Source organism: Rhodanobacter caeni (assembly GCF_039523575.1).
GTDB lineage: Bacteria > Pseudomonadota > Gammaproteobacteria > Xanthomonadales > Rhodanobacteraceae > Rhodanobacter > Rhodanobacter caeni.
In genome coordinates this window covers 513,774-622,293 of sequence record NZ_BAAAFO010000003.1, presented here as the reverse complement: position 1 = coordinate 622,293, position 108,520 = coordinate 513,774, and the positions used below count along the sequence as shown (strand labels likewise).

115 protein-coding genes (2 of these 115 only partly in view) are annotated in these 108,520 nt (G+C 67.3%); 79 read left to right on the top strand and 36 right to left on the bottom strand.

Features of this window, described 5'->3' with window-relative positions; all coding sequences use genetic code 11:
* The 5 genes from coaD to ABD017_RS11450 form a co-directional block, all read left to right on the top strand.
* Positions 1 to 314: the 3' portion of a pantetheine-phosphate adenylyltransferase gene (coaD, locus tag ABD017_RS11470; protein WP_343883104.1), read on the top strand. It extends 226 nt beyond the left edge of the window; the window shows 314 of its 540 coding nt (coding positions 227-540); its start codon lies beyond the left edge, outside the window; the stop codon is at positions 312 to 314.
* The gene (locus ABD017_RS11465) at positions 307 to 810 is read left to right on the top strand and encodes a hypothetical protein (RefSeq protein ID WP_343882883.1); all 504 of its coding nucleotides are present in this window, start codon (positions 307 to 309) and stop codon (positions 808 to 810) included. Before coaD ends, ABD017_RS11465 begins: the two co-directional genes overlap by 8 nt.
* A 110-nt stretch (positions 811 to 920) precedes the next feature.
* On the top strand, positions 921 to 1,181 hold the full coding sequence (locus ABD017_RS11460) for a YfhL family 4Fe-4S dicluster ferredoxin (RefSeq protein ID WP_343882882.1): 261 nt from the start codon (positions 921 to 923) through the stop codon (positions 1,179 to 1,181).
* Positions 1,178 to 2,920, top strand: a complete 1,743-nt coding sequence (gene ggt, locus ABD017_RS11455; RefSeq protein WP_343882881.1) for a gamma-glutamyltransferase — start codon at positions 1,178 to 1,180, stop codon at positions 2,918 to 2,920. The genes ABD017_RS11460 and ggt overlap by 4 nt, the downstream gene beginning before the upstream one ends.
* Before the next feature lie 300 nt (positions 2,921 to 3,220).
* Positions 3,221 to 4,234, top strand: coding sequence for a TMEM43 family protein (locus tag ABD017_RS11450; protein WP_343882880.1), 1,014 nt, complete (start codon positions 3,221 to 3,223; stop codon positions 4,232 to 4,234).
* A gap of 164 nt (positions 4,235 to 4,398) precedes the next feature.
* On the opposite strand, the gene ABD017_RS11445 is transcribed toward ABD017_RS11450, so the two are convergent.
* From ABD017_RS11445 to ABD017_RS11425, 5 genes are all read right to left on the bottom strand, one after another.
* The gene (locus tag ABD017_RS11445) at positions 4,399 to 5,610 is read right to left on the bottom strand and encodes an EAL and HDOD domain-containing protein (protein ID WP_343882879.1); all 1,212 of its coding nucleotides are present in this window, start codon (positions 5,608 to 5,610) and stop codon (positions 4,399 to 4,401) included.
* 171 nt (positions 5,611 to 5,781) lie between these two features.
* Positions 5,782 to 6,228 (bottom strand): flagella synthesis protein FlgN, encoded by a 447-nt coding sequence (locus tag ABD017_RS11440; RefSeq protein ID WP_343882878.1) that lies wholly within the window; start codon positions 6,226 to 6,228, stop codon positions 5,782 to 5,784.
* Positions 6,225 to 6,545 (bottom strand): flagellar biosynthesis anti-sigma factor FlgM, encoded by a 321-nt coding sequence (gene flgM, locus ABD017_RS11435; RefSeq protein WP_343882877.1) that lies wholly within the window; start codon positions 6,543 to 6,545, stop codon positions 6,225 to 6,227. The genes ABD017_RS11440 and flgM overlap by 4 nt, the downstream gene beginning before the upstream one ends.
* 85 nt (positions 6,546 to 6,630) lie before the next feature.
* Entirely contained in the window at positions 6,631 to 7,353 is a 723-nt protein-coding gene (flgA, locus tag ABD017_RS11430) for a flagellar basal body P-ring formation chaperone FlgA (RefSeq protein WP_343882876.1), read from the bottom strand.
* Positions 7,350 to 8,654, bottom strand: coding sequence for a methyl-accepting chemotaxis protein (locus tag ABD017_RS11425; RefSeq protein ID WP_343882875.1), 1,305 nt, complete (start codon positions 8,652 to 8,654; stop codon positions 7,350 to 7,352). Before ABD017_RS11425 ends, flgA begins: the two co-directional genes overlap by 4 nt.
* 360 nt (positions 8,655 to 9,014) lie before the next feature.
* On the opposite strand from ABD017_RS11425, the gene ABD017_RS11420 reads away from it, so the two are divergent.
* The 25 genes from ABD017_RS11420 (at position 9,015) to ABD017_RS11300 (ending at position 34,195) form a co-directional block, all read left to right on the top strand.
* Positions 9,015 to 9,944 (top strand): chemotaxis protein, encoded by a 930-nt coding sequence (locus tag ABD017_RS11420; protein WP_343882874.1) that lies wholly within the window; start codon positions 9,015 to 9,017, stop codon positions 9,942 to 9,944.
* A 277-nt stretch (positions 9,945 to 10,221) separates the two neighbouring features.
* Complete coding sequence (gene flgB / locus ABD017_RS11415) at positions 10,222 to 10,635, top strand: flagellar basal body rod protein FlgB (protein WP_343882873.1); 414 nt, start codon at positions 10,222 to 10,224, stop codon at positions 10,633 to 10,635.
* Positions 10,635 to 11,054 (top strand): flagellar basal body rod protein FlgC, encoded by a 420-nt coding sequence (flgC, locus tag ABD017_RS11410; protein WP_343882871.1) that lies wholly within the window; start codon positions 10,635 to 10,637, stop codon positions 11,052 to 11,054. Before flgB ends, flgC begins: the two co-directional genes overlap by 1 nt.
* A 22-nt stretch (positions 11,055 to 11,076) precedes the next feature.
* Positions 11,077 to 11,724 (top strand): flagellar hook assembly protein FlgD, encoded by a 648-nt coding sequence (locus ABD017_RS11405; protein WP_343882870.1) that lies wholly within the window; start codon positions 11,077 to 11,079, stop codon positions 11,722 to 11,724.
* A gap of 36 nt (positions 11,725 to 11,760) precedes the next feature.
* Positions 11,761 to 12,981 (top strand): flagellar hook protein FlgE, encoded by a 1,221-nt coding sequence (gene flgE, locus ABD017_RS11400; RefSeq protein WP_343882869.1) that lies wholly within the window; start codon positions 11,761 to 11,763, stop codon positions 12,979 to 12,981.
* A gap of 34 nt (positions 12,982 to 13,015) precedes the next feature.
* Positions 13,016 to 13,756: a flagellar basal-body rod protein FlgF gene (gene flgF, locus ABD017_RS11395; RefSeq protein ID WP_343882868.1), complete on the top strand. Its 741-nt coding sequence runs from the start codon at positions 13,016 to 13,018 to the stop codon at positions 13,754 to 13,756.
* A 43-nt stretch (positions 13,757 to 13,799) separates the two neighbouring features.
* Positions 13,800 to 14,585 (top strand): flagellar basal-body rod protein FlgG, encoded by a 786-nt coding sequence (flgG, locus tag ABD017_RS11390; RefSeq protein ID WP_343882867.1) that lies wholly within the window; start codon positions 13,800 to 13,802, stop codon positions 14,583 to 14,585.
* Positions 14,586 to 14,596: 11 nt separating this feature from the next.
* Positions 14,597 to 15,274 (top strand): flagellar basal body L-ring protein FlgH, encoded by a 678-nt coding sequence (gene flgH / locus ABD017_RS11385; RefSeq protein WP_343882866.1) that lies wholly within the window; start codon positions 14,597 to 14,599, stop codon positions 15,272 to 15,274.
* Between the two features lie 259 nt (positions 15,275 to 15,533).
* The gene (locus ABD017_RS11380; protein WP_343883103.1) at positions 15,534 to 16,607 is read left to right on the top strand and encodes a flagellar basal body P-ring protein FlgI; all 1,074 of its coding nucleotides are present in this window, start codon (positions 15,534 to 15,536) and stop codon (positions 16,605 to 16,607) included.
* Between the two features lie 16 nt (positions 16,608 to 16,623).
* Positions 16,624 to 17,724, top strand: coding sequence for a flagellar assembly peptidoglycan hydrolase FlgJ (flgJ, locus tag ABD017_RS11375; protein WP_343882865.1), 1,101 nt, complete (start codon positions 16,624 to 16,626; stop codon positions 17,722 to 17,724).
* 153 nt (positions 17,725 to 17,877) lie between these two features.
* Positions 17,878 to 19,740, top strand: a complete 1,863-nt coding sequence (flgK, locus tag ABD017_RS11370; RefSeq protein WP_343882864.1) for a flagellar hook-associated protein FlgK — start codon at positions 17,878 to 17,880, stop codon at positions 19,738 to 19,740.
* 3 nt (positions 19,741 to 19,743) lie between these two features.
* Positions 19,744 to 20,949, top strand: coding sequence for a flagellar hook-associated protein FlgL (gene flgL, locus ABD017_RS11365; protein WP_343882863.1), 1,206 nt, complete (start codon positions 19,744 to 19,746; stop codon positions 20,947 to 20,949).
* Positions 20,950 to 21,075: 126 nt separating this feature from the next.
* Positions 21,076 to 22,527: a flagellin N-terminal helical domain-containing protein gene (locus ABD017_RS11360; protein ID WP_343882862.1), complete on the top strand. Its 1,452-nt coding sequence runs from the start codon at positions 21,076 to 21,078 to the stop codon at positions 22,525 to 22,527.
* A 61-nt stretch (positions 22,528 to 22,588) separates the two neighbouring features.
* Positions 22,589 to 23,989 (top strand): flagellar filament capping protein FliD, encoded by a 1,401-nt coding sequence (gene fliD / locus ABD017_RS11355; protein ID WP_343882861.1) that lies wholly within the window; start codon positions 22,589 to 22,591, stop codon positions 23,987 to 23,989.
* 15 nt (positions 23,990 to 24,004) lie between these two features.
* Positions 24,005 to 24,412, top strand: coding sequence for a flagellar export chaperone FliS (gene fliS / locus ABD017_RS11350; RefSeq protein WP_343882860.1), 408 nt, complete (start codon positions 24,005 to 24,007; stop codon positions 24,410 to 24,412).
* Positions 24,409 to 24,708: a flagellar protein FliT gene (gene fliT / locus ABD017_RS11345; RefSeq protein ID WP_343882859.1), complete on the top strand. Its 300-nt coding sequence runs from the start codon at positions 24,409 to 24,411 to the stop codon at positions 24,706 to 24,708. The genes fliS and fliT overlap by 4 nt, the downstream gene beginning before the upstream one ends.
* Positions 24,709 to 24,890: 182 nt before the next feature.
* Positions 24,891 to 25,442, top strand: a complete 552-nt coding sequence (locus tag ABD017_RS11340) for a PilZ domain-containing protein (protein ID WP_343882858.1) — start codon at positions 24,891 to 24,893, stop codon at positions 25,440 to 25,442.
* Positions 25,443 to 25,796: 354 nt separating this feature from the next.
* Complete coding sequence (locus tag ABD017_RS11335; RefSeq protein WP_343882857.1) at positions 25,797 to 27,227, top strand: sigma-54 dependent transcriptional regulator; 1,431 nt, start codon at positions 25,797 to 25,799, stop codon at positions 27,225 to 27,227.
* Between the two features lie 284 nt (positions 27,228 to 27,511).
* Positions 27,512 to 27,838 (top strand): flagellar hook-basal body complex protein FliE, encoded by a 327-nt coding sequence (gene fliE, locus ABD017_RS11330; protein WP_343882856.1) that lies wholly within the window; start codon positions 27,512 to 27,514, stop codon positions 27,836 to 27,838.
* A gap of 48 nt (positions 27,839 to 27,886) precedes the next feature.
* Complete coding sequence (fliF, locus tag ABD017_RS11325; protein ID WP_343882855.1) at positions 27,887 to 29,602, top strand: flagellar basal-body MS-ring/collar protein FliF; 1,716 nt, start codon at positions 27,887 to 27,889, stop codon at positions 29,600 to 29,602.
* A gap of 10 nt (positions 29,603 to 29,612) precedes the next feature.
* Positions 29,613 to 30,602: a flagellar motor switch protein FliG gene (gene fliG / locus ABD017_RS11320; protein WP_343883102.1), complete on the top strand. Its 990-nt coding sequence runs from the start codon at positions 29,613 to 29,615 to the stop codon at positions 30,600 to 30,602.
* The gene (locus ABD017_RS11315) at positions 30,602 to 31,225 is read left to right on the top strand and encodes a FliH/SctL family protein (RefSeq protein ID WP_343882854.1); all 624 of its coding nucleotides are present in this window, start codon (positions 30,602 to 30,604) and stop codon (positions 31,223 to 31,225) included. The genes fliG and ABD017_RS11315 overlap by 1 nt, the downstream gene beginning before the upstream one ends.
* On the top strand, positions 31,222 to 32,589 hold the full coding sequence (fliI, locus tag ABD017_RS11310; protein WP_343882853.1) for a flagellar protein export ATPase FliI: 1,368 nt from the start codon (positions 31,222 to 31,224) through the stop codon (positions 32,587 to 32,589). Before ABD017_RS11315 ends, fliI begins: the two co-directional genes overlap by 4 nt.
* A complete protein-coding gene (gene fliJ, locus ABD017_RS11305) occupies positions 32,586 to 33,011 on the top strand; it encodes a flagellar export protein FliJ (RefSeq protein ID WP_343882852.1) in 426 nt (141 codons plus the stop codon). Before fliI ends, fliJ begins: the two co-directional genes overlap by 4 nt.
* A gap of 116 nt (positions 33,012 to 33,127) precedes the next feature.
* Positions 33,128 to 34,195 (top strand): flagellar hook-length control protein FliK, encoded by a 1,068-nt coding sequence (locus ABD017_RS11300; RefSeq protein ID WP_343882851.1) that lies wholly within the window; start codon positions 33,128 to 33,130, stop codon positions 34,193 to 34,195.
* A gap of 228 nt (positions 34,196 to 34,423) precedes the next feature.
* On the opposite strand, the gene ABD017_RS11295 is transcribed toward ABD017_RS11300, so the two are convergent.
* Positions 34,424 to 34,567 carry a hypothetical protein gene (locus ABD017_RS11295; protein WP_343882850.1) on the bottom strand — a complete coding sequence of 48 codons (144 nt, stop codon included), beginning with the start codon at positions 34,565 to 34,567 and terminating at the stop codon, positions 34,424 to 34,426.
* Here ABD017_RS11295 and ABD017_RS11290 point away from each other — a divergent pair.
* The 19 genes from ABD017_RS11290 (at position 34,566) to ABD017_RS11200 (ending at position 51,576) form a co-directional block, all read left to right on the top strand.
* Positions 34,566 to 35,057, top strand: coding sequence for a flagellar basal body-associated FliL family protein (locus tag ABD017_RS11290; RefSeq protein ID WP_343882849.1), 492 nt, complete (start codon positions 34,566 to 34,568; stop codon positions 35,055 to 35,057). The genes ABD017_RS11295 and ABD017_RS11290 overlap by 2 nt on opposite strands.
* Positions 35,058 to 35,070: 13 nt before the next feature.
* Positions 35,071 to 36,087, top strand: coding sequence for a flagellar motor switch protein FliM (gene fliM, locus ABD017_RS11285; RefSeq protein WP_343882848.1), 1,017 nt, complete (start codon positions 35,071 to 35,073; stop codon positions 36,085 to 36,087).
* Complete coding sequence (gene fliN / locus ABD017_RS11280) at positions 36,084 to 36,431, top strand: flagellar motor switch protein FliN (RefSeq protein WP_343882847.1); 348 nt, start codon at positions 36,084 to 36,086, stop codon at positions 36,429 to 36,431. The genes fliM and fliN overlap by 4 nt, the downstream gene beginning before the upstream one ends.
* Positions 36,428 to 36,811 (top strand): FliO/MopB family protein, encoded by a 384-nt coding sequence (locus tag ABD017_RS11275; RefSeq protein ID WP_343882846.1) that lies wholly within the window; start codon positions 36,428 to 36,430, stop codon positions 36,809 to 36,811. The genes fliN and ABD017_RS11275 overlap by 4 nt, the downstream gene beginning before the upstream one ends.
* Positions 36,808 to 37,554 (top strand): flagellar type III secretion system pore protein FliP, encoded by a 747-nt coding sequence (gene fliP / locus ABD017_RS11270; protein ID WP_343882845.1) that lies wholly within the window; start codon positions 36,808 to 36,810, stop codon positions 37,552 to 37,554. The genes ABD017_RS11275 and fliP overlap by 4 nt, the downstream gene beginning before the upstream one ends.
* Before the next feature lie 730 nt (positions 37,555 to 38,284).
* A complete protein-coding gene (fliQ, locus tag ABD017_RS11265) occupies positions 38,285 to 38,554 on the top strand; it encodes a flagellar biosynthesis protein FliQ (protein WP_343882844.1) in 270 nt (89 codons plus the stop codon).
* Positions 38,551 to 39,321, top strand: a complete 771-nt coding sequence (gene fliR, locus ABD017_RS11260) for a flagellar biosynthetic protein FliR (protein WP_343882843.1) — start codon at positions 38,551 to 38,553, stop codon at positions 39,319 to 39,321. The genes fliQ and fliR overlap by 4 nt, the downstream gene beginning before the upstream one ends.
* A 4-nt stretch (positions 39,322 to 39,325) precedes the next feature.
* Positions 39,326 to 40,465: a flagellar biosynthesis protein FlhB gene (gene flhB / locus ABD017_RS11255; RefSeq protein WP_343882842.1), complete on the top strand. Its 1,140-nt coding sequence runs from the start codon at positions 39,326 to 39,328 to the stop codon at positions 40,463 to 40,465.
* Between the two features lie 12 nt (positions 40,466 to 40,477).
* Entirely contained in the window at positions 40,478 to 42,568 is a 2,091-nt protein-coding gene (flhA, locus tag ABD017_RS11250) for a flagellar biosynthesis protein FlhA (RefSeq protein ID WP_343882841.1), read from the top strand.
* 153 nt (positions 42,569 to 42,721) lie between these two features.
* Positions 42,722 to 44,053 (top strand): flagellar biosynthesis GTPase FlhF, encoded by a 1,332-nt coding sequence (gene flhF, locus ABD017_RS11245; RefSeq protein ID WP_343882840.1) that lies wholly within the window; start codon positions 42,722 to 42,724, stop codon positions 44,051 to 44,053.
* Positions 44,054 to 44,067: 14 nt separating this feature from the next.
* Positions 44,068 to 44,994 carry a MinD/ParA family protein gene (locus tag ABD017_RS11240; protein ID WP_343882839.1) on the top strand — a complete coding sequence of 309 codons (927 nt, stop codon included), beginning with the start codon at positions 44,068 to 44,070 and terminating at the stop codon, positions 44,992 to 44,994.
* Between the two features lies 1 nt (position 44,995).
* Positions 44,996 to 45,724, top strand: coding sequence for an RNA polymerase sigma factor FliA (locus ABD017_RS11235; protein ID WP_343882838.1), 729 nt, complete (start codon positions 44,996 to 44,998; stop codon positions 45,722 to 45,724).
* Positions 45,725 to 45,815: 91 nt separating this feature from the next.
* The gene (locus ABD017_RS11230; RefSeq protein ID WP_007080063.1) at positions 45,816 to 46,223 is read left to right on the top strand and encodes a chemotaxis response regulator CheY; all 408 of its coding nucleotides are present in this window, start codon (positions 45,816 to 45,818) and stop codon (positions 46,221 to 46,223) included.
* The gene (locus tag ABD017_RS11225; RefSeq protein WP_343882837.1) at positions 46,220 to 46,864 is read left to right on the top strand and encodes a protein phosphatase CheZ; all 645 of its coding nucleotides are present in this window, start codon (positions 46,220 to 46,222) and stop codon (positions 46,862 to 46,864) included. The genes ABD017_RS11230 and ABD017_RS11225 overlap by 4 nt, the downstream gene beginning before the upstream one ends.
* A gap of 13 nt (positions 46,865 to 46,877) precedes the next feature.
* Positions 46,878 to 48,785 carry a chemotaxis protein CheA gene (locus tag ABD017_RS11220; RefSeq protein WP_343882836.1) on the top strand — a complete coding sequence of 636 codons (1,908 nt, stop codon included), beginning with the start codon at positions 46,878 to 46,880 and terminating at the stop codon, positions 48,783 to 48,785.
* Positions 48,786 to 48,791: 6 nt separating this feature from the next.
* Complete coding sequence (locus tag ABD017_RS11215; protein ID WP_343882835.1) at positions 48,792 to 49,532, top strand: flagellar motor protein; 741 nt, start codon at positions 48,792 to 48,794, stop codon at positions 49,530 to 49,532.
* Positions 49,529 to 50,692: a flagellar motor protein MotD gene (motD, locus tag ABD017_RS11210; RefSeq protein WP_343882834.1), complete on the top strand. Its 1,164-nt coding sequence runs from the start codon at positions 49,529 to 49,531 to the stop codon at positions 50,690 to 50,692. The genes ABD017_RS11215 and motD overlap by 4 nt, the downstream gene beginning before the upstream one ends.
* A gap of 28 nt (positions 50,693 to 50,720) precedes the next feature.
* Positions 50,721 to 51,200, top strand: coding sequence for a chemotaxis protein CheW (locus tag ABD017_RS11205; protein WP_343882833.1), 480 nt, complete (start codon positions 50,721 to 50,723; stop codon positions 51,198 to 51,200).
* Complete coding sequence (locus ABD017_RS11200; protein ID WP_343882832.1) at positions 51,190 to 51,576, top strand: DUF2802 domain-containing protein; 387 nt, start codon at positions 51,190 to 51,192, stop codon at positions 51,574 to 51,576. Before ABD017_RS11205 ends, ABD017_RS11200 begins: the two co-directional genes overlap by 11 nt.
* 239 nt (positions 51,577 to 51,815) lie before the next feature.
* On the opposite strand, the gene ABD017_RS11195 is transcribed toward ABD017_RS11200, so the two are convergent.
* Positions 51,816 to 52,073 carry a flagellar biosynthesis protein gene (locus tag ABD017_RS11195; RefSeq protein WP_343882831.1) on the bottom strand — a complete coding sequence of 86 codons (258 nt, stop codon included), beginning with the start codon at positions 52,071 to 52,073 and terminating at the stop codon, positions 51,816 to 51,818.
* A complete protein-coding gene (gene fliK / locus ABD017_RS11190) occupies positions 52,070 to 53,212 on the bottom strand; it encodes a flagellar hook-length control protein FliK (protein WP_343882830.1) in 1,143 nt (380 codons plus the stop codon). Before fliK ends, ABD017_RS11195 begins: the two co-directional genes overlap by 4 nt.
* 176 nt (positions 53,213 to 53,388) lie before the next feature.
* On the opposite strand from fliK, the gene ABD017_RS11185 reads away from it, so the two are divergent.
* The 11 genes from ABD017_RS11185 to ABD017_RS11135 all read left to right on the top strand — a co-directional run bounded on the left by ABD017_RS11185 (position 53,389) and on the right by ABD017_RS11135 (position 64,709).
* The gene (locus tag ABD017_RS11185; protein WP_343882829.1) at positions 53,389 to 53,790 is read left to right on the top strand and encodes an STAS domain-containing protein; all 402 of its coding nucleotides are present in this window, start codon (positions 53,389 to 53,391) and stop codon (positions 53,788 to 53,790) included.
* 14 nt (positions 53,791 to 53,804) lie between these two features.
* Positions 53,805 to 54,167: a response regulator gene (locus ABD017_RS11180; protein WP_007080053.1), complete on the top strand. Its 363-nt coding sequence runs from the start codon at positions 53,805 to 53,807 to the stop codon at positions 54,165 to 54,167.
* Between the two features lie 4 nt (positions 54,168 to 54,171).
* Positions 54,172 to 56,187, top strand: coding sequence for a chemotaxis protein CheA (locus ABD017_RS11175; RefSeq protein ID WP_343882828.1), 2,016 nt, complete (start codon positions 54,172 to 54,174; stop codon positions 56,185 to 56,187).
* A gap of 152 nt (positions 56,188 to 56,339) precedes the next feature.
* On the top strand, positions 56,340 to 58,049 hold the full coding sequence (locus tag ABD017_RS11170) for a methyl-accepting chemotaxis protein (RefSeq protein ID WP_343882827.1): 1,710 nt from the start codon (positions 56,340 to 56,342) through the stop codon (positions 58,047 to 58,049).
* 206 nt (positions 58,050 to 58,255) lie between these two features.
* Complete coding sequence (locus ABD017_RS11165) at positions 58,256 to 58,762, top strand: chemotaxis protein CheW (protein WP_343882826.1); 507 nt, start codon at positions 58,256 to 58,258, stop codon at positions 58,760 to 58,762.
* A gap of 13 nt (positions 58,763 to 58,775) precedes the next feature.
* Positions 58,776 to 60,515 (top strand): methyl-accepting chemotaxis protein, encoded by a 1,740-nt coding sequence (locus ABD017_RS11160; protein WP_343882825.1) that lies wholly within the window; start codon positions 58,776 to 58,778, stop codon positions 60,513 to 60,515.
* 9 nt (positions 60,516 to 60,524) lie between these two features.
* A complete protein-coding gene (locus tag ABD017_RS11155) occupies positions 60,525 to 61,391 on the top strand; it encodes a CheR family methyltransferase (protein ID WP_425543734.1) in 867 nt (288 codons plus the stop codon).
* Entirely contained in the window at positions 61,388 to 62,035 is a 648-nt protein-coding gene (gene cheD, locus ABD017_RS11150) for a chemoreceptor glutamine deamidase CheD (protein WP_343882823.1), read from the top strand. The genes ABD017_RS11155 and cheD overlap by 4 nt, the downstream gene beginning before the upstream one ends.
* An 80-nt stretch (positions 62,036 to 62,115) precedes the next feature.
* Positions 62,116 to 63,198, top strand: a complete 1,083-nt coding sequence (locus ABD017_RS11145) for a protein-glutamate methylesterase/protein-glutamine glutaminase (protein ID WP_343882822.1) — start codon at positions 62,116 to 62,118, stop codon at positions 63,196 to 63,198.
* A 25-nt stretch (positions 63,199 to 63,223) separates the two neighbouring features.
* Positions 63,224 to 64,402, top strand: a complete 1,179-nt coding sequence (locus tag ABD017_RS11140) for a methyl-accepting chemotaxis protein (RefSeq protein WP_343882821.1) — start codon at positions 63,224 to 63,226, stop codon at positions 64,400 to 64,402.
* Positions 64,403 to 64,412: 10 nt separating this feature from the next.
* Positions 64,413 to 64,709, top strand: coding sequence for an STAS domain-containing protein (locus ABD017_RS11135; protein ID WP_343882820.1), 297 nt, complete (start codon positions 64,413 to 64,415; stop codon positions 64,707 to 64,709).
* A 115-nt stretch (positions 64,710 to 64,824) separates the two neighbouring features.
* Here ABD017_RS11135 and ABD017_RS11130 read toward each other — a convergent pair whose 3' ends face one another.
* The 5 genes from ABD017_RS11130 to ABD017_RS11110 all read right to left on the bottom strand — a co-directional run bounded on the left by ABD017_RS11130 (position 64,825) and on the right by ABD017_RS11110 (position 68,166).
* Entirely contained in the window at positions 64,825 to 65,187 is a 363-nt protein-coding gene (locus tag ABD017_RS11130) for a hypothetical protein (RefSeq protein WP_343882819.1), read from the bottom strand.
* 264 nt (positions 65,188 to 65,451) lie between these two features.
* Positions 65,452 to 65,808, bottom strand: coding sequence for a hypothetical protein (locus ABD017_RS11125; RefSeq protein ID WP_343882818.1), 357 nt, complete (start codon positions 65,806 to 65,808; stop codon positions 65,452 to 65,454).
* Positions 65,809 to 65,893: 85 nt separating this feature from the next.
* Complete coding sequence (locus tag ABD017_RS11120) at positions 65,894 to 66,478, bottom strand: NUDIX hydrolase (RefSeq protein ID WP_343882817.1); 585 nt, start codon at positions 66,476 to 66,478, stop codon at positions 65,894 to 65,896.
* 217 nt (positions 66,479 to 66,695) lie between these two features.
* Entirely contained in the window at positions 66,696 to 67,583 is an 888-nt protein-coding gene (locus tag ABD017_RS11115; RefSeq protein WP_343882816.1) for a 5'-3' exonuclease, read from the bottom strand.
* Between the two features lie 13 nt (positions 67,584 to 67,596).
* Positions 67,597 to 68,166, bottom strand: coding sequence for a nitroreductase family protein (locus ABD017_RS11110; RefSeq protein WP_343882815.1), 570 nt, complete (start codon positions 68,164 to 68,166; stop codon positions 67,597 to 67,599).
* Positions 68,167 to 68,430: 264 nt separating this feature from the next.
* Between ABD017_RS11110 and ABD017_RS11105 the strand changes: the two genes are divergently transcribed.
* Entirely contained in the window at positions 68,431 to 69,531 is a 1,101-nt protein-coding gene (locus ABD017_RS11105) for an NAD(P) transhydrogenase subunit alpha (protein WP_343882814.1), read from the top strand.
* A gap of 54 nt (positions 69,532 to 69,585) precedes the next feature.
* On the opposite strand, the gene ABD017_RS11100 is transcribed toward ABD017_RS11105, so the two are convergent.
* The 3 genes from ABD017_RS11100 to ABD017_RS11090 are packed head-to-tail and all read right to left on the bottom strand — an operon-like array spanning position 69,586 to position 71,132.
* The gene (locus ABD017_RS11100) at positions 69,586 to 70,116 is read right to left on the bottom strand and encodes a DUF3106 domain-containing protein (protein ID WP_343882813.1); all 531 of its coding nucleotides are present in this window, start codon (positions 70,114 to 70,116) and stop codon (positions 69,586 to 69,588) included.
* A gap of 3 nt (positions 70,117 to 70,119) precedes the next feature.
* The gene (locus ABD017_RS11095) at positions 70,120 to 70,554 is read right to left on the bottom strand and encodes a hypothetical protein (RefSeq protein ID WP_343882812.1); all 435 of its coding nucleotides are present in this window, start codon (positions 70,552 to 70,554) and stop codon (positions 70,120 to 70,122) included.
* Positions 70,551 to 71,132: an RNA polymerase sigma factor gene (locus ABD017_RS11090; RefSeq protein WP_343883100.1), complete on the bottom strand. Its 582-nt coding sequence runs from the start codon at positions 71,130 to 71,132 to the stop codon at positions 70,551 to 70,553. Before ABD017_RS11090 ends, ABD017_RS11095 begins: the two co-directional genes overlap by 4 nt.
* Positions 71,133 to 71,267: 135 nt before the next feature.
* Between ABD017_RS11090 and ABD017_RS11085 the strand changes: the two genes are divergently transcribed.
* Positions 71,268 to 71,576: an NAD(P) transhydrogenase subunit alpha part 2 gene (locus tag ABD017_RS11085; RefSeq protein WP_343882811.1), complete on the top strand. Its 309-nt coding sequence runs from the start codon at positions 71,268 to 71,270 to the stop codon at positions 71,574 to 71,576.
* Positions 71,573 to 72,988 (top strand): NAD(P)(+) transhydrogenase (Re/Si-specific) subunit beta, encoded by a 1,416-nt coding sequence (locus ABD017_RS11080; protein ID WP_343882810.1) that lies wholly within the window; start codon positions 71,573 to 71,575, stop codon positions 72,986 to 72,988. Before ABD017_RS11085 ends, ABD017_RS11080 begins: the two co-directional genes overlap by 4 nt.
* A 50-nt stretch (positions 72,989 to 73,038) precedes the next feature.
* Here ABD017_RS11080 and ABD017_RS11075 read toward each other — a convergent pair whose 3' ends face one another.
* A complete protein-coding gene (locus tag ABD017_RS11075) occupies positions 73,039 to 73,479 on the bottom strand; it encodes a hypothetical protein (protein WP_343882809.1) in 441 nt (146 codons plus the stop codon).
* A 207-nt stretch (positions 73,480 to 73,686) separates the two neighbouring features.
* Between ABD017_RS11075 and sufT the strand changes: the two genes are divergently transcribed.
* The gene (gene sufT / locus ABD017_RS11070) at positions 73,687 to 74,244 is read left to right on the top strand and encodes a putative Fe-S cluster assembly protein SufT (RefSeq protein ID WP_343882808.1); all 558 of its coding nucleotides are present in this window, start codon (positions 73,687 to 73,689) and stop codon (positions 74,242 to 74,244) included.
* A 466-nt stretch (positions 74,245 to 74,710) separates the two neighbouring features.
* Here the strand turns inward: sufT and ABD017_RS11065 are convergent, their stop codons facing one another.
* The 3 genes from ABD017_RS11065 to ABD017_RS11055 all read right to left on the bottom strand — a co-directional run bounded on the left by ABD017_RS11065 (position 74,711) and on the right by ABD017_RS11055 (position 77,529).
* Positions 74,711 to 75,031 carry an H-NS histone family protein gene (locus ABD017_RS11065; protein ID WP_343882807.1) on the bottom strand — a complete coding sequence of 107 codons (321 nt, stop codon included), beginning with the start codon at positions 75,029 to 75,031 and terminating at the stop codon, positions 74,711 to 74,713.
* A 244-nt stretch (positions 75,032 to 75,275) separates the two neighbouring features.
* Complete coding sequence (locus ABD017_RS11060) at positions 75,276 to 76,973, bottom strand: proline--tRNA ligase (protein ID WP_343882806.1); 1,698 nt, start codon at positions 76,971 to 76,973, stop codon at positions 75,276 to 75,278.
* A gap of 130 nt (positions 76,974 to 77,103) precedes the next feature.
* On the bottom strand, positions 77,104 to 77,529 hold the full coding sequence (locus ABD017_RS11055) for a DUF4124 domain-containing protein (RefSeq protein ID WP_343882805.1): 426 nt from the start codon (positions 77,527 to 77,529) through the stop codon (positions 77,104 to 77,106).
* A 101-nt stretch (positions 77,530 to 77,630) separates the two neighbouring features.
* Here ABD017_RS11055 and ABD017_RS11050 point away from each other — a divergent pair, with 101 nt between their 5' ends.
* The 3 genes from ABD017_RS11050 to rimI are packed head-to-tail and all read left to right on the top strand — an operon-like array spanning position 77,631 to position 79,385.
* A complete protein-coding gene (locus ABD017_RS11050; RefSeq protein WP_343882804.1) occupies positions 77,631 to 78,413 on the top strand; it encodes a CDP-alcohol phosphatidyltransferase family protein in 783 nt (260 codons plus the stop codon).
* Positions 78,414 to 78,421: 8 nt separating this feature from the next.
* Complete coding sequence (locus tag ABD017_RS11045) at positions 78,422 to 78,901, top strand: hypothetical protein (protein ID WP_343882803.1); 480 nt, start codon at positions 78,422 to 78,424, stop codon at positions 78,899 to 78,901.
* A 43-nt stretch (positions 78,902 to 78,944) separates the two neighbouring features.
* Entirely contained in the window at positions 78,945 to 79,385 is a 441-nt protein-coding gene (rimI, locus tag ABD017_RS11040) for a ribosomal protein S18-alanine N-acetyltransferase (RefSeq protein WP_343882802.1), read from the top strand.
* Positions 79,386 to 79,524: 139 nt separating this feature from the next.
* Here the strand turns inward: rimI and ABD017_RS11035 are convergent, their stop codons facing one another.
* The 5 genes from ABD017_RS11035 to ABD017_RS11015 form a co-directional block, all read right to left on the bottom strand.
* Positions 79,525 to 82,359: a valine--tRNA ligase gene (locus tag ABD017_RS11035; RefSeq protein WP_343882801.1), complete on the bottom strand. Its 2,835-nt coding sequence runs from the start codon at positions 82,357 to 82,359 to the stop codon at positions 79,525 to 79,527.
* A gap of 140 nt (positions 82,360 to 82,499) precedes the next feature.
* Positions 82,500 to 83,570 carry a uroporphyrinogen decarboxylase gene (hemE, locus tag ABD017_RS11030; protein ID WP_343882800.1) on the bottom strand — a complete coding sequence of 357 codons (1,071 nt, stop codon included), beginning with the start codon at positions 83,568 to 83,570 and terminating at the stop codon, positions 82,500 to 82,502.
* A 1-nt stretch (position 83,571) separates the two neighbouring features.
* Positions 83,572 to 83,832, bottom strand: a complete 261-nt coding sequence (locus ABD017_RS11025; protein WP_343882799.1) for a WGR domain-containing protein — start codon at positions 83,830 to 83,832, stop codon at positions 83,572 to 83,574.
* A gap of 59 nt (positions 83,833 to 83,891) precedes the next feature.
* The gene (gene aroB / locus ABD017_RS11020; protein ID WP_343882798.1) at positions 83,892 to 84,986 is read right to left on the bottom strand and encodes a 3-dehydroquinate synthase; all 1,095 of its coding nucleotides are present in this window, start codon (positions 84,984 to 84,986) and stop codon (positions 83,892 to 83,894) included.
* Positions 84,983 to 85,537 (bottom strand): shikimate kinase, encoded by a 555-nt coding sequence (locus ABD017_RS11015; RefSeq protein ID WP_343882797.1) that lies wholly within the window; start codon positions 85,535 to 85,537, stop codon positions 84,983 to 84,985. Before ABD017_RS11015 ends, aroB begins: the two co-directional genes overlap by 4 nt.
* A gap of 27 nt (positions 85,538 to 85,564) precedes the next feature.
* On the opposite strand from ABD017_RS11015, the gene ABD017_RS11010 reads away from it, so the two are divergent.
* Entirely contained in the window at positions 85,565 to 86,398 is an 834-nt protein-coding gene (locus ABD017_RS11010; protein ID WP_343882796.1) for an NAD-dependent epimerase/dehydratase family protein, read from the top strand.
* A 33-nt stretch (positions 86,399 to 86,431) separates the two neighbouring features.
* Here the strand turns inward: ABD017_RS11010 and ABD017_RS11005 are convergent, their stop codons facing one another.
* Positions 86,432 to 87,262: a kinase gene (locus ABD017_RS11005; RefSeq protein ID WP_343882795.1), complete on the bottom strand. Its 831-nt coding sequence runs from the start codon at positions 87,260 to 87,262 to the stop codon at positions 86,432 to 86,434.
* A 133-nt stretch (positions 87,263 to 87,395) separates the two neighbouring features.
* Between ABD017_RS11005 and pdxH the strand changes: the two genes are divergently transcribed.
* From pdxH to ABD017_RS10990, 3 genes are read left to right on the top strand one after another with little or no spacing between them, the layout of a single operon-like run.
* Positions 87,396 to 88,007, top strand: a complete 612-nt coding sequence (pdxH, locus tag ABD017_RS11000) for a pyridoxamine 5'-phosphate oxidase (protein ID WP_343883098.1) — start codon at positions 87,396 to 87,398, stop codon at positions 88,005 to 88,007.
* 13 nt (positions 88,008 to 88,020) lie between these two features.
* Complete coding sequence (locus ABD017_RS10995; protein WP_343882794.1) at positions 88,021 to 88,461, top strand: secondary thiamine-phosphate synthase enzyme YjbQ; 441 nt, start codon at positions 88,021 to 88,023, stop codon at positions 88,459 to 88,461.
* Between the two features lie 46 nt (positions 88,462 to 88,507).
* Positions 88,508 to 89,305, top strand: coding sequence for an ABC transporter substrate-binding protein (locus ABD017_RS10990; protein ID WP_343882793.1), 798 nt, complete (start codon positions 88,508 to 88,510; stop codon positions 89,303 to 89,305).
* A 31-nt stretch (positions 89,306 to 89,336) separates the two neighbouring features.
* On the opposite strand, the gene ABD017_RS10985 is transcribed toward ABD017_RS10990, so the two are convergent.
* Together ABD017_RS10985 and proC are read right to left on the bottom strand one after the other, a co-directional pair.
* Positions 89,337 to 89,912 carry a YggT family protein gene (locus ABD017_RS10985; protein WP_343882792.1) on the bottom strand — a complete coding sequence of 192 codons (576 nt, stop codon included), beginning with the start codon at positions 89,910 to 89,912 and terminating at the stop codon, positions 89,337 to 89,339.
* Positions 89,909 to 90,730: a pyrroline-5-carboxylate reductase gene (proC, locus tag ABD017_RS10980; protein ID WP_343882791.1), complete on the bottom strand. Its 822-nt coding sequence runs from the start codon at positions 90,728 to 90,730 to the stop codon at positions 89,909 to 89,911. The genes ABD017_RS10985 and proC overlap by 4 nt, the downstream gene beginning before the upstream one ends.
* A 465-nt stretch (positions 90,731 to 91,195) precedes the next feature.
* On the opposite strand from proC, the gene ABD017_RS10975 reads away from it, so the two are divergent.
* Both ABD017_RS10975 and ABD017_RS10970 read left to right on the top strand, forming a co-directional pair.
* Positions 91,196 to 92,233, top strand: coding sequence for a type IV pilus twitching motility protein PilT (locus ABD017_RS10975; protein WP_056077357.1), 1,038 nt, complete (start codon positions 91,196 to 91,198; stop codon positions 92,231 to 92,233).
* Positions 92,234 to 92,387: 154 nt separating this feature from the next.
* A complete protein-coding gene (locus tag ABD017_RS10970) occupies positions 92,388 to 93,560 on the top strand; it encodes a PilT/PilU family type 4a pilus ATPase (RefSeq protein ID WP_343882790.1) in 1,173 nt (390 codons plus the stop codon).
* Positions 93,561 to 93,650: 90 nt separating this feature from the next.
* Here the strand turns inward: ABD017_RS10970 and ABD017_RS10965 are convergent, their stop codons facing one another.
* From ABD017_RS10965 to gshB, 8 genes are all read right to left on the bottom strand, one after another.
* Positions 93,651 to 94,025, bottom strand: a complete 375-nt coding sequence (locus ABD017_RS10965; protein WP_343882789.1) for a BON domain-containing protein — start codon at positions 94,023 to 94,025, stop codon at positions 93,651 to 93,653.
* Positions 94,026 to 94,207: 182 nt separating this feature from the next.
* The gene (locus ABD017_RS10960) at positions 94,208 to 94,963 is read right to left on the bottom strand and encodes a Bax inhibitor-1/YccA family protein (protein WP_343882788.1); all 756 of its coding nucleotides are present in this window, start codon (positions 94,961 to 94,963) and stop codon (positions 94,208 to 94,210) included.
* A gap of 101 nt (positions 94,964 to 95,064) precedes the next feature.
* Positions 95,065 to 96,849, bottom strand: a complete 1,785-nt coding sequence (locus ABD017_RS10955; protein ID WP_343882787.1) for a hypothetical protein — start codon at positions 96,847 to 96,849, stop codon at positions 95,065 to 95,067.
* A 114-nt stretch (positions 96,850 to 96,963) separates the two neighbouring features.
* Entirely contained in the window at positions 96,964 to 97,890 is a 927-nt protein-coding gene (locus ABD017_RS10950) for an aspartate carbamoyltransferase catalytic subunit (RefSeq protein ID WP_343882786.1), read from the bottom strand.
* 27 nt (positions 97,891 to 97,917) lie between these two features.
* Positions 97,918 to 98,364, bottom strand: a complete 447-nt coding sequence (gene ruvX, locus ABD017_RS10945; RefSeq protein ID WP_343882785.1) for a Holliday junction resolvase RuvX — start codon at positions 98,362 to 98,364, stop codon at positions 97,918 to 97,920.
* Positions 98,361 to 98,930 carry a YqgE/AlgH family protein gene (locus tag ABD017_RS10940; protein ID WP_343882784.1) on the bottom strand — a complete coding sequence of 190 codons (570 nt, stop codon included), beginning with the start codon at positions 98,928 to 98,930 and terminating at the stop codon, positions 98,361 to 98,363. The genes ruvX and ABD017_RS10940 overlap by 4 nt, the downstream gene beginning before the upstream one ends.
* A gap of 64 nt (positions 98,931 to 98,994) precedes the next feature.
* Entirely contained in the window at positions 98,995 to 99,858 is an 864-nt protein-coding gene (locus ABD017_RS10935) for an energy transducer TonB (protein WP_343882783.1), read from the bottom strand.
* Positions 99,855 to 100,832: a glutathione synthase gene (gshB, locus tag ABD017_RS10930; RefSeq protein WP_343882782.1), complete on the bottom strand. Its 978-nt coding sequence runs from the start codon at positions 100,830 to 100,832 to the stop codon at positions 99,855 to 99,857. The genes ABD017_RS10935 and gshB overlap by 4 nt, the downstream gene beginning before the upstream one ends.
* A 58-nt stretch (positions 100,833 to 100,890) precedes the next feature.
* Here gshB and ABD017_RS10925 point away from each other — a divergent pair, with 58 nt between their 5' ends.
* From ABD017_RS10925 to ABD017_RS10900, 6 genes are all read left to right on the top strand, one after another.
* The gene (locus ABD017_RS10925; RefSeq protein ID WP_343882781.1) at positions 100,891 to 101,196 is read left to right on the top strand and encodes a hypothetical protein; all 306 of its coding nucleotides are present in this window, start codon (positions 100,891 to 100,893) and stop codon (positions 101,194 to 101,196) included.
* Positions 101,197 to 101,237: 41 nt separating this feature from the next.
* A complete protein-coding gene (pilG, locus tag ABD017_RS10920) occupies positions 101,238 to 101,606 on the top strand; it encodes a twitching motility response regulator PilG (RefSeq protein WP_425543719.1) in 369 nt (122 codons plus the stop codon).
* Positions 101,607 to 101,628: 22 nt separating this feature from the next.
* Positions 101,629 to 102,000 carry a response regulator gene (locus ABD017_RS10915; protein WP_007079997.1) on the top strand — a complete coding sequence of 124 codons (372 nt, stop codon included), beginning with the start codon at positions 101,629 to 101,631 and terminating at the stop codon, positions 101,998 to 102,000.
* Positions 101,997 to 102,536, top strand: a complete 540-nt coding sequence (locus ABD017_RS10910; RefSeq protein WP_343882779.1) for a chemotaxis protein CheW — start codon at positions 101,997 to 101,999, stop codon at positions 102,534 to 102,536. Before ABD017_RS10915 ends, ABD017_RS10910 begins: the two co-directional genes overlap by 4 nt.
* A gap of 117 nt (positions 102,537 to 102,653) precedes the next feature.
* Entirely contained in the window at positions 102,654 to 104,684 is a 2,031-nt protein-coding gene (locus tag ABD017_RS10905; RefSeq protein WP_343882778.1) for a methyl-accepting chemotaxis protein, read from the top strand.
* A gap of 72 nt (positions 104,685 to 104,756) precedes the next feature.
* Positions 104,757 to 108,520: the 5' portion of a hybrid sensor histidine kinase/response regulator gene (locus tag ABD017_RS10900; protein WP_343882777.1), read on the top strand. 2,326 nt of this gene lie beyond the right edge of the window; only the first 3,764 of its 6,090 coding nucleotides appear in the window; its start codon is at positions 104,757 to 104,759; the stop codon falls past the right edge of the window.

Below are 108,520 nucleotides of genomic sequence, written 5' to 3'. Positions count from 1 at the left end.
TGGCCACCTTCGTGCAGGACATCGGCGCCGGCGTGATCATTCGCGGCTTGCGCGCCGTGTCGGATTTCGAATACGAGTTCCAGCTGGCCAGCATGAACCGGCATCTCATTCCGCAGGCCGAGACGCTGTTCCTGACGCCGGCCGAGCAATACAGTTTCATCTCCTCCTCGCTGGTGCGCGAGATCGGCCGCCTCGGCGGCGAGATTTCCGGTTTCGTGCATCCGGCGGTACAACAGGCCATGCGTCAGCGCTGGCAGAAAAGCCGCACCGGCTTCAACAACCAACCCGAAACAGAAGGTGACCACCATGCGTAAGTTCGCACTCCTCGCCGCCGTCGCGCTGACCGCTGCCTTGACCCTGTCCGCCTGCGGCAAGCATGAGGACGAGCAGCAGGCCGCGTCCGCCCAGGCCGCCCAGGTAACCCGCCCGACCGACAAGAACGACACCGAGGGCTGGAACAAGTACCTGGTGCAGCTGCTGCAGAAGAACCTGCAGGGCATGACCGCCTCGCAGCCGTACGCCTACCTGGTCACCGCTGGCGAGACCGACGAGGAGAAGGCGCAGAACGATCGCCAGCTGTCCACCGTGCAGGACACCGTCGCCCGTGGCGTGCTGCCGGGCAATCTGCTGGCGTTCGCCGGCCCGGATTCGAGCAAGACCGCCGACCTGGTGGTGACCGCCTTCACCGGTGCCAAGCCCGGTTCGTTCAAGGACGTGATCGTGCTGTTCATCGGCGACAAGGCCGACGAGCAGCGCGTGGCGGACGCGATCAAGCCCACCGGCGCCACGTTCCGCTTCGTGCAGATGTAGGAACCGGGGGTGAGTGAAGAGGAGTGAGGAGTGAGAGTAAAGCCGGGCAGGCGGCGCGCTTTGCTTCCTCTCGCTTCTCGCTCCTCTTCACTCGCTCCCCGCTTGCCGTCATGTCCCTGAAAATCCTCGACACCTGCGTCAATTGCGATGTTTGCGAACCGGCCTGCCCGAACAAGGCGATCTCGCTGGGCGAACAGTTCTACGTGATCGATCCGGCCCTGTGCACCGAATGCGTGGGCCATCACGACGAGCCGCAATGCATGGTGGTCTGCCCGGTCGAGTGCATCATCACCGACCCTGAGCACATCGAGTCGCACGATCAACTCGATCTCAAATACCGCCACCTGATGGCGATGGAGCCCGCCGCATGAGTTTCCCGCCGCGTTGGCCAACCTTGCCCGGACGCGTTCTCCTGGCGAGCCTCCTGCTCACCTGCGGCGTGGCGCTGGCCGCCGACGGCGCGCCGCGTGTCGCGCCGGCAGAAACCGCCGCCGCCCAACCGGTCCAGCGTCCGGGGCATTCGGCCGTGGCCAGCGCGAATTTCCTGGCCACCGATGCGGGCCTGGAAATACTGGCCAAGGGCGGCAACGCGTTCGACGCGGCGGTGGCGGTGGCGTCCACCTTGTCCGTGGTCGAGCCGGAAAGCTCGGGCATCGGCGGCGGTTTCATGGCCGTGCTGCACCGGGCCAGCGATGGCCGCAACGTCTTCATCGACGCACGCGAGACCGCACCCGCGGCGGTGAACCCGAAGGATTACCTCAACCCCGACGGCACGCCCAACCGCGATGCGGCCTTGAAAGGTCCGCTGTCGGCGGGCATTCCCGGCGAGCCGGCCGGCCTGGTGCTGATCGCCGAACGCTATGGCAAGTTGCCGCTGGCCCAGTCGCTGGCGCCCGCGATCCGACTGGCACGCGACGGTTTCAAGCCCGATTCGCGCCTGCGCGGCGCGATTGCCGGCCAGCAGAAGGATCTCGAGCGCTGGCCCGCCTCGGCAGCCAAGTTCCTGCCCGGTGGCAAGCCGCCGGCGGAGGGCAAGCTGTGGCGCGATCCGGACCAGGCGCGGACGCTGCAGGCCATCGCCGACCACGGCAACGACGGCTTCTATCGTGGCCCCATCGCGCAGAAGCTGGTGGACGCGGTGCGTGCGGCCGGCGGCAACTGGACCCTGGCCGATCTCGAAAGCTATCGCGCCAAGGAGCGCGAGCCGATCAGCGTCGACTACCGCGGCTACCGCATCATCACCGCGCCGCCGCCGTCCTCCGGTGGCGTGGCCATCGCCGAGATCCTCAACATCCTGTCCGGCTTCGAGCTGGACAAGCTCGACCAGGCCCATCGCGTGCACCTGATCGTGGAGGCGATGCGTCGCGCGTTCCGCGACCACAACGACTACCTGGGCGACCCGGATTTCGTGAAGATGCCGCTGGACATGCTGCTGTCGCCGTTCTACGCCGACGGCCTGCGCCAGAGCATCCTGCCCAGCAAGGCCACGCCGTCGTCGATGCTGCCGCACGAAACCGTGCGCGATCCGGGCATGCACACCACGCATTTCTCGATCATCGACAAGGACGGCAACATGGCCGCGGTGACCTCCACCGTGAACTACGTGCTGGGGTCCACCTTCGTGGCCGAGGGCACCGGCGTGCTGCTGAACGACGAGATGGACGACTTCGCGCTGGTGCCGGACAAGCCGAATGTCTACGGCCTGCTGGGCAGTGCGGCGAACGCGCCCGAAGGCGGCAAGCGGATGCTGTCGTCGATGTCGCCCAGCCTGGTGATCGGCGCCGACCGCAGCGCGGTGATCGGCTCGCCCGGCGGCTCCACCATCATCACCCAGGTGCTGGAAGGCATCCTGCATTTCATCGACGGCCAAAGCGCGCGGCAGATCGTGGCGCACAAACGTTTCCACCACCAGTTCCTGCCGGATGTGGTGGACGTGGAGCCGGGCATGTTCGACCAGGCGACCAGCGCCAGGCTCACCGCGATGGGCTACACGCTGAACGATCGCCAGCCGTGGGGCTTCATGAACGTGGTGACGTGGGACCATCGCACCAACAAGCTCGATGCCGCCAGCGATCCGCGCCGGCCATCCGGGTCAGGCAGGGTGCAATAGGCCGGCGGCCGCCAGGAGTGATCGAGCGGAGGTCGTCGCCGCGATCCGCTTGGCCCGTACCTTGCTTGATAGCGGAGTCGTGGTCGCGATCGGCGCCGTTTTCGGCTGTCGGTCGCTCGACCGCCCCGTGATCGTGGCAATGGAGTATCACTTTGTGACGGAACTGGTCCCGCCCGCAGGCGATTGCGCCGACGAAGGCGTGCGAGTGTGCGGCGTGCATCGACGCGCGCCGCGCCGACCTTCGTCGGGCCCCGTCCTGCACGGAGCGCCGGCCTGATGTTGCCGGCGTGGAACGACGCCATGCGCGGGCGACTCTTGCGGCTGGTGGGTGCGCTTCTGCTGCTCGCCGGCATCGGCTGGGCCGCGACCACCGAGCGCGGCATCATCACCTACCGCGACGCGATGAGCCGCCATGGCGGGCAGCTGGTGGACCTGGGTGCATCCGCCCTGCCGCAAGCGGGCCAGGCCGGGTATCTCGCGCGAGTGAGCGGCATGCCGCGGGTAGTGGTGGCGCCACGCGATCCGGAGTTCAACCTGCGCCGGGACACGCCCGTGCTCATTCGCCATGTGGAAATGTTCCAGTGGCGCGAGCTTCGTTTTGGCGGCAGCACCGACTACGAGCTCGACTGGGTGGGCGAGCCGGTCGATTCCAGCCAATTCGAGCGGCCGGCCGGGCATGCCAATCCGGGCGGCTTCCCGATCGCCGGGCGGCGGTTCGTGGCCGATCGCGTGCAACTGGGCGGCTTCACGCTGGACCCGGCGCTCGTCCATGCGCTGCCCGGCAGCGAGCGGGTGCAGCCGGACCTGAAGTCGCTGCCGGCCAATCTCGCGGCCACGTTCGTGCCGTACGACGGCTACCTCGTCACCAGCGCCAACCCCGGCGATCCGCATCGCGGCGATCTGCGGGTGAGCTGGGAGGAGGTTCCGCTGCAACCGGTGACCGTGGTGGCGCGCATCGACGGCGATCGCCTGGTGCCAGCGACAAACACCACCGACGGCAAGGGCTTTGCGGTGGAAGTGGGCGATCGTTCGCTGCTGGACATGTTCCCCGACCTGCCCGAACCGCCCACGCTCGTCTTTGTCTGGCGCCTGCTCGCCGTGTTTGTCGCCGCGCTGGGCGCCTACCTGATGCTGTCAGGCCACCGCGGAATCCAGCGCGATTTTCCGCTGTCGCTGGCAGTGGGCACACTGGTGGTCAGTGCCACGGCGACCGTGCTGTGGCTGGGCAGCGACACCCTGCCCATGCTGTGCTGGCTGCTGGTGGCCCTGTTGAGCGTGCTGGCGACGATCTGGTATTTGCGGCATACCCGTTGAGGCCGGGAATCGGGAATCGGGATTCGGGATTCGGGGATCTGGATCGGGGGCTTTGTAGGAGCGACTTCAGTCGCGACGCTTTTGCTGTTCAGGGCAAGAGCGTCGCGACTGAAGTCGCTCCTACAGTCGTCGGTCCCACGGCCGCCCGGGCAGGGGCGCGCGGATCAGTTCTCGGCGTGGCCGTTGGCGCTGGCGTAGACTTGGTCGGCCCACTGCGCGGCTTCGAGATAGATCGTGGCCATGCGCTGGATGCGCTGCGGTTGGGCGTGTTCGCTGGTCATCTTGCCCGCTTCCCACGCCAGGATCTGTTCCAGCAACGGGCCGAACGGGCCGCCGTGGCGGGTCAGCGCGTCGCTGATTTCCGGCACCAGCCGCAGGTGCGTGAGCAGGAACTCCATCGGTGCGCACATCAGCGTGTCCAGCAGCGAAAACAGGCCCACGGTGAAGGCCATTTCCTCGTGGCCGTGCGGCATGCCGCTGGCCAGCTTTTCGCACATGTGGGCGCGGATCAGCGCCGCGCGCAGCAGTTCGGGCGGACGGTCGTCCATGCTGCACAACGACATCGTGTCGATCCAGTTGCGCATGCGGGTGACGCCGAAGAAGATCGCCGCCTGCTGCACCGACTTCAGCTGGCGCGGCAGCGCGAAATAGGCGGAGTTGACGCAGCTCAGCAGCTTGTAGCTCAGCACCGCATCGTCACGGATGATGTTGCCCAGCTCGACCGGGCCGGGGTTGTTTTCCTGCAGCGCGCGCATCAGGCGCAGCATGCTGAGGCGGCTGGCGGTGAGCACCGGTACGGCGACCGGTTGCGGAATCAGCAGGTAGCGGCCCTGGATCGCCTGCAGCGGCAGTTCCAGGCAGCGCTCATAGGTGGCGTGGTCGTTGACCTGGTCGGCCACCACCCAGATACCGCGGGCGTGCAGCAGTTCGGTGCGCTGGCGCAGCACCTCGGGCGACAGCAGGCTGGCGTCCAGCCGTACGAACTGCACGATCTGCATCAGCGATTCGATCGCCAGGCTGCCGTCCAGCTCCAGGTCGCCGGCATCGAGCATCAGCTGGCAACCGCGCTGCGACATCAGCTGCAGGCGCTTCATCAGCGGGGCGTTGTCGGCCACTTGCGGCTGCAGCAGCAGGCCGATGCGCGGCTGGTGCAGCAGCACGTCGGAATCTTCCGGCAGCAGTTCGGCGGGCAGGTTGAGGAAGGCGCGGTTGCCGCGGACCAGCCGGGTAAGTGCACCGTCGGTCAGCGTGGACAGTACGCGCTGGAGCAGGGTGTGTTCGTCGTCCGGTTCGCGATGGAAGGTGATTTCGTAGGCAAACAACTGCCGCTCGCGATCCAGCATGGGCACGCGCAAGACCGGCAGCGGGGTGGTCATCGCTATGGGGAGCGGGATGTTACCGGCATCGGGCAAGGCGGACATAGGAAGGGAGCCGTTTGGGGAAACGTCGAATTTGCTCATGTTCTTCAATCGCACTGAATACGAAAACGCGTTGCATGCTTTGGCGGCAGGGAGACGCAGTCTGCGGAAAGGCGGACTGCACCATGCTCATGCCTGCGCCAGCACTTGCGATCGGAGACTGCCGCGGAGGCCACCGGTGGGGCCATACAGCCCGGTCTCGCCGGCGTGTCCGGTCAATATCGAGAGCGCCTGGCGTACCTGGCCCAGGCGCTGGTTCACGGCGCGGCCGTTGCTCTGGTTGAGCTGCTGGCAGCGGCGCAAGCCCTGCAGTACCTGCGCCCAGGTGGCGTCCAGTCGGGTGGCGGCGGCCGGTGCCTCGCGGCTCAGCTGTTGCCGTTCGGCATCGAGCTGTTCCAGCTGCAGCATGAGTTTCTGCTTGCCGGCGCCGGCTTCGCCCAGGGCGTCGCTGTTGCCGGCATTCAATGCCGTGCGCTCGTTCTCCAGCACCTGCATCAGCTGGGTGATGGCCTGCTGCATGTCACCGAGCACGGCGCCCAGCGCATCGCCCAGTTCGCCCTGCAGCGGCCGGTTCATACGGCACCCGTGCCGAGCTGGCGCTCGAAGGACAGCATGCGGTCGGCGATGCGGCCCGGATCAACCTGGTAGGTGCCGTTGGCCAGCGCCTGGCGGATCTGCTCGACGCGCTTGCTGTCGATGGCGGAGGAGGTGTCCAGGCGCGCGGCCTCCTGCAGTGCCCGCGCCGAATCGGTCAGCTTGAGCTGGTCGTCCGACTGGGGCGAGGCGGGGGCGTTGCCGCCGGTGGCAGCGGTGGTGGATGCCGATGCATTCGCGGTGGCGCCGGTTGCCTGGGGAAAATTCGGCAAGCCATTGTTTTGAATGGAAGTGGTCATCGATCCTTCTCGCTGCAAAATGAGCCCTGTGTCACACACATCGGCCGCGTAACCGGAAACTTTAGGGTGCGCCGGGAAATTGACTTCAGGGCAGGGCGGTGACCACGCCGGGCGCGCTGACCATGGCATCGACGATCTTGCCGGAGTTTTCGTTGCGGACCCGCAGGCGGGCGCCATTGTCGCCGCTGCCCAGTGCCACACCGTCGGCGCGAACCTCAATGCTACCGAGCCGTGCCACCAGCTGTACATGGTCGCCCGCGCGCACCATGCGTCGTCCGCCCAGCGCGCCGGGGCTCAGGACGGCATCCTTGGGCAGAGATCGCGACAGGGTGCGGCCGGCCACCTGCTGCAGGTTTTCCACGTAGCCGTAGCCCAGGCGGGTGATGTCGCGCTCTTCCTGGCGAACGTCGGCCAGGCTGAGGCCGTCGCCGCGCTGCAGCGCGTGGCTGGTTACCAGCACGGTGCGGAACAGTTCCAGTTGCACCGGCACGCGCACGCTCCAATGGCGCGGTTGCGTGCACTGCACCTGCACGCTCATGTGCGAGGGCGGGGTGGCGCGGTCGGGTACGGTGGCGATAAGCGGTTGCGCGCAGTCGTCCAGCTTCAGGCGCATGTCGAGCGGTTCGGTACGCACCACGACGCGGTTGCCCGGCATGGCGTAATGCTGGCGCACCGCCTGTTCGGCGGCGGCTCTTATGGCATCGGGCGATTGTGCCGCCCATGCGGGGCTGGCGCAGCCCGCCGCCCACGACAGCGCGCACCACGTTGCGGCGAGCCGGAGGCCGGAACGTGGCGCGTCCTGCTTCATGCTTCGGCCAGCAGCGTGCCCAGCTGCGCCAGCAAGGCCTCGCGGCCGGCTTCCAGTTGTTGCGACAGCGCGGTGGCTTCGTCCATTTGGCCGTCGCACACCAGGGTGATGAAGCGCTGGCTCTGTTCGCACAGCGCGGTGCCGCTTTCGTCGAGCGCGGCGCTGGCCGGCTTGTTGCGATGCAGGGCGGTCAGGCGGCGGACGGTGCGGTTCAGGGAATGCGTGTCGAACCAGCGCCGGTCCAGCGCGCTGGGGTCGAGCAGGGCCAGTTCCATCGCCTGGCGCAGGCTGGCGGCGCTCTCGCGTACGGTCAGGCTGAGGCTGGCCGGGTCGTTGCCGCTTTCGCTTTCCAGCCAGTCCAGGCCCAGCCGGTGCGCCAGCAGCGCGGCGCGGTTGAGCGATTCGGCCTGGCGGCGGGCCTCGATGCCGCGACGCTGCAGCGCGCCGAGCGCCGCCTGCGTGGTGGTGGCGCGCGCATGCTGCACGTCATGATTCTGCAGCACGCCGGCGACGCGGCCGTGGGCGGTGCGCAGCGCTTCGCCGCCCTCGTGCAGGGCGCTGCTGGCCTGGCCAACGCCGGCTTGCGCGCGCTCCAGTTGCTGCAGACCGTGCTGCACGTCGCCGTCCAGTTGCAGCGAGAAATCGCCGATGGAACCGGTGACGGTTTCGATCTCGGTGGTGGTGAGGGTGGTTTTCTCCGCCAGTTGCTTCACTTCGTCGGCGACCACCGCAAAGCCGCGGCCCGCCTCGCCGGCGCGGGCGGCCTCGATCGCGGCATTCAGCGCGACCAGGTTGGTCTGGTGGGCGATTTCCTGCACCACGCCGGTGAGCTTGCGGATCTGCGCCACCTGCTCGGCCAGCCGGCTCTGGTTGCGGTTCATGGCCGACAGCGCGCTGCGCAGCAGGCGCAACTGGCCGTCGAGTTCGCTGACGCTGCCTTCGCCGGCCTGCCCGGCCTGGGCGGCCAGGTCCAGGTCGGTGCCGATCTGGCGCAACGCCGTCGAGATCCCGGCGCTGCCGTCCGTCAAGCGATCGACGCTGCTGCGGCTTTCGGTGGCGGCCTTGTCCAGCGCACTCTGCTCGCGCGATAGCTGCTGTACCGCGGCCAGCACCAGGCTTTGCTGCTCCATGGCCTGCAGCGCGACCGCCGCCGGTGGCTGGCTGGCGACGCGCGCCAGCAACGGCGCGATCGCCTGCGCGGCGCGCGGATACTTGCGCCGCAGTGTCGCCACCTGCGTCTCGTCGCCAGCGGCGGCTGCCTGCACCAGGGCGGTGAGGTGCGAGTTCCAAATCAAGCTCATGGGCAAACGGTGACCTTATGGATAGGCGAGGGTGCTGGGAGCCTGTCTGGCTTTGGCTGGCCGGCCTGCGAATCCGCCTGTGCGGTCCATATTCCCGCCGATCCTTGGTCCATAGCACCACTATGGACCGGCGAATCGTCGGGAATCTGTCCTCACACAGCCGAATTCTCGGCTCGGCCACCAAAGCCAGACAGGCTCCTGAAGCTGCATCGTCAGTCAATGTCGAAACTTGAGCAAGCAAGTCATATGCCACTTTGCCTTTGCTGCGGCTTGCACGGGCGCCGCGCTCAAGTGCGGCGCCGCGCGGCCGATAGGCAGATCTGGAACCGCGTGGTGCGGTTGGGCGCCTGAGGAATCTGCATGAGCGGCACGCTGCTGGACACGGTGGAACGGCACACCCGGCTGGCCGGGCACAACCGGGTGGCGATGCTGCTGTTTACCCTGGGCGACAAGCAACTGTTCGGCATCAACGTGTTCAAGGTACGCGAGGTGTTGCGCCGGCCGCCGCTGGAGCGCATGCACGGCGTGCACGAGTTGCTGGCCGGCAGCTGCGACTACCGCGGCCAGACCATTCCGGTGATCGACCTGGCCGCGGCGCTGGGCTATGCGCCGCTGCGCGAGGTGGAGTCGGCGCACCTGATGGTTACCGAGTTCAGCCGCTCGATGCAGGGCTTCCTGGTGTCCGATCTGCTGCGCATGGTGCATTGCGATGGCGAATCGCTGGTGGCGCCGTCCGGCGCGCTGGGGTTTGGCGCGCGGGTGAATGCGGTGACGCGCGTGGATGGCGCGCTGATGGCGGTGATCGACGTGGAGCATGTGCTGGCCAGCATCGATGCCGGTCCGGCGGAGTTGTCCGCGCAGATGCAGCGCATGTCCGAAGACACCATGCTGAGCCCTCGCCGCATCATGGTGGTGGATGACTCGGTGATCGCGCGGCGCCGGCTGGTGGCGCTGTTCAAGCAGATGAATATCGAATGCGTGGTGGCGCAGGATGGCCGCGAGGCGCTGGAAAAGTTGCTGGAACTGGTCGATGCCGACCCTGCCGAAGGCGTGAAGCTGGTGGTGTCCGACATCGAGATGCCGCGCCTGGACGGCTACGCGCTGACCCGGGCGATCCGCGAGACGCCGTCGCTGCGCCAGCTCAAGGTGGTGCTGCACAGCTCGCTCAGCGGGCTGTTCAACCAGGCGATGGTGAAGGAAGTCAACGCCGATCGCTTCGTGGCGAAGTTCCAGCCTGATCTGCTGGCCAAGGCGGTGCTCGATCTGTTGCCGGATCACGAGGAGGCGTAGGCAAGAGCGCCCTCTTCCGCCCTTCGGGCACCTTCTCCCGCAAGCGGGAGAAGGAAAAGCACTGCACGCCCCAGCTGTTCCCTTCCCCCGCTTGCGGGGGAAGGTGCCGAAGGCGGAAGGGGGCGCTTTTTCAGCGTCAACAAACCGTCTCCACCCCTGCGCCTCATTTCCGACGCGCCGGGCAAACCCCCGCAAACCCAGTCACAGCAAGGCTTTCAGCGTGGTGGCATGCAATTTGCCTCCTGCTCCGTGCGGCAACAGCACGCGGAGCGAAACGATGAGCCTGATCCCCGACAACCTGTTTGGCATCCATACCCGGGCCCTGGACCTGTGGCAGAACCGTACCGAGGTTCTGGCCAACAACCTGGCCAATGCGGACACGCCCGGATTCCAGGCCCGCGACATCGATTTCCGCAAGGTGCTGGCGGCGGCCAGCGACAGCGCCGGTGGCGCAGGCTCGCTTGCGCTGCAGGCGCCCACGCCCGGGCAGATCGGCGCAGGCAGCTCCACAGCGGCGGGCACGCCGCTCTCCTGGCGCACGCCCACGCAACCGAGCATGGACGGCAACACCGTCGACGAGCAGGTCGAGCAGGCCGCCTTCGCCGCCAATGGCGTGCATTACCAGGCGAGCCTTTCCTTCATCACCGCGCAGATCCGCATGCTGCGCACCGCCATCGAGGGGCAGGGCTGATGTCTCTTTTCTCCATATTCAACGTGGCCGGCTCCGGCATGGCCGCCCAGTCGACCCGGCTCAACACCGTGGCCAGCAACCTCGCCAACGCGGACAGCGTGGCCAGCACGCCGGAAGCCGCCTATCGCTCGCGCGAGCCGCTGTTTGCGGCGGTGCAGAAGCAGTTCGGCAGCCAGGCGGTCGACAACGGCCAGGGCGTGCAGGTGCTAGGCGTCACCGAGAGCCAGGCCGCCATTCCCAGCCGCTACGAGCCGGGCAACCCGATGGCCAACGCCGACGGCTACGTCTTCTCCAGCAACGTCAACCCGGTCGACGAGCTGGTCAACATGATCTCGGCCTCGCGCTCCTACCAGAACAACGTCGAGGTGATGAATTCCACCCGCCAGCTGATGCAGAAGACGCTGGACCTGGGCAAGTAAAGCACCGCGCGAGGCACATGAGATGAGCGATATCGCAATCAACGGCACCGGTTCGGCGGCTACCACCGCCGCCTCCCGCAGCAAGGACAAGGCGCTGAGCCAGTCCGATTTCCTGAGCCTGCTGGTGCAGCAGATGCGCAACCAGGACCCGACCCAGCCGATGGATTCATCGCAGATGGTCAGCCAGCTGGCGCAGATCGGCCAGGTGTCGGCCACGCAGTCGCTGCAGAGCTCGTTCGATGCGCTGAGCGCCTCGATGCAGGGCAACCAGCTGTTGCAGGCCAGCAGCATGGTGGGGCGCAGCGTCACCGTTCCGTCGGCCGCGGGCCAGCTGCGCGATGGCGGCCTCGATGGCGCGGTGAACGTGCCCGACGGCGGCGGCAGCGTGCTGGTGCAGGTCACCGACAAGGACGGCAACGTGCTGCGCACGCTGAACCTGGGCACGCCGGCATCCGGCCTGGTGTCGTTCCACTGGGACGGCAAGGGCGACGACGGCACGCCACTGGCCAATGGCACGTATGGCCTCAAGGCGCAGGCAGGCAACACCGCGGTGGCCACCTACGTCAGCGGCAAGGTGGCCGGCGTGGGCATGACCGGCGCCGACGGTGCGTATCTGGATGTGGACGGTTTTGGTGGGGTCCTGCTGAGTCAGGTCGCGCAGATCAACTGAGGCCCCGCGGGGCTACAACACTGAGGAATTATCCCGATGGCTTTCAATATCGCACTGAGCGGCCTCAACGCGGCGTCCGCCGATCTCGAGGTTACCGCCAACAACATCGCCAACACCGCCACTACCGGCTTCAAGGGCTCGCGCGGCCAGTTCGCCGAGCTGTTCAACGCCTCCGGCCCCAACCTCAGCGCCACCCAGGTCGGTAGCGGCGTGCGCCTGACCAACGTGGCCCAGCAGTTCACCGCCGGCAGCATCGAGACCACCGACAACAGCCTGGATTTCGCCATCAGCGGCGAGGGCTTTTTCACGCTGAAGGACGGCAAGGGCTACTCCTACACCCGCGCCGGCGCGTTCCAGAAGGATGCCAACGGCTTCGTCACCAACGCCACCGGCCAGCGCCTGCAGATCTACCCGGCCAATGCCAACGGCACCTTCGACAACAGCACGCTGAGCGACCTGCAACTGCTGACCTCGCAGAACGCCGCCAAGGCCACCAGCAAGGTGCAGATGTCGCTGAACCTGCCCTCGGACGCCACCGCGCCGGCCACCGCGTTCGACATCACCGACGCCACCAGCTTCAACCAGTCCACCCCGTTCACCGTGTATGACTCGCTGGGCGCCACCCACAGCGGCACCGTGTATTTCGTCAAGGACGCGGCAGCCAACCAGTGGACCACGCGCCTGTACGTCGATGGCACGGATACCGGCGCCACGCAGACGCTCACCTTCAACAGCAGCGGTGCGCTGGTCGCGCCGGCCAACGGCCAGCTGACGTTCCCGGCGGTGACCGTGAACCCCGGCTCCGATCCGATGCAGCTGACCTTGGACATGACCAAGGCCACCCAGTTCGGCAACACCTATTCGGCCAGCGCGATCAATCCGGACGGCTATCCCACCGGCATCCTGTCCAGCATCGACGTCTCCAGCGAAGGCGTGGTGCAGGCGAAGTATTCCAATGGCCAGACCACCTCGCTGGGCCAGCTGGCGCTGGCGCAGTTCTCCAACCAGCAGGGCCTGCGTCAGCTGAACAACACCAACTGGGCGGCGTCGTACGACTCCGGCACCGCGGTGATGGGTGCGGCCGGCAGCGGTACCTACGGCGTGGTGCAGTCCGGCGCGCTGGAGGCTTCCAACACCTCCGACCTCACCGCGCAGCTGGTCAACATGATCAAGGCGCAGCGCAACTACCAGGCCAACGCGCAGGTGATCCAGGCCGACAACAAGCTCACCCAGACCATCATCAACCTGGGCAACTAAAGCCCCGACCCTTCGCTGACCCACGGAACCCGCCATGGACCATTCCCTCTATGTAGCCATGACCGGCGCCACGCAGATGATGCGGGCGCAGTCGGAGGTGGCGCACAACCTCGCCAACGCCGACACGGTGGGTTTCAAGGCGCAGATGTCCGCCTTCCAGCCGCTGGCGGTGCAGGGGCAGGGCCTGCCCACGCGCGTCAACGGCGTGGCCTACGGGCAGGGCGTGGACATGCGCCAGGGCAGCCAGATCGACACCGGCCGCGAGCTGGACGTGGCCGTGCAGGGCGCCGGCTGGATCGCGGTGCAGGCGCCCGACGGCAGCGAGGCCTACACCCGTGCCGGCGGCCTGAAACTCACCGCCGACGGCCTGCTCACCGATGACCGCGGCAATCCTGTAATGGGTGACGGCGGCCCGATCACCGTGCCGCAAAGCACGCAGATGTCGATCGGCGCCGACGGCACGCTGTCGGTGGTGCCGATGGGACAGACGCCGGAAACCATTGCCGCGGTCGGCCGCATCAAGCTGGTCAACCCCGACGTGGCCGAGCTGGCGCAGGGCACCGACGGCCTGATGCACCTGGTCGGCGGCGGCACCGCTCCCACCGATCCGACGGTCACCGTGAAGTCGGGCGCGCTGGAGTCGAGCAACGTCAACCCGTCCGAGACGCTGGTGCAGATGATCCAGCTGTCGCGCCAGTACGAACTTCAGATCCGCTCGATCAAGAGCGCCGACGAGAACGCGCAGTCCGCCTCGCGGCTGCTGCAGATGACCTGATCCATCAGATAGACATCCAGACGTCCAAACGGAGTCAAACGACATGTTTTCATCCCTGTGGGTAGCCAAGACCGGTCTCGATGCGCAGCAGACGCGCATGGACGTGATCTCCAACAACCTGGCCAACGCCAACACCACCGGCTACAAGAGCGCACGCGCCTCGTTCCAGGACCTGGTCTACCAGAACCTGCGCCAGCCCGGCGGCCAGACCACCGAGCAGACCCTGGCGCCCTCCGGCCTGATGCTGGGTACCGGCGTGCGCGTGGTCGGCAGCGAGAAGCTGTTCACCCAGGGCAACATCGAGCAGACCGGCAACGCGCTGGACGTGGCCATCCAGGGCCGCGGTTTCCTGCAGGTGACGATGCCCGACGGCACCATCGCCTACACCCGCGACGGCTCGCTGCACCAGGACGAGAACGGCCAGATCGTCACCGCCAACGGCTACGCGCTGGACCCGCCCATCAGCATCCCGGCCAACGCGCAGAGCATCACCATCGGCAGCGACGGCACCGTCAGCGTGAGCCTGGCCGGGCAAGCCGCCAACCAGCAGATCGGCACCGTGCAGCTGGCCGACTTCATCAACCCGGCCGGCCTGCAGCCCAACGGCGACAACCTCTATCTGGAAACCGCCTCCAGCGGCTCGCCGCAGATCGGCCAGCCCGGGCTCAACGGGCTGGGCACGCTGGCCTCGGGGGCGCTGGAAAGCTCCAACGTCAACGTGGTCGAGCAGATGGTCGACATGATCCAGACCCAGCGCACCTACGAGATGAACTCCAAGGCCGTGTCGGCCGCCGACTCGATGCTGCAGTTCCTCACCAACAAGATCTGAGTGATGCCGTGATGTCCACCCTACGATTCCTGCCCGCCCTTTGCGCCTTGGCCTTGCTGGCCGGTTGTGCCGGTGGCCCGACGGCGCGCGACGACGCGCAGTGGGCGCCCACGCCGCCACCCGCACAGCCGACGGTGGCGCAGGCGGACGGGTCGATCTATCACGATCAGCAGAACATGGAGCTGTTCACCGACCCGCGCGCGCACCGCGTCGGCGACATCCTCACGGTGGCGCTGGTGGAAAGCACCCAGGCCAGCAAGAAGGCCACCACCACCACCAGCAAGAGCGACAAGGCGAACATCGCCTCGCCCACCGTCCTCGGCCATGCCTTGTCGATCGGCGGCAAGGTGGCGGACATCGGGCTGGATGGCGAGCGCACCTTCGACGGCGCCGGCTCCAGCACGCAGAGCAATCAACTGGTCGGACAACTCACCGTTACGGTGGCGCAGCGCCTCACCAACGGCAATCTGCTGATACGCGGCGAGAAGTGGCTGACCATCAACCAGGGCCAGGAACTGGTGCGCATCTCCGGCATCGTGCGCCCGCAGGACATCGGGCAGGACAACGTCGTGCCCTCCACCCGCGTGGCAGACGCGCGCATCAGCTACACCGGCCGCGGCACGCTGGCCGACGCCAACACGCGCGGCTGGCTGTCGCGGTTCTTCAATTCAAAGTGGATGCCTTTCTAAGATGAACGTCCATACGTCCATATGCCCCACGGTTGCCCCGAAGCACGAAGGCACGAACCCGCCCGGCACGTTCGCCCCCTCTCCCCCCCGGGGAGAGGGTTGGGGAGAGGGTGCCCCAATCTCCCTCACCTCCTCCTATCGCGTTCTTTCCGCATCCACCCGCCGCCTCATCGGACGCTTTCGCAAGCCCGCCCCCTCTCCCCAGCCCTCTCCCCGCAGGGGAGAGGGGGCAGGTCTGCGCTTCGTAGTTGGCTTTGCGATCTGCCTGCTTTCCATCGCCCCCGCCCACGCCGACAAGATCCGCGACCTGGCCCAGGTTGCCGGCGTGCGCAGCAACCAGCTGATCGGCTACGGCCTGGTCGTGGGCCTGGACGGCAGCGGCGACCAGACCACGCAGGCGCCGTTCACCACGCAAAGCCTGGAAAACATGCTGCAGCAGTTCGGCATCACCGTGCCGGCCAATGCGCGGCCGCAGCTGAAGAACGCGGCCGCGGTGATGGTCACCGCCGAATTGCCGGCGTTTGCCAAGCCAGGGCAGGCGATCGACATCACCGTGGCCTCCATCGGCAACGCCAAGAGCATCCGCGGCGGGCAGTTGCTGATGACGCCGCTGCGCGGTGCCGATGGCAACGTCTACGCCATGGCGCAGGGCGCTGTGGTGGTCGGCGGCATCAGCGCGCAGGGCAAAAGCGGTTCCAGCGTGCAGATCAACAGCTCTGCGGCCGGGCGCATTCCCAACGGCGCTTCGGTGGAACGCACCGTGCCCTCGTCGTTTTCCGGCGGCGGCAATTTGACGCTCAACCTCAACACCGCCGATTTCACCACGGCTGCGCGCATCGCCACGGCGATCAACCAGGCCTACGGCGCGGGCACCGCGCAGGCGATCGACGGCGGCTCCGTATCGGTGCGCGGGCCGCAGGACCCGTCGCAGAAGGTGGCGTGGATGGGGGCGATCCAGAATCTCGACGTGCAGCCCGGTGAGGCACCGGCGCGGGTGGTGGTCAACTCGCGCACCGGCACCGTGGTGATCGGTTCCGACGTGCGGGTGAGCGCGGCGGCGGTATCGCACGGCGCCATCCAGGTCACCATCGGCGAGCAGGCCCTGGTGAGCCAGCCGGCACCCTTCAGCAAGGGCCAGACCGCGATCGTGCCCAGCAGCAACGTGCAGGTCAGCGAGGACGGCGGCCACATGTTCAAGTTCGGCCCGGGCGTGAGCCTGGACACCATCGTGCGCGCCGTGAACCAAGTGGGCGCCGCGCCCAGCGACCTGATCTCGATTCTGCAGGCACTGAAGCAGGCTGGCGCGCTTCATGCAGAGCTCGTGGTGATTTGATCAGACCGTCAAGATCATGACAGCCATCAACGCCGCCAATCCCGCCCTCGATACCTGGACCGAAATGTCCGGCTTCCAGCAGTTGCGCGCGCAAGCGCGCAGCGACGGCGGCAAGGCGGCCTTGCCGGCGGTGGCCAGGCAGTTCGAGGCGATCTTCACCCAGATGATGCTGAAGTCGATGCGCGACGCCAACGCGTCCATGGGCGGCGGCATGGGCGACAGCAAGGCGGGCGATTCCTATCGCGACATGTTCGACCAGCAGCTGTCGCTGACCCTGGCCAACGGCGGCAACGGCCTGGGCATCGCGAAAATGCTGATCCGCCAGCTGGGCGGAAAGCCCGATGCCGCAGCGGCCACGCCCACCGCCGCCGACCTGGCCGCCACGCAGTTGCTGAGTGCGGGCGCGCCGGCGGCAAAGCCCGTGCGCGACGTCAGCGAGGTGATGAACGCCAACGTGCGCGCGCTGTTGCAACTGGGCAGCGATGCCGACGGCGACAACGCGGCCGCTGGCCGCATGCCGTCGATAACCGATACCGACACCGGCTGGCGCGACACGCTGGATCGTCTTGCCCAGGGCGCGGCGAACGTGGCCGGCACCGCCGCCAGGCTGCTGCCCGGTGGCGATCCGGTGAACTTCGTGCGCGCGCTGGCGCCCCACGCGGCGGCCGCCGCGCAGAAACTGGGCGTCTCCGCGCGCGCGCTGCTGGCACAGGCCGCGCTGGAAACCGGCTGGGGCAAGCACCTGCCCAGGGGTGGCGACGGCAGCAGCAGCAACAATCTCTTTGGCATCAAGGCCGGCAGCAGTTGGGATGGCGACAAGGTCACCGTGCCCACGCTGGAATACGAAAACGGCGTAGCCGTGCGCAAGCGCGACCAGTTCCGCGCCTACGACTCGCCGTCCGATTCGTTCGCCGACTACGCCCGCCTGATCAGCGACAGCCCGCGCTACGCCCGCGCCCTGGGCCAGGGCGACAACATCGCCGGCTTCGCCCATGCGCTGGTGCGCGGCGGCTACGCCACCGACCCGTCCTACGCGGCCAAGATCACCGCGATTGCCAACAGCCCGCAGATGCGCGAGGCGATGGCGGCGCTGCATCTGGATGGGGGTATGCAATGAACCTGTCCATCGCATTTGTAGGAGCGGCTTCAGCCGCGACCGTGGAACCGTACGCTGGCCCGGTCGCGGCTAAAGCCGCTCCTACAGCTATCGCGTCGTTCGCCGCTAAGGGTGGCGTGCATTGCCGCGCATCCGGCACACCGAGGAAGATCCATGGTTGACATGCTCAACACCGGCGTTTCCGGCTTGCTTGCCGCGCAGGTTGGCCTGGGCACGGTCAGCCACAACGTGGCCAACGTCAACACGGACGGCTACAGCCGCCAGCAGGTGTCGTACGGCACCGCGCTGCCGCAGGGCGTGGGCGGCTATTTCATCGGCACCGGCGTCAACACGGTGGCGGTGCAGCGTGCGTACAGCCAATTCCTGAATTCCTCGCTGTGGTCGGCCACGTCCAGCTCCAGCCGCGCCGACACCATGGCCGGCCTCACCGGCCAGATCAACAACCAGTTGTCCGGCAGCAGCAACCTGCAGACCTCGCTGGACAGCTTCTTCGGCGCGGTCAACGACACCGCCAACGCGCCTTCGGACGCCGCCTCGCGCCAGGTGCTGCTGGCGCGCGCCAACGGGTTGGCGAGCACCTTCCATTCGCTGTCCGGGCAGTTCAACCAGCTCTCCGGCCAGGTGCAGCAGCAGATCGGCGACGCGGTCAATTCGATCAACAGCTACAGCGACTCGATCGCGAAATTGAACGGCCTGATCCGTTCGTCCGTGGCCACCGGCGGCACCCCGCCATCGGATCTCCTGGACAAGCGCGACGCGCTGGTGAAGAACCTCTCGGCGCAGGTCGGCGTCACCGTGGTGCCGCAGAACGACAACACCATCAACGTGTTCGTGGGCAATGGCCAGTCGCTGGTGTCGGGCACGCAGTCATATGCACTGGCCACCGCGCCGAACATCTACGACGCCACCCGCCAGGAAGTGGTGGGCGCGGCATCCGGCAGCGTGTTGAGCGGCCGCATCAGCGGTGGCGCGCTGGGCGCGCTGATGGATTTTCGCAGCAGCGTGCTGGACCCGGCACAAACCCAGCTGGGCCGTGCCGCGCAGGCGCTGGCCAGCGCCTTCAATGCCCAGCATGTGCAAGGCGTGGACTTGAACGGCGACGTGGGCGGCCAGTTCTTCAGCGTGGCCGGCCCCACGGCGCGGGCGGCCAGCACCAACAACGGCACCGGCAACGTGGATGCCAGCATCAGCGACGTCGGCAAGCTCACCGGCGCCGATTACACCTTGAGCTACGCCGGCGGCGCCTGGACACTGCGCGACACCAGCGGCAACAGCGTGGCGATGAGCGGCACCGGTACCGCCGGCGATCCGTTCACGGCGGCTGGCCTGAGCCTGGTGGTGCCGGCCGGTGCCGTGGCCGGCGACAGTTTCCGCATCCAGCCCAGTCGCGATGCGGCCGCGAGTTTCGCGGTGGTGATCAACAACCCGGACAAGATTGCCGCCGCCGCACCGTTGGCCATCAAGAGCGGCATCAACAACACCGGCACCGCCACGGCCAGCGCCAGCCTCGATGGCGGCGCGATCAGCGGCGGCGTCGTGCAGTTCACTTCCGCCACCACGTACACCGTGGACGGTGGCGCCGTGCAGACATTCACGCCGGGCCAGCCGATCAACGCCAACGGCTGGAACCTGCAGCTCAGCGGCACGCCGCAAAACGGCGACAGCTTTACCGTGACACCCAACAGCAACGCGCAGGGCGACAACACCAACGCGCTGATGCTGGGCAAGGTGGCCAACCTGGGCGTGCTCAATGGCGGCGTCACCAGCGTGGGCGGGGCCTACAGCCAACTGGTCAGCCAGGTCGGCAGTGCCGGCGCGGTGGCCAAGGACGAGCAGTCCACGCAAACGGCCGTCTACAACCAGGCGTACGGGTCGCAGCAAAGCGTCTCGGGCGTGAACCTGGACGAGGAGGCCGCCAACCTGGTGCGTTTCCAGCAGGCCTATCAGGCATCGGCGCAGGTCATCACCACCGCCAACAGCATGTTCACCGCGCTGCTCAGCGCCGTGCAGGGGTAAGCCATGCGAGTTTCCACCAGCTGGATGCAGCAGCAATCCATCGGCAACATGATGAACCGGCAGAGCGACCTGTCGAACCTCAGCACGCAGCTCTCCACCGGCAAGCGTATCAACCAGCCGTCCGATGACCCGGTGGGCGCCGCGCGCGCGCTGGACCTTACCCATCTCGATGCCGACACCGCGCAATACCAGCGCAACATCACCTCGGCCAATGCGCGACTGGGGCTGGAAGACCAGAGCCTGTCCAATATCACCAACGTGCTGGGCCGCGTGCGCACGCTGCTGCTGCAGGCGGCCAACGGCACGCAGACCGACGAAACCCGTGGCGACATTGCCGCCGAGATCGTGCAGCTGCGCCAGCAGTTGCTGGGCCAGGCCAACAGCAAGGATGGCCAGGGCGACTACATCTTTGCCGGCAACCGCACTGGCACCGAACCGTTCGCCTCGCAGGGTGGCGGCGTCACCTACGTCGGCGATGACGGGCAGCGCATGGTCGCCGCCGGCCCCGGCCTGCAGATCGCCACTGGCGATCCGGGCAGCGCGGTGTTCGGCGACATCCCCACCGGCAACGGCAAGTTCGCGATCAGCGCCAACGCCGCCAACACCGGCAGCGTGGTGGCGGGCAGCACCACGGTGAGCGACCCCAACGCCACGCCGCCGGCGTGGGACGGCGGCAGCTACAGCATCGTGTTCACCGCTGCCGATACCTATGAAGTGCAGGACGGTCTTGGCGCCGTGCTGGAAACCGGCAGCTACGACCCGGCCAAGGGCGGCAGCATCACCTTCCGCGGCGCGCAGATTGCCTTCCAGGGTACGCCCGACGTGGGCGACAGCTTCGCGCTGGGCGCGTCGCAATCGCAAAGCGTATTCGCCACGCTGGACAACATCATCGCGGTGCTGCAGACGCCCAATGGTGGCGACAGCAAGATGCAGAACGCGATCAACACCCAGTTTTCCAATCTTGATCAGGCCATCGACAACATCACGCGCACCCGCGGCAAGGTGGGTGCGCGGATGAATGCGCTGGACCAGCAAGCCGGGCTCAACGACGACTTGAGCCTTCAGTACAAGAGCGCGCTTTCAGACGTGCAGAGTGTCAATTACTACGACGCAATCAGCCAGCTCGGCGCGCAAACCACCGCGTTGCAGGCTGCGCAGCAGACCTTTACCAAGGTGCAAGGGTCAAAATTATTTGATTATTTGCGTTGACAAGACTCAAGTTCCGATTTGTCGAGTCGAAACACTGAACAAGGCGGAGGCATTCCCGAGTGAATCCCCGTCCGATTGTCTGGGCCGGCCATCGTCGGCACACAACCCCGATTCGGAGATACTTCCATGGTCATGAGCGTCAACACCAACATCAGCTCGCTGAATGCCCAGAACAACCTGGCCAAGTCGCAGAGCAAACTGTCCACCGCGATCGAGCGCCTGTCCTCGGGCATGAAGATCAACAGCGCGAAAGACGATGCCGCCGGCCTCGCCATTTCCACCCGCTTCACCACCCAGATCAACGGCCTGAACCAGGCCGTCAGCAATGCCAACGACGGCATCTCGCTGGCGCAGACCACCGAGTCGGCGCTGAACGAGGTGACCAACAACATGCAGCGTATCCGTACGCTGGCCGTGCAGTCCGCCAACGCCACCAACTCCGACTCCGACCGCGCCGCCCTCGACGCCGAAGTGCAGCAGCGCCTGGCGGAAATTACCCGTATTTCGCAGCAGACCACCTTCAACGGTCGTCACGTCCTCGACGGCACGTTCGGTACGGCGGCGTTCCAGATCGGTGCCAACGTCGGCGAGACGATTTCGGTGAACCTGAGCCAGGGCGCCGGCGCTTCGCAGGTCGGCCAGATCGCGTCGGCGACCAGTGCATCCGGCGTGTTTGCTGCTTCGGCCGATGTAACCGCGGTCGTCGGTAGCGCGAAGGTGGGCGTCGCTGACGCGGCGGCGGCCACCAGCTTCCAGTTCGGCGGGGTCACGCTCAGCGCGGCTGCTGTCGGCGGGCGCACCATGGCCGATCTGGCCACGGCCTTGAACACGTCCCTGGATTCGGGCGCCAATGCGGGCAAGTACACGATCACCGCGGATGGCACCACCGGCCTGACCATCACGCAGAACGTCGCCAGCACCGATGCGATGACCGTGACCGCGGGCACCAACGCCACCGTGGGGGCGGTTGTCGCCGGCGTCACGGGTGTTACCCAGGGCGACCCGACCCCGCTGACGCTCAACAGCGGCGACTTCACGCTGCAGGCCGGCTCGGGTGCGGCTGTGGGTATCGAAGGCACGTTCAAGGATGCAGCCGGACTGGCTGCGGCGATCAATGCCAAGGGCATCAGCGGCGTCTCGGCCTTTGCCGACCAGGACGGCAAGCTGCACCTGGCCTCGCAGGAAGCACTGACGGTGGGTGGTACCAAGGGTGGCACCGGCGCTGGCAATCTGGGCTTCAACACCACGGTGTATGACATCGCCGGCGACCTGGCCAGCAGCAACGTCAAGACCGTGGCTGGCGCCAACGACACCATCAGCCGCATCGATTCGGCGTTGGGCACCATCAGCTCCATGCGCAGCGACCTGGGTGCGGTGCAGAACCGCTTCAGCTCCACCATCGCCAACCTGCAGACCATTTCGCAGAACCTGTCTGCCTCGCGCAGCCAGATCCAGGATGCGGATTTCGCGGCCGAAACGGCCAACATGTCCAGCGCCAACATCCTGCAGCAGGCCGGTGTCTCGGTGCTGGCCCAGGCCAATGCCACGACCCAGAGCGTGCTGAAGCTCCTGCAGTAACGTCGAACCGGAACGGCCGCGATGGCGCGGCCGTTCCTTCTGATTTCAAGGAAGCCCGAACATGGCGATTACCGTCAACTCCACGACACCTACCTCCGGTCTGCTGACGGCGATGGGCGTTGGTTCGGGCCTCGACGTCGACGGGCTGGTCACCAGCCTGGTCAACGCAAAGAAAGCACCGCAGCAAAACCAGATCACCGCGCAGGCCGCTACCGCCAACACCCAGCTCTCCGGGCTGGGTCAGATCAGCGCCGCGCTTTCCGCCCTGCAGTCGGCGATGGCGTCGATCAGCGATGGCAGCGCTTTCAGCGCCCGCTCCGTCAAGAGCAGCGACACCGACATATTGAATGCCAGCGCCACCACCTCCGGTACGGCGGTCGGCGGCAGCTACAAGATTGAAGTCACGCAACTGGCGAGCGCCCTCAAGGCGTCGTCCGGTGCGTTCGAGAAAAGCAGCACCGCGGTGGGCACCGGCACGCTCAGCATCACCGTGGGCGACAAGACGATGGACCTTTCCATCGACAGCGAGAACAACTCGCTGGCATCGATCCGTGATGCGATCAACAAGGCCAGCGACAACCCCGGCGTCAGCGCCACCATCGTCAACGGTACCGATGGCGCACACCTCGTGTTGAGCGGCACCCGCACCGGCGCGGCCAACGGCTTCACCATCACCAGCAGTGGCGGCGACGGCGGGCTCGCAGCGCTGAACTACGATGCGTCCGCCAGCGGCGGCAACGGTCTGAGCGTGATCACCGCCGCTTCCGATGCGCTCTATACGATCGACGGCCTGGCCGCCAACAGCGCCGGCAACAGCGTCAGCACCGCCATCGACGGGCTTACGCTGAATCTCGTGGCCGAAGGCACCAGCACCGTCACCGTGGCCAACGACCCCTCCAAGGCCACCAGCGCGCTGACCAACCTGGTCAGCACGTACAACAGCTTCGTGGGCATCTACCAGAACCTCACCAGGTACGACGCCACTACCGGCACGGCTGGCGCCATGATCGGCGACGCCACGCTCAACGGCATCAACAGCACGCTGGCGCGCATCGTCGGCGGCAGCGCCAACGGTGCCAGCCTTTCGTCGATCGGCATTTCGCTGCAGGTGGACGGCACCCTGAAGCTGGACAACGACACGCTGACCAAGGCGCTTGCCGATGGCGGCAAGCAGGTCAGCGACCTGTTCGGCGGCGACAACGGTTTTTCCAAACAGCTCGGCAACCAGCTGACCAGTTGGGTCGGCGACCACGGCACACTCGCCGGTCGCACCGACAGCATCAGCCAGCAACTGAAGGATCTGAAAGTTCGACAGACCGCGCTGGACGCGAGCATGGATGACCTCACCGCGCGCTACAAGGCGCAGTTCACGGCGCTCGATACGCTGATGTCCAAGCTCAACAACACCAGCAGCTATCTGCAGCAGCAGTTCGACGCGCTGAACAACATCAACAAGAAGTAACAGCAGGAGACGATCATGGGATTCGGCTACGGCGCAGGCGCCTACCAACAGATTCGTTCGCATGGCGGTGTGGAGTCGGCTGACCCGCATGGCCTGATCACGCTGCTGATGGACGGCGCGCTGGAGCGCCTGGTCAAGGCCCGCGCGCACATGATGCGCGGTGAGGTGGCCGCCAAGGGCGAAACCATCGGCCGCTGCATCGAGATCATCGGCGGCCTGCGCGACAGCCTGGATCCCAAGGTCGACCCGGTGAACACCGCCCGGCTCGATTCGCTTTACGAGTACATGAGCCGCCGCCTGCTGCAGGCCAACCTGCGCGACGACGCCAGCCTCATCGACGAAGTCAGCAAGCTGCTGCAGCAAGTGCGCGACAGCTGGGTGCAGATTGCCCCCTCCGCCACCCAGCGCGCCGCCAGCGCATGAGTGCCGAAGCCATGTCCAGCGAACGCAGCATCGTCGACCAGGCCCTGCAACTGACCCGCGACATGCTGGGCGCCGGCCAGGCGCAGGAATGGGAGCGGTTGGCCACCCTGGAAGCCCAGCGCGATCCGCTGCTGCGGCGCGAGCATTCCGCCGACGTGGTCTACCAGCTGAGCGAAATCCTGGCCTGCGACCGCGAGCTGCGCGCCCTGGTACGCCAGGCGCGCGACGAAGCCGCCGCCCAATGGCAGCGCGAGAACGGCCGCGCGCGCGCGATCAGCGCGTACGCGCAGGCCTGAGGCAGGCAGCTCTGGACAGCTTCTTGTAATCGTAGGAGCGACTTCAGTCGCGATGCTCTTGCTCTGGAGCTCCAAGGCAAAAGCATCGCGACTGAAGTCGCTCCTACAGTTCGCTCCATGCCGCCTGGCAACCCCCGCCGCCGCTACACTCAGCTCACGCCACCATATGACCGGGGATCACGATGGACGCCAGCAGCTGGGATGAATTCGAGCAGCGCGTGAGCAGCGACGAAAGCCTGCACGCGGACAGCGAGGCCATGCCCTGGCCCGACGCCCAGGCGCACCAGGCGCGATTGGCCGAGCGCAACCTCAACACCTTGTCCGCGATCGCGGCGCTGGAAGAGCGCCACGCCGACACCGACGACGACAGCCCGCTGATGGTGGAGATGCAGCGGATGGACGCCAAGCTCACCGCCCTGGTCGACATCGTCAACCACCTGCTGGTGCCCGCCAACCTGCTGCCGCCACGGCATGCCCTGCGTTTCAACGCCATCGGCGCGGTACTGCCCGCGGCGCTGGTGCCGCCGGGCGATGCCCTGATCCTGCGGCTGCGTTTCGACGTGTGCCGCAGCCTGCCGCTGGAGCTGGCGGCCAGGGTCGAGCGCCGGCTGGACGATGGCCAGGTGTTCGTGGTGTTCGCCGCGCCGGGTGACGTGCTGGGTGACGCCATCGAACGGCTGGTTTTTCGCCATCACCGACGCAAAGTGGCAGAAACGCGCCAACTGACGTCCTGAGTCAGTAGCCGGCCGCGTCCGCGGACGTGACCACGGTCACGTTTCGTCGCGCCCGGCGAACTTTTGTTGACGCTTTCTTCATCGCCGTCGTGCTGGTTACGTGTTTTCTCTCGTTCAATGTGATGCAAATGAATTCAATCACTTGCCGATGATTCCGGCCATTTCATGGCGCCTTCGGCGGCTCGCCGAAGGGATGAAAAGTCGACGCACGACGTTTTGCCGTCACCAAAACATCACCGTTGGCCCCCTTGTTGCTAAGTGTCCATCGAGCCCGGCGACGTAAACCCGCCGCATCGACGATCAGCCTTTCCCGCGACGGGTCAGGCGCAGCAACAGGCAACAGGGGTAATGGCCATGCAGAAATTCGACTTCCTGGTTATCGAGTCCGATCGCTCCCGTGTGGAGACCGTGATGTCGGCGCTGCATTTCCTGGGTTACCAGCCGCAGCGTGCCGACCAGGAAACCGTCGCCGACGAATCGATGCAGGCATGGCGTGGCGTGTACATCGGCCAGGTGGCCGACGAGGCGGAAGCGGAGCGCCAGCTCGGCCTGCTGGGTGACGCGGCGGCGCACGTGCCGATGCTGCTGGCCGATGACTCGGCCTGGCTGGGCAGGTTCACCGCGTCGTCGTCGCCGTTCGCCACCCGCGTCGCCACGCTGGAATTTCCGCTGCGCTACGAGCAGATGGCCGAGGCGATGCGCGCCATGTATGCGCGCCTGCTGGGCGGCCAGGGCAGCGGCGTGCGCTTCGTGGGCCAGTCCGCGCCGATGACCCACGTCAACGCGTTGATCCGCCAGGTGGCGCCGTTCGACTCCAGCGTGCTGGTGCTGGGCGAGTCGGGCACCGGCAAGGAGATGGTGGCCCGCTCGATCCACGACAGCTCGCCGCGCCGTGACAAGCCGTTCGTGGCGATCAACTGCGGCGCGATTCCCGCCGAACTGCTGGAAAGCGAGTTGTTCGGCCACGAGAAGGGCTCGTTCACCGGCGCCATCAGCGCGCGCAAGGGCCGCTTCGAGATGGCCGAGGGCGGCACGCTGTTCCTGGACGAGATCGGCGACATGAGCCTGCCGATGCAGGTGAAGCTGCTGCGCGTGCTGCAGGAGCGCGTGTTCGAACGCGTGGGCGGCAACAAGACGCAGCATTGCGACGTGCGCATCATCGCCGCCACCCATCGCAACCTGGAGCAATCCATCACCAACGGCCAGTTCCGCGAAGATCTCTATTACCGGCTCAGCGTGTTCCCGCTGGAGCTGCCCGCGCTGCGCGAGCGGCTGGACGACCTGGCCGTGCTGATCACCGAATTCAACCAGCGCCTGGCCCGCCGCGGCCTGGGCGTGGTGCGCTTCAGCGCGGGCGCGATGCAGGCGTTGCAGGCCTACCCCTGGCCCGGCAACGTGCGCGAGCTGTCCAACCTGGTCGAGCGCATGGCGATCCTGTTTCCGCACGGTGAAGTGCGCGCCAGCGACCTGCCCGAGAAATACCGCGGCCAGCAGGCCTGCGAGGAGGCACGCAGTTCCGACCTGCTGGCGATGATGGAAGGCCGTACCCCCATCGTCGCCGACATCGGCGAAGCGCGCCCGTCCGTGGCCGCCCTGGGCCTGCTGCCGGAGGACGGCCTGGACCTGAAGGACCATCTGGCCGACATCGAAGTGGGCCTGATCCGCCAGGCACTGGATGCCACCGGCGGCGTGGTGGCCCACGCCGCCCGCCTGCTGCACATGCAGCGCACCACGCTGGTGGAAAAGCTGCGCAAGTACGGGTTGCAGGGGAGCATGGCTGCCTGACGGCGGCAGGGTTTCGGCATTCGCAAAACCCAAGGTCAAAAGCGCCCCCATCCGCCTTCGGCACCTTCCCCCGCAGGCGGGGGAAGGGAGCGATTGGGGACTACGGCTTTTCCCTTCTCCCGCTTGCGGGAGAAGGTGCCCGCAGGGCGGAAGAGGGCGCTCTTGCAATTCCCGATTCCCGATTCCCGATTCCTCGCAACAACTGGCACGCCTCGTGCATCCACACCATGCAAACCCGACACGCGTCGGGATTTCGTCACCGGCCCGCTGTAGATGAGGCAGTCATGAGCACGATCGAAGTCAACAACCTGCTCGCCCAGATGCGCCAGATGACGGCGCAGGTGCGTCCGGCGGAAACCGCGTTCAAGGCGGCTCCGGCGGTGGCTCAGCCAGACTTCTCCGCCTTGCTGAAGCAGTCCATCGCGTCGGTGGGGCAGACCCAGATGGAGGCGGGCCGCATGGCGGCGAGTTTCGAGCGCGGCGATGCCGGCGCGGACCTGGGGCGCACCATGATCGCGATGCAGAAGGCCGATCTGTCGTTGCGCAGCATGGTCACCGTACGCAACAAGCTCGTCGATGCGTACAAGGACATCATGAACATGCCGGTCTGACGACGCTTCGTCCGCCGCCGACTCCCTTCATAGACAACGAGCAGCCCCATGGCCGACAACGGCATCGCGACCACCGACAACAACGGTCGCCTTGATACCTTCAAGCAGCTTTCCCGCACTCCGGCGGCGCGCCAGCTGTTGCTGCTGGTGGCGGTGGCCGCTGCGGTGGCGCTGGGGGTGGCCGTGGTGCTGTGGTCGCGCGGGCCGAATTACGGGTTGCTGTACGCAGGCCTGGGCCAGAGCGATGCGGCCGCGATCGCGCAGCAGCTGCAGGCCAGCAATACGCCGTTCAAGCTCAGCGCCGATGGCTCCTCGATCATGGCGCCGGCCGCCGACCTGGCCGCGCTGCGGCTGAAACTGGCTGGCCAGGGCCTGCCGCAGGGCACCGCCTCGTCCACCACCACGCCGGGCAGCGATTCGCCGTTCGGCATGAGCGACCTGGCCGAGCGCACGCGCTACCAGCAACTGCTGGAGACGGACCTGGGCAACACCATCAGCGGGCTGCAGTCGGTGCGCGCCGCGCGCGTGCATCTGGCCCTGCCCAAGCCGTCGGCCTTCATCCGCGACAACCGTCCGGCCACCGCATCGGTACTGGTGACGCTGTATCCCGGCCGGCAGCTGGATGCGGGCCAGGTGGCGGCGATCGTGCACCTGGTGTCGGCCAGCGTGCCTGACCTGGATACGCGCCAGGTGTCGGTGATCGACCAGCAGGGCCAGTTGCTCACCACCGACCCGAACAGCCCGGGCGCCATCGGCGACACTCGCCTGGCGCTTTCCACCCGCATCGAGAACACCTACGCCGAGCGCATCGAACAATTGCTGACCCCGCTGGTGGGGCCGGGCAGGGTACGGGCGCAGGTCTACGCGGACCTGGATTTCAGCCAGACCGAGAAAGCCACCGAGACCTTCGGCCACGACCACCCGGCGCTGCGCAGCGAGCAGACCAGCAGCGAGCGGCGCGGCGACGGTGCCCAAGGCGGCGTGCCCGGTGCGCTGAGCAACCAGCCGCCGGCATTGGTTGCGCAGCCGACGGCAGCTACACCGGATGCCGGCGGCGGCAGCGCCAAGCCTGATCCGAAGGCACCAACCGGCACCACCACCACGACAACCGCCAGCACGGTCGATACCTCCAGCAGCGCCACGCGCAATTACGAGCTGGACCGCACCATCAGCCACGTCAGCGACCCGGCCGGGCGACTGGCGCGGCTCACCGTCGCCGTGGTGGTGGACAACAAGCTGGTCAGCGGCGGCACCAGCGAAGGCGGCGAACCGAAGCCGGCCACCAGCGTGCCATTCACTGCGCAGGAGCTGCAGCACCTCACCGAGCTGACCAAGAATGCGGTGGGTTTCAACGCCGCGCGCGGCGACAGCGTCAGCGTGGTCAACCAGTCGTTCCAGCGCGGCCCGGCACCCGAGGCATTGCCGGACACGCCGTTCTGGCAGCGGCCGGGCATGATGGATTTGATCAAACAGGGCATCGGAATATTGCTGGCGCTTCTGGTAGCGTTCGGCGTGTTGCGGCCGCTGCTGAAAGGGCTGTTGCGTGGGGAGACTCCGGCGCGGGCATTGCCGTCGCCGATGCCGAAAATTTCCGTGCGTGTCGACGACGACGAACCGCCCGCGGCGGCCGAGCCGGCGCGGCTGCACAACGCGCCTACGCTTGCCTACGAGCAGCGCGTGGGCTCGGCCCGCCGGATGGTGACCGAGAATCCGAAGCAGGTGGCTCAGGTGGTAAAGAACTGGGTGAGCGAAGATGGCAGTTGATCATTCGAAGATTTCCGGCGCCCAACGCGCGGCGATTCTGCTGCTGACCCTGGGCGAGGAAGACGCTGCCGAGGTGCTCAAGCACCTGAGTGCGCGCGACGTGCAGGCGGTCGGTTCGGCGATGGCCGCGCTGTCGGGCGTGTCGCGCGAGCAGGTCGAGGTGGTGCTGGACAAGCTCGATGCCGACATGGGCCAGCAGACCTCGCTGGGCGTGGGCACGGAGGAGTACATCCGCAAGATCCTGGTCAACGCGCTGGGCGAGAACAAGGCCGGCGGCCTGATCGACCGCATCCTGCTGGGCCGCAGCAGCAAGGGCCTGGAATCGCTCAAGTGGATGGAGAGCCGCGCCATCGCCGAGATGATCAACCAGGAGCATCCGCAGATCATCGCCCTGGTGCTGGCCCACCTCGAACCGGACCAGGCCGCCGAAGTGCTGGGCTACCTGCCCGAGCGCGTGCGCAGCGACGCGGTAATGCGCATCGCCACGCTGGACGGCGTGCAGCCGCATGCGCTGAACGAGCTCGATGAGATCATGGAGCGCCAGTTCTCCGGCACCACCAAGAAGCTCAAGTCCGCCAACGTGGGCGGGCTCAAGGCCGCCGCCGACATCCTCAACGCGATGGACGCCAGCCGCGAAACCGAGCTGATGGGTGCCATCCGCAGCCACGACGAAGCGCTCAGCGGACGCATCGAGGACTTGATGTTCGTGTTCGAGGATCTGGCCGACCTGGACGACCGCGGCATGCAGACGCTGCTGCGCGAAGTGCCCTCGGGCACCCTGATCACCGCCCTGAAGGGCGCCGAGCCCGCGATCCGCGAGAAAATCTTCGCCAACATGTCCAAGCGCGCCGCCGACATGATGCGCGACGACCTGGAAGTGAAGGGCCCGGTACGCCTGAGCGACGTCGACGCGGCGCAGAAGGAGGTGCTGGTGATCGCCCGCAAACTGTCCGACGCCGGCCAGCTCAGCCTGTCCTCCGGCGGCGATGAGTACGTCTGATGGCTGCGGTCGTCAGCGGCGGGCCTGATTTCCAGCGCTGGGAGCTGCCCAACGTCGGCAACGGCAATTTGCCGAACCGGCGCAAGGACGATCCGCCGCCGCCCACGGTGAGCGAGCTTGAGGCGCTGCAGCAGCAGGCCCGCGAGGAAGGCTACGCCGCCGGCCACGCCGAGGGCCTGGCCGCTGCGCGCCAGCAGATGCAGCCGAAGATGGCGCGGCTCGACGCGCTGTGCGAAGCGGCCGCGCGTCCGCTGCAGTCCATCGACGACCGCACCGAGCAGGAGCTGGCGCGCCTGGCGATCGTGATGGCGCGCCGCGTGATCGCGCGCGAGTTGCAGCTGTCGCCCGACCTGATCGCCCGCGCCATGCGCCAGGCCGCCGACGCGCTGCCGGCAGCCACCCGCGAGCTGCGCGTGCGGCTGCATCCGGACGACCTGGACCTGCTCAACGAAATGGGCGCGATCGAAGGCCATTGGACCACCCACGCCGATGCCAGCCTCACCCGCGGCGGCTGCCTGCTGGAGAGCGAACGCTCGCGTCTGGACGCCACCGTGGAAGCGCGCCTGGCCGCGGTGATCGATGCGGTGCTCGGCGACGACGCCGACGCCGAGGCCGGCGCATGAACGCCGACGCCGCCATCGCCGCGCGCCGGTCGTCGTGGCAGCAGAAACTGGCCAGGCGCACCGCGCGGGCCGAAACCGTGCGCACGCTGGCCGTCGAGGGCTGCCTGCGCCGGGTCGTGGGCCTGACCCTGGAGGCCGAGGGCTGCGAAGCGGCGCTGGGCGCGCGCTGCCTGGTCGACACCGTCGATGGCGCGCAGCTGGACACCGAAGTGGTGGGTTTTGCCGACGAGCGGTTGCTGCTGATGCCGGTGGGCGACATGCACGGCGTGCTGCCCAATGCGCGCGTGCGCCCGTGCGCACATACCCGCGGCCTGCCCGTGGGCCATGCCTTGCTGGGCCGCGTGGTGGGCGCCGATGGCGCGCCGCTGGATGGCCTGGGCGCGCTGGATTCCGACGAGCACGCCGCACTGAAGAGCGAGCCGATCAACCCGATGGGGCGTAAGCCGATCGACGCGCCGCTGGACGTGGGCGTGCGCGCCATCAACGCGCTGCTCACCGTGGGCCGCGGCCAGCGCCTGGGCCTGTTCGCCGGCTCCGGCGTGGGCAAATCCACCTTGCTGGGCATGATGACGCGCTACACCAACGCCGACGTGGTGGTGGTGGGGCTGATCGGCGAGCGCGGCCGCGAGGTGAAGGAATTCGTCGAGCACACGCTGGGCGAGGAAGGCCGCCGCCGCGCCGTGATCGTGGCCGCCCCGGCCGACGCGCCGCCGCTGAAACGCCTGCGCGGCGCGCAATACGCCACCGCCATCGCCGAGTGGTTCCGCGACCGCGGCATGCGCGTGCTGCTGCTGATGGATTCGCTCACGCGCTACGCCCAGGCCCAGCGCGAGATCGCGCTGGCCATCGGCGAGCCGCCGGCCACCAAGGGTTACCCGCCGTCGGTGTTCGCGATGATGCCGGCGCTGGTCGAGCGCGCCGGCAACGACGAGGACGGCCGCGGCTCGATCACCGCGTTCTACACCGTGCTCACCGAAGGCGACGACTACCGCCACGATCCGATCGCGGACGCGGCGCGCGCCATCCTTGATGGACACATCGTGCTGTCGCGCGACCTGGCCGAGGCTGGCCACTATCCGGCGATCGACATCGAGGCGTCGATCAGCCGCGTGATGCCGGCGGTGGTGGCGCGCGAGCATCTGCGCGCGGCACAGCGTTTCCGCCAGGTCTATTCGGCTTACCGCCAGCAGCGTGACCTGATCGCGGTCGGCGCGTACCAGAAGGGCTCCGATCCGCAGGTGGATCTGGCGATCGACATGTGGCCGCAATTGCGCGCCTTCCTGCAGCAGGAGGTGGACGAACCGATGACACTTGAAATGGCCATCACCAAACTCGATGCGCTGGCCGAGCAGGTGCCCGGATGAGCTCGCGCGCCACGCAATTGCAGCCGGCGGTGGACCAGGCGAAACAGCGCACCGAAGATGCGCTGGCGCAACTGGCGCTGCAGCAGCAGCAACTGGCCAAGGCCGAACACCAGCTCAGCGAGCTGAAGCGCTACCGCCAGGAGTACGCCGCCACCGGCGACGGCAGTTCGACGGTCGGCGCGCTGCTCAACCGCCAGAAATTCGTCGAGCGCATCGACCACGCCATCGCGCAGCAGAACAACGAGATCGTGCGCCTGCAGCGCCTGCTCGACCAGGTGCGCGGCCGCTGGCACCAGGCGCATGCGCGCGAAAGCGCGCTGGACAGCGTCATTGAGCATTGCCGTGAAGAGGAGCGCAAGGCCGCCGACCGCCACGAGCAGGCCGAGATGGACGAACGCATGCAATACCGGCGGCCACGCTGATGGCGCGGATCTTGCCTTTCCCCGGGATGGATGCCTGCCACCTGCCTTTCGCTTTTTGGCGTGCCGGACGGCCCTTTGCCGCCCAGGCACGTACCTGTTGACGGAGCCACATCACCATGACCGCCACCGCCGCCGTTCTTCCCGCCGCCGCCGCCGCCACCCCGCGCGCGACGCCGTCTTCCGAGCCCCGCGACGCGGCAGCCGAACCGGGCAAGTTCGATCGCCAGCTCGATGCCGCGCGGCAAAAGCAGGCAGCGCCGCAGGCCGATGACGGCAACAAGCCGCGTACCGGCGACCGGCCGGCCGGCGAGGCCGCCGATTCCTCCACGCAGGCCAGTGCGAATGCCGCGACCACGGCCAGGACCGGCGCCGACGGCACCACCGCCACGAAAGACGCCGACGACGATGCGCCGGCCGACGGCGAGACCCCGGCGGGTGCGCTGGCCAGTGCGATGCTGGCCTTGCTGGGCCCGGCAAACGTCGTGCTGCGGCCGCAGGCCACGGGTATCGCCGCCGCGCACGCCGGGCCGATCGGCAAGACCGCGGCCACCGACGCCAGCGCGGCAGCCTTGCTGAAAATGAACAGTGCCGCCGCGCCTGCGGCGAACCCGGCGGCCAACGTCACGGCGCTGCCGGCCGGCGCCGGCATCCTGCTTGCCGCGACGGAACCCCGCCTGGCCGCCGTCGACAAACCCGCCGACGCGACGGCCCAGCCAGCCGCGGCGCTGGCGCCGCCCTCCAGCCACACCCAGGCGCCGCCGACGGTGCACCAGCTGCAGATTCCCACGCCCGCGGGTAGCCACGGCTTTGCGCAGGAGCTGGGCCAACAGGTGGCCTGGCTGGGTGGCCAGGACGTCAAGCAGGCACGCATCCGCCTGCATCCGGAAGAACTGGGCCAGCTGGACATCAAGGTCAGCCTCAACCACGGTCGCGTCGACGTGCTGTTCAACGCGCAGCATCCGGGCGCGGTGGCGGCCGTGCAGCAGAGCTTGCCGCAGCTCGACCAGATGCTGGGCCAGCACGGCCTCTCGCTGGGTCACGCCGAAGTCGGCCAGCACGACCACGGTGGCCGTGGCGGCAGCGACCGCCATGCACCGGAAAACACCGCCGCCGACGAGATCGGCGAGGTCCATGCCGTGGGCGCATCGACCACTGCGGTGGGGTTGCTGGACGCGTTTGCCTGAGGGCGGGATTGGGGAATCAGGGAATAGGGAATAGGGAATCGTAAAAGCGGCCTCGCGGCATGTGTGTCTTGTGGGAGCGGCTTCAGCCGCGATGCTCTTCGGCCGGCTTCAGGGCAAAAGCATCGCGGCTGAAGCCGCTCCCACATGTTTTGCAGCGCCGCACGCCGCTTGCGCTCTGCAGATCCCGAATCCCGGCACCAAAGCGTCACGTCATCCTGACGTCAGGCGTCAAGAAAACGCCACCTCGCTCACCCGTCCTCGCCAGATCCCTGCTGCGATGCGCTTTTCGTCGATGGCACACGGTTTGCATTTGATGGGCATCGCCCGGTTGCACGGGCGTTTTCCCTGAAACTGCAGATCGAGGTTTTCCATGGCTGAAGCCGACGAAGAATTGGTTCAGGCGCCGCCCCCGCCCAAGAAGAAAAGCCGGCTCCCGATGATCATCGGCCTGGTGGTGGTGTTGCTGGCGTTGGGCGGCGGCGGTTTCGCGTACAAGACGATGCACGCCAAGGCCGCGGCCAAGAACGCCAAGCCGGCACCGAAGGCCGAGCTGTACCTGCCGCTGGATCCGCCCTTCGTGGTCAATTTTCGCGACGACGAATCGCTGCGCTACCTGCAGGTCGGCGTCACGCTGATGTCGCATGACGCCGATGCGCTGGCCGCGGCCAAGACCGCCGACCCGGTGATCCGCGATGCGCTGGTGTCGCTTTTCAGCAGCCAGGAATACTCGATCATCAGCAACACGGCCGGCCGCGACAAGTTGCAGGCGCAGGCGCTGGCGGCGGTGCGCAAGGTGGTGCAGGCGCGCCTGGGCCGACCCGGCATCGACGCGCTGTACTTCACCAGCTTCGTGATGCAGTAAGCGGGACACGGCGATGAGCGATCTGCTTTCCCAGGACGAAATCGACGCGCTGCTGGACGGCGTGGAAGGTGGCGACGTTGCCACCGGCACCGACGAGCCGTTGCCGCCAGGCACGGTGATTTCCTACGACTTCACCCAGCAGGACCGGCTGGTGCGCGGTCGGTTGCCCACGCTGGAAATGGTCAACGACCGCTTCGCGCGCTTCTTCCGCACCGCGATCTTCGGCGTGCTGCGCAAGACCTGCGAGGTGTCGGTGCTGGGCGTGAAGATGGTCAAGTTCACCGAGTACGTGCACGGCCTGGCCGTGCCCAGCAACCTGAACCTGGTGCGCATCAAGCCGTTGCGCGGCAGCGCGCTGGTGGTGTTCGAGCCGCGGCTGGTGTTCACCGTGATCGACAACTTCTTTGGCGGCGATGGCCGCTATCACGCGCGCATCGAAGGGCGCGATTTCACCGCCACCGAAAACCGCGTCATCCAGATCATGCTGACCGAACTGTTCGGCGCGATGACGGAGGCCTGGGCACCGGTGCTGGGGCTGGACTTCGAGTACCTCAACTCCGAGATCAACCCGCAGTTCGCCAACATCGTCAGCCCCACCGAGACCGTGGTGGTGTCGCGCTTCCACGTCGAGCTCGATGGCGGCGGCGGCGAGATCCACCTGACCTTGCCGTACGCGATGGTCGAGCCGATCCGCACCCTGCTGGACGCCGGCGTGCAGAGCGACCGGATGGACCGCGACGACCGCTGGGCCGAACTGCTGCACGAAGAAGTGCTCGATGCCGAGGTGGGGCTGAGCTCGCTGCTGCTCGAAACGCGCATCAGCATCGGCGAATTCCTGCACCTGCGCCCGGGCGACATCATCCCGATCCAGCTACCCGAGCTGACTACCGTCTATGCCGAGGACGTGCCGGTGTTTCGCGGCAGCTACGGCCAATCCAACGGCCGCAACGCGGTGCGTTTCCATACCCAGGCCGGCCGGCGCGAAAGGCGCATGTCGGCCGACCACCAGAAAGAGAAGAAACCAGCATGAACCAGTCACACGACAGCGCCGTTGCCGACGCGGGCGAACGCGTCGAATTCGACTCCCTGCAGAACCTGCCCGGCGGTCTGGGCGAGGTCAACCTGGACATGATCCTGGATGTGCCGGTGACCCTGGCGATGGAAGTGGGGCGTACCCGCATCAGCATCCGCAACCTGCTGCAGCTCAACCAGGGCTCGGTGGTGGAGCTCGACCGCGCCGCAGGCGAACCGCTGGATGTCTTCGTCAACGGCACCCTGGTGGCGCACGGGGAAGTGGTGGTGATCAACGAGAAGTTCGGCATCCGCCTGACCGACGTGATCAGCCCCGCCGAACGCGTACGCAAACTGCGATGAGCACGCTGACCCTCATGCTGGCGGCCGCCCCGGCCGCCGCCGAGTTCAACCCCGCCGGCGAACTGGTGCGGGTGATCCTGAGCCTGTTCGGCATCATCGCGCTGATCGTGGCGGCCGGCTGGCTCACCCGCCGGTTGCAGCGCCGGCCCGGCGTGGGCGGACGGCGCATCCGCTGCGTGGAAACCTTCGCCGTGGGGGCGCGCGAACGCCTGCTGCTGATCGATGCCGACGGCAAACGTTTGCTCGTCAGCATGGGCGCGGGCGGTACCCGCACGCTGCACGTCTACGACGGCGACGCCCCCGCGCCCAGCGAACCGGATTCGATCAAGCCGCTGCCCAGCGCAAGCGACCTGCTGGCGCGCTGGAAGCGCCGCTCATGAAGCGTAGCCGCTGGATCATCGCGGCACTGTTGATCGTGCTGCCGCTGGGGGCGTGGGCGGCGACGCCGGGCATCCCGGTGCTGAACGTGCAGACCGCGGCCGACGGCGCCAGGAACTGGACGCTGTCACTGCAGGTGCTGGCGCTGATGACGGCGCTGACCCTGCTGCCGGCGATCCTGCTGATGATGACGTCGTTCACCCGCATCATCATCGTGCTGGGTTTCCTGCGCCAGGCATTGGGCACGCAGTCCACGCCGCCCAACCAGGTGCTGCTGGGGCTGGCGCTGTTCCTTACCCTGTTCGTGATGTCGCCGGTGCTGACCAAGGCCTACGACACCGGCGTGAAGCCGTACATGGACGGCAACCTCAGCGCCGAGCTGGCGCTGCCGGCGGCCACCGCACCGTTCAAGCATTTCATGCTGGACCAGACCCGCGACGCGGACCTGCAGCTGTTCACCCGGCTGGCGAAGGAAAAGCCCTATGCGAGCAAGGCCGACGTGCCGTTCAAGGTGGCGATGCCGGCGTTTCTCACCAGCGAGTTGAAGACCGCGTTCCAGATGGGCTTCCTGCTGTTCGTGCCGTTCCTGATCATCGACCTGGTGGTGGCCAGCGTACTGATGTCGATGGGCATGATGATGGTCTCGCCCATGATCATCTCGCTGCCGTTCAAGATCATGCTGTTCGTGCTGGTCGATGGCTGGACGCTGCTGCTGGGCACCCTGGCCGGGAGCTTCTACACGTGACCACTCGGGCTACACCACCTGTAGGAGCGCACCCTGTGCGCGATGCTTTTGTTCTCTGTAGGAGCGACTTCAGTCGCGACGCTTTCTGGTTTGGTGTGGCCGCAGAGCAAGAGCTTTCGATCGCCGATGGCGCTCGAGTTACTTTCTCTTTGCGTGGCCAAAGAGAAAGTAACCAAAGAGAAAGGCCACCCCGCTTCCGCGCCTTGCGGGCATCGTGCCCGCAAGGTACGCGTGCGGGCTACGGGGTTTGTCGACAGTCCATCCATGGACTGACGCCAAACTGGCCGGCATCCCTGCCGGCCACCCTGCGGGCTTTCCTTCGCCCGCCCGCCGCTGCAGAGGGGGCCCGGGTAGAGCAGCGCGCCATCATGGCGCGCACTCGGTACGCCGCGGCTGCGCCGCGGCGAAAGCGTCGCGGCGTGTCCTGTTCGATGTATTCCCCTGCCTCCGATCGCCCTGAGCGTAGCCGTGCAGCGGCGAAGTCGAAGGGTGCGGCTGGCGGATGCCCTTCGACTTCGGCCTTCGGCCTACGCTCAGGGAGAACGGCTGAGGTTTGGCGGCTTTGCCCGAGCGCCGAAGGCGATCGAAAGCTCTTGCTCGTGCCTTTGCTCGCCCAACAAGAAGCGTCGCGACTGAAGTCGCTCCTACAGGTCATCGGTGCGACACAAGCAAAAGCATCGCGCACGGGGTGCGCTCCAACAGCTGTGCGCGCATACCAGGGGATCAACCCATGACGCCTGAATCCATCATGGAGTTTGGTCAGCATGCGCTGTATGTGGCGATGCTGGTGGCGGCGCCGTTGTTGCTGACCGCGTTGGCGGTGGGCCTGCTGATCGGCGTGATCCAGGCGGCCACGCAGATCAACGAGATGACCCTGAGCTTCATCCCCAAGCTGATCGCGATGGCGCTGGTGGCGTTGATCGCCGGGCCGTGGATGTTGCGGGTGCTGGTGCAGTTCACCAAACAGTTGATCGAAAGCCTGCCGAGTGCGATCAGATGACAGGGCTGGATCTGGCGCAGCTGCCGACCTGGCTGGGCAGCCTGTTCTGGGCGTTGGCGCGGGTCAGCGGGCTGTGCCTGGTGGCGCCGGTTTTCAGCGCCACGGTGATCTCGGCGCGGGTCCGCGTGGGCGTGGTGGTCGTCTTGACCTTGGTGCTGGCGCCGATGGCCTCGGCCACGATCGACCCGCTGAGCGCCGCCGGCGTGGCGGCGATGGCGGGGCAGTTGCTGATTGGCGCGGCGATCGGCTTCGTGTTGAAGCTGGTGTTCGAGGCGGTGTCGCTGGGCGGTGCCCTGATCGCGCAGAGCATGAGCCTGGGCTTTGCCGAAGTGGTGAACCCGCAGGCGGGCGGCAGTTCGCCCGTGTTGAGCCAGTTCTACCTGTTGCTGGTGACGCTGCTGTTCCTGGTGATGGACGGCCACCTGCGGTTGATTGCACTGCTGGCCGACAGTTTCCAGACCCTGCCGCCGGGGCTGCCGGCGATCGACGCCAACGGCCTGCACGCGGTGGCCAGTTTCGGTGCGGAGCTTTTTGCCGGCGCGGTGCGGGTGGCCTTGCCGGCGATGACCTCGTTGCTGGTGGTCAACATCGGCTTTGCGGCGATCAGCCGCGCGGCACCGTCGATGAACCTGTTTGCGGTGGGTTTCCCGATCACCGTGTCGCTGGGGTTCATCGCCCTGTGGTTGTCGCTGCGCAGCCTGCCCGGTGCGTTCGACGCCTTGCAGGGCGACGCCTGGTCGCTGATGCGCGACCTCACCGGGGGCTGACGCCGTGGCTGACGACAGCGACCAGGAAAAAACCGAACTACCTACCGAAAAACGCCTTCGCGAATCGCGCGAAAAGGGCGAGGTCCCGCGATCGCGCGACCTGTCGGGCGCGATGGTGGTGCTGGCCGGCGTGGCGGCGCTGATGAGCAGCGCGCCCAACGCCTACCTGCACGCGCAGCGCATTTTCTCGCTGGGCCTCAACTATCCGCGCGATGCGCTTTTCTCCGACGCCTTGCCCGGCCGCGCGCTGGTGGCGGCGATGCACGAGGCGCTGGCGCTGTTCTGGCCGGTGGCGGTGGCGACGATGCTGGCCACGCTGGCGGCGCCGCTGTTGCTGGGCGGGCTCAATTTCAGCGGCAAGGCGCTGGAGCCGAAGTTCGACCGGCTGGACCCGATTAAGGGCCTGGGCCGGATCTTCGCCATGCGCGGCCTGGTGGAGCTGGGCAAGGCGTTGCTGAAGCTGCTTTTCATCGGCGCGGTGCTGGCCTTGCTGCTGCGGCACTGGCAGGCCGAGCTGCAGGCGACCGGACGCGGTTCGGTGATCGAGGGGATCGCCCAGTCGCTCGGCCTGCTGGGGCGCGCGGCGCTGTGGTTCGGTTCCATCCTGGCGCTGATCGGCGGCATCGACGCGCTCTACCAGAAGTACGACCACAGCAAGAACCTGCGCATGACCCGGCAGGAAATCAAGGACGAGATGAAGGAGAGCGAGGGCAACCCGGAGATGAAGGGGCGCATCCGCCAGGTGCAGCACGCGCAGGCGCGCCGCCGCATGATGGAGGACCTGCCCCGCGCCGACGTGGTGGTGGTCAACCCCACCCACTTCGCGGTGGCGCTGCGCTACGACGACGGGCACATGGGCGCGCCGCGGGTGATCGCCAAGGGCATGGACGTGCTGGCCCAGCAGATCCGCCTGGTGGCGGGTTCCCATCACATCCCGATGGTGGAGGCGCCGCCGTTGGCACGCGCCTTGTATGCAACGACGGAAATAGGACGGGAAATACCTGCCGCCCTGTACGTGGCGGTGGCGCAGATCCTGGCCTATGTCTACCAGCTGAAACAAGCAACGGCGCAGGGCGAGACACCGCCCGCGGCACCGGTCCCCGACGTCGATCCTGAACTGATGGGGCCTTATCGCGACACATGACGAGTCAAATCCATGACGGGTGCAGACGTACTAGGCAACTTCAAACACCTCGCCCGACGGGGAATTGGCGCACCGGTGATGATGCTGGTGATGCTGGCAATGATGATGTTGCCGCTGCCGCCGTTCCTGCTCGACATGTTGTTCAGCTTCAACATCGCGCTGTCGCTGGTGATCCTGCTGGCGGTGGTCTACGTGATGCGGCCGCTGGAGTTCGCGGCGTTTCCCACCGTGGTGCTGATGGCGACCCTGTTGCGCCTGGCACTGAACATCGCCTCCACCCGCGTGGTGCTGCTGCACGGCCATGACGGCCCCGGCGCCGCCGGCAAGGTGATCGAGGCATTCGGCGAGTTCGTCATCGGCGGCAACTTCGCCGTCGGCCTGGTGGTGTTCGCCATCATCACCATCATCAACTTCGTGGTGGTCACCAAGGGCGCCACCCGCGTGTCCGAGGTGACCGCGCGGTTCACCCTGGATGCGATGCCCGGCAAGCAGATGGCGATCGACGCCGACTTGAACGCCGGCCTGCTGACCCAGGAGCAGGCACGCGACCGCCGCCAGGAAGTGCGCGAGGAGGCGGACTTCTACGGCTCGATGGACGGTGCCTCGAAATTCGTCCGCGGCGACGCCACCGCCGGCATCCTGATCCTGATCATCAATATCGTCGGCGGCTTCTTCGTCGGCGTGATGCAGCACGGCCTGTCGGCCAGCGAAGCGGCCCGCACCTATACCTTGTTGACCATCGGCGACGGCCTGGTGGCGCAGGTGCCGGCGCTGATGCTGTCGGTGGCCGCGGCGATCATCGTCACCCGCGTGTCGAAAGCGCAGGACATGGGCAAGCAGGTGTTTGGCCAGGTATTCGGCCAGCCGCGCGCGCTGGCCGTGGCGGCGGTGGTGCTGCTGGTGATGGGCGTGATCCCCGGCATGCCGAACATGGCCTTCCTGCTGCTGGGCGCCACCTGCGCCGGCGCGGCGTGGATGCTGCTCAAGCGCGAGCGCGACACGCGCGCCAGGCTGGCCGAGGCCGTGGCCGAGGCGCCGGTGGCGGCCACGCCGCCCGAGCGGATGGAGCTGGGCTGGGAGGACGTCGCCAGCGTCGATCCGCTGGGCCTGGAAGTGGGCTACCGGCTGATTCCGCTGGTCGATACGCACCAGGGCGGCGAGCTGATGGGACGGATCAAGTCGGTGCGCCGCAAGCTGTCGCAGGAGCTGGGCTTCCTGGTGCCGGCGGTGCACATCCGCGACAACCTGGACTTGGGCCCCAACACCTACCGCATCACGCTGATGGGCGTGCCGATGGGCGAGGCCGAGGTGCACAGCGATCGGCTGATGGCGATCAACCCCGGCCAGGTGCACGGCACGCTGCAGGGCATCGCCACGCAGGACCCGGCGTTCGGGCTGGATGCGGTGTGGATCGACAGCGGCCAGCGCGACCTGGCGCAGAGCTACGGCTACACCGTGGTCGATCCGGCCACCGTGATCGCCACCCATCTGTCGCACATCCTGCAGAACCACGCGCACGAGCTGCTCAGCCACCAGGACGTGCAGCAACTGCTGGACCGCCTGGCCGCCACCGCGCCGAAACTGGTCGAGGACCTGGTGCCCAAGCGGCTGACCCTGGGCGCCGTGGTGAAGGTGCTGCAGAACCTGCTGGCCGAGCGCGTGCCGATCCGCAACATGCGCAGCATCGTCGAATCCTTGGCGGAACATGCCGCGCATAGTCAGGATCCCGGCGTTCTCACCGCCGCCGTGCGCGTGGCGCTGGGTCGCCAGATTGTGCAGGAGATCACAGGTTTGGGCACCGAAGTGCCGGTGATCACCCTGGCGCCGGAGCTCGAGCAGATCCTGATGAACTCGCTCACCGGCAGCGGCGTGGCCGGCGCCGCGGTGGAACCGGGCCTGGCCGACCGCCTGCAGCAGAGCGTGGCCGACGCCGCGCGGCGCCAGGAAGTCACCGGCGAACCGGCCGTCCTGCTGGTCGCGCCGCAGTTGCGGCCATGGCTCGCCCGCTTTACCCGGCATGTGGCACAAAACCTGCACGTACTTGCCTACAACGAAGTGCCCGACAACCGCCGCGTGCGGCTGGTGCAGGCACTGGGTCAATAAGAAGAGGGAGCAGGGCATCGTGAATCGAGCATCGTCGGCAAGAGACAAGACAACGGGACAGGCAGGGCATCGCCCGCTTTCCCCCGGTCGCAACGCTCTTGCTCCAACCCATTCTCCATTCCCCATTCCTGATTCCCGCGCGCGGAGCAACCCATGAAGATCAAGCGTTTCGTTGCCAGGGACATGCGCCAGGCCATGCGCGAAGTGCGCGAGGAGCAGGGCCCGGATGCGGTGATCCTCTCCACCCGGCGACTGGCCGAGGGCATCGAAGTCATCGCGGCCATCGACTATGACGAGGCCCTGATCCGCGAGGCGGCACGGCACGGCGCGCCGTCGGCGGAAGCGCCCGAGGCCGCGCCCGCGGTCGCTGTCGACGAGCCGCAGATCGCCGCGCCGACGCCGGCTGCGCCGCCGAAGCGTCCGCTGCATGCGATCGCCGCCGCGCCCGCCGGCCACCTTCCTCCCATGCCGCCGCCGTCCCGCATGGAGCCGCCGGTGGCGATGCCGCCGCTGGTGGCAGTGCCTTCGCCGGCTGCCACGAACCCGATGATCGATCGCACGGCGCAGGACACCGCGCGCCTGCGCGCCGAGCTGGGCAGCATGCGCGAAATGCTGGAGATGCAGCTTTCCAGCCTGGCCTGGAACGACATGGATCGGCGCCAGCCGCAGCGGGCGCGGGTGCTGCGCGAACTGACCCGGCTCGGTATCGAGGCCGACGTGGCGCGCGCGCTGGTCGGCGAACTGCCCGACCAGCTGAGCGCCGAGCAGGCGCGCTACCTGCCGCTGGGCATGCTCAGCCGCAGCCTGGTGATCAGCGGCCGCGGCTTGTCCGACGTGGCCGGCGTGACCGCCCTGGTCGGCCCCACCGGCGTGGGCAAGACCACCACCATCGCCAAGCTGGCCGCGCGCGCCGTGCTGCGCCACGGCGCCGACCAGGTGGCGCTGATCAGCACCGACCATTACCGCATCGGCGCCGCCGCCCAGCTGGAGCATTACGGCCGCCTGCTCGGCGTGCGGGTGTATCCCGCGCACGACGTGGCCAGCCTGCGCAAGGTGCTCGGCCTGCTGCAGGGTCGCCAGACCGTGCTGGTGGACACCGCCGGCGTGGCCGCAAGCGATCCGCGCATGGCGCAGCAGATGGACGTGCTGGCCGCCGCCGGCGGGTTGCGCGCCTGCCTGGTGCTGGCCGCCAACGCGCAGTCCGATGCGCTGGAACAATCCATCCGTGCCTACGAGCCGCTGCAACCGCAGGCATGCATTCTCACCAAGCTGGACGAGGCGCCCAGCCTTGGCGGTGCGCTGTCCGTGCTGATCCGCCACCGCTTGCCGCTCGACTACACCACCGACGGCCAGCGCGTGCCGGAGGACATCGCCGAGGCCAACGCACGGACACTCGTGTGTCGCGCCGCGCAATCGTTGAAAACCACTGCGCCGGATGAGAGTCTGATGGCAGAACGGTTTGGCCTCGCGGTGGCCAGCGCATGATTGGAGTACTCGCAATGGACCAGGCCTCCGGTCTGAAGAACCTGTTTTCCGCGATGGCAGGTGAACCCCACGGCGGCGCGGCCACGGGCCAGGCCGATGGCCTGCTCGACATGCCGGGCAGGCCACGTCGCCGCTGCCGCGCCATCGCCATCGCCGGTGGCAAGGGCGGCGTGGGCAAGAGCACCGTATCGGTGAACCTGGGCATGTCGCTGTCGATGGCCGGCCACGACGTGATGCTGCTGGATGCCGACATGGGCCTGGCCAATGTCGACGTGCTGCTGGGTCTCACGCCGGCGCGCCACATCGGGCACCTGCTCGACGGTGAATGCGGCCTGGAGGACCTCATCCTGGAAGCGCCGCGCGGCCTGCGCGTGATCCCCGCCGGCTCCGGCGCGCGCCGCCTGGCGCAGCTGGACAACGGCGAGCATGCCGCGGTCATCCGCGCGTTCGACGAATTGCCGCAGCCGCCGCAATACCTGCTGGTGGATACCGCCGCTGGTTTGTCCGACAGCGTGTCGATGTTCGCCGCCGCCACCGACGACGTGATGCTGGTGGTGTGCGACGAGCCCGCGTCGCTCACCGACGCCTACGCCATGATCAAGGTGCTCAGCCGCGATTTCGGCGTGCGCCGCTTCCGCATGGTGGCCAACATGGTTCGCAACGAGGGCGAGGCGCGCCAGCTGCACCAGAAGCTGTCGCGGGTGAGCGACCGGTTCCTGGACGTGGTGATCGATTTCACCGGGTGGGTGCCGCATGACGAGCGTCTGCGACAGGCCATCCGCCGCCAGTGCGCGGTGGTGGACCTGTGGCCGTCGAGCCGTTCGGCGATGGCATTCAAGCAATTGGCGGGTGCGGTCGATACATGGGCAGAACCCGAACGCGCGGGCCATGGCCGCATCGCCTTCTTTGGCGGACAGCCTGTGTCGTCGACGGGGTGGTGAGATGAACGTGGCATCGGAGTATCTGCAACATTCCCGCGAAAGCGCCGACGAACTGGTGCGTCGGCATGCGCCGCTGGTACGGCGCATCGCCTATCACCTGATGGGACGGTTGCCGACCAGCGTCGACGTGGGCGATTTGATACAGGCAGGAATGATCGGTTTGCTGGAGGCATCGCGCAATTACGCCCTCGACCGGGGCGCCAGTTTCGAGACGTATGCGGGCATCCGCATCCGTGGCGCCATGCTGGACGAACTGCGGCGCACCGACTGGACCCCACGCTCGGTGCATCGCAAGACCCGCGAAGTGGCCGAGGTGGTGCGCCAGATCGAAGCGGAGACCGGCACCGAGGCGGAGGACGCCGAAGTGATGAAGCGCCTGGGCATCGGCGCCGAGGAATACCACCAGGTGCTGGCCGATGCGGCGTGCGCCCGGCTGCTCAGCCTCACCGCGCCGGACGATGGCGAGGAAAGCGCCGCGCTCGACGTGGCCGACGAATCAAGCCTGGGCCCGGCCGACAGCATCGAGCACCAGGGCATGCGCGATGCGCTGGTGGACGCGATCACCGGCCTGCCCGAACGCGAACAACTGGTGATGTCGCTGTATTACGAGCAGGAATTGAACCTCAAGGAAATCGGCGCCGTGCTCGGCGTGAGCGAATCGCGCGTCTGCCAGATCCATGGCCAGGCGGTGATCCGGTTGCGCGCACGGCTGGGCGACTGGCGCGACTGAAACGCGATCCAGCGGACACGACTGAACAAGCGGCACCGGCGAACCAGGGGTCCGGTACCTCCGCCCGAAAAGCACTAACGGAGAATGCGGTTTGGACAAGAACATGAAAATCCTGGTGGTGGACGACTTCTCCACCATGCGGCGCATCGTCCGCAACCTGCTGGTCGAACTGGGTTTCAGCAACCCGCTGATCCAGGAGGCCGATGATGGCGAGAACGCGCTGGTGATGCTGCGCAACCAGCCGTTCGACCTGGTCGTGACCGACTGGAACATGCCCAACATGACGGGCATCGACCTGTTGCGCGCGATCCGCGCCGAGCCCGCCCTGAAGGGGCTGCCGGTGCTGATGGTCACCGCCGAAAACAATCGCGACCAGATCATCGCCGCCGCCCAGGCGGGCGTGAACGGCTACATCGTCAAGCCGTTCACGGCGGTCACCCTCAAGGAAAAACTCGGCAAGATCTTCGAACGGATCGCTGCCGCCGGAGCCAATGCATGAACGCCATCCTGCCGACGTTGAACGCGGAAAACCTGCCACCCGAACTGCGCGACCTGCTCAACAGCCCCGATGGGCCCGCTTTCGAACAGGCGCTGGACGTGATGGTGCGCGATCGCGAGAAGCGGCTGTTCCGCGCGCTGGGCCAGCTGGCGCGCGACCTGCACGGCGCGATGAGTCGGCTCGGTGGCGAACTGGCCAACGAAGGCCTCCCCGGCAGCGTGGCCGACGCGCGCAAGCACCTCAACGACGTGCTGGAGATGAGCGCGCAGGCCGCGCACCGCAGTATCGATTTTGCCGAGCGCATGCGTCCGGCGGCCGAGTCGCTGGCCCACAACGCCGGCGAAGTGCTGGCGTTCACCGACTCCAAGAGCGACCCGGCCGCGGTGCTGGCCCACCAGGCCAGCGATTTCGCGATCAGCTGCAGGGATGGCCTGGCCGACATGGTGATGGCGCAGTCATGGCAGGACCTGTCCGGCCAGCGCATCAAGAAGGTGGTCAACTTCATCGAGAGCGTTGAATCGTCCCTGCTCGAGCTGGTGCGCCTCACCGGTGCGCTGGCGGGCAGCGAGGCGCCGGCCAGCGTGGCCAAGGTATCCAGCCAGGAAGATGCCGATCGCCTGCTCAGCGAATTCGGGTTTTGAAGGCGCGCCTGCCGTGACCGCAGAGTTCGACAACGAGCTGCGCCAGGATTTCCTGGTCGAGGCCGGCGAGCTGGTGCAGGCCCTGGGCGAGCAATTGATCGGACTGGAAGCCAACCCGCACGACAGCGAGCTGCTGAACGCGGTGTTCCGCGCCTTCCACACGGTCAAGGGCGGCGCCGGGTTCCTGGCGATCGAGCCGATGGTGCAGTTGTGCCATCACGCCGAGGATCTGCTCAACGGCGCCCGCAACGGCGCCGTGGTGCTCGATGCGCCGTTGATGGACGCGCTGCTCGAGGCGCTGGACCTGCTCAACGACATGATGGCCGCGCTGGGCGCCGACGCGCCGCTGGCGATGCCGCCGCCGTCGTTGCTGCAACGATTGAACCGCGGCGCCGCCACGCCGGCGCCCGCACCCGCGCCCGCGCCCGTCGCGCCACCGGTGCAGGCCAGCGGTGGCGGCGACGCCATCGACGACAGCGAGTTCGAGGCGCTGCTGGACAAGATGTACGGCACCCACGCGCCCGGCACGGTCGAGCCGGCGCCGGTCGCGATCGCGCCCGCCGCGTCCGCTTCCGGTGGCGCCATCGACGATGACGAGTTCGAGGCGCTGCTGGATGCCCTGCACGGTCCGGGCGGCCAGCCCGGCGCCGTGCCGCCGCCCGTCGCCGCCGCACCGGTCGCATCGGCGCCCGTGGCCGCACCGCCCCCCGCTCCGGCACCGGCCTCCGCACGCCATGCCGCGGCGGCGGAAACCACCGTGCGTGTCGATACCGCGCGGCTGGATGCGCTGGTCAATCGCGCCGGCGAGCTGATCCTGGTGCGCAACCGCCTGCTCAGCCTGGCCGCCAGCAGCGCCGACGAGGCGCTGGTGGTCGCTGCCAACGAACTCGACCGCGTCGCGGACGAACTGCAGGCCGCCGTGCTCGGCATGCGCATGCAGCCGGTGGGGCGATTGTTCCAGCGTTTTCCGCGCATCGTGCGCGACCTGGCCCGCCAGCTCGGCAAGAACGTGGAGCTGGTGCTGGAAGGCGAGGGCACCGACCTCGATCGCAGCCTGGTGGAATCGCTGGCCGATCCGCTCATCCACCTGTTGCGCAACGCGCTCGACCATGGCGTCGAGACGCCCGACGAGCGCAAGCGCACGGGCAAGCCCGACAAGGCGCGCGTGTGCCTGTCCGCCAGCCAGCGCGGCGAGCACATCGTGATCTCCGTCAGCGACGACGGCCGCGGCATGGATGCGAACGTGCTGCGCCGCAAGGCGGTCGAGAAAGGCGTCATCAGTGCCGACGAAGCCGCGCGGCTTTCCGACGCGGAGTCCTACGAGCTGGTGTTCCGCCCCGGCTTCAGCACCGCCGCCGTGGTATCCGACATCTCCGGCCGCGGCGTGGGCATGGACGTGGTCAAGACCCGCGTGGCGGAGTTGGGCGGCAGCCTGAAGGTTCGCTCGCGCCTGGGCCATGGCAGCGAACTGGAATTGAGCGTGCCGCTGACGCTGGCGATCCTGCGCGTGCTGATGGTGCGCGTGGGCGAGCGCCTGCTGGCGCTGCCGATGGGCAACGTCGAGGAAGTCTTCGAATTGAGCGCCGGGCAGGACCGCATGCTCGACGGCCGCATGGTGGCCAACCATCGCGGCCGCGCGCTGCCGCTGGCCGACCTGGCCGGCTGGACCGGCTCGGCCACCGCGGCTGGCCGCCACGTGGTGGTGCTGCACATCGGGCACCTGCGGCTGGGTTGCCTGGTGCATGCGGTGCTGGGCCGCGAGGACGTCATGGTCAAGCCGCTGGGCCCGTTGTTCGAGGACGTGCCGGGCGTGGCCGGTGCCACCGTGACCGGCGACGGCCGGCTGGCGCTGGTGCTGGACCTGGCCGGGCTCGCCGACGAGCGTGGGCAACTTCTCCCTTCCTTGCGCGCGGTGGGTTGATACGCCATGGATATGGTCAGCCTGATAGGCACAATTCTCGGTTTCGTCGTCATCATCCTGGGCACCATCCTGAAAGGTTCCACGGTGGCGGCGTTGTGGAATCCGGCCGCGTTCGTGATCGTGATTTTCGGCACGCTCGCCGCCTTGCTGGTGCAGAACCAGGGCAAGGTGCTCAAGCACGCGCTGAAGATGATGTCGATGGTGTACAAGCCGCCTCGGCACCAGCCCGGCGACCTGATCAGCCGCATCGTCGGCTGGAGCGAAATCTCGCGCCGGCAGGGCCTGCTGGGGCTGGAGCCGCAAATCGAGGCCGAGTCCGACAGCTTCATCAGCAAGGGTCTGCAACTGCTCGTCGATGGCGGTGAGCCGGAGGCGATCCGCAGCGTGCTCGAGGTCGACCTGGAGACGCGCGAGGCCGTCGACCTGGCCGGCGCCAAGGTGTACGAGAATGCCGGCATCTATTCGCCCACGCTGGGCATCATCGGCGCGGTGATGGGCCTGATGGCGGTGATGCAGAACCTGGCCGACCCCAGCAAGCTGGGTCACGGCATTGCCGCGGCGTTCGTGGCCACCATCTACGGCGTGGCGCTGGCCAACATGTTCATGCTGCCGATGTCGGCGCGGCTGAAGAGCCTGATCAGCAAGCAGTCGAAGATGCGCGAAATCCTCATAGAAGGGTTGGTGTCGATCGCCCAGGGCGACAACCCGCGGCAGATCGAGGCGCGGCTGCAGGGTTACCTGACATGAGGAAGAAACACCACGAGGAGCACCTGAACCACGAGGCGTGGGCGATCCCCTATGCCGACCTGATGACGCTGCTGCTGGCGTTCTTCGTGGTGATGTATGCCGTCTCGGTGGTCAACGAGGGCAAGTACCGGGTGATGTCCGAGTCGATCGTGGAGGCGTTCAACGGCTCCAGCCACGTGATCGCGCCGATGCCTCCGACCAAGGTGCGCCCGCACAACATCCAGCCGGCCATTGCCGCGCCCGCGGGCCAGCCCGGCTCGTCGATCGTGCCCATCGCGGTACCCATTCCGCCGCATCCGGTGCCCAAGCATGGCGAGGGCCGCGGCGCGCATGCCGGCTTCAAGCACGCCACGCCGCAGGAAAACCTCAAGGAAATCGCCGACCAGGTGCAGAAGGCGCTGAAACCGCTGATCGACAAGCAGGAGGTGGTGGTGCGCCGCACGCCGGACTGGCTGGAGATCGAGATCCGCACCGACATCCTGTTCCCCAGCGGCGTGGCCGATCTGGCGCCGCCGGCCAGTGCGGTGCTGCGCAGCCTGTCGACGATTCTTGCGCCATTCGCCAACCCGCTGCGGGTGGAAGGCTATACCGACGACGTACCCATCAAGACCACGCTCTATCCCTCCAACTGGGAGCTGTCGGCGGCGCGCGCCGCCACCGTGGCACGCCTGTTTTCCGAGCATGGTGTCGACCCGGCGCGGCTGGGCATCATCGGCTGGGGCGAGGTGCGCCCGCTGGCCGACAACGCCACGGCCGAAGGGCGCAACCTCAATCGCCGGGTGCTGGTGGTGGTGCTGAGCGATCGCACCGCGCCGAGCCGCTTCTACAGCGACCCGCATCCGCTGGACGCCGGCCCCCTGGTCACCATGGACGAGGCCGCGATACCGCGCGCCCTGCCCACCGCACGGGTGACCGCGGCGGACGGGACGGCGCCTGCCGATGGCGAAATTCCCGCGGCGCGGGTCGCCGGCCCTACACTGCGCCAGGCGGCGGATTCGGCCGTGGCCGCCGGGCCTTCCGCCGCTGGTGCGACGGCGCCTGCAGGACCGGCTGCGAGGGAGGCGACGATGCCCGCCGCCGGTGTGCTGGTGCCCACGGCCAACGCCGCACCGATGGGTGGGGCACCGCGGCGCAATCCACCGGCCGCGCCTCTTCAATAATGGCGTCCCGCAACGCTGGAGTACACGCATGAATGCCGTTGCCACCACGTCCGAATCGAATGCCGGGCATTGGCTGTCGTTCCAGATCGGCAGCCAGCTGTATGCCGCCCCGCTGGTCGACGTGAGCGAAGTGATACGCGCGGGCGAATTGACCCCCGTGCCGGGTGCCGCCGCCGACCTGCTGGGCATCCGCCACCTGCGCGGGCGCATCGTGCCGGTACTGGACGGCCGCCTGCGCCTGGGCCTTCCCGACACGCCCGCCGCCGATCCGGCGCGGGTGCGCGTGGTGATGCTGTCGCACGGCAGCCACCAGGTTGGCTTGCGGGTGGATGAGGTGGGCGAATTGCTGAACACCGAAGGCGCCGAGATCGCGCCACCGCCCCCGGATCGGGCCAGTCGTTGCGACGACCCGGTCAGCGGCGTGCTCACCTGGCAGGGCGGGTTCGTGGCCCTGCTCGACGTGCGCCGCCTGTGCCGGCTCAGCGGGGAGAGCGGCGATGCTGCTTGAGATCGCCATCGTCGCCTTGCTGCTGCTGGCGCTGATCCAGTGCGCCCTGCTGGTGCTGGCCTGGCGCCACGTGCGCCAACTGCGGCAACGCCAGGAACTCCTGCGCCAGGACGTCGGCGCGCTGTCGCAACAGCTGGCGCATGTCAGCCACACCGACGTACCCACGTCGATGCTGGTCACCGCGCTGGGCCGGATGGAGCGGCGCATGGGCCTGCTTGAACAGAAGCAGCCGGTGGTGCCGCAAAGCAGCGGTTCCTACGAACTGGCCCAGCAATTGGCCCGCCAGGGCGCCGACGTCGACGAGCTGGTGGCCCGCTGCGGCGTCACCCACGCCGAAGCCCTGCTCATCCGCCAGATGCACACCGCCAACCCCTAGGAGCGTGGGCGGCAGAAACGCAAGGGGCTGCGGCTTCGCGCTTTTTGGCCAGGTTTTCCGCTCCTTCTCGTCAGATAGCTACGGCCATCTTCCTCAAACGATCGAAAAACCTGACACAAAACCGCTTTGCCTCGCTCCCCTGGTTTCTACCGCCCACGCTCCCAGGAGCGCACCTGAGTGCGCGAGCCGTTGCTTTTCTTTGCTCTTGCTCTTGCGAATCCCGAATCCCGAATCCCGGCCTATTCCTCGGCCGCATCGTAGACCGCGGCCAGCACCGAAGCCGCCGACGCGTACAACAAGGCAGGCACGTCGTCGCGCATGCGCAGGGCGGCCAGCAGGGCGGCGATCTGCGGATCGTGGTGGACGGGCAGGCCGAGCGTGCGGGCGCGCGCCAGCAGGGTTTCCAGCGACTCCGGCGGCATCGCCTTGGTTTCGCTTGCGCCATTGCCCAACCGCAGGCTGACCTTGCGCTGGGGTGGCGGCAGGGGCGTGTTCATGCGGTGGCCTGCAGCAACAGGGCGCTGTGGCGTCCGGGCGGTTGCGGCATGCCCACCTGGCAGCTGAGCTGATCGAGCAACACGCCGCAGGCGGCCAGCCGCTGCTTCAGCGGGGTGAATTGCCGCTCCAGCTTCTGGGCGGTTTCCGCGTGCTCGGCCCACAGCCGTACCGACAGGCGCGGTTCGCGCAATTGCAGCTCACCCTGCACGGGCCCCAGCGCCGGCAGATCCAGCGCGAAACCCAGCGTCCAGCCCGCACTGCCTTCGGCCGTGTCGTTGACGAATTCCAGCTGCACCTGCAGCACGTCGCGGCCATCCTTGCCTTCCAGCGGAATCTCGATCATCCAGGCGCTCGCCGCGCTGGCGCCCAGCTGCGCCACTTCCACCCGGGCCAGCGCCGCCTTGACGTCGCCGTGCAGCCGGTCGATCAGCGAATCGACGTTGTTGTCGGCCGCCAGCACCGGCAACGGCAGCCTGGGTTGTGCCTGTACGCCACGCTGCAGCAAGGGCGGCGCGGTGTCGCTGCGGTTGGGCGAGGGCGGCGCCGGCGCACGCTGGTCGAGCAGGTTGGCCAGCCGCAACAGGGCGCCCTTCCAGTCGTCCTGGGCCAGCGCCGGGAGGTTGCCCTGCGGGTGCGCCAGCCGTGATTCGAAGAACAGGCCGCTCTGGCTGATCGCCTCGCGCAGGCCCTCGCCGCGGGTGACGTCGGCCGGCGTGCGTACCGATTGTTCGAGCATGGCCAGCGCCGTGCGCAATGCCGGCGGCAGCTGGCGCACGACGGGCCGCTGCGCCAGCGCGCCCAGCGTAGCCAGCAGCGGCGCGTAGCCGTTCTGCTGCGGCAGTCGCTCGCGCAGTGCCCGCTGGACGGTGGGATCGGCGCTGGGATGGGACGAGAGCACTTCCAGCTGCGGCTGCGGCCCCAGGCTCAAAACCCGCACCTGGAATTGCGGCGGCAACTGGCCGCTGGGTACATCCGCCTGCACGGTCGTGGCACCGACCTGCATCACCAGCAGCCCCTGCGGGTCCACGCCCAGCGGCCGCGCCGACAACACCGTGCCAATGCGCCAGCTTGGCGCGGTGGTACCGGCGGCGGCGCCGGCCCATGTGAGCGCGGCAAGGCTGGTGGGCTGGATGATCAAGAGATGTCCTGGGCGGTGGCGGACGGCGCTGGGATGGGGTCGTCTCGGAGAGGATCGGCCACGCCCGCGGAAACTTGAGGGCGGTTTTTATTGTGACGAACCTCACCCATTGGCACTCAAGCGATCGCCGCCGCCGCCGATAAGGCAACCATCTGCAGAGGAAGGGACGGTTCGACATGGCCGGCAAACGCACAAAGCGCAAAGAACACGGCGGCGCCAGGGACCACGGGGCCGCTCCCGAGGCCGCCACCGCCGGTGCCGCGGTCGAGGCGCCGCAAGCCACCGTGGCCGACGGCCCGATGACGGTGGCGCTGCCGGCGGATTTCCGCATCGCGGCCCAGGCCGCGTTCAAGCAGCAACTGCTCGGCGCGCTGGACCATGACACCATCGTGCTGGACGGCGGCGCGGTGGAGCGTGTCGACACGGCTGCGCTGCAGCTGCTGGTGGTGTTCCAGCGCGAGCTCGACGCGCGTCAACGCGCACCCACCTGGCAATCGGCCAGCCCCGTCCTGACTGAAGCGGCCGACGTGCTCGGCCTGACCCAGCTTTTGAAAATGCCGGCTCCCGAGCTGGCCTGAACCGAGGTAGCAGCATGGCAAAGATTCTCGCGGTAGACGATTCGGCTTCGATGCGTGGCATGGTGGCTTTCACCCTGCGTGGCGCCGGCCATGAAGTGGCCGAGGCCGAAAACGGCCAGCTGGCGCTGGACGTGGCGCGCGGCTCCAGTTTCGACCTGGTGCTGGCCGACGTGAACATGCCGGTGATGGACGGTATCGCGATGGTGCGCGAGCTGCGCGCGATGGATGCCTACAAGGGCGTGCCGATCCTGATGCTCACCACCGAGTCGCACACCGAGAAGAAGATGGAAGGCAAGGCGGCCGGCGCCACCGGCTGGCTGGTCAAGCCGTTCGACCCGGAGCAGTTGCTGGCCACCGTCAAGCGCGTGCTGGGCTGAAGCGATGAGTTCGGTCGACCTGACACAGTTCCACAAGACGTTTTTCGAGGAAAGTCTCGAAGGACTCGACGCGATGGAAGCGGCGTTGCTGGCGCTGGATTCGGGCTCGACCGATGGCGAGCTGGTGCACACCATCTTTCGCGCCGCCCATTCCATCAAAGGCGGCGCCGCCACGTTCGGCTTCACCGACGTGGCCGCCTTCACCCACGTCGCCGAATCGCTGTTGGAAGAAGTGCGCAGCGAACGCCGCGCCGTCGATCCCGAACTGATCGACCTGCTATTGCGGTCGGTCGATTGCCTGCGCGGCATGCTCGGCCGCTCGCGCAGCGGCCAGCCCGTGGCCGATGCCGAGAGCGAAGCGCTGCGCGGCGAGCTGGTGCGCCTGGTCAGCGGCGACGCGGCGGTGGCGGTGGCTGCCGCGGCCGCGCCCAAGGCGGTGGTGGCCGGCTGGGAAATCGATTTCTCCGCGCTGCCGCACCTGCTGCAGACGGGCAACGAGCCGCTGCGCCTGTTCCGTGAGCTGCAACAGCTGGGCCGGCTGGAAGTGGTGCGTGCCTTTCTGGTCGACGGCGCACCGGCGCAGCTGACGGAGTTCGACCCCACGACCTGCTATCTCGGCTGGCACCTGCGCCTGCATGGTGACGTGGCCCGCGCCGACGTGGATGCGGTGTTCGACTGGCTGGACGGCGACTGCGTGCTGGCCATCAAGCCGCTCGATGCCGAGCCGGTGGTGGCCAGCGAGCCGGCGCCCGTTGCGCCGGTGGCTGCGGCTCCGGCGCCGGCGGCGGCGTCCAAGGGCGTGGTTCGCGAGGCGGCATCGGCGTCCGGCGAAGGCAGCTCGATCCGCGTCGGCATCGACAAGGTGGATGCGCTGATCAACATGATGGGCGAGCTGGTGATCACCCAGTCCATGCTCAGCGACATCGGCGAAAAGTTCGACATGTCGCAGCTGGAGCGCCTGCGCGAAGGTCTGGTGCAGCTGGAGCGCAACACGCGCGAGCTGCAGGAAAGCGTGATGCGCATCCGCATGCTGTCGATCGCGTCGGTGTTCAACCGCTTCCCGCGGCTGGTGCGCGACCTGGAGCGCAAGCTGGGCAAGCAGGTGAAGCTGGAGCTGCACGGCGAGCACACCGAACTGGACAAGACGGTGCTGGAGAAGATCGGCGATCCGCTGGTGCACCTGGTGCGCAACGCGATCGACCACGGCCTGGAATCGCCCGAGAAGCGCCGTGCCGCGGGCAAGTCCGAAACCGGCACCCTGAAACTCAATGCCTACCACGAAGGCGGCAACATCGTGGTGCAGATCAGCGACGACGGTGCCGGCCTCAACCGCGCCGCCATCGTGGCCAAGGCCGAGCAGCGCGGGCTGGTCAGCGCAGGGCAGGAACTGAGCGATGAAGAGGTGGCCGAGCTGATCTTCCAGCCCGGCTTCTCCACCGCGGCGCAGGCCACCGACCTTTCCGGCCGCGGCGTGGGCATGGACGTGGTCCGCCGCAACGTGCGCGACCTGGGCGGCAGCGTGGGCGTGCGCAGCGTCGCCGGCCAGGGCAGCACCTTCACCATCGCCCTGCCGCTGACGCTGGCGATCATCGACGGCCTGGTCACGGCGGTGGGCGAGGAGCGCTACATCGTGCCGCTGATCTCCATCGTCGAATCGCTGCGGCTGAAGGCCGACAAGGTGCGCAAGATCGCCGGCGGCGGCGAGGTGTTCCTGTTCCGCGACGAATACCTGCCGATGATGCGGCTGTACAAGACCTTCGGCTGCGCCGAGGCGGTGAGCGACATCGAGCGCGGCATCGTGGTGGTGGTGGAGGAGGAGGGACGCCGCGTGGGCCTGCTGGTGGACGACCTGCTCGGCCAGCAACAGGCGGTGGTGAAGTCGCTGGAGGCGCATTACCAGCGCGTGCAGGGCATCTCCGGCGCCACCATCCTCAGCGACGGTTCGGTGGCACTGATCGTGGACGTGAGCGGGGTCGTGCGGCTCGGCCAGAGCCAGGGCGCGCGCCGGAAAGCGGCCTGACGTTCGGCCGGTGGTGGTGGACGGGGCTACCCGCCACGCCGCCGGTTACTTCCGGATACCCGGCGCCTCGGCGCCGATACCGTCCAGCCGGCCGTGGTGCGGCCAACTGGCACTTTGATCTTCAGCCATCTGGTATGCCCGAGGCTCGTGTGATGTCGTTCCTGAAACGTTGGTCGTTCAATCGCCTGAGCCTGAATGCGCGGGTGGCCCTGGTGGTGGTCGTGGTGGTTGCGGGGTTGGTCGGCCTGACGGTGATGAACGCGTTCGAGAGCCGCACGCGGCAGATGGAAGGGCTCGAGCGCACGCTGCGCAGCGAGATCGAATCGGCCATATCGGTGTCCGCGGCCTACGACAAGCGGGCGGCCAGCGGCGAGTTCAGCGCCGCCGAAGCCAGGCGCCTGGCCCTGCGGCAGATCGAGGACATGAAGTGGGACGAAGGCACCGGCTACATCTTCGCCTTCGATACCGGCCTGACCATGCGCATGCATCCGCTGAAGAAGGCGCTGATCGGCCACAACATCGCCGATGAGACCGATGCCAGGGGCAAGCCGCACTATCGCCTGATGGCCGACGGCAACCAGAAGAGCGGGCACACCTTGATCCGCTACACGCAGATCATGCCCGACGGCAGCGGCAAGGACAAAATCACCTATTCGGCGCTGTTCAAGCCCTGGGGCCTCAACTTCTGCGCCGGCGCCTATTTCGACGACATCGACGCGCAGTTCCGGCATTCGCTGGAAGCGAACCTGGCCAAGGCCGCCGCGGTGGGCCTGCTGGTGATCCTGATGGTGTGGCTGTCGATGCGCAGCATCCGACGCAGCATCGGTGGCGAGCCGGATTTCGCGGTGAAGATGGCTGCGCGCATCGCCGATGGCGACCTGGGCCTGGACGGAGCGGAGAAGACCTTCGCCAGCGGCAGCCTGCTCGATGCGCTGGCGCGGATGCGGCTGCGGCTGACGGCCATCGTGGGCGAAGTGCAGCACGGCTCGCAGGCGGTCAGCACGGCCGCCCACCAGATCGCCAAGGGCAACGACGACCTCAGCCAGCGCACGCAGGAGCAGGCCTCCAGCCTGGAGGAAACCGCCGCCTCGATGGAGGAAATGACCTCCACCGTGAAGCAGAACGCCGAGAACGCCAACTACGCCAACCAGCTGGCCAGTGGCGCGCGCGAGCAGGCCGAGCGCGGCGGCGAGGTGGCCGCGCGGGCGGTCGAGGCGATGGGCGAGATCAACGCCTCCAGCCGCAAGATCGCCGACATCGTGGGGCTGATCGACGAGATCGCCTTCCAGACCAACCTGCTGTCGCTCAACGCGGCGGTGGAAGCGGCGCGTGCCGGCGAGCAGGGCCGCGGCTTCGCCGTGGTGGCCAGCGAGGTGCGCAGCCTGTCGCAGCGCAGCGCCGCGGCGGCGAAGGAGATCAAGGGCCTGATCGCCGAAAGCGTGCGCCGGGTGGAGGCGGGCAGCGTGCTGGTGGACGAATCCGGCGCCGCGTTGGCCGGCATCGTGGACAGCGTGAAGAAGGTCACCGACATCGTGGCCGAGATCGCCGCGGCCAGCCAGGAGCAATCCAGCGGCATCGACCAGGTCAACCACGCGGTGATGCAGATGGACGAAGTCACCCAGCAGAACGCGGCACTGGTGGAGGAAGCCTCCGCCGCCGCCCGCGCGATGCAGGAGCAGGCCAACGAGCTGCGCCAGCAGATGACGTTTTTCCGGCTTGACAGGAAGCTCGACGCCGCGCCTGCCGCGCCGGCGCCCGCCGCCAGGTCTGCCGTGCCGGCACCATCGCGCCGCGCCGCGGCGCCCGCCGCGCCGACGCGCTCCGCGGCGACCTCCGCCGTCGGTGCCTGGACCGAGTTCTAGCGTCCGGCGCCGGGCACCGGCTCCTTCCACGCCTGCCCATCTCGGGCAGGGCGCGCCAGCGCCGAGATGACGCAGGCCGCGGCGGCGGATTGCCGTTTCGCGCGGCCACGCCGGGGCATTCCGGCAACGCTCAAGTTTCCCCGCCAGGGGCCGACAAAGTCAGGGCAGCAGGACGTCTGCAGGCGTCCGTCAACGGGTAGCAGGTCATGCAAGAAAACAATCAGGACGCGGCAACGATGTTGCAGCAACTCACTTTCACCCTCGCCGGCGAGGAATACGGCGTGGACATCCTGGCCGTGCGCGAGATCCGCGGCTGGTCGCGGGTGACGCGCATTCCGCAGACCCCGGAGCATCTGCTGGGGGTGCTGAACCTGCGCGGCGCGATCGTGCCGATCATGGATCTTCGCCTGCGTTTCGGCCTGGAGCGTGAAAGCTACGGCGACAGCACGGTGGTGATCATCGTGGCGGTGGACGAGCGGCTGTTCGGCATCGTGGTCGACGCCGTGTCCGACGTGGTGGAGATCGACCCGGCCGCGATCAAGCCCGTGCCGGACATGGGCGCGGTGGTCGACACCCGTTACCTGAAAGGCCTGGCCACCCATGTGGAACGCATGGTGATGCTGCTGGATGTGGAAAAGCTGATGCGTCCTGAAGACGTTGAAACCCTGGATGCCGCCATGCCGGACGTCCGGGATGTCGAAGTTGCTGCCTGAATCGGGAATAGAAATGAAACTAAAGACATTCATGGCGCGCTTTACCAAGATGCCAACGCTGAGCGTCAAGGCCCGCCTCATCGGCGTGCTCGGCCTGCTCGGTGCCATGCTGATTGGCGGCGCGATCATCGGCCTCGGCGCGATGCAGATGCAGAACAACGGCACGCGCGAGATCTACGACGGCCAGATGGTGCCGGCCAACCTGGTGGCCACCATCACGCAGCGCTCGCTGATGTCGTACATCGCGCTGGGCGAGGCGGCGTCGCTGATGAGCCAGCCCGACCAGATGAAACAGAAGATCGACGACTTCAACAAGGCGCAGGCTGACATCGCCGCGCTGAAGAAGAAGTTCGCCGCACTGCCCAAGACGCCGGAGATCGAAAAGCTCTACAAGGACTGGACGTCGACCGATGCCGACCTGGAGTCGAACAGCAAGGATCTGCTCGACGCCCTGGCCGACAAGGACGAAGCCTCGCCCGACCTGCTCAACATGCAGGTGCGTCCGCTGATGCTGATGCGCCAAGCCACGCTGGCCAAGATCATGCAGGCGCAGCAAGCCGCCGCGTTGAACATTTTCGACAAGCAGGTGCAGCGCTATCAGCAGGTGCGCACCTTGACGCTGGCTGCACTGACCGGCGGCCTGCTGCTGGCGCTGGTCATCGCAGTGCTGCTGATCCGCTCGATCACCGGCACGCTGAGCCGGGCCGTGGAAGTGGCGCACGCCATCGCCGAGGGCAACCTCGGTCACGAGATCAAGGCCGGCCGCGACGACGAGCTGGGCAAGCTGCTCAACGCGTTCCGCACCATGGACAACCGCCTCAGCGCGATCGTGGGTGAAGTGCGCCAGGGCTCGGAGGCGGTCAACACCGCAGCGCAGGAAATCGCCCGCGGCAACGACGACCTCAGCCAGCGCACGCAGCAGCAGGCGTCGAGCCTGGAGGAAACCGCCTCGTCGATGGAGGAAATGACCTCCACCGTGAAGCAGAACGCCGAGAACGCCAGCCACGCCAACCAGCTGGCCCGCGGCGCCCGCGAGCAGGCCGAGCGCGGTGGCGAGGTGGCTGGGCGCGCCATCGCCGCAATGGAAGAGATCAACGCCTCCAGCGGCAAGATCGCCGACATCGTGGGCCTGATCCAGGAGATCGCGTTCCAGACCAACCTGCTGGCGCTGAACGCCGCGGTGGAAGCGGCGCGTGCCGGCGAGCAGGGCCGCGGCTTCGCAGTGGTCGCCACCGAGGTACGCAGCCTGGCGCAGCGCAGCGCCGGCGCGGCCAAGGAGATCAAGGGCCTGATCGCCGACAGCGCCGAGAAGGTGCGCAGCGGTTCGGAGCTGGTCAACCAGTCCGGCAAGGCCCTGTCCGAGATCGTGGACAGCGTGAAGAAGGTCACCGACATCGTGGCCGAGATCGCCGCGGCCAGCCAGGAGCAGTCGGCCGGCATCGACCAGGTCAACAACGCCGTGATGCAGATGGACGAGATGACCCAGCAGAACGCCGCGCTGGTCGAGGAGGCTTCCGCCGCCGCCCGCGCGATGCAGGAGCAGGCCGGCGAGCTGAGCCGCCAGGTCGGTTTCTTCCGCTTGAGCGACGACGGGGCCGCGGCGGCTGCGGTGACCGCGCAGGCACGCACGCAGAAAGTGGCGGTGGCCACCGAGGCGGTGTTCGCCGCCGTGCGCAACGCGCCGCCGTCGCCGGAGGCGTCGCGGGCCACCGCCGATGCCGGCAATACGAACGGTGTGTGGAAGGAGTTCTGAGTGAGCGTGCTGTCCGCCCAGGCGACTGTCGATCCGGCTGTGGCGGGCGGCCCCGTGCTGCAGAGCGCGGAGTTCGAATTCCTGCGCCGCTTCGTGCTGGAGCATTGCGGCATCTCGCTGGGTGACCACAAGCATCAACTGGTGCAGGGCCGCCTGCTGCGGCGGCTTCGCGCACTGGGTCTGAAGAGCTTTGCCCAGTATTGCGACATGTTGCGGCATGACCCGGCCGCCGAACTGGGCGAACTGGCCAGTGCCATCAGCACCAACGTCACCAGCTTTTTCCGCGAGGTACATCACTACGAACTGCTGGAAAACGAGCTGCTGCCGGCGTGGCTGGCACACAAGCAGCGTGCCGGCGACCGCCTGCGGATCTGGTCGGCCGGTTGTTCCAGCGGCGAGGAGCCCTACGCGCTGGCGATGGTGCTGGCCGAGGCGCTCGCGCGCACCAACAGCACGCTGGATGCGAAGATCCTGGCCACCGACCTCTCGCCGCAGGCGCTCGCCACCGCCCGCAAGGGCGTCTATCCGCTGGACCGCATCGGCGGCATCAGCGCGGAGCGTTGCCGACGCTGGCTGCTGCGCGGTGCCGGCGAGTACGAAGGCCTGGTCAGCGTGCATCCGCAGTTGCGCGAGCTGGTGACGATCCAGCCGCTGAACCTCCTGCACGACTGGCCCATGAGCGGGCCGTTCGATGCCATTTTCTGCCGCAACGTGGTGATCTATTTCGATCAGCCCACCAAGCAGCGCCTGTTCCGCCGCTACGCGCAGCTGTTGCCCGTGGGCGGCTACCTTTTCCTCGGCCATTCCGAATCGTTGCATGGCATCAACGACGATTTCGAACTGATCGGGCGCACCGTCTACCGGAAGCGCGGATGACTATTTCAACCCTGGCCAAACCACCGGCGATCCAACCGCGCGCGCTCCCCGGTTTCGAGCACCTGCGCCGCTACTGGGACCCGGCCAGCGCCTGCATGACGGTGAAGGTCCTGCCTGGCGAACTGTACGTCAGCACGCAGGAGGAGCTGGTCACCACCGTGCTCGGGTCGTGCGTATCGGCCTGCATTCACGATCCGCGCCGGGGCATCGGCGGCATGAACCATTTCATGCTGCCCGAGCCGCTGGGCGAGCGTGACGGCTGGTCGTCCACCATCAGCCGCGCGGCGCGCTACGGCAGCGACGCGATGGAGCAGTTGATCAACGGCGTGCTCAATGCTGGCGGCCAGCGGGCCGACCTGCAGGTGAAGATTTTCGGCGGCGGCCGGGTGCTGGCCCAGCTCAGCGACGTGGGGCAGCGCAACATAGAGTTCGTGCAGCGTTACATCGCGACCGAGAAGCTCAACCTGTGCGCCTCCGACCTGGGCGACATCTATCCCCGGCAGGTGCAGTTCTACCCGCAAAGCGGCCGCGTGCGGGTGCGCCAGTTGCGCCGCCGCGACGACGTGGCGCTGGTGGCCGACGAGCGCGGTTACCTCAAGCGTTTGGCAAATGATCCGATAAAGGGTGAGGTCGAGCTGTTCTGACGGCCGCGACGGCAGGCACGCGGATCGATTGTGCTGTCGCATGCGACAGGTTCGGGTTACACGGCAAGGTGATGGACAACATGGAAAGAGTGCGTGTTCTGGTGGTCGACGATTCAGCATTGGTGCGCAAGCTGATGTCGACCATGCTTGCCTGCGATCCGGCGATCGAAGTGGTCGGCACCGCCGCCGATCCGTTGATCGCGCGCGAGAAGATCAAGCAGCTGGACCCGCACGTGCTCACGCTGGACGTCGAGATGCCGCGCATGGATGGCCTCACCTTCCTGGAAAACCTGATGCGGCTGCGGCCGATGCCGGTGGTGATGGTGTCGTCGCTGACCGTCGAGGGCGCCGATGTGACCTTGCGCGCGCTGGAGCTGGGCGCGGTGGATTTCTTCGCCAAGCCCGACAGCGACCTGGCCAGCCGTTTCGGCGAAGGCGCGCAGGAGATCTGTCACAAGGTGAAGATGGCCGCCACCACGCGGCCGCGCGCCCGCACCGCCGTGCGCAAGCTGGACGTGCCGCCGCGGCTGTCGGCCGACGCCGTGCTGCCGCGGGCGCAGACCGCGGGAACCCGCGGCGGCAGTCCGATCATCGCGGTGGGCGCGTCCACCGGCGGCACCGAAGCGGTGCGCGTGCTGCTGGAGGCGATGCCGCCGGATGCGCCGCCGATCCTGGTGACCCAGCACATCCCGGCGGCGTTCAGCGGCCCGTTCGCGGCGCGCATGGACCGTTGCTCGGCGATGCGCGTGTGCGAGGCCCGCGACGGCCAGCCGATCCAGACCGGCCACGTCTACATCGCGCCGGGCAGCCACCACCTGCTGGTGATGTGGGACGGCGCCCGCTACGTCTGCCGCCTGCACGACGGCCCGCCGGTGAACCGGCACAAGCCCAGCGTGGACGTGCTGTTCCGTTCGCTGGCCGCCAGCGCGGGCGCGGCCACCGTCGCCGTGCTGCTCACCGGCATGGGCGACGACGGTGCGCGCGGCCTGCTGGAACTGCAGCAGGCCGGCGCCACCACCCTGGTGCAGGATGAAGAAAGCTCGGTCGTCTGGGGCATGCCCGGCGCGGCCTGGAAGCTCGGCGCGGCAAGCGAGATGCAGCCGCTGGACCACATTGCCGCGCGCCTGCTCACGCTGGCGCGTCAAATTCACGTAAGCGCCTAGCGCGCCGACTTGCGGATCGCCACTCATGCTTTTCACTGCCCCCAACCTCACCAAATATCCCGTCTACGGCGGGCTGGCCAGCGCGGTCGCGCTGCTGTTCGCGCTGTTCCTGCATGAGGCCTGGCTGGCGCCGCTGCTGATCGTGCTGCTCACCATCGTGTGGATCATCGAAAGCCGCCCGCGCGAGGCCGAGCCCGTACCCGCGGTGGCCGCCGCCAACGTCGAGCCGGTGCGCGAGGCGCTGGATGACATGCGCGGCGCGCTGGTGGACGAACTGGGCCATGCCACCCGCGAACTGCACCAGGGCCTGGACCTGCTGCGCGATGCCGTGCTCGAGCTGGGCGGCGGTTTCGACGGCCTGTCCAACAAGACCGCACTGCAGCAGTCGCTGCTGAAGCAGATCATCAACGGCCAGGACGGCGGCGTCTCGGTGCAGGATTTCGCCGCGCGCACCGCCGACCTGCTGCAGCATTTTGTCAGCATGATTGTGCAGATGTCGCGCGAGAGCCTGCGCATCGTCTACCGCATCGACGGCATGGCCAAGGAGATGGACGCCGTGTTCGGCCTGCTGCGCAACGTCAACACCATTGCCGAGGAGACCAACCTGCTGGCGCTGAACGCCGCGATCGAGGCGGCACGCGCGGGTGAATCCGGCCGCGGTTTCGCGGTGGTCGCTGGCGAAATCCGCAACCTGGCCAGCAACTCCAACCAGTTCAACGAGCAGATCGGCAGCCACGTCGAGCGCGCCCGTGCCGCGATGGAGCAACTGCGCGGACTGGTGGGCACCATGGCCTCGCAGGACCTCAACGTGGCGCTGTCGGCCAAGGGTGGCATCGACGCCATGATGGCCCACGTCACCGAGACCGATGCGCGCACCAGCGCCGTGGCCGACCAGGTGGTGGAAATCAGCCGCGGCCTGGGCAGCGACGTGTCCACCACCGTCCGTTCGCTGCAGTTCGAGGACATCCTCAGCCAGCTGATCAACCAGACCCGCACGCGCTTGACCGAACTGCAGGAAATCACCGCCGAGTGCACCCGCGACATCGAAGAGCTGGCCTGCGGGCCGGACGATGCCGAGGTGTTGCAGGCGCACGCGCAGCGACTGCGCAGCCGCCTGGCCGTCCAGCGCGAGAAGGCCCGCCTGCGCTCGCGCGGCCCGGCCTTGCAGAGCTCGATGGACGCCGGCGAGATCGAGCTATTCTGAGGAACCCACCATGATCGTCCACCACGACAGCGACAACGATTGCCTCACCCTGCAATTGGGCGAGCGCTTCGACTTCAGCATCCACCGCGAATTCCACGACGCCTGTCTGCGCAACGGCGCCGCGCGCAGTTACGTCATCGACTTCAGCGAAGTGAACAGCATGGACAGCTCCGCCCTGGGCATGCTGCTGCTGCTGCGCGAGCATGCGGGCGCGGACAAGGCCGATATCCGCATCGTCAACGCCGACGCCGAGCTTCGCGGCACCCTGCGCGTGGCTGGCTTCGACAAGCTGTTCGTGCTGCATTGAGCACGCTGCCGGCCGAGGCCGGCAGCCCTCCGCCAGCATCCGGCCGGGCCGGGCGTCAGGCAGAAAAAAGGCTCCCTTCGGAGCCTTTTTTCTGCCTGCAGGTGAGTGGCGCCGCTTACCAGATGCGGACGTCCGTGATGGTGGCGGTGAAAGCGCTCATGCCGTCCTTGTAGCGGAACAGGCGGCCCACGTCGAAGTGGACCCGGTCGCCCGCCGGCACGTTGCCGGTGCCCGCAGGCCACACGTCCTTGCTCTGCAGCACGGTGCCCTTGTCGTCCTTGATGTCGATGCGGATCTGGCCGGCGGCCGCTTCGGCGCAATGGTTGACCAGGTCGCCGCGCAGGGTGATGCGGGTGGATGAGCCCACGCTGGCCAGGCCCGGCGTGAAATTCTCGATCGCGAAATCCTTGATGGTGCAGCCGGCTTGGGCGCCCATGGGCAGCAACAGCAGGAGCGTGGCGGCGATTAGTGTTTTCATTGGTGAATATCCATCCCTACAAAGCCGATACAAGTCGATATGTCCCTGATCGGCCACCTCCGGGAATTCTTTAGCCACGCCCGCGAGAGCGCATGCCGCGCGTCGATGCCGGCACGCGGTTTCACCGGATTCGGGCACGGCAACGCCGCCCGGCGCGGAGGCCCGGCAGCGGTTTTCCTGGGTGGAAGCCGGCGCGCCGCAGCGCGTGCCGGCAGGGGTTTCGCGTGGAAGGCCGCCGCAGGCGGCGGCGATCCGGGACCGTGCTTACCAGGCGCGCACGTCGACGATGCTGACCGTGTAGGTCTCCATCGCCGGCTGGTAGCGGAACAGGCGGCCGAGGTCGAACTTGGCGGTTTCGCCCGGTGCGATGTTGGACGTGCCGGCCGGCCAGCCTTCCTTGCTCGCCAGGACCTTGCCGCTGGCGTCCTTCGCCTCGATCCGAATCTGGGCCGCCGACGGGGTGGCGCAGTGATTGGCCAGCTCGCCGGCCAGGCGCAGGCGCGTGGACGAGCCGCCGGGGACTTCCGGCTTGAACGAGGTGATGGCGAAATCGGTGGGTGCGCAGGCATTGGCGGCCAGCGGCGACAACAACAGCAAGGCGGAAGCAAGCAGGATTTTCATGGGGACGGTTCCATTCGTGTGGGGGAAGCCGATGTGGTTCGGCATACCCATGGCGGCATCCTGGCGAAAATCTTTAGCTGTTTTTTCACAATTTGTGGCGTTGCCCGCCTATCGCAGGGTGGTCGATGAACCACAGCCCGGCAAACAGCTTCGGATCGATCGAATAACCCTCGGCGGCCCGCGCGAACAGCCACGCGCCGGCGTCGCGCCGCGGAACCTCGTGGACGATGATGTTCTCCGTCTCGTCACCACCGCCGGGGCCGACTTTTTCCAGCTCCCACGCGCGCACGAAGGCGATCATCTCGGTACTCATGCCCGAGGACGACGGCCCGGTGTGGATGAACTCCACACGGCGGCAGCGGTAGCCGGTTTCCTCCTCCAGCTCCCGCCGGGCAGCCAGCATCGCATCTTCGTCGCCCTGGTCCGGCAGATCGCCGACCAGGCCGGCGGGCATCTCGATGGTGTTCTGCAGGATCGACACCCGGTATTGCTCGACGAACAGCACCTTGTCCTCCGGCGTCACCGCCAGGATGATCACCGCGCCGCCGGGATTGTTGCGCTCGGCGTATTCCCAGCGGCCGCGCTTGCGCAGGCTGAGCCAGCGGCCCTCGCACAGGGTTTCCACGGGAGCGTGCGCGTCGGCGGGCACGTTTTCAGCGGGTTTGTTCATGGTTGTCGCCAGTCAAAAGGATGCCGCCATGGTGATACCGCGCGGCGCGGGCAACAACCGCGGCATCAGAGTCTGTGAAGAAAACCACTTCCTGTGGTTTTCTTCTATCGCGCGTCCGGTACATGCCCGGACGCGCTCACGCGAATCAATCACTTGCGTGACCGATCCGCGTCCGGCCATCCATGGCCGGACTGAGAGGTTGAAAAATCACAACCTCTCAACGCAGCAGGGCGCGCAGGCGGCTGCGGGTGAAGGCGCCGAAACGCAGCTGTTCGCACAGCGCGTCCAGTACGGCCGGATCGGCCGGCCGCCGCTGCAGCGCGTCGGTGGTGGTGATGCCCGGTGCGTCCAGCGCGATCCGCGTGAGGCGGCGGTAGGTGCGCGCGTTCTCCGCGTGCTCGCGCAGCTTGATGGCGCAGTTGGACGCGCCGCGCAAGCGCAGGAAAGCCACCTCGTCGATGCGGTCGAGCAGGCTGTCGAGGCTGCCGAAATGGGCGAGCAGGGCGGCCGCGGTCTTGGCGCCCACGCCGGGCACGCCGGGGATGTTGTCGATCGCGTCGCCGCACAGCGCCAGGTAGTCGGCCACCTGGTGCGGGTGCACGCCCAGCCTTTCGTGCACGCCGGCCGGGCCCCAGCGCAGGTTGTGCGCGTAATCCCATTGTTCGTCGTGCTCGCCCAGCAGCTGGCCGAAATCCTTGTCCGCCGACACGATGATGCTGCGCCAGCCCTGCATGCGCAGGTTCCAGGCGGTGCTGCCGATCAGGTCGTCGGCTTCGTAGGCGTGGTCGATCATCAGGCAGACGCCGAGCGCCTCGGTCACCGCGCGGCACTGCACGAACTGGCGCTCCAGCGACGGCGGCGGCAGTTCGCGGTTGGCCTTGTAGGCGGGGTAGATCGCGTTGCGGAACGAGCTGGTCAGCGAGGCGTCGAAGGCCACCGCGATGTGCTCGGGTTGCGCCCGCTCCAGCAGCTCGCACAGGAAGCGGGTGAAACCGTGCACCGCGTTGATCGACTGCCCGTCGGCATCGAAGAACTCGTCCGGCATGGAATGCCAGGCGCGAAAGACATAAAGGCTGCCATCCACCAGGTGGACGGCGGACGGCATCACGCTGTCCAATTCACGCCTTCCATGTGCTGAGCAGGTCGTCCAGCGCGGGTCGGTCGCGATCGGCGACATCCACCTGCGGCGTGCCGATATGGACGAAGCCGATCACCTGTTCGTTGTCGGCCAGGCCCAGGATGGCGGCGACGTCGCGGTCGTAGGCGGCCCAACCGGTGAGCCACTGTGCGCCGAAACCCAGCGCATAGGCGCCCAGCAGCAGGTTGTGCGCCACGCAGCCGGCGGACAGCTGCTGCTCGATGACGGGCACCTTGGCCTGCGTGTCGAGGCACGCCACCACCACGATCACCAGCGGCGCAAACAGGTAGCGGCGCCGGTCCTTGTCCAGCTTGGCGTCGGAGATGTCCGGCTGCCGGGCGAGCGACAGCGCCACCAGCTTTTCGCCGAACCGCAGCTTGGCCTCGCCCTGCAACCTGATCAGGCGGAAAGGCACCAGCTTGCCGTGGTCGGGTACCCGGATCGCCGCCTGCAGCAGGGCGCGCAAGGTCGCTTCGTCCGGCGCCGGCTCGCCCAGTTGGGGCGCCGGCACGGAATGGCGCTGTTGCAGCAGGGTCAACTCGGAAGGCATGGGGGAGAACCGGCGATGGGGAGCGCTCATGCTAGGAGCCGGGGCGCGGGAAACCAAGAGGAGGGAGTGAATAGGAGTGAGTGGAGAGGAGTGAGGAGTGAGAGAAGGCACGTCGTCGCCGCGTGCCGCTCTCCCTCACTCCTCACTCCTCTCCACTCACTCCTCATCCCCCGCCCATTCCGGCCCGGTCGCGCGCCTCGTGCCAGGCAAATGCGCCCATGAGTCACGCTAAGATAACCCCAACTCTCCAGCAGGGACCGTCCGATGTCGATGACCGTAGCCGCCTTGTGTGAAACCGCCGCAGGGGAACGACGCGTGGCGCTGACGCCGGAGATGGCGAAGAAATGGCGGGCCAGGGGCGTGCGGGTCCTGCTGCAGCATGACGCGGGGCGCGCCGCCGGTTTTCCCGATGCGGCCTATGCGGACGTGGAGTTCGCCGATGCCGCCGCAGTGCTGGCGCAGGCGGATCTGCTCCTTTGCGTATTGCCGCCCGACGACGCGGTGCTGGCGCAGTTGCGCCCGGGCAGCGTGGTCGTCGGCCAGTTGCATCCGCACGGCGCGTCTGCGCGCATCGCGCAACTGGCCGAGGGAAAGCTGACCGCCTTCTCGCTGGAGTTGCTGCCGCGAACCACGCGCGCACAGGCGATGGACGTGCTCAGTTCGCAGGCGGCGGTGGCGGGTTATCGCGCCATGCTGATCGCGGCCGAGGCCTCGCCGAAATTCTTTCCGATGCTGACCACCGCCGCCGGCACCATCCGGCCGTCCAAGGTGCTGGTGATCGGCGCCGGCGTGGCGGGGTTGCAGGCGATTGCCACGGCGCGCCGGCTGGGCGCGCAAACGGAAGGCTACGACGTGCGCCCGGAAACCCGTGAACAGGTGGAGTCGCTGGGCGCGAAATTCCTGGAGCTGGGCGTCAGTGCCGCGGGCAGCGGTGGTTATGCGCGCGAGCTGTCGGCCGAGGAACGCGCGGCGCAGCAACAGGCATTGGCCGAGCATCTCAAATCCATCGACGTGATCGTGACCACCGCCGCGGTGCCGGGCCGACCGGCGCCGAAGATCCTCAGCGCGGCGATGGTCCAGGGCATGAAACCCGGAGCGTTGATCGTGGATCTGGCGGCCGAAGGCGGCGGCAACTGCGAGCTGACCCGGCCGGGCCAGCGCGTGGAGCATGCCGGCGTGGTGATCCTGGGGCCGCTCAACCTGGCGGCCGGCGCGCCGTTGCACGCCTCGGAAATGTATGCGCGCAACGTGTTCAACTTCGGCGAATTGCTGTTGCGCGACGGCGCGCTGGCGCCGGATTTCGAGGATGAGCTGGTAGCCAAAAGCTGCGTGAGCCATGCCGGCGAGGCCCGCTTCGCCGGTTGAGCGGCTTGCCCCACGTGCTTCGTTGACGCGACGTGGCCCCGGTTTCTGCCGCCGTCACAGGGGATGCGCAGGCGGCGGTGTCTGCGGTGGCGGGTGGTGCGGCGGCGGGGGCGCGTGCATGGGCTCGCGCCACTCCAGCCGCTGCTGCGGCGTCAGCGCGCGCCATTGGCGAATGAGGCGTTCGCGCTGCGGCGGCGGCAGGCTCTGGAACCGCTCGAACGTGGCGTGCAGCTGTTCGCGCTGCTCGCGCGGCAGCTTGTGGAACTCGCGCATGTTGGCGCGCGCCTGGCGACGCTGTTCGGGCGTCATCTGCTGCCAGCGCTCGATGCGCTGGCGGATTTCCGCGCGCTTTTCAGGCGGGAGCGTGGCCCAGTGTTCGGCGCGATGGAGCATGTGCGCCCGTTTGCGCGCCGGCAGGGTATCCCACTCGTGCTGCAGCGGCGCCAGCACGTCGCGCTGGGCGGCGGAAAGGCTGCTCCAGGACGGCGGGGGGGCGCCTGCGTCGTCCGGCGGGGGGGCGGCGAAGGCCTGGCCGAGCGCGCCGGCCAGCAGCAGGGAGAGTGCGATGCGGAGTAGTGGTTTCATGACTCAGCGCGTCGTCGGGTGGCGATCGGCGGATGCCAGCCAGGTGTAGAAATCCAGGTTCTGGTAGAGCACCGGATCGGTCTTGTCGGCATCCGGCGGCAATTCGTTGTCGAGGTCGGTGGCCGTGTCGACGGCAACCGCCGGCCTGCCGCCGCTGTGCGGCAACGGCTGCCACAGCATCAGGGACGCCAATGCGATCACGGCAACCGCGCCGGACGGAATCAGCCAGCGGCTGACCTGGCGCGATGGCTTGTCCGCCGCCTCAAGCGCCTGCCTGCGGGCGGCGCGCAAGCGCCCGGCGGTGGCCGGGTCGACGCGTCGGCCGGCTTCGCGGTAGAGCTCGCGGGCGCGCTGTTGCAGCCGTTGGTCGGACAGCTCGCCCGGTAGGCCGCCGGATCGATCACCAGGCCGAGTGGACTCGGTGTCGGGCATGTTCATCGCCAGTTCTCCAGTTGGTCGCGCAGCGTGTGCATGGCGCGCGACAGATGGGTTTTCACGCTGCCTTCGCTGCAGCCCATGGCTGCAGCCGTTTCCTTGCCGTCGAGACCTTCCAGCATGCGCAGCATGAACGCTTCGCGCTGGCGCCTGGGCAAAGTGTTCAGCGCGGCGGCCAGGTCGGCGTAGGACTGCACGTCGTGCAGCCGGTCCAGCGGGTCGGGGCTGTCGTCGGCGGGCTCCCATGCCGGCAGTTCGTCGCCGTCCCTGTCGTGGCCGCCGCCGAGCCAGCCCACCACGATCGAGCGCACCTTGCGCCGCCGCTGCAGGTCGACCACCCGCCGCCGCAGGATGCCCCAGAACAGTGGCGCCCATTCCGTGGCGGGCTTGTCGCGGTAATGCCGCACCAGCCGCAGCATGGCGTCCTGCACCGCGTCCATGGCGTCTTCGCGGTGGCGCAGCTGCATTTCCGCCATGCGGAACGCGCGGCGCTCGACCTGCGCCAGGAACGCGTCCAAGGTGGCCGGCGTCGCTTCTTCAAGCGCGATGTCCGAGCCAAGCGCGTCGACCGCGCTGTTCATGGCCGTCGCGCCCGTCGCGTCGCGTGCTGCATTTTCGGGCTCCATCGTTCGACTCCATGCTTGAACGCGGCAAGCTCGCGCCGGTTGACGGACAACCGTATGATGCGGGAACCAAGTTCCTGACAGGGTGGGGTCATGATCGACGGTTTCCTGGCACTTTACATCTTCATGCTGGCCGCGTTCTGCGGCTACGAGATCATCGCGCGGGTGCCGGTGATCCTGCATACGCCGCTGATGTCCGGCTCCAACTTCATCCACGGCATCGTGCTGGTGGGCGCGATGATCGCGCTGGGCCACGCGCAGACCCCGTTCGAGGTGACGGTCGGCTTCGTGGGCGTGCTGCTGGGCGCCGGCAATGCGGCCGGCGGTTACGTGGTGACCGAGCGGATGCTGGAGATGTTCAAGTCCAGCAAGCCGGGCGCCGGCAAGGGAGAGCGCGGATGAGCCTGCTGCCGACCCTCATCAAGGCCTGCTATTTCCTCGCGGCGCTGCTGTTCATCCTGGGCCTGAAACGCATGAGCTCGCCGCGCACCGCGCGCGGCGGCATCGTGTGGGCCGGCGTGGGCATGCTGCTGGCGGTGCTGGCCACGTTCTTCCTGCCGGACATGCACAACCGCGGGCTGATCGTTGCCGCGGTGCTGATCGGCGTCAGCGCCGCGTGGTGGACCGGCCGCCGCGTGGCGATGACGGCGATGCCGCAGATGGTGGCGCTGTACAACGGCATGGGCGGCGGCGCGGCGGCGGCGATCGGCGCGGTCGAGCTGATCGGCTATGCGCGCGCGCTGGCCCTGGTCGATACGATGCAGGGCGCGCCGCTGCTCTCGCCGGTGGAGCTTTCGCTGGGCGTGCTGGGCGCGCTGATCGGCGCGGTGAGCTTTTCCGGTTCGCTGGTGGCGTTCGCCAAGCTGCAGGGGTGGATGGACAAGCGCTTCGTGTTTCCCGGCCAGCGCGTGGTGAACCTGCTGCTGCTGGCGGCGGCCGTCGTGGTGGGCGTGCTGCTGGCGTCCGGCCACGTCAGCGGGCCGCTGGTGGCGCTGTTCTTCGTGCTGGCACTGCTGTTCGGCCTGCTGATGACGCTGCCGATCGGCGGCGCCGACATGCCGGTGGTGATCTCGCTGTACAACGCGTTCACCGGCCTGGCCGTGTCATTCGAGGGTTTCGTGCTGGGCAACGAGGCGATGATCATCGCCGGCATGGTGGTCGGCGCGGCCGGCACCTTGCTGACCCAGTTGATGGCCAAGGCGATGAACCGCTCGATCGGCAACGTGCTGTTCGGCAGTTTCGGCGCGGCGGGCGGCGAGGCGCAGGCGATCGGTGGCGCGCAGAAGCCGGTCGAGGCCAGCGACGCGGCGGTGATGATGGCCTACGCCGAGCGCGTGGTGATCGTGCCCGGCTACGGCATGGCGGTGGCGCAGGCGCAGCACAAGGTGTGGGAGTTCGCCCAGTTGCTGATCAAGCGCGGGGTGAAGGTGAAGTTCGCGATCCACCCCGTGGCCGGGCGCATGCCCGGACACATGAACGTGCTGCTGGCCGAGGCCGGCGTGCCGTACGACCTGATCGCCGACATGGACGAGATCAATCCCGAATTCGCCGCCACCGACGTGGCGCTGGTGATCGGCGCCAACGACGTGGTGAACCCGCTGGCGAAAACCGATCCGGCCTCGCCCATCTACGGCATGCCGATCCTCGACGTCAGCGCGGCGAAACACGTGATCGTGATCAAGCGCGGCAAGGGCACGGGTTTTGCCGGCATCGAGAACGCGCTGTTCTACGCCGACAACACGCGCATGCTGTACGGCGACGGCCAGGCCGCCGCGGGCCAGCTGGTGAACGAGCTGAAATCGCTCGACGACTGAGATCGCTTGCCGAGGAAGCCCGGCAGCGGGCCTCTTCGCGGGCTCGGGATTCAGTCGTGCCGGGCGCCCCGTCGAGCAGGACGTCCCGCCAGCGCCGCGCCCACCACGGCGGCGGCCAGGTACCAGCCGGCGTCCACTGCCGAGAAACCCAGCCGCGCCAGCTGCAGCAACATGCCGGTGCCGGCCGTGCGCAAGGCCTCGACGATGCCCATGCCCATGTTGGCCGCAATCAGTGCGCCGGCCATCAGCAGGTTGACGTACAGTGCTGCCAGCAGCGCCGCCATCGCGGCAAGCGCCGCGGCGTAGCCGCCTGGCGAATGCACCCAGTGCCTTATGGTCCAGGCCAGCACCACCGCAAACGGCAAGGCCAGCCACGATGTGGCATGGCCGGCGTAAAGCGCGGCCACCATCCACAGGGCACCGGCCGCGAATCCCAGCATGGCCGCACAGACCAGTGCGAAGACCGCGCGGGCAACCGAATGCACGCTCATGAAGGCGACAGGCCCGAAAGAATGGCGATCATGGTGGTTCCCCGGATAAAGCGTCGATCATAACGCGAGCACAAGGCGCGCATGCCCGCACGCCGCCGCTTTACTGGCGCACGCTTGATCTGGAACAAGCAGCCCGCAGCGGCCGGCGGCATAATAGAGGGCCGGCGCGGTATCTTGTCGCGCCCATTGATCCGGGTTATGAGTGGCATGAGCGGTTTCAGTCTGAGCAGCGAACCTTTCACCCTGTTGCGCGATTGCAACGCGGTCATGGTGCCGCAGGGTGAGGTGATCACCTTGCCGGCAGGCCAGATCGGCTACATCACACAGGCGCTAGGCGGCAGTTTCACGGTCTACGTCGACGGCAACCTGTTTCGCATTGCCGGCGACGATGCCGATGCGCTGGGCAAGCAGCCGCCGGAGCCCATCGAAGTGGCTGCCGACGCCACCGACGAAGACGTGGAGAAACTGGCGTGGGATCAGTTGCGCACCGTGTTCGACCCGGAAATCCCGGTGAACGTGGTCGACCTGGGGCTGGTCTATGACCTCAGCCTGGAGCAGACCGCCGAAGGCCAGCGCAAGGTCTACGTGAAACTCACTTTGACAGCGCCGGGCTGCGGCATGGGCGACATCCTGGTGGACGACGCACGGACCAAGCTGGAGATGATCCCCACCATCGTCGAGGCTGACGTGGACCTGGTGTTCGATCCGCCATGGAGCCACTCGATGATGTCGGACGCCGCGAAACTCGAAACCGGCATGCTCTGACTCGGCCGCGCGGTCATGGCGACCCGGCCAAACCCCATCACCTCAAAGAAACCGTAATACCTTCTCCCCGCGGGGAGAGGGGACACGCCGCGGGATAGCCCAACGAATCCATCCACGCCGCCGAAAAGCCCCGCCATCAACTTCCCCGCGAGCACCCGCCCCTCTCCTCAATGCTCTCCCCAAAGAAAGGTCTGAACAAGTCGTCATCCCAGCGAAAGCTGGGATCCAGTGCCTCGGCAACTGCTTGAAGGCACTGGATTCCAGCTTTCGCTGGAATGACGAGCAAGGACTTGATCAGAGCATCCCAAAGGGAGAGGAAGCTTTTTAGGCCGGCCCGCGTGCGCAACTTTGTATGCCGCACTCAAAGAAAAGCCCGCATGCGTCCGGGACGTCTGCGGGCCTGATGCTTTCAACCGATGCGCGGGCGTGAATCACCGCATGACGGTTGCAAAACGCGGGCGGTAGATCAGATCGCCAGATCCTTTTCCTTCTTGCCCGCCTTCAATGCGTCGTTGTACCAGCGCGGGCGCTTGCCGCGGCCGGACCAGGTTTGCGAGGGGTCGGCGGGATTGCGGTACTTCGGCGCCACCGGACCGGTGCGGCGGCTCTTGGTGCGGCCCTGGCCGAAAATGTCCTCGAAGCTGTAACCCTCGGCCTTGATCAGCGCGTGGATTTTCTCGCGCAGCTTGGCCACCTTTTCCTTGCGCAGCTCCGTCTGGCGCAGTTGTGCCTTGCTGATCAGTTCGTTGAGCTGGTTATGGTTGAGGTTTTTGATGTCGACGGCCATGGGGGACTCCGGGAGTGGTTATCGGTAATGTTGAATTGGCTGCAACGGAGTGGAACAGACGAAGTGCCACCCCACGATTCTCCACGAAAAGAAAATTGAATGCAAAGCAAGTGCCTCATTAGCAGGGCACACCGCTACGGCGATTAACTTTAATCACCCCGGTTTCACGTTGCCGGCGTTGCCCGGTAATGCATGGCCATCCGCGCAACGTTTCGCCTTGCTACTTAGATAACCGGAGCGCGGATCAGTCGAGCAAGGCGAATAGTTGTTCCTGGGTGATGGCGCGGCTTTCGGTATCGGTGCGGGCACGATATTCAAGAGTACCGGCACTGAGGCCGCGATCACTGATCACCACCCGGTGCGGAATGCCGATCAATTCCATGTCGGCAAACATGCCGCCGGGACGCAAGCCGCGGTCATCCAGAACGGTTTCGATGCCGCGTGCATTCAATGCCTCGTAAAGCGCTTGTGCCGCTTCGCTTACTGCCGGCAGATGTTTCGGATTGATCACGCACACGGCCACGCGCCATGGCGCCATCGCCTCGGGCCATACGATGCCGGCATCGTCGTGGCGCTGCTCGATGGCGGCCGCCACGATGCGGCTCACGCCGATGCCGTAGCAACCCATCGTCATCACCTGCGTCTTGCCCTGGTCATTCAGCACGACCGCGTCGAGCGCCTGGGCGTATTTGGTGCCGAGCTGGAAAACGTGGCCCACTTCAATGCCCCGCGCGATATGCAGGATGCCTTCGCCATCGGGCGAGCGGTCGCCTTCGACCACGTTGCGGATGTCGGCAATACGGGTGATGCGCGCATCGCGCTCCCAGTTGGCGCCCGTGTAATGGGTGCCGTCGGCATTGCCGCCGCAGACGAAATCGGCGAGTACGACAGCGTCGCGATCGACGATGACCGGGATCGAATCGGGCAGCCCCACTGGTCCGATGAAACCCGGGCGGGTGCCGACGGCGGCGAGAATTTCCTCTTCGTTCGCCAGTATCGATTCACCGCCCAGCTCATCGAGTTTCGCCGCCTTGACCTCGTTGAGCTGGTGATCGCCGCGCAGGCACAACGCGACCAGTCCGTCGCGTCCGCGCAGCAGCAGGGTTTTCACGCAGCGATCGGGCGAAACGCCAAGGAACGCGGCGACATCCTCGATGGTTTTCTGGGTGGGCGTGGCCACCTGCTGCAACGGTGCGGTGGCGGCCGGGCGTTCGCCGGTGGGCGCCAGCGCCTCGGCTTTCTCGATATTGGCCGCGTAATCGGAGCCGTCGGAAAACGCGATCGCGTCTTCACCCGAATCGGCCAGCACCTGGAATTCGTGGCTGGCGTTGCCGCCGATCGCGCCGGTATCGGCCTGCACGGCGCGGAAGCTCAATCCCAGGCGGGTGAAAATACGTGTGTAGGCCTGGTACATCGCCGCATAGGTGGCGGCCAGCGACTCCTGCGTGAGGTGGAAGGAATAAGCGTCCTTCATCAGGAATTCGCGCGCGCGCATTACGCCGAAGCGCGGGCGGATCTCGTCGCGGAACTTGGTCTGGATCTGGTAGAAGTTGACCGGCAGCTGCTTGTAGCTTTTCAGCTCGTTGCGGGCAAAGTCGGTAATGACTTCCTCATGTGTGGGGCCGTAGCAGAATTCCTGCTGCTTGCGGTCCTTGATTTTCAGCAGCTGGCCACCGAATTTTTCCCAGCGGCCGGTTTCTTCCCAAAGTTCACGCGGCTGCACCGACGGCATCAGCAGTTCGATCGCGCCGGCGCGGTTCATTTCCTCGCGCACCACGTTTTCGACCTTGCGCAGCACGCGCAAGCCCAGCGGCGACCAGGTGTACAGGCCGGAAGCCAGTCGCCGGATCATGCCGGCGCGAAGCATCAGCTTGTGGCTGGCGATTTCGGCGTCGGCAGGGATTTCCTTGACGGTGGCCAGGTGGAATTGGCTGAGGCGCATGCGAGTGGATCCGGCGTGGGGAAAGGCGCCGATTATAGCCGTCAGACCACACGGGAAGCGGCTATGCCACGTGAATAAGGGTTTTGCGCCGACGCGTTTGAAAGGCGTGCGAATGGGGAAAAAACGCCATTCATTCCGCCTGGCAATATTGCTGGTATTGCGCTTCGTCGGCGGCGATCTGCTGCCGGCGCTGGGTATCGTCGAGTGCGGTCGATTTGCCGTCCTGCTGCATCACCACCGGGCCGCTGCCCTTGAGCAGCTTCAGGTTTGCCTGCAGCGAATCGCACAGCGTCTTGCGGTTGGCGGGTGTGTCGGCAATGGGCTGGCTGGCTGGGGGCGCGGATTGCGTGCGCGCTGGCGCCGGCGCCTGCGTCTCGGCGTCCTGCGCCGGTGCCGCGGTGGACTGGACTGTCTTTATCCGTTTGAAATCGACGCCGGCCGCCGGCGCGGTCTGCGAGTAGTGCACGGTGCCTTGGCTGTCGGTCCATTTGTAGACCTGGGCCGTGGCCAGCGGCGTCAGCAGCATCAGCGCCACGGCGATCAATGAACGTTGCATGGAGGGCCCCTGGTGGATACGCAGCCTGTCCTTGTTATCACTCCGGCGATCGGGACTCAAGCGATGGTTTACACTTCGCGCATCCTGTCACGGTTTGATTCATGAGCGAGCCAATGCCAGTCCGCGCGCCGCGGCACCGGGGCATCTACCTGTTGCCCAACCTGTTCACCACCGGCGCCATGTTTGCCGGCTTCTACGCGATCATTGCCAGCATCAGCGGGTTCTATGCCGATGCGGCGGTGGCGGTTTTCTTTGCCGCCGTGCTCGATGGCATGGACGGCCGCGTGGCGAGGATGACCGGCACCCAGAGCGAATTCGGCGTGCAGTACGACTCGCTGTCGGACCTGGTCAGCTTCGGCCTGGCGCCGTCGCTGGTGCTGTACACGTGGTCCTTGTCCGCACTGAAGGATTTCGGCCCGCTGTGGGGCAAGCTGGGCTGGGCCGCGGCCTTCATCTACGTCGCCTGCGCCGCGTTGCGGCTGGCGCGGTTCAACACCCAGGTCAGCGTGATCGACAAGCGCTATTTCCAGGGGCTGGCCAGTCCGGCCGCGGCGGGGGTCTGCATGTCGTTCGTCTGGAGCATGGAGAAATTCGGGGTGCCGGGTACCGACGTGTGCTTCGTGGTGCCGTTCATTGCCGTGATTGCCGGTTTGTTGATGGTGAGCCGGTTTCGCTATTACAGCTTCAAGTCGCTGCCGACCGGCGATCGCCAGCGGGTGCCGTTCGGCTGGATGGTCGGCGCGGTGCTGTTGCTGGCGTTGCTGATCCTGGACACGCCGCGGGTACTGCTGGCGGGATTCACGGTTTATCTGTTGTCCGGCCCCGTGCTGACGTTGTGGGGCCTGGCCGAGCATCGGCGGCGGGGACGCCGCGGCGCCGGGTGAGCGCCGTCATGCGCCGCGCCGATGCGGCCCACCGCGCGCGGGTGTTGCGCGCGCTGGGCATGGTGCCGTGGGTGCGCCGCGCCGCGCCGGCAGCGCTCGCGCCCGGCATCGAGGCTGCACCGGCGCGGGGGGGCGATGCGCCCGGCGCCTGCGTGGTGGTCTTGCCCGATGGCTGCGCCACGCGCGAGCTCGATCTGCTGGGGCGTACGTTTGGCGCCTGTGGGGCCTGGCTGGCGCGTGCCGCGCGGCTCAGCGTGAACGCGTCCGGCGAACTCGCACAGGAGCCGCCGTCGGCACGCGCCTATCTGGTGTTCGGCGAAACCCAGGCCCACGCGCTGGGCCGCCGCCTGCCGGCCGAGGTGATGCAGCGCGCGCAGATCGTGCTGGTCGACGAGCCGTCGCAGGTGCTGTCGCACGCGGCCTCCAAGCGGCGCCTGTGGATCGCCTTGCGCACCTTGCGCCGCGCGCTGGCTGGCGCCACGGGCTGACCTCGTGGTCGCGCTCGCCCATCCCACGGCCCGGATGCGCACGATGACGGCGGACGATCTTGCCGCCGTTGGCGAGATCGAACTGGCGTCGTACGAATTCCCCTGGTCGCCCGGCGTCTTTGCCGATTGCCTCAAGGCAGGCTACCCGTGCTGGGTACTGGTGGTGGATGACGCCATCGCGGGCTACGGCATTCTTTCGATGGGCGCGGGCGAGGCGCATGTGCTGAATCTCTGCATCAGCCCGCGATGGCGCGGCCAGGGCCTGGGCCGTTACCTGTTGCGCCGGCTGCTGGACAGCGCGCGTTGGCACGGTGCCGCGCGCGTGTTTCTGGAAGTGCGGCCATCCAACACCGACGCCCGCGCGCTGTATGCGTCGACCGGCTTTCGCGAGATCGGTCGGCGACCGCGTTATTACCCGGCCCGCAACGGGCGCGAAGAGGCGATCGTGATGGCGCTCGATATCGGTGCCTCGATATCGCCGTAGGCGATATCGAGAAATAGGCAAAGGGATCGCCGTAGGCGATATCGAGAAATAGGCAAAGGGCATTTCTGCTCTTCCGGTTCGGTGCGAAGAGCCCCTCTCCCCCGGCCCCTCCCCCGCAAGCGGGGGAGGGGAGCAAGGCTCAGCCGCCCAGCTTCTGCGCCTGCTCACGCAGTGCGGCGAGCGTGGTGTTCCAATCGGTGATGCGCTGGCGTTCCTGGGCGACGACCTCGGCCGGCGCATTGGCCACGAAGTTGGCGTTGCCCAGCTTGCCTTCGCATTTCCTGATCTCGACCTCGATCCGGCCGATCTCCTTGGCCAGGCGCGCCTTCTCCGCTTCCAGGTCGATCAGCCCGGCCAGCGGAATCATCACGCGCAGCGCGCCGACCACGGCGGCGGCCGAGGCGGGCTCGTCGGCACCGGCGTCGATCCACTGCGGTGTTTCGGTGCGGGCGAGGAAGCTGATCTGCGCGGCGAACTTGGCCACCCGCGCATGGTCGCTGGCGTCGCCATCGGCGAACAGCAGCGGGATCGTCTTGCCCGGCGGGATGTTCATTTCCGAACGGATCTTGCGGATACCGGAAAGCACGTTCTTGAACCACTCGATCTCGCCCGTCGCCGCCTCGTCGGCCACGACGTCGTCGGCGTTCGGCCACGGCCGGAGGATCAGGCTTTCCTCGCTGAGGCCGAGCTTCGGCCCAACGTCCTTCCAGATCTCCTCGGTGATGAACGGGATCACCGGATGCAGCGCGCGCAGCACCGATTCCAGCACCACCAGCAAGGTGTGGCGGGTCGAGGCCGCGGCAGCAGCATCATCGCCATTCAATGCAGGCTTGGACAACTCCAGGAACCAGTCGCAGTACTCGTTCCACACGAACTCGTACAACGCCTGCGCCAGGTGGTCGAAGCGGTAGCTGACGAAATGCTGTTCAACCTCGGCAAGCGTCTGCTTCAGGCGAGTGAGAATCCACCGCTCCGCCTCGGTCACCGGTTTCTCCGGATTTCCAATCCCGAATCCCGAATCCCCGACGTTCATCAACACAAACCGCGCGGCATTCCACAACTTGTTGCAGAACGCCTTGTAGCCTTCAGCGCGCTTGATGTCGAAGTTGATGGTGCGGCTGTAGCTGGCCAGGGCGGCGAAGGTGAAGCGCAGCGCGTCGGTGCCGATCGCCGGGATGCCGGCGGGGTAATCCTTGCGGATGCGCTTCTCGACCTTGGCGCGCACCTGCGGGATCAGCAGCGACTTCGTGGATTTCTCCACCAGCGGCTCCAGCGCGATACCGTCGATCAGGTCCAGCGGGTCCAGCGTGTTGCCCTTGGACTTGGACATCTTCTGGCCTTCCGCATCACGCACGATGGCGTTGATGTAGACCTCGCGGAACGGGATCTTTCCGGTGAAATACTTGGTCGCCATCACCATCCGCGCGACCCAGAAGAAGATGATGTCGAAGCCGGTGACCAGCACCGCACTGGGCAGGAAGATCTTGTCCTGCGCCCAGTTCGCGACGATCTCGCCGCGCTCGTTCTTCACCGGGCCGTCGGCCGGCCAGCCGAGCGTGGAGAATGGCCACAGCGCGGAGGAGAACCAGGTGTCCAGCACGTCGTCGTCCTGGCGCAGCGCGCCCACCGGCGCGGTGTTGGCGCTGGCGCGCGCGTCGGCCTCGTCCTCGCCCACGAAGATGTTGCCGGCCTCGTCGTACCACGCCGGGATGCGGTGGCCCCACCACAGCTGGCGGCTGATGCACCAGTCCTGGATGTTGTCCAGCCACTGCGTGTACGTGTTGGCCCAGTTCTCCGGCACGAACCTGATCTGGCCCGAACGCACGGCATCGAGCGCCGGTTCGGTGATGGCCTTGCGGCCGCCCGGGCGGCCATCGGCCAGGGTCTCGGAGGTGAGATCGACGAACCACTGGTCGGTCAGCATCGGCTCGATCACCGCGTCCGAACGCTGGCTCACCGGCACCTGCAGCTTGTGCGCCTTGGTCTCGACCAGCAGGCCGGCGGCTTCGAGGTCGGCCAGCACGGCCTTGCGCGCGTCGTAGCGATCCAGCCCGTGGTACTTCTCCGGCGCGTTGTCGTTGATCCGGGCATCCAGCGTGAAAATGGTGATCGGCGCCAGCTTGTGACGCTGGCCGATCGCGTAGTCGTTGAAGTCGTGCGCGGGGGTGATCTTCACCGCGCCGGTGCCGAAATCCTTGTCCACGTATTCGTCGGCGATCACCGGGATCTGCCGCCCGGTCAGCGGCAGGTGCAGCATCTGGCCGATCAGGTGCGCGTAGCGCTCGTCCTCGGGATGCACTGCCACGGCGACGTCGCCGAGCATGGTTTCAGGCCGGGTGGTGGCGACCACCAGCGACGCGGCGCCGTCGACGGTCATGTAGCGGATCGACCACATGTGGCCATCGCGCTCGACGTTGTTCACTTCGAGGTCGGAAACGGCCGTGCCCAGCGCCGGGTCCCAGTTGACCAGCCGGTTGCCGCGATAGATCAGGCCGGCGCGATACCAGTCGATGAACACCTTGCGCACGGCGGCGGAGAGGCCCTCGTCCATGGTGAAGCGTTCGCGCGACCAGTCCGCGGCCGCGCCGATGCGGCGCATCTGGTTGGTGATGGTGGAGCCGGACTCCTCCTTCCACTTCCACACCCGCTCGACAAAGGCATCGCGTCCCAGGTCATGCCGGGTTTTTTCCTCCACGGCGAGCTGGTTCTCCACGATCTTCTGCGTGGCGATACCGGCGTGGTCGGTGCCGACCTGCCACAGCGTGTTGCGGCCACGCATGCGCTGGTAGCGCACCAGCATGTCCATCACCGTCTGCTGGAACGCGTGCCCCATGTGCAGCGTGCCGGTGACGTTCGGCGGCGGCAGCAGGATGCAATACGGCTCGCCCTCGCCCGAGGGTCGGAAGGCGCCGCTGGCTTCCCAGCGCGCATACCACGTCGACTCGATCTGGGCGGGCTCGAAACTCTTTTCCATGGGGACTCGCGATGACACGCCGCCGGGGCGCACAGGTGGTGTGAAAACCCCCATTGTACGGGCGCAGGTCCGGATGGCCCAAACGTGACCAAGCGCTTGAAGGGACGACGCGACAGGCGGTCGCGACCAGCGCGGCGGGTTCAGCGCGCGCGGAGCTCGCGGCCGTAGGCGTGTACTTCGTCCACCAGCACTTTCACGTGTTCCGGCTTCACCTCGGGGGTGATGCCGTGGCCCAGGTTGAAGACGTGGCCGGGGTGATTGCCGTAGCTGTCCATCACGGCGCGCGCCTCGCGGCGGATCACCTCGGGGCTGGCATGCATCACGGCCGGATCGAGGTTGCCCTGCAGCGCCACCTTGCCGGCCACGGCACGGCGGGCGTCGGCCAGGTCGATCGTCCAGTCGACGCCCAGCGCGGTGCAACCGCTGTCGGCCATTTCCGCCAGATGGGCACCGGCACCCTTGGAAAACAGCGTGACGGGCAGCTCGCGCGTGGCCGGGTCGCCCTTCAACGTGTCCACGATCCGCGTCATGTAGCGCAGCGAGAACTCGCGGAACGGGGCAGGGCCGAGCAGGCCGCCCCAGGTGTCGAAAATCATCAGCGCCTGCGCGCCGGCATGGGCCTGAGCGACGAGATAGGCGCTGACCGCGCGGGCCAGCGTGTCGAGCAATTGGTGCGCGAGCCGCGGTTCGTTCCAGCACATCGCCTTCAGCGTGGCGAAATCCCGCGAGCCACGGCCCTCGACCATGTAGCAGGCCAGCGTCCACGGGCTGCCGGAAAAGCCGATCAGCGGCACGCGACCGTGCAGTTCGCGCCGGATCAACCGTACCGCGTCCATCACGTAGCGCAGCTCGCCGTCCATGTCGGGCACGGCCAGTTTCGCGATGTCGGCGGCCGTGCGCACGGGCTGCGCGAACTGCGGGCCTTCGCCATGGGCAAACGACAGGCCCAGGCCCATCGCGTCGGGAATGGTGAGGATGTCGGAGAACAGGATCGCCGCGTCCAGCTCGAACCGTTCCAGCGGCTGCAGCGTCACCTCGCAGGCGAATTCCGGGTTTTGCGCCAGGCCCATGAAACTGCCGGCGCGCTCGCGGGTGGCGCGGTACTCGGGCAGGTAGCGGCCGGCCTGGCGCATCACCCAGATCGGCGTGGTGTCGGTGGCTTCGTGGCGCAGCGCGCGCAGGAAGCGATCGTTTTTCAACGCGTCGGTCATTTCAACGTCCGTAGGGGCCGTCCTGGCCTTGGCTGAACATCAGGCGGAAGCCGCGCTTGAGTTGGGCGTCGCGTGTTTTCTCGAACGCGGCGATGGCTTCGTCGCGTTCAAGGTATTGCTCGCGCTTGAGCGTGGCACGGCCACCTTGCGTGCCCGATTCGCGATACAACGTCCAGCCGCCAAGCAGGTCCTGCTCCAGCGTGATCTGGACGTAGCGTGGCGCGTCGGCGCTGCCGGGCACGGTTTGCAGGTAGAGGCGCATGGCGATCGGTGGAGCGAAGTGGATCGGCGGGACCCTACAGCTTATAGGACTCTGGCCTGTTACGGGGCGGTGGCGGCCTGCAGCACGCCCAGCACCTCGGCTTCATCCACGCCGCCCACGATTTCGGCCCTGCCGATGCCGCGCCACAGGATCAGGCGCAGCTGGCCGTTGGCGTTCTTCTTGTCCAGCCGCATCAGCTCCAGCAGCTGCTGCGGGTCCATGCCGGCGGGCACCGTGGTGGGAAGCGCCAGCCGTTGCAGCAGACGTTGCAGCCGGTCGCGATCGGCTGCGTCGCTCATGCCAAGGCGTTCGGACATCTTCGCGGCCAGCACCATGCCTACGGCCACGCCCTCGCCATGCAGCAGGGCGGTGTAATGGCCGGCCGTTTCCAGAGCGTGGCCAAAGGTGTGGCCCAGGTTGAGCAGGGCGCGCTCGCCCTGCTCGGTTTCGTCGCGTGCCACCACGCCGGCCTTGTAGCGCACCTTGCGCGCGATGGCCTCGATCAGCAGCGCCGTGTTGCGCGCCATCAGCGAATCGGCGTGCTCCTCCAGCCACTCGAAAAAGGCGGCATCGCCGATCGCGGCGCCCTTCACCACCTCGGCCAGGCCGGCGCTGTATTCGCGCTCGGGCAGGGTGGCCAGGGTGTCGATGTCGGCCACCACGGCGCGCGGCTGGTGGAAGGCGCCGACCAGGTTCTTGCCCGCGGGCAGGTTGACGCCGGTCTTGCCGCCCACCGAGGAATCCACCATCGCCAGCAGCGTGGTCGGCATCTGGATGAAGTCGATGCCGCGCATCCAGCACGCGGCGCTGAAGCCGGCCAGGTCGCCCACCACGCCGCCGCCCAGCGCGATCACGCAGGCGTCGCGGGTGGCGCCCAGGTCGGCCAGCGCCTGCAGCGCGTGCTCCACGTTGGAGAACGACTTGTGCGACTCGCCGTCCTCGAGCAGGAACGACGACCACGACAACCCCTCCAGCCCCCGCGCCACGCGCTCCAGGTAGAGCGGCGCGACGGTGGTGTTGCTGATCACCAGCGCGTGGCGGCCGCGCAGCATGGCACGCCAACGGTCGCGATCGGCCAGCAGGTCGTGGCCGATCCAGATCGGGTAGCGGCGCGCGCCGAGGGCAACGTCAATCGTGGTGATGGAATCATTCATGCGGTTTGTGATGGCCTGATGGGTTGGCGTTGCCAGTGGTGGTCGATCAGATCGATGCAGCGCTCCGCCGCCGTGGCGATGGTGCTGCCGCCGCCCGAGACGGTGAGGTCGGCGATGCGGCGATACAGCGGCTCGCGGGTTTCCGCCATCGACTGCAGCCGCGCGCGGCGGTCGGTACCGGCCAGCAGCGGTCGATGCGTGTCGCGCTCCAGCCGCTCAAGCTGCTGCTCGATGCTGGCCTGCAACCACACCACGAAGCCGCGCGCGGCCAGCTTTTCGGCGTTTGCGCCATCCAGCACCGCGCCGGCGCCGGTGGCCAGCAGTACGCCGGCGCGGGCGCTGCAGGCATCCAGCAGCAGGCTCTCGCGCTGGCGGAAACCGGCCTCGCCCTCGATCTCGAAGATGGTGGGAATGTCCACGCCGGTCTGCCGTTCGATCTCCTGGTCCAGGTCGACGAACGAGAGGCCATAATGGGCGGCCAGCCGTCGCCCGACGGAGCTCTTGCCCGCGCCGGTGGGGCCGATGAGAAAGAGGTTGGGCGACGGATTCATCCGCGAACTTTAGCAGCAGAACTTAATATGGCCGAACGCGTTTTACTGGCCGGGTGCGGCGATCTGGGCCTGCGCGTGGCACGCCGGCTGCGGGATCGTGGCGACCTTGTGTGGGCGTTGCGTCGCACGCCATGCGCCGACGAAGCGCTCGATATCCATTGGCTTCGCGCCGACCTGCACCAGCCTGAAACCTTGCGCGAGATGCCGCCAGGGCTCACCCGGCTGGTCTATCTGCCCACGCCCGACCGCCGCGACGAGGCGGCGTACCGCGCCATCTTCCTCGACGGCTTGCGCCATCTGTTGTCGGTGCTGGATCGGCAAGCGCTGCGGCGGGTGGTGTTCGTCTCGTCGAGCGCCGTTTACGGCGCCCAACGCGAAGGCTGGGTCGACGAAGACACCCCACCGGTGCCGAAAGGCTTCAATGGCACGGTGTTGCTGGAAGCCGAGCGCTGGCTGGCGGCGCAGCCGGTGTCCTCCGTCGTATTGCGCCTGGCCGGCCTGTACGGCCCGGGGCGGTTGCAGTTGTTGGACCGCCTGCGTGCCGGTGTGGCCACGGTGCCGCGCGATCCGCCGCATTGGGCCAATCGCATCCACGTGGATGACGCCGCGGCCGCGATCGTGCACCTGCTTGGCCTGCCTGATCCGCAGGAGGTGTATATCGGCGCCGACGACACGCCGCTGCCGCTGGATGTGCTGTACGACGACCTGGCAGCCCGGATCGGTGCGCCGCGGCCGGCCGCGGGGCCGGCGCCTGGCGGCGTGGGCAGCAAGCGCCTGAGCAATGCGCGCCTGCGGCAAAGCGGTTTCAATCTGCGCTGGCCCGACGCGCGGGAGGGTTATGCGGCGCTGCTGGGCGGCTGAAGGTCGACGCGATTGCCGTGGCGCGCCATGGCGTCAGTCGTGGCTTAGCCCAGTGACGTGGCGGTCGTCGTCGTACTCCACGCAACTGTCGGCCAGCGCGGGCAGCGTGGCCAGGGCGTGGCGGCTCAGTCGTTCGAAATGCGACAGGAAGCGGTCCATCGCCTCGGCGTCCATCGCCAGCGGTGCGTGGCGGGCCAGCAATTCCTGCTCCTGCTGGCCGCGCCAGCGGCGCACGATGTCCCAGTTTGGCGCCTGCAACACGATCAGCGCGTCGAACTTGCGCCACAGCGGCTGGTAGCTGCGCAATTGCTTGTTCACCCAGCGCCGCCAGCTGCCGTCGGCGTCCTCGCGGCGTTCCAGGTCGTTGATCGGCGCCACCAGCGCCGATTGCGCCTGCGGCCGGATGCCCAGCGCCCAGCCTTCCACGATCACCAGCTTCGGCGCGTGCTTGATGCGTGGCCAGCGCGAGGGCGAAAAGCGGGTGTCGCGACCCTTGTCGAAGCGCGGGTGGGTCACCGGCAGCTTGTCCGACGCATGCGGCAGCGCGGCCAGCACCGACATCAGCAGTTCGATCTCGTGGGTGCCCGGCACGCCGCGGGTGCGCAACAGCGGATGCACCTGCTGGGCCAGCGCCTCGCGCTCGCTGCGGGCGTAGTAGAAGTCGTCCAGCGACAGCACTTCGGTGGCCCAGCCACGCGCCTGGGCCTGCGCCTTCATCACCCGCGCCAGCGTGCTCTTGCCGCTGCCTTGCAGGCCGGAAAGCCCCAGTACGTACGGCCGCCGCGACCGGGCGATGCGGCCGGCGTAGTGATCGAGCAGATGGCCGGCCAGCGCCTCGTTCTGGGTGTCCGCGTGGGGCTTCATTCGCGCCCGGCCATGGCGTGCGAACGTGTCGCGCAACGGGCAGGCGCTACCCTCCGTGCGGCGCGGGGTGGCGGAGGGATTGAGCTAATATGCGTGGTGTCCATCTCCCCCATGATGGCGCGCGCGAGCCACGATTCAAGGAAAAGTTTTCAAAGCCATGCTGAATTCCGAGATGTTGCACACTTTCCAGCAGTTGCTGGAGGAGGCACGGGCCAGCGGCGACCCCGAGCCCACCGCGATGAACCTGGCCACGGTGGACGCTTCCGGCCGCGTCGCTTCGCGCATCGTGCTGCTCAAGGGCGTGGACGAGCGCGGGTTCCGCTTCTTCACCAATTACGAAAGCGACAAGGGCTCCCAGCTGGACGTGCATCCGCAGGTGGCGTTGTGCCTGCACTGGAAGCAGATCCGCCACGGTGTGCAGGTGCGGGTGGAAGGGCATGCCCGCAAATTGCAGGAGGACGAATCCGACGCCTATTTCGCCACGCGGCCGCGCGGCAGCCAGATCGGCGCCTGGGCATCGCTGCAATCGCAGACCTTGCCCGATCGGCAGACCTTCGAGCAGCGCGTGGCGCGCTACGAGCAGGAATTCGCGGGGCGTGACGTCAGCCGGCCGGCGCACTGGGGCGGCTTCGTGGTCGAGCCCGACACGCTGGAGTTCTGGTACGGCGCCCAGTTCCGCCTGCACGAGCGCGTGCGCTGGAACCGCCACGGCCAGACCTGGACCCACCGCCTGCTGTATCCATGAATCGGTGCGTGCCATGAACGATGCCGGAGCCAACCGGCCGGTCGACCAGAACGGCTTCACCGTGGCCACGCGCGGCCGCGGTTTTTTCGAGATCACCCGCCAGGTGGCCGACCTGGTGGCCGCCAGCGCGGTGCAGACGGGCATCGCCCACGTGTTCACGGCGCACACCAGTTGCTCGTTGTTGATCAGCGAAAACGCCGACCCCACCGTGCGCGGCGACCTGGAGCGCTGGATGGCGCGGGTGGTGCCCGATGGCGATCCGATGTTCCGGCACGACGCGGAAGGCCCGGACGACATGCCCGCCCATATCCGTTCGGTCCTTTGTGGCGTCAGCCTGACCGTGCCGGTCGCGGGCGGTCGCCTGCGCCTGGGCACCTGGCAGGGCATTTACCTGTGGGAGCATCGGACCCACCCGCATCAGCGCAAGGTCACGGTGACGGTGCTGGGATGTTGAACGGCCGGCCCATGCTGCCGGATGGCATGCCCGTCTGATGCCGCGCATGCCCGACGCCTACCCGCAACGCATCGTCTGTCTCACCGAGGAGCCCACCGAAGTGCTTTACGCGCTGGACGAGGCGCACCGCATCGTGGGCATCTCCGGTTTCACCGTGCGGCCGCCGCGGGCGAGGCGGGAAAAGCCGAAGGTATCGGCCTTCACCAGCGCGAAGATCGGCGAGATCCTGAAGCTGGAGCCGGATCTGGCGATCGGCTTTTCCGACATCCAGGCCGATATCGCGCGCGAGCTGATCAAGGCCGGCGTCGAGGTGTGGATCAGCAACCACCGCAGCGTGGACGGCATCCTCGCCTATATCCGGCGGCTGGGCGCGATGGTGGGCGCCGCCGCAAAGGCCGAGGCGTATGCGCAGGAAGCGGCGCGGCACATGGCCGACATCCAGCGCGCCGTGGCCCGGTTGCCGCGACGGCCGAAGGTGTATTTCGAGGAGTGGGACGAGCCGATCATCACCGGCATCCGCTGGGTCGCCGAGCTCATCGGCATCGCCGGCGGCGACGACTGCTTTCCCGAACTGGCGCGCGAGCCGCTGGCGAAGCAGCGCATTCTGCCCAACGGCGACGAAGTGGTGCGGCGTGCGCCGGACATCATTCTGGGCTCGTGGTGCGGCAAGCGGTTTCGGCCGGAGAAGGTCGCGGCACGGCCGGGCTGGGACACCATTCCCGCGGTGCAGAGCGGCGACCTGTACGAGATCAAGTCGCCGATCATCCTGCAGCCCGGCCCGGCCGCGCTGTTCGATGGGCTGGACCAGATCCATCGCATCATCGCCGGGTGGGCGCGGCGCTGAGCCGGCTTCCAGCAGCGGCTGCAGGAAAGGCTCAGCCGGCCAGGGCCAACCTTGTGCCAAGATCCATCAACGGCGCGGCGATCAGCATGCGCGCCAGCAGCAAGGCGATCATCACCGCCATCGGCGAGAAGTCGATCATGCCCACGACCATCCTGCCGCGCAGCGGCCGCATCAGCGGCGCCACGATGGCGTCCAGCAGGCGCAGGACGGGATGGCGCTGGTCTACCGCGAACATGCTCAGCAACGACCACGCGAAAACCAGGATCAGGTAGAACATCAAGGCGAAATCGAGCAGCTCGGCCAGCGACAGCACCAGCAGGCCGACCAGCCCCGGCATGACCCCCATCACCGCAAACAACACCCAGCGTTTCAGTGCCATCGCCAGCCACGCCAGCAACAGGCCGGCCAGGTTGATCCGGCGCCAGTTGGGAATCACCCGGCGTACCGGTGCCAGCACCGGGTTGGTGTAGCGATAGACGAACTGGCTCAGCGGATTGTGGAAATCCGCGCGGCAGGCTTCGGCCAGCACCCGCAGCAGCAGCAGGGTGACGGCCGCGTTGAAGGCCAGTTCGATCAGCAGGCCGAGGGCGTTCAGCAGGTAGCTCACGAGGGCTCATCCAGGCTGGCGGCAAGTTCGGCGCCGCGCTGCCTGGCCGCGCCCATGGCGCGCGCCACGATGGCGGGCAGGCCATCGGCGGCAAAGCTTTCCAGCGCGGCCTGGGTGGTGCCGTTGGGCGACGTGACGCGCTGGCGCAGGCTGCCTGCATCCTCGCTGCCTTCCGTCAGCATGCGACCGGCGCCCAGGCAGGTCTGCGCGGCCAGCGCGCGGGCGGCGTCGCGCGGCAGGCCCTGCGCCACGGCGGCGGCTTCCATGGCCTCGACCAAGGCAAAGAAATACGCGGGACCGGAGCCGGACAATGCCGTGACCGTATCCATCAGGGCTTCGTCGTCGATCCAGCGGGTGAGCCCGGCGCTGTCCAGAACCTCCTGCGCCTTCGCCTTCTGGGCCGCGCTCACCGCGCCGTTGGCGCACAACCCGGTGGCGCCGGCGCCGATCAGGGCGGGCGTGTTGGGCATGCAGCGCACGATCGGCAAGGCGCCAAACCAGCGTTCGAGCTGGTCGATGCGCACGCCGGCGGCGATCGAGATGAGCAGCGGCGCGGTGTCCTGCAGGATGCCGCGCAGTCCGACCTGGATGGCCGGCATCACCTGCGGCTTGACCGCCAGCACCACCACCTCGGCGCCGGCCGCGGCGGCGGCATTGTCGGCATGGCAAGTCACGCCCAGGTCACGCGTCAGCGCCTCGCGGGCAGTGGCCATGGGCTCGGCGACGTGGATATCGCCCGGCGCCGTGCCGTGCTTCAGCAATCCGCCGATCAGGCTGCGCGCCATGTTGCCGCCGCCAATGAAAGCAATCTGTGTCATGAAAATCCTCGCTGAGGGCCTTGCCGGGACACCTGTGGCAGGCTTCAGGCAACGCCGGTTTTGCTTTTTGTCGATAACCGACCCCGGCGGTCGTCGCGCCTAACGGCGATATCGGTACACCTAGTCCAAACGCATGAAGTCGCGGCTGCGCGGTTTGCGCGCCGGGTTGCCTAGCCTAACCGAGCCGGCCGCGGCGGGGAAAATTGCCGGCGTGGCGATGCGGTCGACCGGCACCTCCGCGCGACCTGCAAACTGCGTCGAAGGTTTGCGATGTCCACCCGGAAAACAGTGGTCGCGCAGCGGCTTGCGCGAGTAGTATCGAAGCCGCCGCAAGGGGAAGGGCTTACCGGGTTTCGGATCGCGCCGGCGTTCGCGCTGGCGCGGCTTGCTCCGGTCAATCCACCGTCCTGTTCCATGCGGCATCAATCCATGCATCCAGACGATCGGTTTTGAGGGGAGCGATAGATGGACATTGCCGAACTGCTTGCGTTCTCGGTGAAAAACAAGGCTTCGGATTTGCACCTTTCCGCCGGCCTGCCGCCGATGATCCGCGTCGACGGCGATGTGCGCCGCATCAACATCCCGGCGCTGGAACACAAGGAAGTGCATTCGCTGATCTACGACATCATGTCGGACAAGCAGCGGCGCGATTACGAGGAGTTCTACGAGACCGACTTCTCGTTCGAGATTCCCGGCCTGGCGCGTTTCCGCGTCAACGCATTCACCCAGAACCGCGGCGCCGGCGCGGTGTTCCGTACCATTCCCTCCGAGGTGCTGACGCTGGAAGACCTGGGTTGCCCGCGCATCTTCAAGGAACTGATCGAGCAGCCGCAGGGCCTGATCCTGGTGACCGGGCCCACCGGCTCGGGCAAGTCCACCACGCTGGCGGCGATGGTCGACCACATCAACAAGACCGAATACGGCCACATGCTGACGGTCGAGGACCCGATCGAGTTCGTGCATACCTCGCAGAAGTGCCTGGTCAACCAGCGCGAGGTGCATCGCGACACGCACGGCTTCAACGAGGCGCTGCGCTCGGCGCTGCGCGAGGACCCGGACTACATCCTGGTGGGCGAGTTGCGCGACCTGGAAACCATCCGGCTGGCGCTGACGGCGGCGGAAACCGGCCACCTGGTGTTCGCCACGGTGCATACCAGCTCGGCAGCCAAGACCATCGACCGCATCATCGATGTGTTCCCCGCCGGCGAAAAACCGATGGTGCGCTCGATGCTGTCCGAATCGCTGCGCGCGGTGATCTCGCAGTCGCTGCTGAAGAAAGTGGGCGGTGGCCGCATCGCGGCGCACGAGATCATGGTCGGCATCCCCGCCATCCGCAACCTTATCCGCGAGGACAAGGTGGCGCAGATGTACTCCTCGATCCAGACCGGCCAGCAGTTCGGCATGCAGACCCTCGACCAGTGCCTGCTCGACCTGGTCAAGCGCGGCGTGGTCTCGCGCCAGCAGGCGCAGGGGTATGCGAAGAACAAGGATAGTTTCAAGTGAGGCCGGGAATCGGGAGTCGGGAATGGGGAATCGTTGAAAGGCGCAACGCCATGCGCGCTCGTGGCTTGATCGTTCCTTCTTCCCCATGCCCATTCGCGGCCAATGCCGGTTTTCCGATTCCCCATTCCCGATTCGCGATTCCCGGGGTACAGCCATGAGCGATTTCGATTTCACCTCGTTCCTGAAACTGATGGTGCACAAGAAGGCGTCGGATCTTTTCATCACGGCCGGGGTGGCGCCGTCGATGAAGGTGCAGGGGCGCATCGTGCCGATCACGCAGAGTCCGCTGTCGGTGCAGCAGGCGCGCGACATGGTGCTGAACGTGATGACGCCGGGACAGCGCGAGGAGTTCGAGAAAACCCACGAGTGCCAGTTCGCGATTTCTGCGCAGGGCGTGGGGCGTTTCCGCGTGTCGTGCTTCTACCAGCGCAACTGCGTCGGCATGGTGCTGCGCCGGATCGAGTCGAAGATCCCCACCACCGAGGAGTTGAACCTGCCGCCGGTGATCAAGCAGCTGGCGATGACCAAGCGCGGCATCATCATCTTCGTGGGCGCCACCGGCTCGGGCAAATCGACCTCGCTGGCGTCGATGATCGGCTACCGCAACGCCAACTCGACCGGCCACATCATCACCATCGAGGACCCTATCGAATACGTGCACAAGCACGAGGGCTGCATCATCACCCAGCGCGAGGTCGGCATCGATACCGACAGCTGGGAGAACGCCCTGAAGAACACGCTGCGCCAGGCGCCGGACGTGATCATGATCGGCGAGATCCGCACGCGCGAGGGCATGGACCACGCGATCGCGTTTGCCGAGACCGGCCATCTGGTGCTGTGCACGCTGCATGCGAACAACGCCAACCAGGCGATGGACCGCATCCTGCACTTTTTCCCGGAGGACCGCCGCCAGCAACTGCTGATGGATCTTTCGCTGAACCTGAAGGGCATCGTGGCGCAGATGCTGATCCCCACCCCCGACGGCAAATCGCGGCGGGTGGCGGTGGAAGTGCTGCTGGGGACGCCGCTGGTGCAGGACTACATCCGCCAGGGCGACATCCACAAGCTGAAGGAAGTGATGAAGGAATCCACCCTGCTGGGCATGAAGACCTTCGACCAGAGCCTGATCGAGCTGTACCAGACCGGGGAGATCTCCTACGAGGATGCCCTGCGCCACGCCGACAGCGCCAACGAGGTGCGCCTGCGCATCAAGCTGGCGCAAGGGGGCGATGCACACACCCTGGCGCAGGGCCTGGATGGCGTGGCGCTGGAAGAGGACCGCGGCCCCAACAACCTCGGCGCCGGCAGCAATCTGCTGAATCGCTGAGCTCGGTCGGCCGCTCGTCGCGAAAAAAAGGGAGCCCGCGAGGGCTCCCTTTTTGCCGCGTCCTGCGGCAGCGTCATGACCGATCCAGGATCAATGCTCGGCCGACGCGTTCACCGTCAGGGCGCTGGCGTCCACGCCCTTGACGCCCTTCACCGACTTGGCGACGCGGACCGCATCGGCCTTCTCCTGGGCCGAACCGACGTTACCGCTGAGGGTAACCATGCCGTCGACGGTGGTGACCGACACGTCGGTCGCCTTCACGGCCTTGCTGGTGCCGAACTCGGATTTCACCTTGGTGGTGATCCAGGCATCGGCGGCCTTGTCCGGCACCGTCTGGTTGCTGCGCTGCATGGAGCCGTCGGCGCTGGCATCCTGCGCCGCGACCTGGCTGAGCGGAATCAGCGCAAACGCGGCGGTCAGGCCGGCGGCCAACACGGTACGGCGGATCATGGACTGGTTACGCATGGGCTCTCTCCTGTTGTGGGGGGAATCTGTCGCTGTGGACAGGCGGTCGCCCATGTCCGGAGCGACCGTGGTGCACATGGCAACAGCAGACCCGTGAACCTGGCGTGGCGACGGCGACTGCGGTTCAGTCGCCGATCACCGACGCGAAGAGAGCGTCATGCAAATGTTTGCGGAGCGTAGGCTCAGTTGCGCGATTGCAGCTTGGACAGCAGGCGCAGCAACTCCAGGTACAACCACACCAGGGTCACCACCAGCGCGAAGGCTCCGTACCATTCCATGTACTTGGGCGCGCCCGACCTCGCCCCTGTCTCGATCAGGTCGAAATCCAGCACCAGATTCAGCGCGGCGATGATCACCACCAGCACGCTGAAGCCGATCCCCAGGCCGCTGTTGCCGCTGATGAAGCCCATCGAGTGGCCAAAAAAGCCCATCACGAAATTGGCCAGGTAGAGAAGAAGCACGCCGCCGGTGGCCGCGACCACGCCCAGCTTGAACTTTTCGGTGGCGCGGATCAGGCCGCTGCGGTACGCCAGCAGCAGCGCCGCCATGGTGCCGAAGGTGAGGCCGACGGCCTGCATCACGATCCCCGGAAACCGCAGTTCGAAAATCGCCGACAGCGCGCCGATGAAGACGCCTTCCACCAGCGCGTAAAGCGGCGCGGTGACCGGCGACCAGGTCTTCTTGAAGGCGGTGACCAGGGCCAGGACCAATCCACCGATCGCGCCGCCGAGGATCAGCGGATAAAGCGCCGCAGCGCTCTGCGGGCCACTGAACTGGCTCCAGCTGTACATCGCCCCGACCAGCACCAGGATCAGCAGCAGGCCGGTCTTGTTGACCGTGCCGTTGATCGTCATGGTGCTGTCGTCGTGGGCAACCAGCGCGCCGCTGGCTGCGTCCAGGAAGGTGTTCTTGTTGATGGCCGGATTGCCGCTTTGCATGATGGGCTCCTGTGAAGTAGTGCCCATCTTAGAGCCTGCGGCGCGGAAGTCGACCGGCGGCCGCGCCGGCGCCAGAGGCGGCGCCGGGCGGCGGGAGAGGGTTATTTCAGCGCGGTCTGGCTGGTGATCACCATGCCGTCGTCGTCCACGTGCATTTCCGCATCGATGGTGTCGACGCGCTCGGCCTGGGCCTTCATCAGCGCGAACTGGGCCTTGGAACGGGCCGCGTTGGCGGCCGCTTCCGTGGCGGCATCATCGTTGTCGCCACCCAGTGCGTCGTCGCCGCGGCTGAGGGTCGCCGTGGCGGCGGCCAGGCTGTCGGCCTTGTCTTCCATCAGCTGCAGCCAACTCAGGTACATGGTGCCGTTCAGGTGCATCCGCATCATCCGCCCGGCGTCGCCCACCGGCGCGCTCAGGGTTTCGGTGAGCTTGGCATCCTCGCCGGGGCCGATGCCGAGGGCCAGGGCATGCTGGCCCATCGCCAGCCACGCCGGCTGCCCGATCATTTTTGCCAGATCCTGCGGCAGCGACACCGGCTTGCCGTCCGCGGCGACCCTCAGGCGCGCCAGCGAGGGCACCATCATCTGACCGGTGGCCAGCAGGCCGGCGGGGTTGGAGGTGGCCAGCACGATGCGTCCGCTGAAGCCCGGCAGCGCGGTGTTCTTCGCGTCCACCAGCGTATCCAGCGCCACGCGCAGGCCCAGCATGTCGCCGAACGGCGGAATGGCTGCCTGCTGCATGGCCGCGCCGAGCTTGGCGAACTCGTCGTTGAGATCGGTCAGCTTGGGGCAGGTAAAGGGCTTGGCCGCCACCGCATCGGCCTGCGCGGACCAGAACGTGCGCAGCGTCGCGACCGGCAGCGCGATGTTGAGGTCGAACGGCGAGGTACCGGTGGCGCCCAGGCCGGGCAGATCCACCTTGAGCTTGGCGAAGGCCTCGCTGATGTCCGCCGCCAGGGCGATGTCGAAGCGGGCGTCCTGATGCTTGGCATCGAGCCGCGTGTAACCGAAGCTCAGCGCCGGCACGCGGGCGGCGATACGCGCCGCGTCGGTGGCGCAGCTTGGCGGCGTCTGCAGTTGGTTGGCCACCGGCTCGCCGGTCTTGGCCGACTCGGCCTGGGCGCGCGCTTTCTCGATCGCGCCCAGGAGCGGATCGTTGCCACTGGCCAGCAACGGCAGCGCCCGGGTCAGGTCCAGCTGGCCGACCAGCCAGTCCTGGTAACCCTTGGCCTTGGCCAGCGCCTTCAGTCGGCCGTCGTCCTGCAGGCTCTTTTGCGGCCGATCCAGCCCCAGCGCCTGGCGCAGCAGTGCCGGTGTCGCGCTGGCCGGCAGCAGCGCAATGACGGCCTGCTTGCCGACGACGGCCAGGATCACCTCGGTGCCCGAGGCGGCGGAAACATGCCGACGGTAGGCCTGCTTGCCTTCCTGCGCGCTGTCGAACTTCTTGCCGTAGGCCGTTTCGAGCCGGGCGATGAACGCATCGAACATGGCCGGGTCGCTGAGGTCGAACCGCAGCACCGGCGCCAGGCCCAAGCCGTAGAAGGCGGCGCGACCCTTGACGTCGATGCCGGCATGCGCCGCGAACCCCTCGACCGTCTTGCCCTTCAACTCGGCGCCGAACGCCCGCAGCAGGCGCGCGGTATCCGCGTCCCTGGCGGCCAGGTCGTCGGCCATGGCATCGAGCTGCGCCAGTTGCGCCGGCAACTGCGCATCGGCCTGGGCCAGCAGCGCCGTGCGGGTGTCATCGTCCAGCGTCGCCAGGTTGGCCATCGCATACGGCGTGTCGGCCGGTACGAAAGCCAGCGGCGCGTTCTTGTCCTTGTGCGAGCAGGCAACCAGCATGAGGCCGGCCAGGCCCAGCGCGATGAAGCGCATCGTCGAGCGCATGATGAAACCCCTGAAGGATAGGTGGAAAGCGCGGCTATTATGCCTGTTTCCACCGCTGCCGCATCGCAGCACCGCGCCCGCCCAAAAGGCCGCGTCCCCCGCCGGCGGAAGGCTTCAGCGGGCCAGGACCTCGCACAACACCGCCATGCGCACGAACACCCCGTTGCCCACTTGTTCGAGGATGCGCGACTGCGCGCCATCGGCGACTTCGGAGGCGATTTCGATACCCCGGTTGAGTGGGCCCGGATGCATCACCAGGCAACCCGTGGCGGCCCGCGCCAGGCGCCGCGCGTCCAGCCCGTAGCGGTTGAAGTAGGCTGCCTCGTCGGGCAGGTCGGCGCTGGTCATGCGCTCTTTTTGCAGGCGCAGCATGATCGCGACGTCGGCGCCTTCGATCGCGCTGTCGAAATCGTTGTGGTAGCGGCACTGGGGGAATTCGTCAGCCGGCGGCATCAGGGCGGCCGGGCCGCACAGGCGGATTTCCTTCACGCCCAGCGTGCCCAATGCATGGACGTCCGAGCGGGCCACGCGCGAATGCTTGATGTCGCCGCAGATCACCACCGTCAGGTTCTCGAAATCGGGCCGGTGCTGGCGGATCGTGAGCACGTCGAGCAGGCCCTGCGTGGGGTGCGCGCGATTGCCGTCGCCGGCGTTGACCACCGACACGCCGCTCATCGCGTGGCGCACCAGCGCGTCGGGCGTGCCCGCTTCCTTGTGCCGCACGATGATCGCATCCAGGTGCATGGCTTCCAGCGTGTGCAGCGTGTCGTACAGCTCCTCGCCCTTGCTGGTGGAGGAAAAGCCGAGATCGAAATTGATGACATCCGCGCCCAGCCGGCGGGCGGCCAGTTCGAACGAGGTGCGGGTGCGGGTGGAGGGCTCGAAGAACAGGTTGAGCACGGTGCGCCCGGCCAGCACGTCCAGCTTTCGGGTGCCGTGCGCGCAGGCGTCGCGCAGGGCTTCGGCCCGGCCGAGCAGGCGCTCGATGCTGATGCGGGGCAGGTGTTCCAGGGTGGTGAGGTGGCGCAGGCGAGGGCTCATGGAATCGGGTCGACCAGGTGGGCGGGATCAGCGCGGTTCGTCGGTTGACGGAACCGGCGGTTCGAGGAGCCAGTGCTCCAGAATGACGGCGGCCGCCTCGGCGTCGATAGCCTCGGCGTCGCGGCGGCGCTTCAGGCCGGCGGAGCGGGCGTGCGCGAAACGGCGCGCGGCCTCCTGCGAACTGTGCCTTTCGTCGACGAGGACCACAGGGACGCCGTAGCGCTCGCGCAATTGCGCGGCGAACCGGCGCGCGCCGCGGCTGGCCGGCTGCTCGGCGCCATCAAGCGTAAGTGGCAGGCCGACCACGAAGGTGTCCGGCAGCCAGCTCTTGTGCAGGGCATCGATGACGTTCCACTCGATGTTGCCGTCGCGCACCTGCGCGGTGGCCAGTGCGCGGGCGCTGGTGGTGATGGTGTTGCCGACGGCGACGCCGATGATGCGGCTGCCGACGTCGAAGCCCAGCGCGCAACTCATGCGTGGCCTGCGTAGGTGGACAGCTGGCGCGGGTCCACGCCAACCAGGGCGGCGGCAGCGGTCCAGCGGTCTTCCAGTGGCGTCTCGAACAATATGTGGCTGCTGGCCTGGGCGGTGAGCCAGGCGTTGTCCATCAGTTCCTGTTCCAGTTGCCCCGCTTCCCAGCCGGCATAGCCCAGCGCCATCACCGCCTGCCGCGGCCCTTCGCCGGCGGCAATCGCCACCAGGATGTCGCGCGAGGTGGTGATCGACCATTCGGTGTTGACGCGGTAGCTGGATTCCCAGTTGCCGCTCTCGCGATGCAGTACGAAACCGCGCTCCTGCTGCACAGGGCCGCCGATCAACACCGGGGAGTCGGCCAGTTCGATGTCGGCGCAGTCGAGCTTCATCTGCGCCAGCACGTCGCCGAGGCGGAATTCGGACAGGCGGTTCACCAGCAGGCCCACCGCGCCGTTCTCGTCGTGCTGGCACAACAGGGCCACGCCGCGCGAGAAAGGCGGATCGGCCAGGCTTGGCATGGCGATCAGGAAATGCCCGGTGAGAATGTCGGCGGCAGGCGTACTCATGTGCCCATTGTAAGCCCGGTGCGCCGAACAGCGTGCGAACGGGAGGTGACTTTCCGGGTCGACCCTATCGATTGCGCCACACGTCGCCCGGCAGGAATTGCCAGGTGCGCGTGATGTACAGCTCGTCCACGGCCGCATCCCTGGGCAGCGGCGGAAAGGGAGCGGCCAGCCGCACGATGCGCTCGGCCGAGGCGTCCAGCAGCGGATGCCCCGAACTCTTGATCACCTCGATCGTCTTGATGCTGCCGTCGCGGCGCAGGCCGACGGTGAGCACCAGGTCGCCGTACAGCTTGCGCTGGCGCGCCTGCTCCGGGTAGTTGAGGTTGCCCACGCGCTGCACACGGTCCGACCATCCGCGCATGTAGCTGGCATAGACGTATTCGCGGGTGCTGGCGGAGATGAACTTCTTCTTCGGCCGCTTGGCCAGCGCCTCGGTCTGCTCGCGCAGTTCGGCGGCCAGCTGCGCCATGGTCTGCTGGCGTTGCAGGTCGGTGGCGGTCGCTGCCTGCGGCTGCGGGACGACCCGGGCCTGCGCCGAATCGCTGGTCACCGCGAACGCGCCGTTGCCGGTGGTGGTGACCATGTGCGTGGGCGTGGCCTCGCGTGGAGACGGCGTGGCCGCCTCCGTTGCCCTGTCCGCCGTGCCGGGATCGGGCTTGGGCAGCGCGCCGGAGTGCATTTGCGAAGGTCGCGCGGCCCGATCGCTCTGGCCGCCACCGCTGTTGTTGGCTTGGGCCAGGAAGTCCGCGTGATCGGGCGCCTGCTGGTTCGCCACGTTGACCAGGGTCACGTCCAGCGTGGGCAAAGCGGGCGTGGGCCTGGCGAAATGGAACGTGATGCCCAGCAGCAACACGCCGTGCAGCAGCAGCGAGAACAGCAGCGTCGCGCCGATCGCGTCGGGAGCCTCATTGACGGTGACGGCATTCACGCGGCGTGCGTTCCGGCAACGCGTTGCTCGATGACGTCGAACAACTGGCCGGCGATGTTGAGACCGAACTGGCGATCCAGCTCCCGCACGCAGGTGGGCGAGGTCACGTTGATCTCGGTGAGGTAATCGCCGATCACGTCCAGGCCGACAAACAGCAGCCCGCGCCGGCGAAGCTCCGGCGCCACCTGCGCCGCGATCCAGCGATCGCGTTCGGACAGCGGCACGCCTTCGCCGCGCCCGCCGGCGGCAAGGTTGCCGCGGAACTCGTTGCCCTGCGGGATGCGCGCCAACGCGTACGGCACCGGTTCGCCATCGACCAGCAGGATGCGCTTGTCGCCGGCAGTGATTTCGGGGATGTATTTCTGCGCGATGGTGAGATGCCTGCCGGCGCCGTGGGCATCGCCGCCGAGCAGGGTCTCCAGCATCGAGTTGAGGTTGCTGTCGCCGGCCCTGACCCGAAAGATGCCCCGGCCGCCCATGCCGTCCAGCGGCTTCAGCACCACTTCGCCATGTTCGGCGGCAAAGCGGCGCAGCTCGTCGGCGTCGCGCGCCACCAGGGTCGGCACGATGCACTGGGGAAAATTCATCGCGAACAGTTTTTCGTTGCAGTCACGCAATGCCTGCGGCTCGTTGACCACGGTGACGCCGGCGCGGCGCGCAACCTCCAGCACCAGGGTGTCGTTGATGAACTGGGCGTCCACCGGCGGGTCCTTGCGCATCAGCACGACGTCGATCCCGCGCAGGTCGCGCCACTGCGGCTCGCCCAGCGTGTACCAGTCGCGCGGATCGTCGCGCACCTGCAGCGCGGCCAGCCGCGCCCAGGGCACGCCGTCGCGCAAGGCCAGGCTGGCCTGTTCGAAGTAGAACAGCGCGTGCCCGCGGCGCTGCGCCTCGAGCAGCATCGCGAAGCTGGTGTCCTTGGCGACCTTGATGGTGCTGATGGGATCCATCAGCACGGCGACCGATAACGTCATCTTGTTTTTCTCCGTGGCAATGGGCGGGCGGGATCGCGCAGTTGCCATGCATCCGTGAATGGTCGCCGAGACCACGCCATCGCCACAAGCGATTCCGGCGCTGTCGTGCGGGTCGATTGCCGCTCACCGCCACATGCTGCCGATTTGCGTCACACTCGACAGTGCCGGGCGGAAAGCCCTGTCATCATTGCTTGACAGTCTCGGCGGGCAGGCGGTAAACAGCAGTGCGCGAGAAGCATTGCGAAAAGCCTGTTTTCGAGCGGCCTTATCTTTGCTGAATTTGTGCATGTACGCCCACGGCATGGTAGTTGCTTGCCTCGTCGTCCATGCCGAGCTCGGTGCGCCACAGGGGGAGCTTGAGTGAATTTGAATGTGAGCGACAACGGCCTCGCTGGGCTGAAGGTCATGGTGATCGACGACTCCAAGACCATCCGCCGCACCGCGGAAACCTTGCTCAAGAAGGAAGGCTGTGAAGTACTGACCGCCGTGGACGGCTTCGAGGCGCTGGCGAAGATTTCCGACCAGAAGCCCGCGATCATCTTCGTCGACATCATGATGCCGCGGCTCGATGGCTATCAGACCTGTGCGTTGATCAAGAACAATCCGCAATTCCGCAGCACCCCGGTAATCATGTTGAGCTCGAAGGATGGTCTGTTCGACAAGGCCCGCGGCCGCATCGTGGGCGCTGAGCAGTATTTGACCAAGCCGTTCACGCGCGACGAACTGCTGGGTGCCATCCATCGCCATGTCGGCTCGGCTCACGGCGCCGGCTGACTGCACAGATCCAGGGGGTTCCGTGGCCACTATCCTCATCATCGACGACTCGCCGACCGACGTGCGCGTCTTCACCACGCTGCTCGAGCGCGCCGGTTACACCGTCATCGCCGTCAGCACCGCCGAGGACGGTATCGAGCGCGTGCGCGCCGAGCTGCCCGACCTGGTCATCATGGACGTCATCATGCCCGGCATGAACGGCTTCCAGGCCACCCGCATCCTCACCCGCGACCCGGCCACGGCCGGCGTGCCGATCGTGATGATCACCACCAAGTCGATGGAAACCGATCGCGTGTGGGGCCTGCGCCAGGGCGCACGTGCCTTCATCACCAAGCCGGTGAACGAAAAAGAGCTGCTGGCCAGCATCAGCGGGTTGCTGCCGGGGGCGGCATGAACCAGGCGGTCAACCTCACGCCTTTCGAGATCCTTGCCCATTTCGAGCGCAAGTCGCTGGCGCACGCCTCGGCGTCGCCCGACACCTTGGAGGCGCCCGGGCTGTGGCGCGGCATCGGTTTCCGGGTGGGGCCGCGTCTGCTGGTCAGCGGCATCGACGAGATCAGCGAGCTGCTGGCGGTGCCCGCGCTGACGCCGGTGCCCGGCACGCAGCCGTGGTTGCTTGGCGTGGCCAACGTGCGCGGCAACCTGGTGCCGGTGATCGACTTCGCCCGTTTCCTGTTCGGCGAGCGCACGCTGCATACCGATCGCACGCGCCTGCTGATCGTGCGCCAGAACGGCGGCAATGTGGCGCTGCTGGTGGACGAGGTTTTTGGCCAGCGCACGGTCGATCAGGAGCAGCGGGCACAAGCGATGAACGAGGACGATCCGCGGCTGGTGCGTTTTGTCGATGGCCGCGTGGGTGAGCAGCAACTGGCCGTTTTCAGCATGAACCGGCTGGTGCGCGCACCGGACTTCCGACAGGCCGCGGCCTGACGCATCACGTCGAATACAAGTAGGACCGGGATCGGTTGGGACCGGAATCAGGGGCAACCGCCCCGCGGAGCGCCGCCATGACGCGGGCCGCCAGAAGCGTAGACGGGTGAGGTGAACATGAGCACTACAGGGGGCGTTAGCAGGGAACGGGGTTACACCCTCCTTATCGTCATGCTGCTGGCGGCGATCGGTTTTGCGGCGGTGGACTTTTTCCTGCTCAACCAGCGCAACGGCGAGGATCGGCAGGCGATCGCGCTGACCACGCAGATCCAGGTGCTGTCGCAGCAGACCGCGAAATTCGCGCTGGAATCGGCCGACGGCAACGTCGATTCATTCAAGGAGCTGGAGAGTACGCGCAACGCCATCGATTCGGCCGTGCAACGCCTGAACAAGGGCGACGCCGCCGGTGGCATGCGCGCCTACGGCAACAATGACGCCACGCCTTCCGGCCGCGCCGTGACGGCGTTGACCCGTTCCTGGAACCAGCTCGACGCCGATATCGGCAAGATCCTGTCCAACAAGTCCGTGGTGCTCGATTCGGCCCAGCGCGCCAACACGCTCGCACGCGAGATACCGCTGCTCAACTCGAGCATGGAGCAGGTGGTCAACATCCTCCAGCAGCGCAACGGCAGCCCCGAGCAGATGCTGGGCACGTCGCGCCAGATGCTGTCGGCCGACCGCATCATCCGCCGCGTGCAGGAAGTGCTTCAGGGCGGTACCACCGCCCAATCCGCGGCCGATGGACTCGCCCGCGACGCCCAGCTCTACGGCACCGTGTTGAAAGGCCTGCTCGAGGGCAACAGCAGCAGCGGCGTGAAGCCGGTCAGCGACGCCAATGCGCGCAAGATTCTCGCCGACATGGATGCCAGCTGGGAAAAGCTGGCCGATCCGTTGTCGCGGCTGGTTGCCGCCGCCAGCAACATTGCCGACGTGAAACACGCCGGCAACCAGGCTTCGCTGGATTCGCAGACCGTACTGCTGCGCGCGAACGACCTCTCCGAGCAGATCGCCAAGCTGCCGCTGCGCCGGCTGTTTCCGAACGTGTGGTGGGGCTTGCTGGCGGCGATCGGCGCCGTGGCCTTCGCGCTGTTGCTGGTGGTCAGCCTGGTGCGCGACCAGCGCCGCCGTTTTGCCGAAAGTACCGAGCTGAACCAGCGCAACCAGGAGGCGATCATGCGCCTGCTGGACGAGATGGGCTCGCTCGCCGAAGGTGACCTCACCGTCAAGACCACGGTCTCCGAAGACATCACCGGCGCCATCGCCGACTCGGTGAACTACGCCATCGACGAGCTGCGTTCACTCGTCACCACCATCAACGAGACCTCCGAGCAGGTGTCGTCGTCGGCGCAGGAAACCCAGACCACCGCCCGCCAGCTGGCCAACGCGGCCGAGCAGCAGGCACAGCAGATCAGCACCGCGACCTCGGCGATCAACCAGATCGTGAGCTCGATGGACAACGTGTCGCGCGACTCGGCCGAGTCGGCCGACGTGGCGGAACGCTCGGTGAAAATCGCCTCGCATGGCGCCGAAGTGGTGCGCGAAACGATCTCCGGCATGGACTCCATCCGCGACCAGATCCAGGAAACCTCCAAGCGCATCAAGCGGCTGGGCGAATCCTCGCAGGAGATCGGCTCGATCGTGGAACTGATCAACGACATCGCCGAGCAGACCAACATCCTGGCCTTGAATGCGGCCATCCAGGCGGCTTCGGCCGGCGAGGCCGGTCGCGGTTTCGCGGTGGTGGCGGACGAAGTGCAGCGACTGGCCGAACGCTCCACCAGTGCCACCAAGCGCATCGAGACCCTGGTGCAGACCATTCAGTCCGATACCAACGAAGCGGTGAACTCGATGGAGCAGACCACCGCCGAGGTGGTCGCCGGCGCACGGCTGGCGGAGGACGCGGGCAGCGCGCTGGGCGACATCGAGCGCGTTTCCCACGATCTGTCCGCACTGATTCAGAACATTTCCACGGCAGCGCGCGAGCAGTCGGCGGCGGCCACCGACATTTCGGTGTCGATGAACGCGATCCAGGAGATCACCTCGCAGACGTCGCAAGGCGCCAGCCAGACGGCGGACTCCATCGGTACGCTGGCGCAGCTGGCGAGCGATCTGCGTCGCTCGGTGGCGCATTTCAAGTTGCCGGATTGACATGAGCATTTTGAAGGGGGGCATTCTCGCTGGTGGCGTAATGCATCGTTGCGCAACCGCTGAGAGAGGCGCATGAGACTTCAAGACCACATCGATTTCACCACGCTGCAGTGGGTCAAGCCCCAACTGGACGAGGCCCTGTCCAGTGCCCGCGACGCGCTGGCCACCCATGTCGAAAACCCCGGCGATCGCAGTGTCATGCGGTCGTGCATGGACCAGTTGCACCAGGTGCGCGGCACCTTGCAAATGGTGGAGCTGCACGGCGCCGCCATGGCCGCGGCCGAGATGGAATCGGTTTCCCGCGCGCTGCTCGACGACCAGGTCGCCAATCGCGAGGAAGCCTACGCAGTCCTGATGCGTGGCCTGATGCAATTGCCGGACTATCTCGAGCGCCTGTCCGGCGGCCACCGCGACGTGCCGGTGGTATTGCTGCCGCTGCTCAACGACCTGCGTGGCGTGATCGGGGAGCCGCCGCTTTCCGAATCGGCCCTGTTCCATCCCAACCTCGACGCCTTCCTGCCCGAGCACGCGCCCGCCGCCATGAGCGAGTCGCACGCCGAGGCACGCCGGGGCGAGCTGAACGCGTTGCGGCTTCGCTTCCAGCGGCAATTGCTGGGCTGGTTCCGCGGCGAGGACCCGGCGCGCCAACTGGCCGGCATGCGCACCACATTGCTGGAAATTGCCGCGCGCTGCTATCACGTGCACGGCCGCCGGCTGTGGTGGATTGCGGCCGGTGTCCTGGAGGGCGTCGAACAAGGCCTGTTCAAGAATCGCACGACCGAAATCCGCCAGCTGATCGGCAAGGTCGATCGCAATATCCGCGAGCTGATCGAACACGGCGAAGCCGGTCTGCGCGGTGGCGATGCCGACGACCTGGCCTCCCAGTTGCTCTATCTGGTGGCGCAATCGCCCCAGCGCAGCCCGCAGATGGAACTGCTGCAATCCACCTATGCCCTCGATCGCCAGGTGCCCGATGCCAGCGAGCTGGAGCACGCGCGCGGGTCGATGGCCGGTCACAACCGTGCGCTGCTCGACTCCGTGTCGCGCGCGCTGAAGGACGACCTGCTGCGGGTAAAGGAAGCGCTGGACCTGTTCCTGCGCCAGGCGGACGGCGATCCGGCACAACTGGCCGCGCAGGGCGAGGTGCTGGAGCGCGTCGGCGACACGCTCGGCATGCTGGCGCTCGCGGTGCCACGACGGATGGTCGTGGCGCAGCGGCAGATTCTGGACGACATCGCCAATCACATGCGCAGTGCCGACGAGGCCACGCTGCTCGACGTCGCCGGTGCGCTGCTCCATGTCGAGGCATCGCTGGACGACCATATCGAAAGCCTGGGTGCCGAAGGTGCCGCCGACGGCGACGCCGAGGCGGTCGGCGTGCCCCGCAGCGAAGCCATGGGCATCGTCGTGGCGCTGATGCAGGAAGCGATCAGCAACACCGGCAAGGTGAAGGACGCGATCGTGGCGTTCAGCGAATCCGGCTGGCAGCGCGATCATCTCGCCGGCAGCCCGGCGCTGATGGACGAGGTGGCCGGTGCGCTGCGCATGCTGTCGACCGTACGTCCGGCCGAACTGGCCGAGGGCGTCAGCCGCTTCATCGGCAATGAGCTCCTGCTCGATCGACGCGTGCCCGATGGCACGCAGATGGATCACCTGGCCGATGCGTTGGCCGCGCTGGAGTATTACCTGGAGGCCGCCCGCGAACACCGCGGAGGCCTGGAACATATCCTCGACGTGGCCGAGCACAGCCTGGGCCTGCTCGGCTACTGGCCGCCGCCCGCCGTCCGTGAATTGCCCGAGACGACATTGTCGAAGGTCGCCGACGCCTTGCCCACGGCCGACGAGCCGGTCGACCTGTCCGAATCGGTCAGCGTGCATCCGGGCGACAGCATCGAGGCGCTGATGATCGGCGGGGACGAATCCTCGCCGCGCCTCACGCAGGACATCGATGGCCTGCGCCTGGCCGAAACCGAATCCTCCAGTCCGGAATCCGCCCCATCCGCAAGTGCGCCGGACGAGGATTGGATCGAGATCGAAGAGGAGATCGTCGAGCAGGTGCCGGTCGCCGATCCGCTGGCGGCCACCGCCGGCTTCGACGCCAACGCCGAGGGCATCGATGACGACATTCGCGAAATCTTCCTGGAGGAGATGCAGGAGGAGATCGACAACCTCGCCGGTGCCGAAAAGGTCTGGTTGGCCGATCCGTCGCAATTGTCCTCGCTCACCGCCATCCGTCGTTCCTTCCACACGTTGAAGGGTTCGGGCCGGCTGGTTGGTGCCAGCGTGCTCGGCGAATTCGCATGGAAGGTCGAAAGCGCGCTCAATCGCGTGCTCGACAACAGCATCGAACCGCATGAGGGCGTGCAGGCGATGGTGCGCCACGCCATCGACGCCTTGCCGCAACTGCTGGCTGCGCTCAAGGGCGAAGGCGCACTGAAGGCGCCGCTCGGCGCCATCATGGATGTGGCCGATCGATTGGCAGCGGGCGAGGATGCGCGCGTCGAAGGCCATCCGTCCGTCGTTACCGAAACGGTGCGACGTGTCGTGCGCCGCCGCGTGCCGCGGATGGACGCGGATGCGGCCGCCATCCCGCAGGCCGGCGTGACCGACGCCAACACGCTCGTGGGCGCCACGGACGATTACAGCGAGCCGCCTGAAGTTTTGCCGATGCCGGTGATGCCACCGGTGGACCCGGTTTTGCTGGAGATTCTGCGCAGCGAGGTGGCTCAGTACCTGCAGACGATACGCGGGGCCATCCTGCGTGCGGGCACGGAACTGCGCGTCGGCGAGGAACTGCTTCGCGCCGTGCATACCCTGCATGGCGCCATCGCCATGGTCGACATCGCCCTGCTGATGCAGGTGCTGTCGCCGCTGGAGGGTCTGCTCAAGCGCCTGCGCGCCGCCGACGTGCCGTTGTCCAGTGATGGCATCCGTCTGCTGGGCGAGGCGGCCGACGTGGTCGACACCGTGATGGAGCAGTTCGACGCGGCCGATCCGCAACTGCCCATGGTGGACGCGCTGGTCGACCAGATCGTGGCCATGCGCGACCTGTACTCCGAGTCGCAGGTTGCCCACGTGGTGTACGAGGCCCGTCCCGACGACCTGGAAGATGGCGCGGCGATGGCGGATGCCGACCACGACCTGGGCGGCTGGATGCCGTCGCACGAACCGCCCCCGACAGCGGTCGACCACGACGCCTCGCCATCGCAGGAAGCGTCCGCCGACGCCTCTGCCGACGACGCCGGGTCCGATACCGATGGCAACGACCAGCAACACGAGACCTTCGCCAACGAGTTGATGGCGGCGCTGGACGCGTTCGAGCCGGGCGAGTCGCACGAGAACGACGCCGAACAGGCGGTCGATGATGCCGTGCGGACGGACGACGGCGATGTCACCGTCGAGTCCGCGCAAGCCGACATCGATGATGCCGGGCTGGCCGAGGAGCGTGCCGCAGAACTGGAAGCCGTCGGGCGTGAAGCGGCGGCGCGCGAAGCCGCCGAGCGCGAGATCGCCGAGCGTGAAGCGGCGCAACGTGAGGCCGCGGAGCGTGAGGCATCGGAGCGTGAGGCGGCGGAGCGCGATGCGGCGGAGCGTGAGGCCGCGGAGCGCGAGGCTGAAGCGCGCGCGTCGGCCGAACGCGAAGCGGACGAGCGCCGTGCGCGCGAGCTCGCCGAGCGCGAGGCCGCAGAGGCGGCTTCGCAGGCGCAGGCGGCCGGCTCCACGGCCGATGCCGAGCCGACCGCGACATCGGCGCAGGAGGTTGCCGGGGAGGCGCCCGCTGCCAACGTCCTCGACGATGACTTGCTCGAAGTGTTCCTCGATGAGGCGCATGAGAT

What these genes read in the sequence shown, in the direction of transcription:
- ABD017_RS11465 (WP_343882883.1), top strand. Translation starts at nt 307, where the DNA reads ATGCGTAAGTTCGCACTCCTCGCCGCCGTCGCGCTGACCGCTGCCTTG.
- ABD017_RS11460 (WP_343882882.1), top strand. Translation starts at nt 921, where the DNA reads ATGTCCCTGAAAATCCTCGACACCTGCGTCAATTGCGATGTTTGCGAA.
- ggt (WP_343882881.1), top strand. Translation starts at nt 1,178, where the DNA reads ATGAGTTTCCCGCCGCGTTGGCCAACCTTGCCCGGACGCGTTCTCCTG.
- ABD017_RS11450 (WP_343882880.1), top strand. Translation starts at nt 3,221, where the DNA reads ATGCGCGGGCGACTCTTGCGGCTGGTGGGTGCGCTTCTGCTGCTCGCC.
- ABD017_RS11445 (WP_343882879.1), bottom strand. Translation starts at nt 5,610, where the DNA reads ATGACCACCCCGCTGCCGGTCTTGCGCGTGCCCATGCTGGATCGCGAG.
- ABD017_RS11440 (WP_343882878.1), bottom strand. Translation starts at nt 6,228, where the DNA reads ATGAACCGGCCGCTGCAGGGCGAACTGGGCGATGCGCTGGGCGCCGTG.
- flgM (WP_343882877.1), bottom strand. Translation starts at nt 6,545, where the DNA reads ATGACCACTTCCATTCAAAACAATGGCTTGCCGAATTTTCCCCAGGCA.
- flgA (WP_343882876.1), bottom strand. Translation starts at nt 7,353, where the DNA reads ATGAAGCAGGACGCGCCACGTTCCGGCCTCCGGCTCGCCGCAACGTGG.
- ABD017_RS11425 (WP_343882875.1), bottom strand. Translation starts at nt 8,654, where the DNA reads ATGAGCTTGATTTGGAACTCGCACCTCACCGCCCTGGTGCAGGCAGCC.
- ABD017_RS11420 (WP_343882874.1), top strand. Translation starts at nt 9,015, where the DNA reads ATGAGCGGCACGCTGCTGGACACGGTGGAACGGCACACCCGGCTGGCC.
- flgB (WP_343882873.1), top strand. Translation starts at nt 10,222, where the DNA reads ATGAGCCTGATCCCCGACAACCTGTTTGGCATCCATACCCGGGCCCTG.
- flgC (WP_343882871.1), top strand. Translation starts at nt 10,635, where the DNA reads ATGTCTCTTTTCTCCATATTCAACGTGGCCGGCTCCGGCATGGCCGCC.
- ABD017_RS11405 (WP_343882870.1), top strand. Translation starts at nt 11,077, where the DNA reads ATGAGCGATATCGCAATCAACGGCACCGGTTCGGCGGCTACCACCGCC.
- flgE (WP_343882869.1), top strand. Translation starts at nt 11,761, where the DNA reads ATGGCTTTCAATATCGCACTGAGCGGCCTCAACGCGGCGTCCGCCGAT.
- flgF (WP_343882868.1), top strand. Translation starts at nt 13,016, where the DNA reads ATGGACCATTCCCTCTATGTAGCCATGACCGGCGCCACGCAGATGATG.
- flgG (WP_343882867.1), top strand. Translation starts at nt 13,800, where the DNA reads ATGTTTTCATCCCTGTGGGTAGCCAAGACCGGTCTCGATGCGCAGCAG.
- flgH (WP_343882866.1), top strand. Translation starts at nt 14,597, where the DNA reads ATGTCCACCCTACGATTCCTGCCCGCCCTTTGCGCCTTGGCCTTGCTG.
- flgJ (WP_343882865.1), top strand. Translation starts at nt 16,624, where the DNA reads ATGACAGCCATCAACGCCGCCAATCCCGCCCTCGATACCTGGACCGAA.
- flgK (WP_343882864.1), top strand. Translation starts at nt 17,878, where the DNA reads ATGGTTGACATGCTCAACACCGGCGTTTCCGGCTTGCTTGCCGCGCAG.
- flgL (WP_343882863.1), top strand. Translation starts at nt 19,744, where the DNA reads ATGCGAGTTTCCACCAGCTGGATGCAGCAGCAATCCATCGGCAACATG.
- ABD017_RS11360 (WP_343882862.1), top strand. Translation starts at nt 21,076, where the DNA reads ATGGTCATGAGCGTCAACACCAACATCAGCTCGCTGAATGCCCAGAAC.
- fliD (WP_343882861.1), top strand. Translation starts at nt 22,589, where the DNA reads ATGGCGATTACCGTCAACTCCACGACACCTACCTCCGGTCTGCTGACG.
- fliS (WP_343882860.1), top strand. Translation starts at nt 24,005, where the DNA reads ATGGGATTCGGCTACGGCGCAGGCGCCTACCAACAGATTCGTTCGCAT.
- fliT (WP_343882859.1), top strand. Translation starts at nt 24,409, where the DNA reads ATGAGTGCCGAAGCCATGTCCAGCGAACGCAGCATCGTCGACCAGGCC.
- ABD017_RS11340 (WP_343882858.1), top strand. Translation starts at nt 24,891, where the DNA reads ATGGACGCCAGCAGCTGGGATGAATTCGAGCAGCGCGTGAGCAGCGAC.
- ABD017_RS11335 (WP_343882857.1), top strand. Translation starts at nt 25,797, where the DNA reads ATGCAGAAATTCGACTTCCTGGTTATCGAGTCCGATCGCTCCCGTGTG.
- fliE (WP_343882856.1), top strand. Translation starts at nt 27,512, where the DNA reads ATGAGCACGATCGAAGTCAACAACCTGCTCGCCCAGATGCGCCAGATG.
- fliF (WP_343882855.1), top strand. Translation starts at nt 27,887, where the DNA reads ATGGCCGACAACGGCATCGCGACCACCGACAACAACGGTCGCCTTGAT.
- ABD017_RS11315 (WP_343882854.1), top strand. Translation starts at nt 30,602, where the DNA reads ATGGCTGCGGTCGTCAGCGGCGGGCCTGATTTCCAGCGCTGGGAGCTG.
- fliI (WP_343882853.1), top strand. Translation starts at nt 31,222, where the DNA reads ATGAACGCCGACGCCGCCATCGCCGCGCGCCGGTCGTCGTGGCAGCAG.
- fliJ (WP_343882852.1), top strand. Translation starts at nt 32,586, where the DNA reads ATGAGCTCGCGCGCCACGCAATTGCAGCCGGCGGTGGACCAGGCGAAA.
- ABD017_RS11300 (WP_343882851.1), top strand. Translation starts at nt 33,128, where the DNA reads ATGACCGCCACCGCCGCCGTTCTTCCCGCCGCCGCCGCCGCCACCCCG.
- ABD017_RS11290 (WP_343882849.1), top strand. Translation starts at nt 34,566, where the DNA reads ATGGCTGAAGCCGACGAAGAATTGGTTCAGGCGCCGCCCCCGCCCAAG.
- ABD017_RS11295 (WP_343882850.1), bottom strand. Translation starts at nt 34,567, where the DNA reads ATGGAAAACCTCGATCTGCAGTTTCAGGGAAAACGCCCGTGCAACCGG.
- fliM (WP_343882848.1), top strand. Translation starts at nt 35,071, where the DNA reads ATGAGCGATCTGCTTTCCCAGGACGAAATCGACGCGCTGCTGGACGGC.
- fliN (WP_343882847.1), top strand. Translation starts at nt 36,084, where the DNA reads ATGAACCAGTCACACGACAGCGCCGTTGCCGACGCGGGCGAACGCGTC.
- ABD017_RS11275 (WP_343882846.1), top strand. Translation starts at nt 36,428, where the DNA reads ATGAGCACGCTGACCCTCATGCTGGCGGCCGCCCCGGCCGCCGCCGAG.
- fliP (WP_343882845.1), top strand. Translation starts at nt 36,808, where the DNA reads ATGAAGCGTAGCCGCTGGATCATCGCGGCACTGTTGATCGTGCTGCCG.
- fliQ (WP_343882844.1), top strand. Translation starts at nt 38,285, where the DNA reads ATGACGCCTGAATCCATCATGGAGTTTGGTCAGCATGCGCTGTATGTG.
- fliR (WP_343882843.1), top strand. Translation starts at nt 38,551, where the DNA reads ATGACAGGGCTGGATCTGGCGCAGCTGCCGACCTGGCTGGGCAGCCTG.
- flhA (WP_343882841.1), top strand. Translation starts at nt 40,478, where the DNA reads ATGACGGGTGCAGACGTACTAGGCAACTTCAAACACCTCGCCCGACGG.
- flhF (WP_343882840.1), top strand. Translation starts at nt 42,722, where the DNA reads ATGAAGATCAAGCGTTTCGTTGCCAGGGACATGCGCCAGGCCATGCGC.
- ABD017_RS11240 (WP_343882839.1), top strand. Translation starts at nt 44,068, where the DNA reads ATGGACCAGGCCTCCGGTCTGAAGAACCTGTTTTCCGCGATGGCAGGT.
- ABD017_RS11235 (WP_343882838.1), top strand. Translation starts at nt 44,996, where the DNA reads ATGAACGTGGCATCGGAGTATCTGCAACATTCCCGCGAAAGCGCCGAC.
- ABD017_RS11225 (WP_343882837.1), top strand. Translation starts at nt 46,220, where the DNA reads ATGAACGCCATCCTGCCGACGTTGAACGCGGAAAACCTGCCACCCGAA.
- ABD017_RS11215 (WP_343882835.1), top strand. Translation starts at nt 48,792, where the DNA reads ATGGATATGGTCAGCCTGATAGGCACAATTCTCGGTTTCGTCGTCATC.
- motD (WP_343882834.1), top strand. Translation starts at nt 49,529, where the DNA reads ATGAGGAAGAAACACCACGAGGAGCACCTGAACCACGAGGCGTGGGCG.
- ABD017_RS11205 (WP_343882833.1), top strand. Translation starts at nt 50,721, where the DNA reads ATGAATGCCGTTGCCACCACGTCCGAATCGAATGCCGGGCATTGGCTG.
- ABD017_RS11200 (WP_343882832.1), top strand. Translation starts at nt 51,190, where the DNA reads ATGCTGCTTGAGATCGCCATCGTCGCCTTGCTGCTGCTGGCGCTGATC.
- ABD017_RS11195 (WP_343882831.1), bottom strand. Translation starts at nt 52,073, where the DNA reads ATGAACACGCCCCTGCCGCCACCCCAGCGCAAGGTCAGCCTGCGGTTG.
- ABD017_RS11185 (WP_343882829.1), top strand. Translation starts at nt 53,389, where the DNA reads ATGGCCGGCAAACGCACAAAGCGCAAAGAACACGGCGGCGCCAGGGAC.
- ABD017_RS11180 (WP_007080053.1), top strand. Translation starts at nt 53,805, where the DNA reads ATGGCAAAGATTCTCGCGGTAGACGATTCGGCTTCGATGCGTGGCATG.
- ABD017_RS11175 (WP_343882828.1), top strand. Translation starts at nt 54,172, where the DNA reads ATGAGTTCGGTCGACCTGACACAGTTCCACAAGACGTTTTTCGAGGAA.
- ABD017_RS11170 (WP_343882827.1), top strand. Translation starts at nt 56,340, where the DNA reads ATGTCGTTCCTGAAACGTTGGTCGTTCAATCGCCTGAGCCTGAATGCG.
- ABD017_RS11165 (WP_343882826.1), top strand. Translation starts at nt 58,256, where the DNA reads ATGCAAGAAAACAATCAGGACGCGGCAACGATGTTGCAGCAACTCACT.
- ABD017_RS11160 (WP_343882825.1), top strand. Translation starts at nt 58,776, where the DNA reads ATGAAACTAAAGACATTCATGGCGCGCTTTACCAAGATGCCAACGCTG.
- cheD (WP_343882823.1), top strand. Translation starts at nt 61,388, where the DNA reads ATGACTATTTCAACCCTGGCCAAACCACCGGCGATCCAACCGCGCGCG.
- ABD017_RS11145 (WP_343882822.1), top strand. Translation starts at nt 62,116, where the DNA reads ATGGAAAGAGTGCGTGTTCTGGTGGTCGACGATTCAGCATTGGTGCGC.
- ABD017_RS11140 (WP_343882821.1), top strand. Translation starts at nt 63,224, where the DNA reads ATGCTTTTCACTGCCCCCAACCTCACCAAATATCCCGTCTACGGCGGG.
- ABD017_RS11135 (WP_343882820.1), top strand. Translation starts at nt 64,413, where the DNA reads ATGATCGTCCACCACGACAGCGACAACGATTGCCTCACCCTGCAATTG.
- ABD017_RS11130 (WP_343882819.1), bottom strand. Translation starts at nt 65,187, where the DNA reads ATGAAAACACTAATCGCCGCCACGCTCCTGCTGTTGCTGCCCATGGGC.
- ABD017_RS11125 (WP_343882818.1), bottom strand. Translation starts at nt 65,808, where the DNA reads ATGAAAATCCTGCTTGCTTCCGCCTTGCTGTTGTTGTCGCCGCTGGCC.
- ABD017_RS11120 (WP_343882817.1), bottom strand. Translation starts at nt 66,478, where the DNA reads ATGAACAAACCCGCTGAAAACGTGCCCGCCGACGCGCACGCTCCCGTG.
- ABD017_RS11115 (WP_343882816.1), bottom strand. Translation starts at nt 67,583, where the DNA reads ATGCCGTCCGCCGTCCACCTGGTGGATGGCAGCCTTTATGTCTTTCGC.
- ABD017_RS11110 (WP_343882815.1), bottom strand. Translation starts at nt 68,166, where the DNA reads ATGCCTTCCGAGTTGACCCTGCTGCAACAGCGCCATTCCGTGCCGGCG.
- ABD017_RS11105 (WP_343882814.1), top strand. Translation starts at nt 68,431, where the DNA reads ATGTCGATGACCGTAGCCGCCTTGTGTGAAACCGCCGCAGGGGAACGA.
- ABD017_RS11100 (WP_343882813.1), bottom strand. Translation starts at nt 70,116, where the DNA reads ATGAAACCACTACTCCGCATCGCACTCTCCCTGCTGCTGGCCGGCGCG.
- ABD017_RS11095 (WP_343882812.1), bottom strand. Translation starts at nt 70,554, where the DNA reads ATGAACATGCCCGACACCGAGTCCACTCGGCCTGGTGATCGATCCGGC.
- ABD017_RS11090 (WP_343883100.1), bottom strand. Translation starts at nt 71,132, where the DNA reads ATGAACAGCGCGGTCGACGCGCTTGGCTCGGACATCGCGCTTGAAGAA.
- ABD017_RS11085 (WP_343882811.1), top strand. Translation starts at nt 71,268, where the DNA reads ATGATCGACGGTTTCCTGGCACTTTACATCTTCATGCTGGCCGCGTTC.
- ABD017_RS11080 (WP_343882810.1), top strand. Translation starts at nt 71,573, where the DNA reads ATGAGCCTGCTGCCGACCCTCATCAAGGCCTGCTATTTCCTCGCGGCG.
- ABD017_RS11075 (WP_343882809.1), bottom strand. Translation starts at nt 73,479, where the DNA reads ATGAGCGTGCATTCGGTTGCCCGCGCGGTCTTCGCACTGGTCTGTGCG.
- sufT (WP_343882808.1), top strand. Translation starts at nt 73,687, where the DNA reads ATGAGCGGTTTCAGTCTGAGCAGCGAACCTTTCACCCTGTTGCGCGAT.
- ABD017_RS11065 (WP_343882807.1), bottom strand. Translation starts at nt 75,031, where the DNA reads ATGGCCGTCGACATCAAAAACCTCAACCATAACCAGCTCAACGAACTG.
- ABD017_RS11060 (WP_343882806.1), bottom strand. Translation starts at nt 76,973, where the DNA reads ATGCGCCTCAGCCAATTCCACCTGGCCACCGTCAAGGAAATCCCTGCC.
- ABD017_RS11055 (WP_343882805.1), bottom strand. Translation starts at nt 77,529, where the DNA reads ATGCAACGTTCATTGATCGCCGTGGCGCTGATGCTGCTGACGCCGCTG.
- ABD017_RS11050 (WP_343882804.1), top strand. Translation starts at nt 77,631, where the DNA reads ATGAGCGAGCCAATGCCAGTCCGCGCGCCGCGGCACCGGGGCATCTAC.
- ABD017_RS11045 (WP_343882803.1), top strand. Translation starts at nt 78,422, where the DNA reads ATGCGCCGCGCCGATGCGGCCCACCGCGCGCGGGTGTTGCGCGCGCTG.
- rimI (WP_343882802.1), top strand. Translation starts at nt 78,945, where the DNA reads ATGACGGCGGACGATCTTGCCGCCGTTGGCGAGATCGAACTGGCGTCG.
- ABD017_RS11035 (WP_343882801.1), bottom strand. Translation starts at nt 82,359, where the DNA reads ATGGAAAAGAGTTTCGAGCCCGCCCAGATCGAGTCGACGTGGTATGCG.
- hemE (WP_343882800.1), bottom strand. Translation starts at nt 83,570, where the DNA reads ATGACCGACGCGTTGAAAAACGATCGCTTCCTGCGCGCGCTGCGCCAC.
- ABD017_RS11025 (WP_343882799.1), bottom strand. Translation starts at nt 83,832, where the DNA reads ATGCGCCTCTACCTGCAAACCGTGCCCGGCAGCGCCGACGCGCCACGC.
- aroB (WP_343882798.1), bottom strand. Translation starts at nt 84,986, where the DNA reads ATGAATGATTCCATCACCACGATTGACGTTGCCCTCGGCGCGCGCCGC.
- ABD017_RS11015 (WP_343882797.1), bottom strand. Translation starts at nt 85,537, where the DNA reads ATGAATCCGTCGCCCAACCTCTTTCTCATCGGCCCCACCGGCGCGGGC.
- ABD017_RS11010 (WP_343882796.1), top strand. Translation starts at nt 85,565, where the DNA reads ATGGCCGAACGCGTTTTACTGGCCGGGTGCGGCGATCTGGGCCTGCGC.
- ABD017_RS11005 (WP_343882795.1), bottom strand. Translation starts at nt 87,262, where the DNA reads ATGAAGCCCCACGCGGACACCCAGAACGAGGCGCTGGCCGGCCATCTG.
- ABD017_RS10995 (WP_343882794.1), top strand. Translation starts at nt 88,021, where the DNA reads ATGAACGATGCCGGAGCCAACCGGCCGGTCGACCAGAACGGCTTCACC.
- ABD017_RS10990 (WP_343882793.1), top strand. Translation starts at nt 88,508, where the DNA reads ATGCCCGACGCCTACCCGCAACGCATCGTCTGTCTCACCGAGGAGCCC.
- proC (WP_343882791.1), bottom strand. Translation starts at nt 90,730, where the DNA reads ATGACACAGATTGCTTTCATTGGCGGCGGCAACATGGCGCGCAGCCTG.
- ABD017_RS10975 (WP_056077357.1), top strand. Translation starts at nt 91,196, where the DNA reads ATGGACATTGCCGAACTGCTTGCGTTCTCGGTGAAAAACAAGGCTTCG.
- ABD017_RS10970 (WP_343882790.1), top strand. Translation starts at nt 92,388, where the DNA reads ATGAGCGATTTCGATTTCACCTCGTTCCTGAAACTGATGGTGCACAAG.
- ABD017_RS10965 (WP_343882789.1), bottom strand. Translation starts at nt 94,025, where the DNA reads ATGCGTAACCAGTCCATGATCCGCCGTACCGTGTTGGCCGCCGGCCTG.
- ABD017_RS10960 (WP_343882788.1), bottom strand. Translation starts at nt 94,963, where the DNA reads ATGCAAAGCGGCAATCCGGCCATCAACAAGAACACCTTCCTGGACGCA.
- ABD017_RS10955 (WP_343882787.1), bottom strand. Translation starts at nt 96,849, where the DNA reads ATGCGCTCGACGATGCGCTTCATCGCGCTGGGCCTGGCCGGCCTCATG.
- ABD017_RS10950 (WP_343882786.1), bottom strand. Translation starts at nt 97,890, where the DNA reads ATGAGCCCTCGCCTGCGCCACCTCACCACCCTGGAACACCTGCCCCGC.
- ruvX (WP_343882785.1), bottom strand. Translation starts at nt 98,364, where the DNA reads ATGAGTTGCGCGCTGGGCTTCGACGTCGGCAGCCGCATCATCGGCGTC.
- ABD017_RS10940 (WP_343882784.1), bottom strand. Translation starts at nt 98,930, where the DNA reads ATGAGTACGCCTGCCGCCGACATTCTCACCGGGCATTTCCTGATCGCC.
- gshB (WP_343882782.1), bottom strand. Translation starts at nt 100,832, where the DNA reads ATGACGTTATCGGTCGCCGTGCTGATGGATCCCATCAGCACCATCAAG.
- ABD017_RS10925 (WP_343882781.1), top strand. Translation starts at nt 100,891, where the DNA reads ATGGTCGCCGAGACCACGCCATCGCCACAAGCGATTCCGGCGCTGTCG.
- pilG (WP_425543719.1), top strand. Translation starts at nt 101,238, where the DNA reads ATGGTGATCGACGACTCCAAGACCATCCGCCGCACCGCGGAAACCTTG.
- ABD017_RS10910 (WP_343882779.1), top strand. Translation starts at nt 101,997, where the DNA reads ATGAACCAGGCGGTCAACCTCACGCCTTTCGAGATCCTTGCCCATTTC.
- ABD017_RS10905 (WP_343882778.1), top strand. Translation starts at nt 102,654, where the DNA reads ATGAGCACTACAGGGGGCGTTAGCAGGGAACGGGGTTACACCCTCCTT.